The 110,765-nt window shown below is 63.2% G+C and carries 109 protein-coding genes, 1 tRNA gene and 1 pseudogene (2 of these 111 cut by a window edge); 52 read left to right on the top strand and 59 right to left on the bottom strand.

Translation table 11 applies throughout. The annotated features are described in order from the left end of the window. Positions 1–435 carry the final stretch of a PfkB family carbohydrate kinase gene (locus ACZYTC_RS12195; protein ID WP_441773832.1) on the top strand. Its footprint begins 492 nt before the window's first position, so 435 of the gene's 927 nt are visible here — the last part of the coding sequence; its start codon lies off the left edge, out of view; its stop codon occupies positions 433–435. A 251-nt stretch (positions 436–686) separates the two neighbouring features. Here the strand turns inward: ACZYTC_RS12195 and ACZYTC_RS12190 are convergent, their stop codons facing one another. The 3 genes from ACZYTC_RS12190 to ACZYTC_RS12180 all read right to left on the bottom strand — a co-directional run bounded on the left by ACZYTC_RS12190 (position 687) and on the right by ACZYTC_RS12180 (position 3,395). After that, positions 687–1,034 (bottom strand): GCG_CRPN prefix-to-repeats domain-containing protein, encoded by a 348-nt coding sequence (locus ACZYTC_RS12190; protein ID WP_434955822.1) that lies wholly within the window; start codon positions 1,032–1,034, stop codon positions 687–689. 156 nt (positions 1,035–1,190) lie between these two features. After that, on the bottom strand, positions 1,191–1,946 hold the full coding sequence (locus ACZYTC_RS12185) for an arginyltransferase (RefSeq protein WP_488989689.1): 756 nt from the start codon (positions 1,944–1,946) through the stop codon (positions 1,191–1,193). 111 nt (positions 1,947–2,057) lie between these two features. Continuing rightward, a complete protein-coding gene (locus ACZYTC_RS12180) occupies positions 2,058–3,395 on the bottom strand; it encodes a branched-chain amino acid ABC transporter permease (RefSeq protein WP_488989688.1) in 1,338 nt (445 codons plus the stop codon). Positions 3,396–3,593: 198 nt separating this feature from the next. Here ACZYTC_RS12180 and ACZYTC_RS12175 point away from each other — a divergent pair, with 198 nt between their 5' ends. Continuing rightward, positions 3,594–3,875: an Rdx family protein gene (locus tag ACZYTC_RS12175; RefSeq protein WP_434955825.1), complete on the top strand. Its 282-nt coding sequence runs from the start codon at positions 3,594–3,596 to the stop codon at positions 3,873–3,875. Between the two features lie 18 nt (positions 3,876–3,893). Here ACZYTC_RS12175 and hemB read toward each other — a convergent pair whose 3' ends face one another. Further along, positions 3,894–4,931, bottom strand: a complete 1,038-nt coding sequence (gene hemB / locus ACZYTC_RS12170; RefSeq protein WP_434955826.1) for a porphobilinogen synthase — start codon at positions 4,929–4,931, stop codon at positions 3,894–3,896. Between the two features lie 226 nt (positions 4,932–5,157). Here hemB and ACZYTC_RS12165 point away from each other — a divergent pair, with 226 nt between their 5' ends. From ACZYTC_RS12165 to thiL, 9 genes are all read left to right on the top strand, one after another. Further along, positions 5,158–5,565 carry a DUF6163 family protein gene (locus ACZYTC_RS12165; RefSeq protein WP_434955827.1) on the top strand — a complete coding sequence of 136 codons (408 nt, stop codon included), beginning with the start codon at positions 5,158–5,160 and terminating at the stop codon, positions 5,563–5,565. A 309-nt stretch (positions 5,566–5,874) separates the two neighbouring features. After that, positions 5,875–7,119 (top strand): L,D-transpeptidase family protein, encoded by a 1,245-nt coding sequence (locus ACZYTC_RS12160; protein WP_434955828.1) that lies wholly within the window; start codon positions 5,875–5,877, stop codon positions 7,117–7,119. Positions 7,120–7,294: 175 nt separating this feature from the next. Next, positions 7,295–8,590 carry a serine hydroxymethyltransferase gene (glyA, locus tag ACZYTC_RS12155; RefSeq protein WP_434955829.1) on the top strand — a complete coding sequence of 432 codons (1,296 nt, stop codon included), beginning with the start codon at positions 7,295–7,297 and terminating at the stop codon, positions 8,588–8,590. A gap of 123 nt (positions 8,591–8,713) precedes the next feature. Then, positions 8,714–9,190 carry a transcriptional regulator NrdR gene (gene nrdR / locus ACZYTC_RS12150; RefSeq protein ID WP_434955830.1) on the top strand — a complete coding sequence of 159 codons (477 nt, stop codon included), beginning with the start codon at positions 8,714–8,716 and terminating at the stop codon, positions 9,188–9,190. Between the two features lie 102 nt (positions 9,191–9,292). Next, positions 9,293–10,444, top strand: coding sequence for a bifunctional diaminohydroxyphosphoribosylaminopyrimidine deaminase/5-amino-6-(5-phosphoribosylamino)uracil reductase RibD (ribD, locus tag ACZYTC_RS12145; RefSeq protein ID WP_441773835.1), 1,152 nt, complete (start codon positions 9,293–9,295; stop codon positions 10,442–10,444). A 9-nt stretch (positions 10,445–10,453) separates the two neighbouring features. Beyond that, positions 10,454–11,089 (top strand): riboflavin synthase, encoded by a 636-nt coding sequence (locus ACZYTC_RS12140; protein WP_441773836.1) that lies wholly within the window; start codon positions 10,454–10,456, stop codon positions 11,087–11,089. 254 nt (positions 11,090–11,343) lie between these two features. After that, positions 11,344–11,871, top strand: a complete 528-nt coding sequence (locus ACZYTC_RS12135) for a 6,7-dimethyl-8-ribityllumazine synthase (protein ID WP_434955833.1) — start codon at positions 11,344–11,346, stop codon at positions 11,869–11,871. Continuing rightward, positions 11,868–12,329, top strand: coding sequence for a transcription antitermination factor NusB (nusB, locus tag ACZYTC_RS12130; protein WP_441773837.1), 462 nt, complete (start codon positions 11,868–11,870; stop codon positions 12,327–12,329). Before ACZYTC_RS12135 ends, nusB begins: the two co-directional genes overlap by 4 nt. A 254-nt stretch (positions 12,330–12,583) precedes the next feature. Continuing rightward, on the top strand, positions 12,584–13,570 hold the full coding sequence (thiL, locus tag ACZYTC_RS12125) for a thiamine-phosphate kinase (protein WP_441773838.1): 987 nt from the start codon (positions 12,584–12,586) through the stop codon (positions 13,568–13,570). A gap of 72 nt (positions 13,571–13,642) precedes the next feature. Here the strand turns inward: thiL and ACZYTC_RS12120 are convergent, their stop codons facing one another. Then, positions 13,643–15,190 (bottom strand): esterase-like activity of phytase family protein, encoded by a 1,548-nt coding sequence (locus ACZYTC_RS12120; protein ID WP_441773839.1) that lies wholly within the window; start codon positions 15,188–15,190, stop codon positions 13,643–13,645. Between ACZYTC_RS12120 and ACZYTC_RS12115 the strand changes: the two genes are divergently transcribed. Both ACZYTC_RS12115 and ACZYTC_RS12110 read left to right on the top strand, forming a co-directional pair. After that, positions 15,189–15,458 carry a hypothetical protein gene (locus ACZYTC_RS12115; protein ID WP_441773840.1) on the top strand — a complete coding sequence of 90 codons (270 nt, stop codon included), beginning with the start codon at positions 15,189–15,191 and terminating at the stop codon, positions 15,456–15,458. The genes ACZYTC_RS12120 and ACZYTC_RS12115 overlap by 2 nt on opposite strands. 159 nt (positions 15,459–15,617) lie before the next feature. After that, complete coding sequence (locus tag ACZYTC_RS12110) at positions 15,618–17,768, top strand: sodium-translocating pyrophosphatase (RefSeq protein ID WP_434955838.1); 2,151 nt, start codon at positions 15,618–15,620, stop codon at positions 17,766–17,768. Between the two features lie 47 nt (positions 17,769–17,815). On the opposite strand, the gene ACZYTC_RS12105 is transcribed toward ACZYTC_RS12110, so the two are convergent. Further along, entirely contained in the window at positions 17,816–17,944 is a 129-nt protein-coding gene (locus tag ACZYTC_RS12105; RefSeq protein ID WP_488990020.1) for a hypothetical protein, read from the bottom strand. Here ACZYTC_RS12105 and ACZYTC_RS12100 point away from each other — a divergent pair. From ACZYTC_RS12100 to ACZYTC_RS12090, 3 genes are all read left to right on the top strand, one after another. After that, positions 17,912–18,796 carry a LysR family transcriptional regulator gene (locus ACZYTC_RS12100; protein ID WP_488990001.1) on the top strand — a complete coding sequence of 295 codons (885 nt, stop codon included), beginning with the start codon at positions 17,912–17,914 and terminating at the stop codon, positions 18,794–18,796. The two genes, ACZYTC_RS12105 and ACZYTC_RS12100, sit on opposite strands and share 33 nt — an antisense overlap. Positions 18,797–18,858: 62 nt before the next feature. Next, on the top strand, positions 18,859–19,299 hold the full coding sequence (locus ACZYTC_RS12095; RefSeq protein ID WP_434955840.1) for an NIPSNAP family protein: 441 nt from the start codon (positions 18,859–18,861) through the stop codon (positions 19,297–19,299). A gap of 226 nt (positions 19,300–19,525) precedes the next feature. Further along, complete coding sequence (locus ACZYTC_RS12090; protein ID WP_441773841.1) at positions 19,526–21,799, top strand: FdhF/YdeP family oxidoreductase; 2,274 nt, start codon at positions 19,526–19,528, stop codon at positions 21,797–21,799. 27 nt (positions 21,800–21,826) lie between these two features. Here the strand turns inward: ACZYTC_RS12090 and ACZYTC_RS12085 are convergent, their stop codons facing one another. After that, the gene (locus ACZYTC_RS12085; RefSeq protein ID WP_434955842.1) at positions 21,827–22,420 is read right to left on the bottom strand and encodes a TetR/AcrR family transcriptional regulator; all 594 of its coding nucleotides are present in this window, start codon (positions 22,418–22,420) and stop codon (positions 21,827–21,829) included. 304 nt (positions 22,421–22,724) lie between these two features. On the opposite strand from ACZYTC_RS12085, the gene ACZYTC_RS12080 reads away from it, so the two are divergent. Genes ACZYTC_RS12080 through ACZYTC_RS12070 form a run of 3 tightly spaced genes read left to right on the top strand, consistent with a single transcriptional unit; the run spans position 22,725 to position 26,534 of the window. Then, positions 22,725–23,222 carry a (2Fe-2S)-binding protein gene (locus ACZYTC_RS12080; RefSeq protein ID WP_434955843.1) on the top strand — a complete coding sequence of 166 codons (498 nt, stop codon included), beginning with the start codon at positions 22,725–22,727 and terminating at the stop codon, positions 23,220–23,222. After that, complete coding sequence (locus ACZYTC_RS12075) at positions 23,219–24,277, top strand: FAD binding domain-containing protein (protein ID WP_488989687.1); 1,059 nt, start codon at positions 23,219–23,221, stop codon at positions 24,275–24,277. The genes ACZYTC_RS12080 and ACZYTC_RS12075 overlap by 4 nt, the downstream gene beginning before the upstream one ends. Continuing rightward, complete coding sequence (locus ACZYTC_RS12070; RefSeq protein WP_488989686.1) at positions 24,270–26,534, top strand: xanthine dehydrogenase family protein molybdopterin-binding subunit; 2,265 nt, start codon at positions 24,270–24,272, stop codon at positions 26,532–26,534. The genes ACZYTC_RS12075 and ACZYTC_RS12070 overlap by 8 nt, the downstream gene beginning before the upstream one ends. A 91-nt stretch (positions 26,535–26,625) precedes the next feature. On the opposite strand, the gene ACZYTC_RS12065 is transcribed toward ACZYTC_RS12070, so the two are convergent. The 7 genes from ACZYTC_RS12065 to ACZYTC_RS12035 form a co-directional block, all read right to left on the bottom strand. Beyond that, positions 26,626–28,257, bottom strand: a complete 1,632-nt coding sequence (locus ACZYTC_RS12065) for a phytoene desaturase family protein (RefSeq protein WP_434955846.1) — start codon at positions 28,255–28,257, stop codon at positions 26,626–26,628. Positions 28,258–28,543: 286 nt separating this feature from the next. Beyond that, positions 28,544–29,200 carry a MerR family transcriptional regulator gene (locus ACZYTC_RS12060; protein WP_488989685.1) on the bottom strand — a complete coding sequence of 219 codons (657 nt, stop codon included), beginning with the start codon at positions 29,198–29,200 and terminating at the stop codon, positions 28,544–28,546. A 306-nt stretch (positions 29,201–29,506) separates the two neighbouring features. Next, positions 29,507–29,824 carry an integration host factor subunit alpha gene (locus ACZYTC_RS12055; protein ID WP_434955848.1) on the bottom strand — a complete coding sequence of 106 codons (318 nt, stop codon included), beginning with the start codon at positions 29,822–29,824 and terminating at the stop codon, positions 29,507–29,509. 255 nt (positions 29,825–30,079) lie between these two features. Continuing rightward, entirely contained in the window at positions 30,080–31,057 is a 978-nt protein-coding gene (locus tag ACZYTC_RS12050) for a beta-ketoacyl-ACP synthase III (protein WP_434955849.1), read from the bottom strand. After that, a complete protein-coding gene (plsX, locus tag ACZYTC_RS12045) occupies positions 31,057–32,130 on the bottom strand; it encodes a phosphate acyltransferase PlsX (protein ID WP_434955850.1) in 1,074 nt (357 codons plus the stop codon). Before plsX ends, ACZYTC_RS12050 begins: the two co-directional genes overlap by 1 nt. Before the next feature lie 220 nt (positions 32,131–32,350). Continuing rightward, positions 32,351–32,890, bottom strand: a complete 540-nt coding sequence (locus ACZYTC_RS12040) for an ATP-binding protein (RefSeq protein ID WP_434955851.1) — start codon at positions 32,888–32,890, stop codon at positions 32,351–32,353. 138 nt (positions 32,891–33,028) lie between these two features. Further along, positions 33,029–34,393, bottom strand: a complete 1,365-nt coding sequence (locus ACZYTC_RS12035) for an L-serine ammonia-lyase (protein WP_434955852.1) — start codon at positions 34,391–34,393, stop codon at positions 33,029–33,031. 148 nt (positions 34,394–34,541) lie between these two features. Here ACZYTC_RS12035 and ACZYTC_RS12030 point away from each other — a divergent pair. Continuing rightward, a tRNA-Thr gene (locus ACZYTC_RS12030) sits at positions 34,542–34,617 on the top strand. A gap of 222 nt (positions 34,618–34,839) precedes the next feature. Here ACZYTC_RS12030 and ACZYTC_RS12025 read toward each other — a convergent pair. Then, positions 34,840–35,286: a VOC family protein gene (locus ACZYTC_RS12025; protein ID WP_488989684.1), complete on the bottom strand. Its 447-nt coding sequence runs from the start codon at positions 35,284–35,286 to the stop codon at positions 34,840–34,842. A gap of 715 nt (positions 35,287–36,001) precedes the next feature. Beyond that, a complete protein-coding gene (locus ACZYTC_RS12020) occupies positions 36,002–36,361 on the bottom strand; it encodes a helix-turn-helix transcriptional regulator (RefSeq protein ID WP_441772636.1) in 360 nt (119 codons plus the stop codon). Between the two features lie 1,461 nt (positions 36,362–37,822). Here ACZYTC_RS12020 and ACZYTC_RS12015 point away from each other — a divergent pair. After that, a complete protein-coding gene (locus ACZYTC_RS12015; RefSeq protein WP_434955855.1) occupies positions 37,823–38,407 on the top strand; it encodes a TetR/AcrR family transcriptional regulator in 585 nt (194 codons plus the stop codon). A 47-nt stretch (positions 38,408–38,454) separates the two neighbouring features. Here the strand turns inward: ACZYTC_RS12015 and ACZYTC_RS12010 are convergent, their stop codons facing one another. The 5 genes from ACZYTC_RS12010 to ACZYTC_RS11990 all read right to left on the bottom strand — a co-directional run bounded on the left by ACZYTC_RS12010 (position 38,455) and on the right by ACZYTC_RS11990 (position 42,390). After that, positions 38,455–38,985: a metallophosphoesterase gene (locus tag ACZYTC_RS12010; protein WP_441772635.1), complete on the bottom strand. Its 531-nt coding sequence runs from the start codon at positions 38,983–38,985 to the stop codon at positions 38,455–38,457. Positions 38,986–39,057: 72 nt separating this feature from the next. Continuing rightward, entirely contained in the window at positions 39,058–41,007 is a 1,950-nt protein-coding gene (thrS, locus tag ACZYTC_RS12005) for a threonine--tRNA ligase (protein ID WP_434955857.1), read from the bottom strand. Positions 41,008–41,070: 63 nt separating this feature from the next. Then, entirely contained in the window at positions 41,071–41,370 is a 300-nt protein-coding gene (gene yidD, locus ACZYTC_RS12000) for a membrane protein insertion efficiency factor YidD (RefSeq protein ID WP_434955858.1), read from the bottom strand. Positions 41,371–41,413: 43 nt separating this feature from the next. Continuing rightward, positions 41,414–41,743: a hypothetical protein gene (locus tag ACZYTC_RS11995; RefSeq protein WP_488989683.1), complete on the bottom strand. Its 330-nt coding sequence runs from the start codon at positions 41,741–41,743 to the stop codon at positions 41,414–41,416. A gap of 203 nt (positions 41,744–41,946) precedes the next feature. Further along, positions 41,947–42,390 (bottom strand): iron-sulfur cluster assembly scaffold protein, encoded by a 444-nt coding sequence (locus tag ACZYTC_RS11990; protein WP_434955859.1) that lies wholly within the window; start codon positions 42,388–42,390, stop codon positions 41,947–41,949. A gap of 146 nt (positions 42,391–42,536) precedes the next feature. On the opposite strand from ACZYTC_RS11990, the gene folE reads away from it, so the two are divergent. The 3 genes from folE (at position 42,537) to hisI (ending at position 45,444) form a co-directional block, all read left to right on the top strand. Next, a complete protein-coding gene (gene folE / locus ACZYTC_RS11985; protein WP_434955860.1) occupies positions 42,537–43,184 on the top strand; it encodes a GTP cyclohydrolase I FolE in 648 nt (215 codons plus the stop codon). Between the two features lie 147 nt (positions 43,185–43,331). Continuing rightward, a complete protein-coding gene (locus ACZYTC_RS11980; protein ID WP_488989682.1) occupies positions 43,332–44,963 on the top strand; it encodes an NADP-dependent glyceraldehyde-3-phosphate dehydrogenase in 1,632 nt (543 codons plus the stop codon). A gap of 70 nt (positions 44,964–45,033) precedes the next feature. After that, complete coding sequence (gene hisI / locus ACZYTC_RS11975; protein ID WP_441772629.1) at positions 45,034–45,444, top strand: phosphoribosyl-AMP cyclohydrolase; 411 nt, start codon at positions 45,034–45,036, stop codon at positions 45,442–45,444. Between the two features lie 28 nt (positions 45,445–45,472). On the opposite strand, the gene ACZYTC_RS11970 is transcribed toward hisI, so the two are convergent. From ACZYTC_RS11970 to ACZYTC_RS11960, 3 genes are all read right to left on the bottom strand, one after another. Beyond that, positions 45,473–45,808: an ArsR/SmtB family transcription factor gene (locus tag ACZYTC_RS11970; RefSeq protein ID WP_441772628.1), complete on the bottom strand. Its 336-nt coding sequence runs from the start codon at positions 45,806–45,808 to the stop codon at positions 45,473–45,475. A 2-nt stretch (positions 45,809–45,810) separates the two neighbouring features. Next, positions 45,811–46,257, bottom strand: a complete 447-nt coding sequence (locus tag ACZYTC_RS11965) for an SRPBCC family protein (protein ID WP_441772627.1) — start codon at positions 46,255–46,257, stop codon at positions 45,811–45,813. A 78-nt stretch (positions 46,258–46,335) separates the two neighbouring features. Further along, positions 46,336–47,637, bottom strand: a complete 1,302-nt coding sequence (locus ACZYTC_RS11960) for an MFS transporter (RefSeq protein ID WP_434955865.1) — start codon at positions 47,635–47,637, stop codon at positions 46,336–46,338. Between the two features lie 111 nt (positions 47,638–47,748). Here ACZYTC_RS11960 and ACZYTC_RS11955 point away from each other — a divergent pair, with 111 nt between their 5' ends. Together ACZYTC_RS11955 and ACZYTC_RS11950 are read left to right on the top strand one after the other, a co-directional pair. Next, complete coding sequence (locus ACZYTC_RS11955; RefSeq protein WP_434955866.1) at positions 47,749–48,351, top strand: class I SAM-dependent methyltransferase; 603 nt, start codon at positions 47,749–47,751, stop codon at positions 48,349–48,351. Between the two features lie 162 nt (positions 48,352–48,513). Beyond that, on the top strand, positions 48,514–49,410 hold the full coding sequence (locus ACZYTC_RS11950; RefSeq protein ID WP_434955867.1) for a cation diffusion facilitator family transporter: 897 nt from the start codon (positions 48,514–48,516) through the stop codon (positions 49,408–49,410). A 16-nt stretch (positions 49,411–49,426) separates the two neighbouring features. Here the strand turns inward: ACZYTC_RS11950 and ACZYTC_RS11945 are convergent, their stop codons facing one another. The 4 genes from ACZYTC_RS11945 to ACZYTC_RS11930 form a co-directional block, all read right to left on the bottom strand. After that, positions 49,427–49,903: a DUF2867 domain-containing protein gene (locus ACZYTC_RS11945; protein WP_441772626.1), complete on the bottom strand. Its 477-nt coding sequence runs from the start codon at positions 49,901–49,903 to the stop codon at positions 49,427–49,429. Between the two features lie 116 nt (positions 49,904–50,019). Then, a complete protein-coding gene (locus ACZYTC_RS11940; protein ID WP_441772625.1) occupies positions 50,020–50,724 on the bottom strand; it encodes a L,D-transpeptidase in 705 nt (234 codons plus the stop codon). A gap of 230 nt (positions 50,725–50,954) precedes the next feature. Continuing rightward, the gene (locus ACZYTC_RS11935) at positions 50,955–51,872 is read right to left on the bottom strand and encodes a hypothetical protein (protein WP_441772624.1); all 918 of its coding nucleotides are present in this window, start codon (positions 51,870–51,872) and stop codon (positions 50,955–50,957) included. A 31-nt stretch (positions 51,873–51,903) separates the two neighbouring features. Then, complete coding sequence (locus tag ACZYTC_RS11930; RefSeq protein WP_434955871.1) at positions 51,904–52,302, bottom strand: transcriptional regulator; 399 nt, start codon at positions 52,300–52,302, stop codon at positions 51,904–51,906. A gap of 108 nt (positions 52,303–52,410) precedes the next feature. On the opposite strand from ACZYTC_RS11930, the gene ACZYTC_RS11925 reads away from it, so the two are divergent. The 4 genes from ACZYTC_RS11925 (at position 52,411) to rpsI (ending at position 55,604) form a co-directional block, all read left to right on the top strand. Next, positions 52,411–53,625 carry an MFS transporter gene (locus ACZYTC_RS11925; RefSeq protein WP_434955872.1) on the top strand — a complete coding sequence of 405 codons (1,215 nt, stop codon included), beginning with the start codon at positions 52,411–52,413 and terminating at the stop codon, positions 53,623–53,625. Between the two features lie 291 nt (positions 53,626–53,916). Continuing rightward, positions 53,917–54,495 carry a nitroreductase family protein gene (locus ACZYTC_RS11920; protein ID WP_434955873.1) on the top strand — a complete coding sequence of 193 codons (579 nt, stop codon included), beginning with the start codon at positions 53,917–53,919 and terminating at the stop codon, positions 54,493–54,495. A 169-nt stretch (positions 54,496–54,664) separates the two neighbouring features. Then, positions 54,665–55,126: a 50S ribosomal protein L13 gene (gene rplM, locus ACZYTC_RS11915; protein WP_068289828.1), complete on the top strand. Its 462-nt coding sequence runs from the start codon at positions 54,665–54,667 to the stop codon at positions 55,124–55,126. 4 nt (positions 55,127–55,130) lie between these two features. Beyond that, positions 55,131–55,604 carry a 30S ribosomal protein S9 gene (rpsI, locus tag ACZYTC_RS11910; RefSeq protein WP_434955874.1) on the top strand — a complete coding sequence of 158 codons (474 nt, stop codon included), beginning with the start codon at positions 55,131–55,133 and terminating at the stop codon, positions 55,602–55,604. Between the two features lie 56 nt (positions 55,605–55,660). Here rpsI and ACZYTC_RS11905 read toward each other — a convergent pair whose 3' ends face one another. Further along, entirely contained in the window at positions 55,661–56,716 is a 1,056-nt protein-coding gene (locus tag ACZYTC_RS11905; RefSeq protein WP_488989681.1) for a LacI family DNA-binding transcriptional regulator, read from the bottom strand. A gap of 299 nt (positions 56,717–57,015) precedes the next feature. On the opposite strand from ACZYTC_RS11905, the gene ACZYTC_RS11900 reads away from it, so the two are divergent. Then, positions 57,016–57,195, top strand: a complete 180-nt coding sequence (locus ACZYTC_RS11900) for a hypothetical protein (protein ID WP_434955876.1) — start codon at positions 57,016–57,018, stop codon at positions 57,193–57,195. A 241-nt stretch (positions 57,196–57,436) separates the two neighbouring features. Further along, on the top strand, positions 57,437–58,597 hold the full coding sequence (locus tag ACZYTC_RS11895) for an AAA family ATPase (protein ID WP_441772622.1): 1,161 nt from the start codon (positions 57,437–57,439) through the stop codon (positions 58,595–58,597). 124 nt (positions 58,598–58,721) lie between these two features. On the opposite strand, the gene ACZYTC_RS11890 is transcribed toward ACZYTC_RS11895, so the two are convergent. Continuing rightward, the gene (locus tag ACZYTC_RS11890; protein ID WP_441772621.1) at positions 58,722–59,120 is read right to left on the bottom strand and encodes a (R)-mandelonitrile lyase; all 399 of its coding nucleotides are present in this window, start codon (positions 59,118–59,120) and stop codon (positions 58,722–58,724) included. 178 nt (positions 59,121–59,298) lie between these two features. After that, positions 59,299–59,817 carry a PRC-barrel domain-containing protein gene (locus ACZYTC_RS11885; RefSeq protein ID WP_441772620.1) on the bottom strand — a complete coding sequence of 173 codons (519 nt, stop codon included), beginning with the start codon at positions 59,815–59,817 and terminating at the stop codon, positions 59,299–59,301. Positions 59,818–60,117: 300 nt separating this feature from the next. Here ACZYTC_RS11885 and speB point away from each other — a divergent pair, with 300 nt between their 5' ends. The 4 genes from speB (at position 60,118) to ACZYTC_RS11865 (ending at position 64,434) form a co-directional block, all read left to right on the top strand. Continuing rightward, a complete protein-coding gene (gene speB / locus ACZYTC_RS11880; protein ID WP_441772619.1) occupies positions 60,118–61,101 on the top strand; it encodes an agmatinase in 984 nt (327 codons plus the stop codon). Positions 61,102–61,142: 41 nt separating this feature from the next. Beyond that, the gene (gene purM / locus ACZYTC_RS11875; RefSeq protein ID WP_441772651.1) at positions 61,143–62,216 is read left to right on the top strand and encodes a phosphoribosylformylglycinamidine cyclo-ligase; all 1,074 of its coding nucleotides are present in this window, start codon (positions 61,143–61,145) and stop codon (positions 62,214–62,216) included. Then, positions 62,213–62,848, top strand: a complete 636-nt coding sequence (gene purN, locus ACZYTC_RS11870; protein ID WP_441772618.1) for a phosphoribosylglycinamide formyltransferase — start codon at positions 62,213–62,215, stop codon at positions 62,846–62,848. The genes purM and purN overlap by 4 nt, the downstream gene beginning before the upstream one ends. Before the next feature lie 86 nt (positions 62,849–62,934). Next, the gene (locus ACZYTC_RS11865; RefSeq protein ID WP_441772617.1) at positions 62,935–64,434 is read left to right on the top strand and encodes a hypothetical protein; all 1,500 of its coding nucleotides are present in this window, start codon (positions 62,935–62,937) and stop codon (positions 64,432–64,434) included. A 1-nt stretch (position 64,435) separates the two neighbouring features. Here ACZYTC_RS11865 and ACZYTC_RS11860 read toward each other — a convergent pair whose 3' ends face one another. From ACZYTC_RS11860 to ACZYTC_RS11840, 5 genes are all read right to left on the bottom strand, one after another. Continuing rightward, entirely contained in the window at positions 64,436–64,861 is a 426-nt protein-coding gene (locus ACZYTC_RS11860; protein WP_441772616.1) for a DUF3592 domain-containing protein, read from the bottom strand. A 266-nt stretch (positions 64,862–65,127) separates the two neighbouring features. Continuing rightward, positions 65,128–65,574, bottom strand: coding sequence for a DoxX family protein (locus ACZYTC_RS11855; RefSeq protein WP_434955884.1), 447 nt, complete (start codon positions 65,572–65,574; stop codon positions 65,128–65,130). Positions 65,575–65,633: 59 nt separating this feature from the next. Continuing rightward, positions 65,634–66,098 (bottom strand): tetratricopeptide repeat protein, encoded by a 465-nt coding sequence (locus tag ACZYTC_RS11850; protein WP_441772615.1) that lies wholly within the window; start codon positions 66,096–66,098, stop codon positions 65,634–65,636. A gap of 31 nt (positions 66,099–66,129) precedes the next feature. Further along, positions 66,130–67,104 carry an MBL fold metallo-hydrolase gene (locus ACZYTC_RS11845; protein ID WP_441772614.1) on the bottom strand — a complete coding sequence of 325 codons (975 nt, stop codon included), beginning with the start codon at positions 67,102–67,104 and terminating at the stop codon, positions 66,130–66,132. 219 nt (positions 67,105–67,323) lie between these two features. Further along, positions 67,324–68,262 (bottom strand): LysR family transcriptional regulator, encoded by a 939-nt coding sequence (locus ACZYTC_RS11840; protein WP_441772613.1) that lies wholly within the window; start codon positions 68,260–68,262, stop codon positions 67,324–67,326. 112 nt (positions 68,263–68,374) lie between these two features. Here ACZYTC_RS11840 and ACZYTC_RS11835 point away from each other — a divergent pair, with 112 nt between their 5' ends. After that, positions 68,375–69,757: an MFS transporter gene (locus tag ACZYTC_RS11835; protein WP_441772612.1), complete on the top strand. Its 1,383-nt coding sequence runs from the start codon at positions 68,375–68,377 to the stop codon at positions 69,755–69,757. A gap of 11 nt (positions 69,758–69,768) precedes the next feature. Then, on the top strand, positions 69,769–70,158 hold the full coding sequence (locus ACZYTC_RS11830) for a hypothetical protein (RefSeq protein ID WP_441772611.1): 390 nt from the start codon (positions 69,769–69,771) through the stop codon (positions 70,156–70,158). Positions 70,159–70,171: 13 nt separating this feature from the next. Here ACZYTC_RS11830 and ACZYTC_RS11825 read toward each other — a convergent pair whose 3' ends face one another. The 4 genes from ACZYTC_RS11825 to ACZYTC_RS11810 form a co-directional block, all read right to left on the bottom strand. After that, entirely contained in the window at positions 70,172–70,969 is a 798-nt protein-coding gene (locus tag ACZYTC_RS11825; RefSeq protein ID WP_441772610.1) for an inositol monophosphatase family protein, read from the bottom strand. After that, a complete protein-coding gene (locus ACZYTC_RS11820) occupies positions 70,966–71,700 on the bottom strand; it encodes a FadR/GntR family transcriptional regulator (RefSeq protein ID WP_441772609.1) in 735 nt (244 codons plus the stop codon). Before ACZYTC_RS11820 ends, ACZYTC_RS11825 begins: the two co-directional genes overlap by 4 nt. A 163-nt stretch (positions 71,701–71,863) precedes the next feature. Continuing rightward, complete coding sequence (locus tag ACZYTC_RS11815) at positions 71,864–73,660, bottom strand: autotransporter outer membrane beta-barrel domain-containing protein (protein ID WP_488989680.1); 1,797 nt, start codon at positions 73,658–73,660, stop codon at positions 71,864–71,866. Between the two features lie 639 nt (positions 73,661–74,299). Further along, positions 74,300–74,959 (bottom strand): GntR family transcriptional regulator, encoded by a 660-nt coding sequence (locus ACZYTC_RS11810; protein WP_434955893.1) that lies wholly within the window; start codon positions 74,957–74,959, stop codon positions 74,300–74,302. Positions 74,960–75,118: 159 nt separating this feature from the next. Here ACZYTC_RS11810 and dctP point away from each other — a divergent pair, with 159 nt between their 5' ends. From dctP to ACZYTC_RS11785, 5 genes and pseudogenes are all read left to right on the top strand, one after another. Further along, positions 75,119–76,159 carry a TRAP transporter substrate-binding protein DctP gene (gene dctP, locus ACZYTC_RS11805; protein WP_441772607.1) on the top strand — a complete coding sequence of 347 codons (1,041 nt, stop codon included), beginning with the start codon at positions 75,119–75,121 and terminating at the stop codon, positions 76,157–76,159. Between the two features lies 1 nt (position 76,160). Continuing rightward, positions 76,161–76,676: pseudogene (locus tag ACZYTC_RS11800) on the top strand (TRAP transporter small permease); the annotation flags it as partial. Between the two features lie 96 nt (positions 76,677–76,772). Beyond that, positions 76,773–78,116: a TRAP transporter large permease gene (locus tag ACZYTC_RS11795; protein WP_488990000.1), complete on the top strand. Its 1,344-nt coding sequence runs from the start codon at positions 76,773–76,775 to the stop codon at positions 78,114–78,116. Positions 78,117–78,143: 27 nt separating this feature from the next. Continuing rightward, the gene (locus ACZYTC_RS11790) at positions 78,144–79,568 is read left to right on the top strand and encodes a malonyl-CoA decarboxylase (RefSeq protein WP_488989679.1); all 1,425 of its coding nucleotides are present in this window, start codon (positions 78,144–78,146) and stop codon (positions 79,566–79,568) included. 10 nt (positions 79,569–79,578) lie between these two features. After that, the gene (locus ACZYTC_RS11785; RefSeq protein WP_488989678.1) at positions 79,579–81,096 is read left to right on the top strand and encodes a malonate--CoA ligase; all 1,518 of its coding nucleotides are present in this window, start codon (positions 79,579–79,581) and stop codon (positions 81,094–81,096) included. Between the two features lie 141 nt (positions 81,097–81,237). On the opposite strand, the gene ACZYTC_RS11780 is transcribed toward ACZYTC_RS11785, so the two are convergent. Beyond that, positions 81,238–82,818 (bottom strand): alkaline phosphatase D family protein, encoded by a 1,581-nt coding sequence (locus ACZYTC_RS11780; protein WP_434955897.1) that lies wholly within the window; start codon positions 82,816–82,818, stop codon positions 81,238–81,240. 262 nt (positions 82,819–83,080) lie between these two features. Here ACZYTC_RS11780 and ACZYTC_RS11775 point away from each other — a divergent pair, with 262 nt between their 5' ends. Next, positions 83,081–84,511, top strand: a complete 1,431-nt coding sequence (locus ACZYTC_RS11775; protein ID WP_488989677.1) for a hypothetical protein — start codon at positions 83,081–83,083, stop codon at positions 84,509–84,511. A gap of 84 nt (positions 84,512–84,595) precedes the next feature. Here the strand turns inward: ACZYTC_RS11775 and ACZYTC_RS11770 are convergent, their stop codons facing one another. Continuing rightward, positions 84,596–85,450 (bottom strand): LysR family transcriptional regulator, encoded by an 855-nt coding sequence (locus ACZYTC_RS11770; protein ID WP_488989676.1) that lies wholly within the window; start codon positions 85,448–85,450, stop codon positions 84,596–84,598. 99 nt (positions 85,451–85,549) lie between these two features. On the opposite strand from ACZYTC_RS11770, the gene ACZYTC_RS11765 reads away from it, so the two are divergent. Next, complete coding sequence (locus tag ACZYTC_RS11765) at positions 85,550–85,951, top strand: tautomerase family protein (protein WP_488989675.1); 402 nt, start codon at positions 85,550–85,552, stop codon at positions 85,949–85,951. A 28-nt stretch (positions 85,952–85,979) separates the two neighbouring features. Further along, positions 85,980–86,771, top strand: coding sequence for an AttM family quorum-quenching N-acyl homoserine lactonase (gene attM, locus ACZYTC_RS11760; RefSeq protein ID WP_488989674.1), 792 nt, complete (start codon positions 85,980–85,982; stop codon positions 86,769–86,771). Between the two features lie 29 nt (positions 86,772–86,800). Here attM and ACZYTC_RS11755 read toward each other — a convergent pair whose 3' ends face one another. The 5 genes from ACZYTC_RS11755 to ACZYTC_RS11735 form a co-directional block, all read right to left on the bottom strand. Continuing rightward, positions 86,801–88,081, bottom strand: a complete 1,281-nt coding sequence (locus ACZYTC_RS11755; protein WP_488989673.1) for a cystathionine gamma-synthase family protein — start codon at positions 88,079–88,081, stop codon at positions 86,801–86,803. A gap of 141 nt (positions 88,082–88,222) precedes the next feature. Next, complete coding sequence (locus ACZYTC_RS11750) at positions 88,223–88,597, bottom strand: nuclear transport factor 2 family protein (protein ID WP_488989672.1); 375 nt, start codon at positions 88,595–88,597, stop codon at positions 88,223–88,225. 65 nt (positions 88,598–88,662) lie between these two features. Then, positions 88,663–89,022, bottom strand: coding sequence for an MmcQ/YjbR family DNA-binding protein (locus ACZYTC_RS11745; RefSeq protein ID WP_434955904.1), 360 nt, complete (start codon positions 89,020–89,022; stop codon positions 88,663–88,665). Beyond that, positions 89,019–91,121 carry a molybdopterin-containing oxidoreductase family protein gene (locus ACZYTC_RS11740; RefSeq protein WP_488989671.1) on the bottom strand — a complete coding sequence of 701 codons (2,103 nt, stop codon included), beginning with the start codon at positions 91,119–91,121 and terminating at the stop codon, positions 89,019–89,021. Before ACZYTC_RS11740 ends, ACZYTC_RS11745 begins: the two co-directional genes overlap by 4 nt. Before the next feature lie 248 nt (positions 91,122–91,369). Then, complete coding sequence (locus ACZYTC_RS11735; RefSeq protein WP_441772597.1) at positions 91,370–91,840, bottom strand: peroxiredoxin; 471 nt, start codon at positions 91,838–91,840, stop codon at positions 91,370–91,372. A gap of 295 nt (positions 91,841–92,135) precedes the next feature. On the opposite strand from ACZYTC_RS11735, the gene ACZYTC_RS11730 reads away from it, so the two are divergent. Beyond that, positions 92,136–95,579, top strand: coding sequence for a YhdP family protein (locus ACZYTC_RS11730; protein ID WP_488989670.1), 3,444 nt, complete (start codon positions 92,136–92,138; stop codon positions 95,577–95,579). A 33-nt stretch (positions 95,580–95,612) separates the two neighbouring features. On the opposite strand, the gene ACZYTC_RS11725 is transcribed toward ACZYTC_RS11730, so the two are convergent. Then, a complete protein-coding gene (locus tag ACZYTC_RS11725) occupies positions 95,613–97,037 on the bottom strand; it encodes an MFS transporter (RefSeq protein WP_488989669.1) in 1,425 nt (474 codons plus the stop codon). 143 nt (positions 97,038–97,180) lie between these two features. Between ACZYTC_RS11725 and ACZYTC_RS11720 the strand changes: the two genes are divergently transcribed. Beyond that, the gene (locus ACZYTC_RS11720; RefSeq protein ID WP_488989668.1) at positions 97,181–98,164 is read left to right on the top strand and encodes a LysR substrate-binding domain-containing protein; all 984 of its coding nucleotides are present in this window, start codon (positions 97,181–97,183) and stop codon (positions 98,162–98,164) included. Positions 98,165–98,198: 34 nt separating this feature from the next. Here ACZYTC_RS11720 and ACZYTC_RS11715 read toward each other — a convergent pair whose 3' ends face one another. The 7 genes from ACZYTC_RS11715 to ACZYTC_RS11685 form a co-directional block, all read right to left on the bottom strand. Further along, on the bottom strand, positions 98,199–99,026 hold the full coding sequence (locus tag ACZYTC_RS11715) for a class I SAM-dependent methyltransferase (RefSeq protein WP_488989667.1): 828 nt from the start codon (positions 99,024–99,026) through the stop codon (positions 98,199–98,201). Positions 99,027–99,123: 97 nt separating this feature from the next. Continuing rightward, a complete protein-coding gene (locus ACZYTC_RS11710) occupies positions 99,124–99,474 on the bottom strand; it encodes a hypothetical protein (protein WP_434955911.1) in 351 nt (116 codons plus the stop codon). 114 nt (positions 99,475–99,588) lie between these two features. Then, positions 99,589–100,089, bottom strand: coding sequence for a DUF934 domain-containing protein (locus tag ACZYTC_RS11705; RefSeq protein ID WP_434955912.1), 501 nt, complete (start codon positions 100,087–100,089; stop codon positions 99,589–99,591). A gap of 198 nt (positions 100,090–100,287) precedes the next feature. Then, positions 100,288–101,055, bottom strand: coding sequence for a phosphoadenylyl-sulfate reductase (locus ACZYTC_RS11700; protein WP_488989666.1), 768 nt, complete (start codon positions 101,053–101,055; stop codon positions 100,288–100,290). Then, positions 101,039–102,706 carry a nitrite/sulfite reductase gene (locus ACZYTC_RS11695; protein ID WP_434955914.1) on the bottom strand — a complete coding sequence of 556 codons (1,668 nt, stop codon included), beginning with the start codon at positions 102,704–102,706 and terminating at the stop codon, positions 101,039–101,041. The genes ACZYTC_RS11700 and ACZYTC_RS11695 overlap by 17 nt, the downstream gene beginning before the upstream one ends. Before the next feature lies 1 nt (position 102,707). Beyond that, a complete protein-coding gene (locus ACZYTC_RS11690; protein ID WP_434955915.1) occupies positions 102,708–103,010 on the bottom strand; it encodes a DUF2849 domain-containing protein in 303 nt (100 codons plus the stop codon). Positions 103,011–103,151: 141 nt separating this feature from the next. Then, a complete protein-coding gene (locus ACZYTC_RS11685; RefSeq protein WP_488989665.1) occupies positions 103,152–103,952 on the bottom strand; it encodes a GNAT family N-acetyltransferase in 801 nt (266 codons plus the stop codon). 366 nt (positions 103,953–104,318) lie between these two features. Between ACZYTC_RS11685 and ACZYTC_RS11680 the strand changes: the two genes are divergently transcribed. Next, positions 104,319–104,909 (top strand): isochorismatase family protein, encoded by a 591-nt coding sequence (locus ACZYTC_RS11680; protein ID WP_488989664.1) that lies wholly within the window; start codon positions 104,319–104,321, stop codon positions 104,907–104,909. An 82-nt stretch (positions 104,910–104,991) separates the two neighbouring features. On the opposite strand, the gene ACZYTC_RS11675 is transcribed toward ACZYTC_RS11680, so the two are convergent. Together ACZYTC_RS11675 and ACZYTC_RS11670 are read right to left on the bottom strand one after the other, a co-directional pair. After that, positions 104,992–105,591, bottom strand: coding sequence for a hypothetical protein (locus tag ACZYTC_RS11675; protein WP_434955918.1), 600 nt, complete (start codon positions 105,589–105,591; stop codon positions 104,992–104,994). Between the two features lie 62 nt (positions 105,592–105,653). Next, positions 105,654–106,559: a LysR family transcriptional regulator gene (locus ACZYTC_RS11670; protein WP_488989663.1), complete on the bottom strand. Its 906-nt coding sequence runs from the start codon at positions 106,557–106,559 to the stop codon at positions 105,654–105,656. Between the two features lie 122 nt (positions 106,560–106,681). Here ACZYTC_RS11670 and ACZYTC_RS11665 point away from each other — a divergent pair, with 122 nt between their 5' ends. Together ACZYTC_RS11665 and ACZYTC_RS11660 are read left to right on the top strand one after the other, a co-directional pair. Further along, positions 106,682–107,341: a nitroreductase family protein gene (locus ACZYTC_RS11665; RefSeq protein ID WP_488989662.1), complete on the top strand. Its 660-nt coding sequence runs from the start codon at positions 106,682–106,684 to the stop codon at positions 107,339–107,341. After that, a complete protein-coding gene (locus ACZYTC_RS11660; RefSeq protein WP_488989661.1) occupies positions 107,338–108,243 on the top strand; it encodes an EamA family transporter in 906 nt (301 codons plus the stop codon). The genes ACZYTC_RS11665 and ACZYTC_RS11660 overlap by 4 nt, the downstream gene beginning before the upstream one ends. 82 nt (positions 108,244–108,325) lie before the next feature. On the opposite strand, the gene ACZYTC_RS11655 is transcribed toward ACZYTC_RS11660, so the two are convergent. Both ACZYTC_RS11655 and ACZYTC_RS11650 read right to left on the bottom strand, forming a co-directional pair. Then, positions 108,326–109,378 (bottom strand): aldo/keto reductase, encoded by a 1,053-nt coding sequence (locus ACZYTC_RS11655; RefSeq protein WP_488989660.1) that lies wholly within the window; start codon positions 109,376–109,378, stop codon positions 108,326–108,328. Between the two features lie 11 nt (positions 109,379–109,389). Then, positions 109,390–110,106, bottom strand: coding sequence for a GntR family transcriptional regulator (locus ACZYTC_RS11650; protein WP_441772584.1), 717 nt, complete (start codon positions 110,104–110,106; stop codon positions 109,390–109,392). Positions 110,107–110,267: 161 nt separating this feature from the next. On the opposite strand from ACZYTC_RS11650, the gene ACZYTC_RS11645 reads away from it, so the two are divergent. Beyond that, positions 110,268–110,765, top strand: the start of a protein-coding gene (locus ACZYTC_RS11645) for a UxaA family hydrolase (RefSeq protein ID WP_488989659.1). The gene runs 1,032 nt beyond the window's last position; 498 of the gene's 1,530 nt are visible here — the first part of the coding sequence; the start codon lies at positions 110,268–110,270; its stop codon lies off the right edge, out of view.

Genomic DNA, 110,765 nt, shown 5'->3' with positions numbered 1-110,765 from the left:
GAGGTCACCGATCCGGCGGTGCTGTTCGAACTGGCGCGACGGGCAAGCCTCCCGGTGTTCTCCGAGGATGGATTTGCGCTTGCCAGCGCCGGAGCGCAGCCGGATACGGATGGCTGTGAAGCGCTGTCGCGGCGCCTCGGCGGCATGTTCGGCCTTACATTGGGTGCACGAGGCTCACTGTGGTGGGTCGATGGCGCTTTGACCCTCGTGCCCGCCTTGCCGGTGAGTGTGCTGGATACTACCGGTGCGGGAGACGTGTTTCACGGCGCCCTGGCGGCCGGGCTGGCGGAAGGGCGGTCGGTGATCGACGCCGCCCGCTTTGCCAGCGCTGCCGCGAGCCTCAAATGCGAACTCGGCAATGGCTGGGACGGCATGCCCGAAAGGCGAGCCGTCGAGGAAGCGGCGGCCCGGCTGGACCCGCTTCGCGTCTCCTGAGGCGCGGCGCACCTGCCAAAAAGCCTATCATCGTACTCTCCGGCGCGACGCAGTTTTGCATGTGACGCGGCAACGATTGAAATGCAAAACGGTGCCGTCAGGCGCCTGCATGTGTCTCGCTTTCGCAAGGCGAGCGCTTGCCTGGGGCACCGTTTTTACGCGTGAGCCAGTTACGCAGGACACCGGTGGCTCAACCGGATGAGGAGGGCGGGTTCGATCCAGCCGCCCGCCTCATGGCTTGCTTTGTCGGATCAGTAGTCGCGCCACTGACCGCGGCCATAATAGGGGCGTTCCCAGCCGCCACGGCGGCCGCGACCCCAGTCGTCACCCCACCCTCTGCGGGGGCCGTGACCCCAGCCATAGCCACCGCCGTAGCCATAGCCCCCGCCATAGCCGTAATAGGGGCGGCGAACCGGGACGCAGCGGCCCCAGCGATTGGGCTGCCAGCCAGGGCCACAGCCCCAGCGGACATCCTGGACCAGCGGCGAGGCGCCCGGCGTCGTGGGAGCAACGTTCATGGCGGAGGACGAGCCGACACTGGCCATCAGGCCCGTCAGCGCGAAGGAGGCCGCAATCATGGTCTTGCCGAGAAGATTCATCGGTTACCTCATTGAGGGATCCCGAGTTCTTGGGAACTCGAGGAGCAATGAAGACACGATGCCATTTCCTGCCTGAACGCGGCGCGAACGCCCTGGTCATCTGGCGTTCAGAAACATGATGGCGGGATGACGGGCCGTGCCCGGCCGATCCGGCGCCTATTTCTCGACGCGATCCCAACCATTGGGACCGAGCCGCTCCTGGGGCAGGAAGCGGCCCTTATAGGCCATCTTGCGTGATCCCTCGACCCAATAGCCCAGATAGAGATAGGGCAGTCCCATCGCCTGTGTGCGGCCGATATGGTCCAGTATCATGAAAGTGCCGACGCTGCGCCCCGCCATGGCGGGTTCGTAGAACGAGTAGACCATGGACAGGCCGTCGGCGAGCACATCGGTGAGGGAAACCCCGATCAGCGGACCCTCGCCCTGACGGTTCAACGGCAGGCCGGCGCCGGACAGCCGGTACTCCACCAATTGCGTGTTCACATGGGTATCCTCGACCATCATGGCATAGTCGAGCACCGTCATGTCAGCCATGCCGCCATCGGCGTGGCGCTGGTCGAGATAGGCCCTGAAGGTGGAATATTGTTCCGATGTCGGCGTGGCGCTGCGCATGTGCGAGGTGACGTCGCGATTGTCGGCCTGCACGCGGCGGAAAGATTTCGTCCTGACGAAATCGGCAACCGGTACGCGCACCGAAACACAAGCCTTGCAATTCTCGCAGGCCGGCCGATAGGCGATGGTTTGCGAACGGCGGAAACCGCCATGGCTGAGCACGTCATTGAGGCGCGCGGCCCGTTCACCGATCAAGTGGGTGAACACTTTGCGCTCCTGTTTGCCCCTCAGATAGGGGCAGGGCGATGGTGCGGTCAGATAGAATTGCGGTGAGTCGCGTATTTCAATGCTCAACGCCATTCTCCATGCATGAAGGCGAAAGTTACCACCGGGCGCTGCGTCTCGCCAGAGTCCCCCTGCCTGGCGACATCAAATTATCGCGCTGAAGGCCGTTTTTGAAGCCGCCGCCTCTCATACCTGCCGGGGCGTGGTGTCAGCAAAGCCGAACAGCCCGCCCGGGCGGAAGATCAGCATGAGAACGAGAAAGATCATCACGGCCACGTCGCGGTGCTCAATCGGAAAATAGGCCTGCCAGATGACCTCGAACAGGCCGAGCACGAGGCCACCGAGCAAGGCTCCTTCGATGGAGCCGATACCCCCGATGACGGCTGCGACCAGGCCTTTCAGGCCGATCATGGCCCCGCCATAAGCGTCGGCCCCGCCATAATAGACGGTCATGATGAAACCGGCGAAGCCGGCCAGCGCCGAAGCGAGGCCGAAGGTCAGTGCCAGCATGCCTCGGCTCGAAATCCCGACGAGGTTGGCCATGAGCGCATCGTCCGATATGGCCCGCCAGCGCCGGCCGAGTTCGCTGCGGCGCATCAGCATGACGACGGCGATGGCGACGATGGCGGCCGCCGCGCCGATCGACATCTGCATAACCGTGATGTGGGCGACGAAATTGCCCGACCGCACCACGGGCAGATAGGGGCTGGTGATCGGCGGCGCCCAGCGATCGTTGGGCCCCTGGGCGACACGCATCGCCTCGCGCATCACCGAGGCCACTGCCACCGTAGCGATCAGGATGGTCTGGCCGCGCCGGAAGGCGAGGGGAGCGAAGACCAGTTTCTCGACCATGTGGCCGGCCAGAACCACCAGCCCGACGGCGGCTGCGAACACGATGATGAGGTCCAAGGCCGGCGAGCGGGAGCCCAGCGCCAGCATGATCAGCATGATCGAGACGCTCATCACGCCGCCGAGCGTGGCAAAATCGCCGAAGGCCAGGTTGATGCGCTGGACCAGGCCGAACACGAGGGCATAGGCGACGGCGATCAGCATGGTCATCGCCGTGGTCGGCACGCCATTGCCAAGACTCTGCACCAGAAAGGCGACACTGCGGGGAACCTCGGGGACGTCGGCTATGGTTTCGCCGGCGCCGGGATCGGCGAGGACAGCCTCGGGCCGCTCGAGCCAATAGCGTTTGAGGAGGTGGAGCTTCCAGGGAGGAAAGGACCTGCCATCCGCAGCCAGGGCACTCAGCTCGATGAACCGATTATCCTGCGAGCTCAACCCGAAGGCGCAAAGCACGGTATGATCGGTGGTGCGCCCGTCCTGCAAAGCCCGATAGTCGATGCGCATCTTGAACGGTGCGGAAGCCGGGGCGATGGCAGTGACCGTGAGCTCATCGGGCTCGATCGTCACGGCAGGCAATGTCTGCCGGCAGATGCGAACTTCCTGCGGGTCGAGGCTGTCACTGCAGGAAGCCAGGCATAAAGTGACGAGAACCAGGGCGATGACACGATGGATCAATGGTGCCGCCTGAATCTTCGCGCCAGATCGGTTGACCCGAGTTTTGATATCGGCGCTGTCTATCGGCGAGATTACAGACTCGCCGCGATTCGGACAGCAAGCCTCGCCGCTCCGGATGGCAGGTCACTTAACCGCGAGCTTTTCCTGGCGCGGCTACGGGGATATCGTACAACTCCCGTTCTTGGTTCGAGACTCGTGATGCGTGACGGCAAGCCCAGTGTGACCATCGTTTATTGTCGGCAATGCCAATGGCTGCTCAGGGCGGCATGGATGGCCCAGGAACTGCTCTCGACCTTTTCCGAGGATCTGGGCGAGGTCACGCTGGTACCGGCCACCGGCGGCGCCTTTCGCATCGAGTATGACGGCCAGGAGATCTGGGAACGCAAGCGCGATGGCGGCTTTCCCGATGTGAAGGCGCTCAAGCAGCTGGTGCGCGACCGGCTCGATCCCGACCGCGACCTCGGCCATATCGACCGGTAGGGCCGCAAGCGCGGCCTGCTATTTGCCGCGCAGATATTCGGCGGCGCGCGGTGCGAAATAGGTGAGGATGCCGTCGGCGCCGGCGCGCTTGAAGGCGGTGAGGCTCTCGATCATCGCCTTTTCGCCGTCGATCCAGCCATTCTGGGCGGCCGCCATGATCATCGCATATTCGCCCGAGACCTGATAGGCGAAGGTCGGACGGCCGAAGCTCTGCTTGAGGCGGGCGACGATGTCGAGATAGGGCAGGCCCGGCTTGACCATGATCATGTCGGCGCCTTCTGCGATGTCGAGTTCGGCCTCGCGCAGGGCTTCGTCGGTATTGGCGTAGTCCATCTGATAGGTGCGCTTGTCGCCCTTGAGCGCACCGGACGAGCCCACCGCCTCGCGGAAGGGGCCGTAGAAAGCCGACGCATATTTGGCCGAATAGGCCATGATCTGCACGTCGAGGAAACCGGCGGCATCGAGCGCAGCACGGATGGCGCCGACGCGGCCGTCCATCATGTCGGACGGCGCGATGATGTCGGAACCGGATTCGGCCTGGACCAGGGCCTGGCGCACCAGCAAAGCGACGGTCTCGTCATTGAGGATGCGTCCGGCTTCCAGCAGCCCGTCATGGCCGTGCGAGGTGTAGGGATCGAGTGCGACGTCAGTCAGCAAGCCGATTCCCGGTACCTTGGCCTTGATGGCGCGGCAGGCCCGGCAGGTCAGATTCTGCGCGTTCAGCGCCTCGCTCCCGGTGGGATCGCGCAGGGAGGGATCGGTGTAGGGGAAGATCGCCACCACGGGAATGTCGAGGGCGGCGGCCCGCTGCGCCTCCTCGACGGCAATGTCGATGCTGACCCGGTCGACGCCCGGCATCGCTGCCACAGGAGTCCTGAGATTCTCGCCTTCCTGCACGAAGATCGGCCAGATCAGATCATTGGTGGTGAGCACATTCTCCTTCACCAGCCGGCGGGCCCATTCGCTCTTGCGGTTGCGGCGCGGGCGTTCGACCAGGTCGAGACGGTCCGAGGCGGAGGCGAGGGCTGATATGAGCGGGGTGACGGAGGAGGGCATCGCAGTCTCTTCGAATTGAACTTTGCACGGGTTTTATCACATCCAGGCAGGCGCAGGCATGTCCTCATGTCACACCCCCGCAGCTCGGAACGCACAGGTCAGGATTGCTGCTCCAGCCCGCGGGAAGGACGCTATTGGCTTGCAGCCGATTTGCCCTCGGCGGCGCACGCCGTTAGAACGGCCTCCAGCAATGACGACGCGCCCAATACAAGAGTGATCCAAGGACATGAGCGATATCGAGTTTGACCGCGACGGCCCGCCCTATGGCGCCTATCTGTTGTGGTTCATGCGCGCCGTCGCCGTGCTGTGGATGGCCAAGGGTATCATCCATTGGTGCCTGATCCTCGGGATCGGCCAGGCCGATCCGGATCGTTTCCTCGGCATGCCTGTTCTCACCCAGAGCGCCGTGATCGTGTTTGCCGTGTTCGACCTGGTCGCGGCGGTCGGCCTGTGGATGGCTGCGACCTGGGGCGGGGTCATCTGGTTGATCGCTTCCGGCAGCTATTTCATCATCTCGTTGTTCCGGCCCGAAATTTTCGGGCGGCAATATGCGATGATGACGACGATCGGCGTCTTGATCGTGCTCTATATCGGTCTTGCCTTTCTCGCCTCGCGCGAGCGGCGCCATCCGTGAGTGGCGATGAGCAGGCTGTTGCAACTATGTCACGCGGGCTTAATTCGCGCTCACATGGCGGTGATCGTGACAGGGCTTGCCACATTTGTCCCGGTTTTGCCGCTTTCTGGCGGTAGGGCTTCTCGCGAGTTTCCTATATCGGGATTGTGAATGGGATCGGGATTGTGAATGGGGGATGTCGAGGCCTGATTTTGGTCTCGGTTCGTTTACCTCTCCCGTGTAAAGAGCTTCGTTAATTCATGGCCGCAGGAAATTACCGGTACGGTAGGTGTGTGATGCAAGCGGGCTTTGCTGCAGGATTGGAACAAGATGTCTGACTATTCTCGTCGTGGTTTTCTCTCCACTCTGGCCTTGGGCGCCGCTGCGACCGCATTGGCGCGTCCGGCTGCCGCGCAAGACTACGGCCTGGGCCAGATGGAGATGAAGGAACGCTACGATTCAGTGGCCAGCCCCATCGGGCAGGCCAGCAGTTCCTCGCCCACCTTCTCGGCCTATACCTTGCAGGCCACGCAGAACGCCCTGCAGAAATATAGCGAGATCGCTGCCCAGGGCGGTTGGCCGCAAGTGACCGGCAAGGGCCGCCTCCAGCTCGGCTCGCGCAGCCCCGACGTCGTCTCGCTGCGCCAGCGCCTGATCGCCTCGGGCGATCTGGCGCCTTCCCTCGGCGGCTCGCCCGTCTTCGATTCCTATCTCGACGGCGCGGCGAAGCGCTTCCAATCGCGCCACGGCATCCTGTCCAGCGGCGTCATCGGCGACACCTCGCGCGCCGCTCTCGCTATTCCGATCGATGTGCGCATCAAGCAGCTTCAGATGAATATCGTGCGCCTGCGCTCGATGGGCAATCTGGGCAACCGCTACATCATGATGAATATTCCGGCGACCGAGCTGGAAGCGGTCAACAATGGCGCGGTCGAGCAGCGTCACTCCACGGTGATCGGCAAGCCCGATCGGCCTTCACCGATCTTGTCGACCGTGGTGCAGAACATCAATTTCAACCCGTATTGGACGGTGCCGCTCTCCATCATCAAGAAGGACCTGATCCCTCTGATGCAGAAGGAGCCGAGCTATCTGGCTGATCACCACATCCGCATCTTTACGCCGCAGGGCCAGGAGATCACGCCCGAGCAGATTAACTGGAACACGGACGAAGCCACGCGCATGCGCTTCAGGCAGGATCCGGGCTTCGGCAATTCGCTCGGCCAGGTGCGCATCAATATCGCCAACCAGTATGGCGTCTACATGCACGACACGCCCTACAAGTCGGTGTTCGGTTCCGATTACCGCTTCGATTCTTCGGGCTGTGCTCGCGTGCAGGACGTCCGCGAACTGGTGGCCTGGATCTTGTCGGGCACGGAATATACCCGCGACCGCATCGACGAGGTGATCCGTTCGGGCGCGCAGACGACCGTGAACCCGACCGCCAAGGTGCCGGTTTTCTGGGCCTACATTACCGCCTGGGCGACGCCGGAAGGCTTGGTCGAGTTCCGCGATGACATCTACAACAAGGACGGCTTCGCCTCGCTTTCCGTGGTCACCAAGGAAGAGCAGGGCTGATCGGGGAACGCACTTTCAACCTCTTGAGATTTGCAACGCCGCAGCCTGTCTGCGGCGTTGTTGCGTTTCAGACCCACCTCTCCAGCTCTGACGCAACTTTGGTCGCTTGCAGACATGACTTTGCGACGTAACTCCGTTATGTCGTCTGCCTCTTCTCCAACGAGGCCCGCCAACGATGAATGACGCCCGCTCCGCTTCTCTGTCGAACAGCTTCTTCGCCGCCGATCTCAAGTCTGCCGATCCGGAGCTGGCGCGGACCATCGATCTCGAATTGGGCCGCCTGCGCGACCATATCGAGCTGATCGCCTCCGAGAACATCGTCTCGAAGGCGGTCCTGGAAGCCCAGGGCTCGATCATGACCAACAAATATGCGGAGGGCTATCCAGGCCGCCGCTATTATGGCGGTTGCGAATTCGTCGACATGGCCGAGAATCTGGCGATCGAGCGCGTCAAGAAACTGTTCGGCTGCGCCTATGCCAATGTCCAGCCCAATTCCGGCAGCCAGGCCAATCAGGGCGTGTTCCTGGCGCTGATGAAGCCGGGCGACACCTTCATGGGCCTGAACCTCAATGCCGGCGGCCATCTCACCCATGGCTCGGCCGTCAATATGTCCGGCCGCTGGTTCAATGTGGTGCCCTACAATGTGCGTCCCGAGGACCAGCGCGTCGATATGGACGAGGTCGAGCGCCTCGCCCATGAGCACAAGCCCAAACTGATCATCGCCGGCGGTTCGGGCTATGCCCGCCATTGGGACTTCGCCCGCTTCCGTCAGATCGCCGATGCGGTGGGCGCCTATTTCTTCGTGGACATGGCCCATTTCGCCGGCCTGGTCGCCGGCGATGCGCATCCTTCCCCATTCCCGCACGCGCATGTGGCGACCTCGACCACCCACAAGACCCTGCGGGGGCCGCGTGGCGGCATCATCCTCACCAATGACGAGGAGATCGCCAAGAAGGTGAACTCGGCGGTGTTCCCCGGCCTGCAGGGCGGGCCGCTGATGCATGTCATCGCCGCCAAGGCCGTCGCCTTCGGCGAGGCGCTGCGCCCCGAGTTCAAGGCTTACGCAAAACAGGTGGTGGAGAATGCCGCTGCGTTGGCCGCCAATCTCAAGGGCAACGGCTTCGACATCGTCTCGGGCGGCACCGACAACCATCTGATGCTGGTCGACCTCAGGCCCAAGAACCTGACCGGCAATTTTGCCGAGAAGGCGATGGAACGGGCCCACATCACCTGCAACAAGAACGGCATCCCCTATGACCCGCAGAAGCCGATGGTGACCTCGGGCATCCGCCTGGGCACCCCCGCAGCTACCTCGCGCGGCTTTGGCGTCAAGGAATTCCAGGAAGTCGGTGATCTCATCACCGAGGCGCTGGAAGGCCTGGCCAAGAACGGAGCCGACAACAATGGCGCGGTGGAAGAAGCTGTGCGCACCAAGGTCAACAAGCTGACGGGCCGTTTCCCGATCTACTGATCGCTGCCGGGAGCGCGGACATCTTGTCCGCTTCCTGGACACATATCGTGTGCGGTATAGGAAGTGCGGACATCGCGACATGCGAGCATGTCGTCGAGATGTCCGCGCTCCCGGGAATAATTCATGAAATGCCCTTATTGCGGCGCGCCCGACACGCAGGTGAAGGACAGTCGCCCCACCGATGACGGAACCTCGATCCGCCGCCGCCGCGTCTGTTCCGATTGCGGCGGGCGGTTTACCACCTTCGAACGTGTGCAACTGCGTGAACTGACGGTGGTGAAGCGTTCGGGCCGCAAGGTCACCTTCGACCGCGACAAGCTTTCGCGCTCGATCAGCACGGCCTTGCGCAAGCGGCCTGTTGACGAAGAACGCGTCGAACGGCTGGTCAATGGCCTGGTGCGCCAGATCGAGAGTCTCGGCGAGAGCGAGATCACATCCGAACAGATCGGCCGCATCGTGATGAAGGGGCTCAAGGCCCTCGACGACGTTGCCTATGTGCGTTTTGCCTCCGTCTATCGCAATTTCAGCGAGGCCAAGGATTTCACCGCCGTCCTGGATGAATTGAGCATCGAGGATGAGACGCGGGCAGACGAAGCGTGAGTTCGACCGGCAGGTGACGGCATGGCCGTGCTTTGCTTGCATGACGCGTGCGGCAAGCCTATCTGCTGTTTCGAACAATCAATGCCGGTTTGATGACGTCCCGTGACTATTGCCCTGCCCAATCCCGCCATCGACTCCTTGCGGCGTGACGAGCGCTTCATGCGGGCGGCGCTGGCGCTGGGGCGGCGGGGTCTCGGCAATACCTGGCCCAACCCAGCCGTCGGCTGCGTGATCGTCAGGCGGGTCGGTGACACCGATGTCATCGTCGGCCGGGGCTGGACCCAGCCGGGCGGACGGCCGCATGCGGAGACCCAGGCGCTGGCCGAGGCGGGGCCTTTGGCCAAGGGGGCCACGGCCTATGTCACCCTCGAGCCCTGTTCGCATTACGGACGCACCGGCCCCTGCGCCGATGCCTTGGCGCGAGGCGGTATTGCGCGTGTCGTCGGCGCTTTGCGCGATCCGGACCCGCGCGTGGGAGGGCGTGGCTTCGACATGCTCCGGCGCTATGGGCTCGAAGTCCGTGAGGGGGTGCTGGCCGAGGAAGCCTTTCAGGCCCATGTCGGGCACATCACGCGCGTGACCTTCGGCCGGCCCGGGGTCACCGTGAAGATCGCCGTATCCGCGGATGGCAAGCTGGCCGGTCCCGGTGGACGGCCGGTGCGCATCACCGGTGAGGAGGCGAGCGCCCATGTCCACATGATGCGGGCCCAGAGCGATGCCATCGCCGTCGGCATCGGCACCGTGCTGGCCGATGATCCGATGCTCACCGTGAGATTGCCCGGCATGGCCGCCCAGTCGCCGGTAAGGATCGTCTTCGATTCAAAGCTCCGGCTCCCGCTCGCCTCGCGACTGGTGCAGACGGCGCGCCAGGTACCCGTATGGGTGCTGGCCCGTGCCGATGCACCGGTTGCACCGGAACGGACCCTGGTCGAGACGGGCGTTGAGGTGATGCGGATCGGCTGCTCGGCCTTGCCGCCCGGCGAGGGGGCATCCCTCGATCTCGGCGAGGCCTTGCGCCTGCTCGGCACACGCGGCGTCACGCGCCTCCTGGTGGAGGCCGGGCCCCGGCTGGCGGCCGGACTGGTCGAGGCCGATCTCGTCGAGGAATTCGTGCAGTTCACCTCGCCCGAACCGATCGGCGAGGGGGTAGTAGCTCTGACACCACAGCTTCAGGCGAAAATCGACGGGCAATTGCCCAATCTCGCCGCACGCATGGTCGGACATGATACGATGACCATTCAACGCAGAAACTGAAGGCCCACCATGTTCACCGGCATCATCACCGACATAGGCGAGATCGTCGCGCTGGAGGATCACGGTTCCGCCAAGCGCATCACGTTCGCCTGCTCCTATCCTTCTGACACCATGACGGTAGGGGCCTCCATGGCGGTGGCCGGCATCTGTTTCACTTTGACCAGCCTGGCGCTGCGGCCGGGCGGCGATACGCTCTTCACCGTCGATGCTTCTTCCGAAACGATCGGGCGCACCACGCTGGCCTCCTGGCGCGTGGGCCACAAGCTCAATCTCGAGCGGGCGCTCCGGATCGGGGACGAACTCGGCGGGCATATCGTTTCCGGGCATGTGGACGGGGTCGCCACCGTGCTGGATCGCAAGGACCAGGACGGCACCTCGCAATTCACTTTCCGCGCCCCTGGCGATCTGGCGCGCTTCATCGCCCAGAAGGGGTCGCTGGCGCTCGACGGTACCTCCTTGACCGTCAACAGGGTAGACGGGCAGGATTTCGGCGTGATGATGATCCCCCATACGCTGTGCGTTACCACCTGGGGGCAGGTGCGGGCGGGGGACGAGATCAATATCGAGATCGATACCATGGCGCGCTATGCCGCGCGGCTGGCGGATGTCGGCACGGAGCGCTGGAGCGATCGCGCGGAAGGCTGAGACAGGCTCCGCGCCGCCATGCTTTGCGGTCACATCCCTCCTGCTCAAAACCGGCTTCCCCTTTTCGGCATGATGCTCTAGAGCAAAGCGCGTTCATGACTGAACGCTTGTTTACTCTAGTTTTTCGTTCCGACACGCCTTTGCGATTCGAGACGCTTCCGTCTCATCGCAAAACGCTCTAGGAACGCCGTCAATCCAGTTGTTTTCGGGCAGTCTTCCCTAGGCCTGCCTTTTCCTCCGAGACGAGATTTCCCATGGCCGGTCCCAGGCGTGTATCCAGTTCTTCCGCTCCTTCCTTCGAGAACACCGACTCCGGCCTTGGTGGCCCGCTGCCACCGCATATCCTGATCGTCGAGGCCCGGTACTACGAAGAAATCGCCGACGGCCTGCTCACCGGCGCAACCGGCGCCATCAAGGCGGCCGGCGGCAGCTTCGACGTGCTCACCGTGCCGGGCGCCCTGGAAATTCCCTCAGCCATCGTGATGGCTCTCGATGCCGCCGTGCAGCGCGGCCGGGCCTATGACGGCGCGGTGGCCCTCGGCTGCGTGGTGCGCGGCGAGACCACCCATTATGACATCGTGGCCGGCGAAAGCTCGCGCGCCTTGATGGACATCTCGGTGCAACGTGCCCTGCCGCTCGGAAACGGCATCCTCACTGTCGAGAATGATGAGCAGGCCCGGGTCCGCGCCAGTATTGCTGAAATGAACAAGGGCGGCGGCGCGGCCGATGCGGCCTTGCACATGGTTGCCCTGAAACGCCGCCTGCATGGGGTGGAGGCATGAGCCGGGCCCAGAAACGCTCCGCTGCGCGCCTTGCCAGCGTGCAGGCGCTCTACCAGATGGACATCCGCGGCAGTAGTGTCGTCGAGGTGCTGGCAGAGTTCGAAAACCATTGGATCGGCCAGGAAATCGACGGCGTTGAATATTCGCCTGCCGAGGAGAGCTTCTTTCGCGACATCGTCGGCGGTGTCGTGCGTGAACAGCGCGATATCGATCCCAAGGTCGACCAGGCCCTCGCCGATGGCTGGCCGCTCAAGCGGGTGGATGCCATTCTGCGCGCCATCCTGCGCGCCGGCGTCTATGAACTGCTGCACCGCAAGGACATTCCGCCGAAGGTGACGATCTCCGAATATGTCAGTGTCGCGCATGCCTTCCTCGACCGCGAGGAGGCCGGCATGGTCAATGCCGTGCTCGACAAGATCGCCAGGGCCGAACGCAACGACCATCTCCAGGCTTCCTGATCCAGAGCAAAACGCGTTCATGACTGGACGCTTATTTGCTCTAGTGCCAGGTTTCCAAGCCAATCCAACGGATTGGCTGAAATGTCTTTGCGATTCTAGCGGACTCCGTCAAATCGCAAAACGCGAAGCAGAGTTTCCCGGCGGGGCCCACGGACGGGCCTCGCCGGGAAACTCTGCAAATGTTTGATATCTTGCGGATTCCTCTTGATCGAGCCACGGGCACGATCAAGAGGAATCCGCTTGGGGGTGCTCGCATGACGCGGCTCACCGAAGACCAGTTGATCAGCCGTTTCTTCGCCCCGCTCGCGACCCATCCCGGCGCACGCGGACTGACCGATGACGCGGCGACGCTGAGCGTACCGGCGGGGGCGCATCTGGTTGTCACCACCGATGCGCTGGTCGCCGACATTCATTTTCTTGCCGATGACGATCCCGATCTCATCGCGCGCAAGGCCTTGCGCGTGAATCTCTCCGACCTAGCCGCCAAGGGAGCGCAGCCCTATGCCTATACGCTCTGCCTGGCTTTGCCGCCCGGCTGGCGCGAGGACTGGCTGGTTCGTTTTGCGGAGGGACTGGCGGTGGATGGCCTGGAATTCTCCTTCGCTCTGCTGGGAGGCGACACCGTCAAGACCACGGGGCCGTTGACGATCGCCGTCAACGCCTTTGGCCTGGTGCCCTCCGATCACATTCCCCGCCGGGACGGTGCACGACCGGGCGACACCCTGTATGTCAGCGGCTCCATCGGCGATGGGGCTCTGGGCCTGCTGGCGCGCCGCGGAGCCCAAGCCTTGGCGGGGTTGTCGGAGCTGGAGCGCGATTATTTGGCCAGGCGCTACCTCCTGCCACAGCCGCGCACGGCGTTGGCGCCGGCGGTGCTCTCTCATGCATCGGCCTCGATGGATATTTCGGATGGCCTCGTCGGCGATCTCGCCAAGCTGCTGCGGGCTTCCGGGGCGTCAGCCGATCTCGAACTCGGTGCCGTGCCGCTTTCACCGGCCGCTCAGGCGGCATGCAAGCTCGACTCGGGCCTGCTGGAAACGGCCCTCACGGGGGGCGACGATTACGAGATCCTCTGTGCAGTGCCTTTCGAACAGCGCGTCGCCTTCGAGGCGGCAGCACAGGAGTCCGGCGTGCCGGTCACGCCGATCGGTACGGTGACATCAGGCCACCGCGCCCCGAGATGGCTCGACGACGAGGGTGAGGAACTTCACTTTGCCCGGGGCAGCTTCAGCCACTTCTGAAGCCGCCGGAGAGATAAGTTAGGCCGGGCTCCCTCTCGCGATTCGAGAGAGGGATGGACCCTATTTTCATTCTCACTTTGCCGTCAGAGCCTTGGCGAGATCTTCAGGCAGGGTCAGACGATAGGCCAGCACCAGGGTGTCGTTGGTGAGACCGGCATCATAGCTCTGGCCCTTCATCACCCCCTTGCGGGTGAGAAAGTCGTTGTCGTTGCCGACGAACAGGAAAGCGTCGTTCGGAGCGGCCGGATCGAGGGCCGGCACCAGCGTCATGGCTTCCCACTTCTCCGACAGCGTGAGATCATTGGATTTGGTGTTGTCGATGTTGAGGCCGAACTTGCCGAGCTGGGTGGCGTTCAAGAGGTTGACCAGTACCTGCGAGCGGGCAGGGGTGATGGCAGTGTCCAGGGCGTTGCGCTCATCCTTGGCGGGCGCGATCGGCTTGGTGCCGGTTTCATAGTCCGTGCCCGCGAGGTTGCTGGCGCCGCTGGTGTCGACCACCAGGATGGCCTTGAACATTTCGGGGTTTTTGCAGTCGCAGCCATGGCCGGCGCCATCACGCGCCAGTAGCAGGAAGCGATGATCGTCGAGCGCTACCATCTCGCTCTGGGCCGCGGTGCTGTCGATCTTGCCGTCGCCCTTCTTGGAATAGACCGGAAGCTCGATCGCATAGACGGCCTTGGGGGTCTTGGGTAGCGGGTCGGAGGCCACGTCGTAGACATAGATGCGCGTGGTGGCGCGGTTCGCCTGGTTCTTGCTGGCGGAGCTGTCCTGCAGCGTGCCGCTCTGTAGCACGGCATAGAGTGTCTTGCCGTCCGGTGTCAGCGAGATTGCTTCCAGGCCCTGATTGTTGCGCCGGCCGGTATCGGGCGCGTCCATCGAGGTGAAGTTGATCTTGCCCTTCTTGGTGGGAGTGAGTGCCGGCCCGGGCGGGATGAGGCCCTTCAGCCTGCCGTCGGCACCGAACAGATAGACAGCCGCTGCATATTCGTCCCCGACATAGAAGCTGCCGTCGGAGCGGTAGGCGATCGACTCGGCGTCGAAGGACAGGGAGCCGGCGCCAAGCGCTCCGGCCGGCGGCACGGGCAGGGTATAGCCATTCATCTCGACGGTGTTGTCGGCGGGATCGGCGCCTGTCGTCGGCTTGCCGTCGAGGCCGGTGAGGAAGACGCCCTTGTCGTCGAGTGGCTTGAGTTCGATCTGCTCCTGCGAGGTCGCCGCAGTGGGCAGAGTGGGGCCGGAATAGGGCGTGAAGGCTAAATCAAAGGCGAGGACACGGCCCTGATAATCGAAGAACAGGCCCTTGTCGGGATTGTTGTAGCCACGGTCCGGCAGGGACCGAAGCTGGCCCTTATAGCCGTTGGCGGTCTTGCTCCAGCTCTTGGGATCGATCGTCATGGAGGAGAAGGAACCGAGCGTATCGCCCTTTTCGTCCTTGAGGTCGGCGCTCAGCCGGCCGACGCCGACCAGACCGTGATTGACGAAGCTGCCGCCGGCGAAATCGATCTTCTCCTCGCCCGGGGCGGAGGAAACGAAAGGTTCCTTGACGACGAGTGGCTCGGCCACGGCCAGCGTCGGCAGAACCGAGAGGGTGGTGAGGAGGACGGTCCGGAGAAGGCGCATGAAAATCTCGCTCGGTGGCCAGAACGCCGGCGCGCCAAGAGAAAACGCGCCTTTATTCTCGGTCTTTGTTGTTTCAATGCGTCTTCGCGATTTCGGCGAGGGAGCCAAATCGCAAGACGCGTCAGCGTGGACTTCCTTGGCAAGAGCCGATGACAGGGGCGTGACAGTTTTCCGGCGGGTGACGCACCAGGAGGTTCTTCGAAAGAAACCTGGGATCTTTGAAAGAACTTGCCGCCAACGCACTGCGTCGGTTGCGCTGCCCGTGTGATTTTGGCAGCATCGCGGCAATCCGGACAATCAAACGGCTCCGGTGGGAGGATTCGCCGCACCTGCAATATCCTGGCCTTCGATACGAAGGGCAGGCGTGGTTCGTTCGTGCGATTTGTTCAGCGGCTTGTGAGAGTAAAGAACAAGGAAAATATAGTCCATGCTTTCTCTGTGGGTCATTATTGCGTGCGGGGCGCTTTCCCTCGTTTACGGAGTCTGGGCATTCCAGTCGGTGATGGCGCAGCCTGCCGGCAATGCCCGGATGCAGGAAATCGCCGGTTACGTGCGCGAAGGCGCGCAGGCTTACCTCAGGCGCCAATACATCACCATTTCCGGTGTCGGTATCATCATCTTTGCCCTGGTTGCCTATTTCCTTTCGATCCCGAGTGCCATCGGCTTCCTGATCGGCGCGGTGCTCTCGGGGCTTGCAGGCTTCATCGGCATGAACATGTCGGTGAGGGCCAATGTCCGCACGGCACAAGCCGCGATGAACTCGCTGGGGCAGGGGCTCGAAGTCGCCTTCAAGGCCGGCGCGGTCACCGGCATGCTGGTAGCCGGTCTCGCCTTGCTGGGTGTCTCTGTCTACTACTATGTGCTGACCGGGCCGATGCAGCTCTCCTTCGCTGATCCCAAGCAGGCGCGCGAGATCATCGATTCGCTGGTGTCTCTCGGCTTCGGCGCCTCGCTGATCTCGATCTTCGCCCGTCTGGGCGGTGGTATCTTCACCAAGGGCGCCGATGTCGGCGGCGATCTCGTCGGCAAGGTCGAGGCCGGCATTCCCGAGGATGATCCGCGTAACCCTGCCACCATCGCCGACAATGTCGGCGACAATGTCGGCGATTGTGCCGGCATGGCCGCCGACCTGTTCGAAACCTATGCGGTCACCGTGGTCGCCACCATGGTGCTGGCGGCGATCCTGTTCGCCGGCACACCGGTGCTCTCCAATGTACTGCTCTATCCGCTCGGCATCGGCGCGGCCTGCATCGTCACCTCGATCATCGGCACCTTCTTCGTCAAGCTCGGTGCCAACCAGTCGATCATGGGCGCACTCTACAAGGGCTTCATCGCTTCGGCGGTACTGTCGGTCGGGGGCCTGGCCGTTGCCACGCATTTCCTCATCGGCTGGGGATCGATCGGCACCATCGCTGGGCATGACGTCACCGGCACCGCTCTGTTCGCCTGCGGCATCGTCGGCCTGCTGGTAACCGGCCTGATCGTCTGGATCACTGAATATTACACGGGCATCGGCTATCGGCCGGTGCGCCAGATCTCGCAGGCCTCTGTCACGGGGCACGGCACCAACGTCATCCAGGGCCTTGCCGTCTCGCTCGAGGCGACGGCGCTGCCGACCATCGTGATCGTCGCGGGCATCATCGCGACCTACTCGCTGGCCGGCCTGTTTGGCACCGCCATCGCGGTGACGACGATGATCGGCCTCGCCGGCATGGTGGTGGCACTCGACGCCTTCGGCCCCGTTACCGACAATGCCGGCGGCATAGCCGAAATGGCCGGCCTGCCCAAGGAAGTCCGCAAGTCGACGGATGCACTCGACGCCGTCGGCAATACCACCAAGGCCGTGACCAAGGGCTATGCCATCGGTTCGGCCGGCCTCGGCGCCCTGGTGCTGTTCGCCGCCTATACCTCGGACTTGACCTACTTCGCCGCGAACTCGACACAGTATCCCTATTTTGCCGGGGTGCAGCCGAACTTCTCGCTGGCCAATCCCTATGTGGTGGTCGGCCTGCTGCTCGGCGGCCTGATCCCTTATCTGTTCGGTGGTATCGCCATGACTGCCGTGGGCAAGGCAGCCTCGGCCATCGTCGAGGAGGTTCGGCGTCAGTTCCGCGAGAAGCCTGGTATCATGCAGGGTACCGACAAGCCGGATTACGGCAAGGCGGTTGATCTTCTGACCCGCGCTGCCATCAAGGAGATGCTGGTCCCCTCGTTGCTGCCGGTGCTCTCCCCGATCGTGATCTATTTCCTGGTTCTGTGGATCACCGGCTCGAAGTCCGACGCCTTCGCTGCCGTGGGCGCCATGCTGCTCGGCGTGATCGTCACCGGCCTGTTCGTCGCGATCTCGATGACGGCGGGCGGCGGTGCCTGGGACAATGCCAAGAAGTCCTTCGAGGATGGCTTCATCGACGCCAACGGCACCAAGCACCTCAAGGGCTCCGAAGCCCACAAGGCCTCGGTGACCGGCGATACGGTCGGGGATCCCTACAAGGATACGGCTGGTCCCGCCGTCAATCCGGCGATCAAGATCACCAACATCGTCGCGCTGCTCCTGCTCGCCATCCTGGCCCATCACTGAGTTTTTGCGATAGATTATGGTCGTGTGGGGGAGGGCATTGCCCTCCCTCATTCGTTTTGAAATGGCCGAAGCCGCGGCCAGAATGGTTCTGACCGATGATCGAGACGCGTCTCCTGCACCAGTTCGTCGTCCTCGCCGAGGAACTGCATTTCCATCGCGCCGCCGAACGCCTGCATATGGCCCAGCCGCCGCTCAGCCAGGCCGTGCGCAAGCTGGAGGAGAAGGTCGGCGCACGTCTGTTCACACGCAGCAATCGGCATGTCGCCTTGACCGAGGCGGGGGTCGCGTTCCTGGAGACGGCGAAAGCGTGCCTGGCAAACCTGGAGCAGGGGGCTTTGCGGGCACGCCGGATCGAGGCGGGGCTGACCGGCCGGCTTGCCATCACCTTTGTCGGCACGGCCCGTCGTGACCTGGTTCCGTTGGCACTGCGGACGTTCCGCTCCCGTTTCCCGGATGTGGAACTCATTCTGCGCGAGGCGACAACGGCCAAGCAGATCGAGACCTTGCGAGGCAAGCAAGCCGATATCGGCTTCATGCGCTGGCCGGGGGTTCCTGCCGACGATATCCATTTTGAGCGAATCGAGCGCGAGCCGGTCCTGGCTGCCTTGCCCGACGATCATCCCCTTGCGACTGGTGCGGCGATAAGGCTGGAGCAATTGGCCGGGGAAGGCTTCATCATGACCCCTCGCAACGAGGGGGTGAGCTTTCACGACCAACTGATCGCCTTATGTCGCCACGAGGGATTCGAGCCGCGCATTACCCAGGAAGCCTGCGAAATGCAGACCGTCGTCGGCCTGGTTGCAGGCGGCCTCGGGGTCGCGCTGGTGCCGGCCTCGGCCTGTCAGGAGAACCGCAAGGGGGTGGTTTTTTGTCCGATCATCACTGCCGCACCGGATGAATTGAGCTATATGGACATGATTCTCGGTTGGCGGGCCGATATTGCCTCGCCGATCCGCGATAGCTTCGTTGAAGTTGTCAGGCAGGTGGCAAAGCTTGATACTCAAGAGGTATCAATCGCTCATCTATAATATATTTTACATTGATCGCCGAGTGACCAAAATCGCTTCCGAGTTGAGTTGGAGCGGTTGCCATGAATCTTCAGACCACGGACCGACGTGATGTCCTGAAATTTGCGACGGCTGCCGTAGCGACGGCCTTTGCCCTCCAGACCGGCTCCAGTGATGCCCGAAGGAGCAAGAATTCGATGATCTATCAATTGCGCATCTACGAGATATTCGAGCACAACAAGGCGGCTTTTCATGCCCGCTTTCGCGACCATGCCATCCGCATCATGAAGACCTATGGCTTTGACTTCGTCTCGCTGTGGGAGACAGCCACGCCAGAGCGGACGGAATTTGTCTACCTGCTGCGTTGGCCGGATGCTGCGACCATGAAAGCGAGCTGGGACCGCTTCATGGCCGATCAGGAGTGGCAGCGTATCAAGGATGAAACCGCGGCGCGTGACGGCAAGATGGTGGGCGCTATCGAAGACCGCGCCATGCAGGCTGTCGATTACGCACCCCAGATCTGAGGGGCTGAAATCGTCCGGGAACGCAGGCGTCTTCGCCTGCCTTCTCAGTGCCCCCAATGGGCCGTCGGCGAACGCCTTTTTATGTTGGTTGACACGATGAGGAGAACGCGCAAGCTGGATCGGGGTTGAGCCGAGACAATCCGGGAGGCTCCTCGATATGCGAGGGCTGCCTGGCTGGCCGCGACCCGCGACGATCCAAATGGGATACATAGGAGCGGAGGGACATATGGCCCGCAAGCGCGACGTTCCTGGCATCAGGCCGTATGACAGCCCCGCCGGCGGCTGGGGCGCACTCAAGGCTACGGCAGCGGCCGTGCGCACGCAGATGGAAGTGCTCGAAGCGCCGCTGACCTTCTTGCGGATGAACCAGCCGGAGGGTTTCGACTGTCCCGGCTGTGCCTGGCCGGACAAGGAGCACAGCTCGACTTTCCAGTTTTGCGAGAACGGCGCCAAGGCCGTGACCTGGGAGGCGACGAGCAAGCGCGTTACGCCTGAATTCTTCGCCGATCACACGGTGACTGAACTCCTGGGCTGGAGCGACTATCACCTCGAGAACGAGGGCCGCCTTACCCACCCGATGGCCTATGATTCGGAGACGGACACCTATCAGCCGATCGAGTGGGACGATGCTTTCGCGCGTATCGCCGCTGCATTGCACGCTCTGCCCGATCCGAACATGGCGGAATTCTATACCTCCGGCCGCGCCTCCAACGAGGCCGCTTTCCTGTTTCAGCTCTTCGCCCGCGAATTCGGCAGCAACAATTTCCCCGATTGTTCCAACATGTGCCACGAGGCCACCAGCGTCGGCCTGCCGCAATCGATCGGCATCGGCAAGGGCACGGTCTCGCTGGAGGATTTCGACCATTGCGAGCTGATCCTCTCGCTCGGGCACAATCCGGGTACCAACCATCCGCGCATGATGGGAACGTTGCATGAATGTTCGCGGCGTGGCGTGCCGATCGTCGTGTTCAACCCGCTGAAGGAACGGGCGCTAGAGCGTTTCGCCGACCCCCAGAATGCCATCGAGATGGGAACCTTCGGTTCCACGCGGATCGCCTCTTCCTACTATCAGGTCAAGGTCGGCGCGGACGCCGCAGCCCTCAAGGGGGTCATGAAGGCCTTGGTCGAGATGGACGAGGCCTCGGGTAACCAGGTGCTCGACCACGACTTTATCGCCGCCCACACCCGCGGCTTTGCCGAGTTCTCCGCCGATCTGAAGGCGACGTCCTGGGACGCCATCGAGGCCATCAGCGGTTTCGGCAAAGCCCAGCTCGGTGACGTTGCCGAGGCCTATGCCCGTTCCAATGCTACCATTGTCGCCTATGGCATGGGCATCACGCAGCACAATCGGGGAACCGCCAACGTCCAGCAGATCGCGAACCTCCTCCTGCTGAAAGGCAATTTCGGCAAGCCGGGAGCCGGCATCTGCCCCTTGCGCGGCCATTCCAACGTGCAGGGCAACCGCACGGTCGGCATTACCGAAAGACCCAACACACCGTTGTTCGAGGGCATCGAACGTACCTTTGGCTTCAAGCCGCCGACGCATCACGGCCATGATGCGGTGGCCACCATGGAAGCGATCGACGCCGGCAGCTCGAAAGTCCTGATCTGTCTGGGCGGCAATTTTGCCGTCGCCATGCCGGACCCTGAACGCTGTCACGCCGCCATGCGCAAGCTCGACCTTGCCGTGCATCTCGACACCAAGCTGAACCGCTCGCAACTGCTCGTCGGCAAGCAGTCGATCATCCTGCCGGTGCTGGGACGGACCGAGCGCGACATGCAGGCGAGCGGACCCCAGGCCGTCACGGTGGAGGATTCGATGTCGATGGTGCATGCCTCGCGTGGCAGATTGCCGCCGGCATCGGAGCATCTTCGCTCCGAGACGGCCATCGTCGCCGGTATGGCCATGGCGACGCTGCCCAACAGCAAGGTCTATTGGGCCGAGATGGTCGCCGATTACGATCTCATCCGTGACGCCATCGAGAATGTCCTGCCGGATTTCAAGGACTACAACCAGCGCATTCGCATCCCCGGCGGCTTCCGCCTGCCCCTACCGCCGACTGAGCGCATCTGGCCGACCCCGTCGGGCAAGGCCGAGTTCCTGCCCTTCAAGGGGTTGGAAGAGGACCCAGCCAGCGCCGATACCAGCATCCTCAAGCTGGCGACCATACGCAGCCATGACCAGTACAACACCACGATCTATGGCTTGAACGACCGCTATCGCGGTGTGTTCGGCCGGCGCGACGTGTTGTTCGTGAACGCGGATGATCTATCCCGATTGGGCCTGGAGCATGGCGATCTCGTCGAGGTCGAGACAGCGCTGCCGTCGGGCGAACCTCGGCGCCTCAGCCTCACGGCCATTGCCTATGATATCGCCCGTGGCTCGGTCGCGGCCTATTATCCCGAAGCCAATGGGCTGGTGCCTCTCGACTACAAGGATGAGGAAAGCGGTACGCCCTCCTACAAATCCGTGCCGGTGCGGATCCGGAAGGCAAGCTGATCGGCAGAAGGCTCCCCGATCGGATACTCACCCTGCCTTTGCAGCTCCAACGCACAGGCCGTCGACGAAGACGTCGACGAGCCGCTGTACCGCTTCCAGCCAACCGGGATGGTCGCGCATGTAGCACATGCCCACCAGGGCCCGCAGCAGGTCTTCCGGCGCGACGTCCGTCCGCATCTGGCCTGCGGCAATGGCGCGGTCCAGGAGGGCGCCGAGCGCCTTGGTCAGGCGATCGAAGGAATAGGCATAGAGTTCGGATGGTGCATAGGCGGCGAGCGCCAAGGCCGTCAGCATGCCTTTCTTGGTGGCGACCAGCTGGACATTGGCATGCAGCCAGCGGCGGACGGCATCGACCGGCTCCATCTCGTCCTTCAGCTGCTCCGCCAATTCGCTCAGATGGTCCACCTCTTGCCGGTAAACCGCCTCGAACAGTGATTCGCGGGTAGGAAAATGGCGGTAGAGCGTGCCGATGCCGACTTCCGCCTGCCTCGCGACCGCTTCCAGGCTCGCCCCGGATCCCCCCAAGCTGAAGACGGTCTTGGCGGCCGCCAGCAGCCGCTCTCGATTGCGGATCGCATCGGCGCGCGGTCTGCGGCTTGTTTTCTCGGTTCGCTCCACCATCTGAATTCAGTCAGCCTGCCTCTTGCAAAACGGAGGATCCCTCCGTATAAATACAGCATGAGCATCAAATCAGACAGATGCTTTCCAATCAAATCGATGCCCGATCCCGTTGGGCACCCCGTTTGCATCCGGCCGCCCAGATTGTGTCTCGCGGCTTGAAGCCCGGAGTTCGATCCATCCGGATCGCGCTCCTCCGGAGACTCTGAAGAGACAAGCGCTTTTCGATCCGAGGAATCGGCCACACCCAAAAGCGCTTTGCTCTTGGCAGCCTCGACAGCCAGAAATCAGTCGATTGGAGCAGTGTATGACTTTCTCCATTAGCCTCACCGTGAACGGTGAGCAACGTCACGTCGAACTCGACGATCCCAGGGTGACGCTTCTCGACCTCCTGCGGGAGCGCCTCGATCTCACCGGCACCAAGAAGGGCTGCGACCGCGGGCAATGCGGCGCCTGCACCATTCTGGTCGATGGCCGCCGTATCAATTCCTGCCTGGCACTTGCCGTCAGCCATGATGGTGCGGAGATCGAAACCATCGAAGGCGTAGCACAGGGCGACCATCTTCACCCCATGCAGGCGGCCTTCATCACCCATGATGGTTTTCAATGCGGCTTCTGCACGCCAGGCCAGATCATGAGCGCGATCGGCCTGATCCGCGAGGGCCAGGCCGGGGAGGATCCCGAGCGTATCCGCGAGGGCATGAGCGGCAATCTGTGCCGCTGTTCCGCCTATGCCGGTATCACCGAGGCCGTTCTGGAAGCCCACCATGTCCTCGCCGAGAGCGGACGGAGGAAATCGGCATGAAGAGCTTTGATTATGTGAGGCCGGCGACGATCGCCGATGCGGTTGCGGCGGCCTCCCAGCCTGGCGCTGCCTTTCTTGCCGCCGGTACCAATCTCCTCGACCTGATGAAGACCGGCGTGAGCCGTCCCGACCGGCTCGTCGACGTCACCCGCCTGCCGGATCTCGGACGGATCGACTGGCTTCCCGACGGTGGTGTGCGGATCGGTGCGCTGGTGCGCAATGCCGACCTTGCCCATGATCCGGCTTTCGCAAAAACCTATCCTGCGGTCGCCGAGGCTCTGCTGTCGGGCGCATCCGGGCAGTTGCGCAATGCGGCTACGGTCGGCGGCAATCTGATGCAGCGCACGCGCTGTGCCTATTTCTTCGACGTTACCGGCGCCTGCAACAAGCGCGCGCCGGGTTCCGGTTGTGATGCCCATGGCGGCGAGAATCGCCTGCACGCGATATTGGGCTGGAGCGAGGCCTGCATTGCCACGCATCCATCCGACTTCTGCGTGCCGCTGGCGGCTCTTGGCGCGGTGGTGGAAATCGAGGGCAAGGCAGGGGCTCGCGAGATCTTGCTTGCGGATCTGCATCGCCTGCCGGGTGAAGCGCCGGAGCGCGATACCGCTCTCGACGCCGGCGATCTGATCGTGGCAGTGCGGCTGCCCGCCGATGCCGCCCTCTTTGCCGCCCATGCACGCTATCTCAAGGTTCGCGAGCGGACGTCCTATGCCTTTGCCGTGGTGTCGGCGGCGGCAGCCTTGCGCCTCAAGGACGGTGTGATCGAAGCGGTTCGGTTGGCGCTCGGCGGCGTCGCGGCAAAGCCGTGGCGCTCCAGCGAAGCCGAGGCGATCCTGGTCGGCTCGGCGCCGGACGAAGCCGCCTTCCAACGCGCGGCACAGGCGGCTCTCGCCGAAGCGAAGCCCTCGGGCGACAATGAATTCAAGATCGAACTGGCGCGCCGCACGCTCGTGCGCGCCTTGGCCGAAGCGGCCGCCGGCACGCCGGATCGCGTTCCTGCTCTGCCAGGTTCTCCCTTCTCAACGCAGCCCGGAGCACGCCGAGATGCCTGAACCCGTCACGCCCGACCTCAAGCTCAACCGTGCTCCGGCTCATGTCCGGCACGGTTCCAATATCGGCCAACCCCTGACGCGCCGCGATGGCGTCCTCAAGGTCACCGGGGCCGCGCGCTATGCGGCCGACAATCATCCTGCCGGCATGCTCTATGCCGTAACGGCTGTGGCGCAGATTGCCCGCGGCCGGGTTGCCTTTCTCGACATCCAAGCCGCCAAGGCCCATCCGGGCGTGGTGGAGGTGATGACATCAGACCACAAGCCCGCCTTGGCGCAGGATCCGGATGCCAAGGACCATCCCTTCATGTTCCGGCTCGATCTCCTGCAGAACGATCGCGTGCGCTATGCTGGCCAGCCGATCGCAGTGGTGATCGCGCAATCGCTGGAAGCGGCTACGGAAGGCGCCGCGCTGCTGGCGCCGCGCTACGAGGCCGAGACGGCACGAGTTGGGCTCGACGGCGACAGTTTCGTGCCGTCGGCCGTGGGCGTCGGCAATCCGTCGCAAGCCGTTCATGGTGATATCGAGGCCGGCTTTGCCAGGGCGGACAGCCAAGTGGAAGCCGTCTACGAGACCCCTGCCCAGTATCACAATCCGATCGAGCCGCATGCCATCGTCGCGCATTGGCAGGGCGACACCCTGTCGATCGATACGCCCAGCCAGGGCATGGCGATGGCGCAGGGCCGCATTGCCGGGCTTTTCGGCATAGCTCCCGACAAGATCCACATCCGCAGCCCGTTTCTCGGTGGCGGCTTCGGCTGCAAGGGGCTCGTTTCCGGTCCCCAGATCCTGGGGATCATGGCCGCCCGCCTGGTCGGCCGGCCGGTGAAGCTCGTGCTGAGGCGCGATCAGATGTACGGGCCGGTGGGTCATCGTGCCCCGACCCGCCAGACCTTGCGACTCGGCGTTGCCAAAGACGGGGCGCTGACGGCGCTGGTCCATCACGCCCTGACGGCCTCGTCGACCTTCGACGATTTCTTCGAGCCAGCGGCCGGTGCCTCGCATGCGCTTTATGCCAGTCCAGCCATCGCCACCACCTATGACGCCGTGCGGACGGATACGGGAACGCCGCTGTTCATGCGTGCGCCCGGCGAGGCCTCCGGCTCCATTGCCCTGGAAAGCGCGATGGACGAGGCGGCCTGGGCAAGCGGTATCGATCCGCTCGAGTTCCGGCTCAGGAACTATGCGGAGATCGAGCCAACCACTGGCAAGCCCTTCTCCTCCAAGGCCCTGCGCGAATGCTATGCCGAAGGCGCCAAGCGCTTCGGCTGGGCCGGTCGGCCGCTTGCTGCCCGCCAGATGCGCGATGAGGCCGGCTTTCTCGTCGGCTGGGGCATGGGCACAGCGATCTTCCCGGCCTTGATGTTCCAGGCCGAGGCGCGGGCCGTGATCCGGCAAGACGGTTCCGGCCTGATGGAAACCGGCGCCCATGACATGGGGCAGGGCGCCTGGACTGCCCTGGCCCAGATCGCCGCCGATGGCCTGGGGCTCGATCTCGATCGCGTGGAATTCCGCGCCGGCACCTCGGATCTGCCGGATGCGGGCATCGCAGGTGGCTCAGCGCATACGGCCACGGCCGGCTCTGCGATTCATGAGGCTGGCGCGGCGGTAATCGCCAGGCTGGCCGAACTGGCTTTAGGCGATGAGCGCTCGCCGCTGTTCGGGGCCGGCAATGCCGGTGTGATCGCCCGCGAGGGGCGGCTCTTCCGCCGCGACGACGAGAGCCGCAGCGAGAGCTATGGCGACATCCTCGTCCGGGCGGGGCTGTCGGAGATCGAGGCTCGGGGGCGCAGCAGCGCCGATCCGGCGTCGCAGGCCAATTATGCCATGCATGCCCACGGCGCAGTTTTCGCCGAGGTCAAGGTCGATCCCGATCTCGGACAGGTACGTGTCAGCCGCCTCGTCGGCGCCTTTGCCGCGGGCCGGATCGTCAATCCGCATCTGGTTCGCAGCCAATATCTGGGGGGCATGATCTGGGGCGTGTCCTTCGCCTTGCACGAGCATGCGGTTGTTGACCACCGTTCGGGGCGGATCATGAATGCGGATCTCGCCGAATACCACGTGCCCGTCAATGCCGACGTGCCGTCCCTGGAGGCCATCCTGGTCGAGGAGCACGACCCGCATGTGAATGCGCTCGGCATCAAGGGCGTCGGCGAGATCGGCGTCACGGGTACGGCGGGCGCGGTGGCGAATGCCGTCTGGAATGCGACCGGCAAGCGCGTGAGGAGCTTCCCGATCGCCATCGAGGAGTTGTTGTGATCGGGGCTGGGTAACGGCTCGCAGCACCGTGGGCAGTTACGTGGCTCAGTGATAGGTGGCGGGGCGTCTGCCCGCCACCGCTACCACTCAATCAGACCCGGTCGCAGAGCATCTCCCGAGCGGCGTTGTGGCCTGGGGCGCCCGTGACGCCGCCGCCGGGATGGGTGCCGGAGCCGCAGATATAGAGCCCCTTCACGGGCGTGCGGTAATCGCCATAGCCAAGCATGGGCCGGGCCGAGAACAACTGATCGAGCGACAATGTACCGTGGAAGATGTCGCCGCCGACGAGGCCGAACACCCGTTCGAGATCGAGCGGCGTCAGCACCTGGCGTCCAAGCACGCTCTGCTTGAAGCCGGGCGCGTAGCGTTCGACCGTGTCGATCATCAGGTCGGCGACTTCCTCGCGATGAGCATCCCAGCTTTCGCCGTTCGGCAGTTGCGGTGCCACATATTGGCAGAACAGGCTGGCGACGTGCTGGCCCCGGGGCGCAAGCGTATCATCGAGGGTGGAGGGGATCAGCATCTCGACGATGGGCTGCCGGCTCCAGCCATGGCGGCGGGCCTCGAGAAAGGCATCTTCCATGTAGTCGAGGCTCGGCCCGATGATGATGCCGGCAGTGTGGTGGACACCTTGTTCGCGTCCCGGCAGGGCGGTGAAATCAGGCAGCTCGGAGAGCGCCACGTTCATGCGCAGCACGCCCGAGCCGCATTTGAAGCGTCTGATACGCTGCAGGAAGTCGGCCGGTACGGCGTCTTCGGGCACGATCTTGTCGAAGAGCAGGCGCGGTCCGATATTGGCGGCGACGGCTTTGGCGCGGATGACGCGGCCATCTTCCAGCTCGACACCGGCCGTAACGCCCTTTTCGACGATGAGCCGGTGGACCGGGGCGTCCGTCTCGATCTCGGCGCCGGCCTCGCGGGCAGCCTTGGCCATGGCCTGGGTGATGGCGCCCATGCCGCCGATGGCGTGGCCCCAGGCGCCCTTCTTGCCGTTCACCTCGCCGAAGACGTGATGCAGCAGCACATAGGCCGAGCCCGGCGTCGAGGGGGCGGCATAGGACCCGACGATGGAATCGAAGCCGAACAGCACCTTGGCCTCGGGGCTCTCGAACCAGCCGTCGAGATAATCGCTCGCCGATTTGGTGAAGAGGTCGAGCAGGACGCGGCGATGGTGCATGTCGAGCTTGGACAGGCGGTGGCCAAGCTTGCCGGCGCGCAATAATTCCGGCAGCGAGCCGAACCAGCCGTCATCGGAGACGTTGGGCGGCGTCTCCAGGATGAGATCGCGCAGCACGTCGGCGATGGTGTCGATCTCGTCGCAATAGGCCGGGAAGCGGGCGGCGTCCTTCTCGCTGAACTTGGCGATCTCGGTCTGGGTGCGGCCCTCACCGGAGAGGATGTAGCGCCCGTCGGGGAAGGGAAAGAAATTGGAGGCCTGGCGCTCGACCACCTTGAGGCCGTGGCGTTCCAGCTCCATGTCCCGGATGACCTTGGGATTGAGCAGGCTCACCGTGTAGGAGGCCACCGAATTGCGAAAGCCCGGATGGAACTCCTCCGTCACCGCGGCGCCGCCGACAACGGAGCGGCGCTCCAGCACCTTCACCCTTCGGCCGGCCCGTGCGAGGTAATAGGCGCAGGTCAGGCCGTTGTGGCCACCGCCGATGATGACCGCGTCATAGGGAGCGTTCGCGCTGCGGACCGCGGGCGTAGATGCGTCAGCCAATTCTTCGAAGCCTTTTTGTTGTGACGCTGCGGCTGGGACCGCGGGCGTCTCGTCCGCTCGTTCTTATGCGGCATGCGCAACGCTTCCAAGGGCCGGTCGTCGCAATCGACGAACACATGGCTGCGGCGTCCATGGTCCCGGGCGCCATGCCGTTCCGGTTTCCTAGAGCAAAGCGCGTTTAGACGGAAACGCTTGTTTGATCTAGCTCTTTGGTTCCAAGCCAATCCAATGGATTGGCTTGAGCGTCTTTGCGATTCTTGGCGTGACCGCCAAATCGCAAAACGCTTTAACCGCGCGCGGCTTCGAGTATGTGCTTGCACTCGCCGAGTTCCAGCAGCACCGTCTGCAGTCGCCGGCGACGTTCGTCGCTCAGCGACAATCCGCTGCCGCTTTCGGCGCGAGTGGCCGGGGGCGGTGCAGGGCGCGGCTCGGCTCGCATGGGCGGGCCTGCGAGAGACGACAGCGGCAGCGAGGCCTGGGCCGGTGGTGACTCATAGGTTTCGGGCTCGTCGTCGAAAACTGGCTCGACTCGATCGTCGGCCTCATCGTAATCGCCCGCGGGATCAGCGGGCGCAGCGGCCTCCGCTTCGGGCCATTCGGCCCGCTCGCGGCGACGCTCTTCCTCGTCCGCCCGTGGGATCACGGCGACGGGCGGCACATAATCCTCGTTCTGGGCCCGGCCGATCTCGATCACATGCCGATTGCCGCGCTCCTTGAGGATGCGCTGGACACCCTTGATGGTGTAGCCCTCGCCATAGAGATAGTAGCGAATGCCCTTGAGCAGATCGATGTCATCGGGGCGATAATAGCGACGCCCCCCGCCGCGCTTCAGCGGCTTGATCTGGCTGAAACGGGTTTCCCAGAAGCGCAGGACGTGCTGGGGCAGGTCTAGATCTTCGGCGACCTCGCTGATCGTGCGAAACGCGTCAGGTGCTTTTTCCATGCTGCCGGACTCCCGAGCGGAAAGCGGCGAATCGTGCCTTTCCCCTATCACTCGTCCGATTCTGTGATGAAAGACAAGCGTTTATCACTTGTTTCCAACCCAAAACATCACCGAGTGGTAGCGTGAAACCGTCAGAGGGAAGGGGATGGCCGCTGTCAGCGGGCGAGAGCAGCTACGATTGCCGGCTGATTTCAGGGGTACCTGAACATGAAACCGGCCTTCGCCGGCGAACCAGAATGTGCTGCTCGCAGAGTATCGGACAGAATAGTCCAATACCGGTTTGGCTGGCTCATGCCAATAGAGGGCCTATTCGTCCACGATGCCGTCGACATTCTCGCCATTGATCTGGGCTTTGAGAATGTTGGAAGGCTTGAAAACCATGACGCGGCGTGGGGAGATCGGCACTTCCTTGCCGGTCTTTGGATTGCGGCCGATGCGCTCGCCCTTCGAGCGGACGACGAAGGAGCCGAAGGATGACAGCTTCACCGTCTCGCCCCGCTCGAGGCAACTGGAGATTTCATGCAGGACCATCTCGACCAGTTCCGATGACTCGGTCCGCGACAGGCCTACTTTCTGGTAAACCGCTTCGCAAAGATCTGCTCTTGTGACGGTATTTCCCGCCATCGCTTTCATGCCCCACGTTGGACAGGCGCCATGGAGAGGCCACCTGTCTGTTATCCGTTCGATGCAACCCGGAACTGCGGGAAGCCTGTCCCGCCACGAATCCGCCCCGCAAATCATCCCAGCAGGGCCGGCACTGAAGTCCCGACTCTATGTCACTGAAAACGCGAAGCTATTGACGAAATCGGTCAAGGTCAACCACCAATCGAAACCGGTGTTCGCTTCCGCCTCTCTCAGGCAACCGTCAAATTCGTCAGACTACCAGCGGATCAGGGCTGCGCCCCAGGTGAAGCCGCCGCCCATGGCTTCGAGCAGGACAAGGTCGCCCCGCTTGATGCGCCCGTCCTTGACCGCGGTATCGAGCGCCAGGGGAATCGAGGCGGACGAGGTGTTGGCGTGCTCGGCCACGGTGAGCACGACCTTCTCCGGCGGCAAGCCGAGCTTCTCGGCGGTGGCATGGATGATGCGGGCATTGGCCTGGTGCGGCACGAACCAGTCCACGGCGTCATAGGCCAGGCCGAGATCATCCATGGTGTCGATGATGATCTGCGGCACCATGCCGACGGCGAGCTTGAAGACCTCCTTGCCGTCCATGCGCAGCTTGCCGACGGTGCCGGTGGTGGACGCGCCGCCATCGACGTAGAGCTTGGACTTGTGGCGCCCGTCCGAGCGCAGCTTGGTCGCCAGCACACCCTGATCGTGGATCGAACCGTCATTCATGGTGGCTTCGACCACCACGGCGCCTGCGCCGTCGCCAAACAGCACGCAGGTGGTACGATCCGACCAGTCCAGAATGCGCGAATAGGTCTCGGCACCGATGACGAGCGCATGCTTGGCCGAGCCGGAGCGCAGGAAATTGTCGGCGATGGAAAGACCGTAGACGAAGCCGGTGCACACCGCCTGAACGTCGAAGGCAGCGCCGCCGGTCATGCCGATATTGGCCTGCACGGTGGTGGCCGTGGCGGGGAAGGTGTTGTCGGGCGTCGATGTCGCCAGCACGATCAGGTCGATGTCGGAGCCCTTCAGGCCGGCATCGGCCAAAGCGCGCTCGGCGGCTTTGGTGGCGAGATGCGAGGTGAATTCGCCCTCGGCCGCCTGATGGCGCGCGCGGATGCCGGTGCGCTGTACGATCCATTCGTCGGTGGTGTCGACGTGCTTCGACAGTTCCTCATTGGTAACGCGCTTTTCGGGCAGGTAGGAGCCGATGCCTCGGATGACGGAACGAATCGTCGCCATTATGCCGCGTCCGGATTGCTGGCAGCGACCATCACGGCGCGATGGTCGAAGCTCAGGCTTTCGGTGATTTTCTTCATGAGATCTTGCTTCACCATATCATAGGCCAGATCGATGGCAGCCGCGTAGCCTTCGGCATTGGCGCCGCCGTGGCTCTTGATCACGATGCCGTTCAGGCCAAGAAAGACCCCGCCATTGACACGGTTGGGGTCGAGTTTATCGCGCAGGGCCTGAAAGGCGCCGCGGGCAAAGAGATAGCCGATGCGCGCCATCAAGGTGCGCGACATGGCCGAACGCAGATAGGAGGCGATCTGCTTGGCCGTGCCTTCCGCGGTCTTGAGAGCGATATTGCCGGCAAAGCCCTCGGTCACCACCACGTCGACGGTGCCCTTGCCGAGATCGTCCCCCTCGACGAAACCGTGATAGGTCAGATCGGGCAGGCTGGTCTCGCGCAGGATACGGCCGGCTTCGCGCACCATTTCGAGGCCCTTGACCTCCTCGACGCCGACATTGAGCAAGCCAACCGTGGGTCGCTCTACGCCCAGCACGATACGGGCCATGGCCGCCCCCATCACCGCCATGTCGATCAGGGCGTTGGAGTCGGCTCCGATGGAGGCGCCGACGTCGAGGACGATCGATTCGCCCCGCAAGGTCGGCCACAGAGCGGCGATGGCGGGGCGGTCGATTTCGGCGAGCGTGCGCAGGCAGAAGCGCGCCATCGCCATCAACGCGCCGGTATTGCCGGCCGAGACAGTGGCGTCGGCCTCGTCCTTGTTGATGGCGTCGATGGCCAGCCACATCGAGGATTTCTTGCGGCCATAGCGCAGGGCATGGCTCGGCTTGTCATCCATGCGGATGGCGACATCGGTGTGATGGACGCTGGAAACGGCTTGAAGGCGCGGATGGGCCGTCAGCAACGGGGCGATGGTGGCCTCGTCGCCATAGAATGAGAAGCTCAGATCGGGATGGCGGGTGAGCGCCAGCTCGGCGGCTGGAATCACGACCGTGGGGCCGTGGTCGCCCCCCATCGCGTCGAGAGCGATACGAATTTTCGAAGCCCGATTATCGGAAGCCATGAAGTGTTCGGTTGCCCTGTTGCGTCTGGCCGCTTCGCACGGCGGGGAGGCGCTGCGTTTTGCAGCAAAAGACCATGCACCACAAGAGTGTAGCGAAGGTTGACGGCCGGAATTTAGGCTCGTCAAAGATGTAGAAGCCTTCGACTGACCGATTCTCACGTCAAAATCATGGTGATGACGGCCCGAAACGCAAGAAATTGCCGAAGCTTCACCGGGCCCGTCAGTGTGCCAGCCGGAACGAGCCGCTGGCCGCAGCCTGGCGGACGGCCATGAGCGTGTCGGACGGGGATTGCCCCGCGGTCGGGATGACGTGGCGCTCGAGCGGCCCCAGCGAGGAGAACTGCTCGTGCAGGGCAGTGATCGGTTCGGGATCGCTGAGCGTGTCGCCGCCGCGAAGGCGGCAGCGTTCGATGGCGGCCGAGAGCGGCGGGCGCAGCACCACATAATGCAGCGGTGGGGCGAGTGTTCTGAAGGGCGGCAGGAACCAGGGGCCGATGATGCCGTCCACGATCACGAAATAGCCGCCGCTGGTATAGGCTTCCGCGGTACGTGCGAGCACGTCGATCACGACTTCGTTCTGCCGATGCGCCTGCGGGAGATAAGGCGGGATCGCTCCATTCTTGATGAAGTGCCAGAAATCGTCGGCATGCAGATGCACCGCGGGTGCGCCGGGCTCGGCGGCCAGGGCACGGGCAGTGGTGGTTTTTCCCGATCCCGGAGGCCCGGTGAGAATGAGGATCTGGCCAGCGAGATCAGGCATGGTTCAGGCAAGGGGAGGAAATGGCGTTCAAAGCGTTCTGGACCAGGCACGAGAGGAGTGCAAGGTTTTCGAACTCTGCATTGAAGGTCGTCGGCCTTGCTGGGCGGAAGGCAGTTCCGGGGAGCGCGCTGAAAAGCGTCAACACTCCACCGCATTGACCGCGAGGCCGCCCTGCGAGGTTTCCTTGTATTTGGACTGCATGTCCGCGCCGGTGATGCGCATGGTGGTGATCACCTGATCGAGGCTGACCTTATGGGTGCCGTCGCCGCGCAAGGCGAGGGATGCGGCGGCAATCGCTTTGTTGGCACCGAAGGCATTGCGTTCGATGCAGGGAATCTGTACCAGGCCGCCGATCGGGTCACAGGTCATGCCCAGATGATGCTCCATGCCGATCTCGGCGGCATTCTCGACCTGGGCGATATTGCCGCCGAGCGCGGCGGCAAGGCCCCCCGCAGCCATCGAGGCGGCAACTCCGACTTCACCCTGGCAGCCGACCTCGGCACCGGAGATCGAGGCATTCATCTTGAACAACATGCCGATTGCGGCAGCTGTGAGCAGGAACTCGTCGGCGCCGGCTTCCGAATAGTCACAGAAATCCCGGTAATAGCGCAGCACTGCCGGCACGATGCCCGCCGCGCCGTTGGTAGGCGCCGTCACCACGCGCCCGCCGGCGGCGTTCTCCTCATTCACGGCGATGGCGAAGAGGGAGACCCAGTCCATCATCTCATGGGGGGCACGGACATTGCGGCCGATATCGGTGAGCAGGCGGTCATGCAGGGCCTTGGCCCGGCGCTTCACGCGCAATCCGCCTGGCAATTCGCCCTCCTGGCGCATGCCGCGGTCGATGGCCGCATCCATCACGACGCGGATTCCGGCGAGCCGCTCGCGCACGGTGGCTTCTGGTTGGTTCGCCATCTCATTGGCGAGGACGATGCCGCCGATGGTCAGGTCGTGTTCGCTGCCCAGGCGCAGCAAGTCGGCACCACTGCGGAAGGGGTAGGGGACCTCCGTCGTCTCGCGCGCCGTGGCACCTTCACCCTCTGCCAGCACGAAGCCGCCGCCGATGGAATAGTAGAATTCCGTGGCGAGGGCGGTGCCGCCCTCGTTCCAAGCCGTGAAGGACAGGGTGTTGGGGTGTCCCTTGGGCGGGGTCTTGCGGTCGAAGACGATGTCGCGGTTGCGCTCGAAGCTCATGGCCCGGCGCCCACCGAGCGCGAGCATGCCCTTGCTGGTGGCGTCTTCGACGATCGCGGCGACGGTCTCGGGATCGACGGTTTCCGGTTCCTCGCCAGCGAGGCCCAGGATCACCGCGATATCGCTGGCATGCCCGTGCCCGGTCCAGGCCAGCGAGCCGTAGAGCACCGTTTCGACGCGGTGGGTATGGATGAAATGGCCCTGCTTGCGCAGCGACTGCACGAAGCGATTGGCGGCGCGCATGGGGCCGACAGTGTGCGAGGACGAGGGTCCGATGCCGATTTTGAAGATGTCGAAGACACTGATCATCGGCTCTGAGTTCCCCACCAACCGGCTACTGTTGGATCGCAACAATCGGAACGCGCCATCGCCACAGGGAGCGTAACAAATATTACACCAACTTTCATTGCACAGGAAACTTGCGCGAAGGGGCTCGAATTGCTACCCCAAAACCGACGCCGGTTTAGCTCAGCTGGTAGAGCAACCGCCTTGTAAGCGGTAGGTCGCGAGTTCAAGTCCCGCAACCGGCACCACCTTCCCACTTCCCTTGGGTTTCAATTGTTTGGGCCGTGCCGTCGCAGGCTGGTGGAGTGGTTTTGTTCTAAAGCTTGACGCTCTGGCATCGCTTTCATGGTGAGCGCCACGGGCCAGTCGCTCGTGACAGTTGCCTGGAAAGTCGCCAGGGTTTCAGAGCCAGCTATTGGGCACCGGCGATGACGGTGGATCGGGCCGCGTCACTCCTCGTCATTATCGCCTTATTGTGCGGGGCCGAGTTCCTGGGCGAGTCCGATCAGAAGCCCCCCAGGCCCGCGGATGTAGCAGAGCCGATACGCGTCTTTATACTGAACGACCTCACCTACGAGTTGCGCGCCGCGATTGCGGAGCCTTTCGAGCGTCTCGTCGATGTCGTCGACGGTGAACATGGCGCGGAGGTAGCCTAGAGCGTTAACCGGGGCGTTGAGGTGATCGGCGATGACAGGCGGCGTGAGGAAGCGGGATAGCTCGATCCGGCTGTGACCGTCCGGCGTGCGCATCATGGCAATCTCGACGCGCTGATCGCCCAGCCCAGTGACACGTCCCGCCCATTCTCCTTCGATCGTGGCCCGCCCTTCGAGCTCGAGGCCGAGCTCGCGAAAAAAATCGATCGTCCCTTCGAGGTCATCGACGACGATTCCTACGTTGTCCATCCGTTTGAGCGCCATGTCACAAATCTACAAGGTGTCGTCTGAGCCGTAAACTCCTAAAACTGCTTGCTAGGGCAGGGAAGCAAGTGGTGATTCAGGGCACTGGTTAGGAGCCTTATGATGCATCGCCGGCTTGATCTGAGGGATTTTGGCTGGTCGCTGGTCGAGCTAGTGGCGCCGCAAAAGAGCCGAGGTGTTGCGCGGGTCGACGACTTGCCTCGATTGGCAGGCGAGGATCCCCGCCTGCTGTTCCCTGGTGCCGGTTCTTCCGCTATTTGCGGATGAGGCGGACAAGGCACTGCGGAAATTGGTTGCGAGCATAGCTGAAAAAGCGCTCTGCACCGCAGCGTATCGGATGCTCGGCAAGGTGTCCGTCTTTGGCACGCAACCCATACGGAGTGGATTTTCATCGTCGCGAAGGCTGATGTAACATTGGCTCGACGGCGATACGGATGTCGCGAATGCCGAGCGTCTCTCCAATGAGATTTAGATCCGCGAGTCTCGTAACTGCGATCTCGACATGGGTCCATCCGGCCCCTCGGCTGCTCAAAGCAAGTCGAGATACAGCGGTTCAGGATCGCTCATACACCCCAGGATGCAACCAGCAACACCGGCATGGACCTTCGGTTCGCCAGAATATGCCGTCCACGCGTCGGTGATTGCTCGGTCGCGTGATGCATCCGGCCATATCGGTGGCGAGCGCCGCGGAGGCGTGCGTGGCATCCATCTCCTCCTAGGAAATAATAGTCCTGCTCGACCCCAGTATCATAGAAATGTGAACTCTAAGTACTTTGGCGATTTTTATGTAAGTGATCATCGGCGAGTTGAATTTCCCGGTCTCGATGTCGACAATTTCCTCGATAGATACATGTGCTTTGTGCGAAAGTTCCTCCTGGCTGAGATTATTTGCTTTTCGCCACGCTTCTACGATATTGATTTCATTGCCCTCAACGTGTCCATTGGGAAGCGCGCGCGAGGATTTCAGGTGTCGTTGTATATCAGCCCGCATGCGGTAGTAGGGACTGCAGGCGACGGTGATATCTCGGTGTTCAGGCGTGTCTGAGTGGCGTAATTTGGCCGGATGCCTTTGCATATGGACCTCCATATTTGAAAAGAATGGTGTTAATCGAATTTTTCCGATTTTTATTATATAGATATATGTAATTACATTTTATTTTAGTTGAATATTATTCAAGTACGTGTAATTTTTATTTGCATTCTACAGTAGAGTTATCAATTTCTCTGTGAGGGGCGGCGCATTCTTTTGCTTTTGTGAGATTGTTGCTGGAAAGTCTCATTGTCGATGTGTCCGTAGGGTATTGAACTCTCTCCATCTTCAATCTGAGGCCATCTGCTGCAGCGTCTCGAAGAGAATTCGCTGCGTAACCACATCCAAAAATCGTCGCGACGATGGCTGTAACAGCGACGAAAGAGCGGGTGTTCATATTAACTCTCCGGTGATTGCCGCACGTCTGCCGTGGGAAATGGATTGAGAGAAACGACGGCATGCCATGACTGCGCGGAGGGACTAATTTATGCCTGCAACCACAAGATTTTCGTTTTGATGTCGCCAGAATATCGATCACTTAACGCATGAGTGCTGGATCAATTAAGCAGAGGGAATGATATCATCAAAAATTGCATCGACATCTTCGTCAATATTAGACAAGAAAAATGCAAATGCAGCGTCGAAACGCCAAAATATTCCCTGTTGACTTTTGTAGCACCCTTTTGGATTTGGACCTACCATTATATTTATTGGCGCGAATTCATTAAGTTTCGAAGGGCGCGCTCCGCGTCGTGCCGGCGGTCGCATTGCTGCCCGGGAATGGGTGGGCCCTTTGCGGGCTACCTTGTGATGTTCCGAAGCCCCGAATCCCGCCCTAAGTCCTTATGCGGCTAAATATGGCCCGGCGCGTTTTCTTTCAGGACAGGCGATGACGAGTTTTCAGGGGATGCGGCGGGGGCCGAAAGGGTGGCCGTACATAGTTACCGCCAGCGGCTCGATAATATTGTTCGTCATCACCGGGGCGATTGCCAGGTGACAAAAATAAAGCGCCGCACCTGTTGGGGAGGTGCGGCGCCCGAAAAGAAATCAAACTATGCAATATCGAAAAGCGCAAACACGCCTTCATCTACACTTACGTACTAACAATCGTTACTGAACTGACGATACGCTTGAACACTCAGTCTCAGAGGAGCCGCAATCCAGAAGAATGATTGCCATCCCTTCCATGGGGTTGTTTATAAGACGGCTCGTCTCCTAATGCAAGAGATATAATACGGGGCGTATTGAAATTTTCGTGAGCGGTGAGCTGTCGCTTACCCCTCCTCAATGGGCGGCGGCTGGCGCTTAGTCTCGAGCTGCTGCTCTGGCGATTTCCGCCCGCCGCCACGGGAGATAGGGTGGCCATACAAGGTCTGGTTGATTGTAAACAAGCACAGAAGCGTATATATATGAGACATTACGTCTAGATTATATTCTTGACATTTGAAGGAGTTGTCGGTGGCCATTGCGCAGCAGGCGGCACGACCCGTCGGAAGACCGCGCTGCATGGAAACGCATCAGGCGATTTTGCATGCAGCGGCCGAATTGCTTGAACGCGCTCCCTATCGCGACATTTCGGTCGAACGCATCGCTGCCCTTGCCGGGGTAGGCAAGCAGACCATCTATCGCTGGTATGACAGCAAGGCCGATCTCCTGCTCGATGCCTATCTTGCCCGCTGCACCGAAGTGCTGCCACCCATGGTTGCAGGCGGCGAACCCATGGTGAATTTCCGCAACTATGTACGCCGTCTGGCTGAATATCTCAGCAACCCGATGATGGAGGGCGCCTCCAGGGCCCTCCTGGCCGAGGCGCAGTTCGAACGTCCGTTCCGAGAACGATTCAGCGAGATCGTCATGAAACGCCGCCAGGAGATTGCCAGGGCTTTCGTGATCTCAGCCATGCATAAGAAGCAGATCCGGGACGATGTCGATCCAGATATGGTACTGGATCTGATCATGTCTCCGATCTTCCAGCGGTTCCATACCACCGTGACACCGCCCGATGCGGCCTATGTCGACAAGATCTTCGATATGGTGCTGGCGGGGCTGGCTGTGCGGAACGAACCCGTGGCCAGGGTTGCCGCGGAGTAGGATAGAGGACTGACTGCAGAACGGCCTCCGCTGCCGTCCTTCAGACGTCAGGTGCCGAAAATCTGCTGACGCCCGGCCATCAGCGTGGCCACTTCCTCCGCTGCGAGGGGGGCGTAATCATGGCTGTCCACGCCGACATCGAGGCTGTAGCCGAAGGGCTCGTTGTCGAGGCGGCCATGCACATGCCCGAACAGATGCCAGGCTCCGCGCCAGGCTCCCGGCCATTCCCGCATCGGATAATGGCACATCACGATAGTCTGGCCCTTCCAGCGTAACTCCCTGATCTCGGCTATCGAACGCAAGCGCCCGGTCGATTCCAGCTTGGTCGGATCGTCGTGGTTGCCGAGGATGAGATGGATCTGGCCGTTGAGGCGTTCCAGATAGGTCTCGGCTGGTTTGCCCGCGCGAAAGCTGAAATCGCCGATGTGATAGATCACGTCGTTGGGCGCGACCTTGTCGTTCCAGCGTGCGATCAAGGCCTCATCCATCGCCTCGACGGTTTCGAAGGGGCGCTTGCACAGGCGGATGATCGATTCGTGGCCGAAATGAGTATCGGCGGTGAAGAAGAGCTTGCTCACGCCAGGGCCTGTTTCGAGGCGCCGGCCCGCAGGCCGACGCCCATTGCACAAGGGAGGAAGTGTCCCTCCGATTTAGCGCCGCAGATCCGGCGGGGTCGCTTCCTTGACCAGTTCAGTGATCGCTTCCTCGAGCGGCAGGACCGACTGGGCCTGCGAGCCGAGACGGCGGATCGAGACGGTGCGTTCAGCCCCTTCCTTCTTGCCGAGGGCGAAGATCACCGGGGTCTTGGCGAGGGAATGCTCGCGCACCTTGTAGTTGATCTTCTCGTTGCGCAGGTCGATTTCCGCGCGTAGTCCCGCCGCCCGCAAGGCAGCGACGACTTCCTGGGCATAGTCGTCGGCGTCCGAGGTGATGGTGCACACCATTACCTGTTCGGGCGCCAGCCAGAGCGGGAAATGCCCGGCATGGTTCTCGATCAGGATGCCGAGGAAGCGCTCCATCGAGCCGCAGATGGCGCGGTGGATCATCACCGGTGTCTTCTTCTCACCGTCCGAATCCACGAAGAAGGCGCCGAAGCGCTCCGGCAGGTTGAAATCGACCTGCGTGGTGCCGCACTGCCATTCGCGGCCGATGGCGTCCTTCAGAGTGTATTCGAATTTCGGCCCGTAGAAGGCGCCTTCGCCGGGATTGATGCCGGTCTTGATCTGGTTCGACTGCGCCTGGATGGTGTCGAGCACCTTCATCATCACGTCTTCGGCTCGGTCCCACAATTCGTCCGAACCGACGCGCTTCTCCGGCCGGGTGGAGAGCTTGATCGTAATCTCGCTGAAGCCGAAATCGGCATATGTCGACAGGATGAGATCATTGATCTTCAGGCATTCGGCAGCCATTTGCTCGTCGGTGCAGAAGATATGGGCATCGTCCTGGGTGAAGCCGCGCACGCGCATCAGGCCGTGCAGGGCACCCGAGGGCTCATAGCGGTGCACCGCGCCGAATTCGGCCAGGCGCATGGGCAGGTCGCGATAGGACTTCAGGCCGTGCTTGAAGATCAGCAGGTGCCCCGGGCAGTTCATCGGCTTGATGGCGAAGACGCGCTCGTCCTCGGTCTCGTCGCCGGCCGACTTCGCCATGAACATGTTTTCGCGATACCAGCCCCAATGGCCGGAGATTTCCCACAAATGCTTGTCGAGCAGCTGGGGCGCGTTGACCTCCTTGTAGTCGGCCTTCAGGCGCCGGCGCATATAGGCGATCAGCTCCTGGAATATTGTCCAGCCCTTGCCGTGCCAGAATACCACTCCAGGGCCTTCCTCCTGGAAATGGAACAGGTCCATCTCTCGGCCCAGGCGGCGATGGTCGCGCTTTTCGGCTTCCTCGATCTGCTTGAGATAGAGGTCGAGCTCCTCCTGGTTGCGCCAGGCGGTGGCATAGATGCGGGTCAGCATCGGATTGTTGCTGTCGCCGCGCCAATAGGCGCCGGCCACCTTCATCAGCTTGAAGGCGGTGCCGATCTGGCCGGTCGAGACCATATGCGGGCCGCGGCAGAGATCGAACCAGTTGTCCTGGTAGTAGATCTTCAAATCCTGGTCGGCGGGGATGGCCTCAACCAGCTCGACCTTGAACTTCTCGCCCTTGTCGGCGAAGACCTGCTTGGCCTTGTCACGGCTCCAGATTTCGCGGGTGAAGGGCGCGTTGCGCGCGATGATTTCGCGCATCTTCGCTTCGATCTTCGGGAAATCCTCCGAAGAGAAGGGCTCGGCGCGGTAGAAGTCGTAATAGAAGCCGTTCTCGATCACCGGGCCGATGGTGACCTGGGTGTCGGGCCAGAGCGACTGCACGGCCTCGGCCATGACATGCGCGGCATCGTGGCGGATCAGCTCCAGCGCTTCCGGGCTCTCGCGGGTGACGATCTCGATGCGGGCATCCGCGCCGATCTCCTCGGCGAGGTCGGTCAGTACCCCGTCGAGCTTCATGGCGATGGATTTCTTGGCCAGCGATTTGGAGATGCCCTCGGCAACGGCCTTGCCGGTCACGCCGGCATCGTAGGAACGCTGATTGCCATCGGGGAAAGTCAAAACAGGCATATGTGTCTCCGGGCTCACTCCTGCCAACCAAGCAGGTAAGCGATTTCAGGTGATAAAGAGGACTTACTGGCCCTCGTCGCAGGTAAAAGGCCGCCGGCGGCCATAGCGCCACGGTCTATACCAGCTCGTGTCGGCGGGCAATCGTTCCGGCACGGGATCGAGGCCCGAGCTGCCCCAGGGATGGCAGCGGCAGATGCGGAACACCCCCATCCAGCCGCCCGCCCATACGCCGTGCCGCCCGATCGCCTCGTCCGCATATTCCGAGCAGCTCGGGAAATAGCGGCATTGCCGCCCGATCAGAGCCGACAGCGTGACCTGGTAGGTCCTGATGACGAGATGTGCAGCAGTGCGAGGCCAGGTCATGACGAGATGCGACAGGGGTGAGGGCCTCCAGCCGGAAGCGGAATCAAAGTTCGAGGGCGATATCGGTCTGGAAGGTCTCGACGATCTCGATCATGCGCCGGACCTGGTCGAAGGCCGATTGCAGCCTTTCCTCCAGTTCGATGAGTTCGTTGAGGGAAGTGACGGTAAACTTGGTCCCGCGCAGGAATTCGCTGCGCTTGAGCGACAGGCTGCGGTCGGCCCAGATCGACTTATAGGCGAGTACGAGTTCGTCAGGATAACCCTTGAACAAGGCGACGAGATCCTTGTCCGTCTCGATGCGGCTATGAACCTCGAACTTCTTGCCGCCGATCAGCCCCGACTTGACGTTTCGCCGCAGGACTAGTTTCAACATGGGCGCCCCCGTCCTTACCTAAACGCGATGCTCATTTCCGGAAAAACCGGCAAGTTCAAGAGCAGAATGGGGCTTTTCCGTCACAATTCGCAAGGGGCAGGGTAAGCCCTGTGGCAGCGGGCGTTCTCGCCTGCACCTTTCTTTTACGCAAACGCGGCGTTTCCAAGAGCAGGCGAGGACGCCTGCGATCCCGGGAAACTGCGCTATTCCGCCGCTTTGCTCTTGGCCTCGATACTGTCGAAGGCCGAGACGACGGCGTCGAAAGTGAGCAAGGTAGAGGCGTGGCGGGCCTTGAAATCACGCACCGGTTCCAGCACGGCGGCCTCGGCGAAACGGCCCTCCGGAGGCGGGCCATTCTCCTTGAGCATGCGGCGCATGGTCTCGCGCGCCTGCCGCAATTCATCACCGCTCGCACCGATGATGTTGCGGGCCATGATGGAGGAGGAGGCCTGTCCGAGGGCGCAGGCCTTCACGATATGGGCGAAATCAGTGACCTTGCCGCCTTCTACCGCCAGCTCCACCGAGACGGTGGAACCGCATAATTTGGAATGGGCGGTGGCTGCGGCATCTGCGCGCGGCAGATGGCCGATACGCGGAATATTGGCTGCCAATTCGAGGATACGTTTATTATAGACATCGTCGAGCATGGGTGGACGCTTGATTGTATGCGCTTCGCTCTCACCTATATAGGCATGAATGGGTCGGTTGGGGAGGGGTGCTCTCCAGACCGGTATGATCTAAACCCGCAAGGCCGATTGTCAGCAATCTGCCTTGGCGGTGGGAGTAGCTGTTGATGGATGCACTGGTGGATAAGCCTGCGGCCAAACTGGAACGAGATGACGTCGCCCGCGCCCCTATGCCTCGCCCGTCACGCAAGGAGGCCGAAGCCGCCGTGCGGACGCTGATCCAGTGGGCCGGCGACGATCCGGATCGCGAAGGCCTGATCGACACGCCCAAGCGGGTGGTCAAGGCTTGGCGCGAGATGTTCAAGGGCTATGAGCACGATGCCGGCGAAGAACTCGACACCGTCTTCGAGGAAGTCGGCGGCTATGATGACATGGTGCTGGTACGGGACATCCCCTTCTATTCGCATTGCGAACACCATATCGTGCCGATCATGGGCCACGCCCATATCGCCTATTATCCCAGCGGCGGAGTGGTCGGCCTGTCCAAGCTCGCACGCGTGGTCGAGATTTATGCCCGCCGCCTGCAGACGCAGGAGCATCTGACCGCCAACGTCACCCAGGCCATCGAGGAACGCCTCAAGCCGCGGGGACTGGCCGTGATGCTGGAAGCCGAGCATATGTGCATGGCCATGCGCGGCATCCAGAAGCAGGGCGTTTCCACGGTGACAACTGGCTTCACCGGCGTCTTCAAGTCTGAGCCGCAGCAGCAGATGCACTTCCTGTCCCTGGTACAGCGCGCCTACAAGGCACGCTGAGCGACAACTGGCTGCCTGGGCTGCTCGTCACGGCGGCGCAGTTCTGCGGTCGAGCGTCTTATTCCCTTTATGAGTTGTGCTGCACGCTGGAACGCGTGTGGCATGGATCGTGCCGGGGATGGGCAGCCATGTCTCGAAGGAGAAGCGATGATGCCGCAGTCGACTGAGCTCAAGACTCTGTTCCCGCAGGCCGGGGATATTCCTGCCGAGTTCCGTCTTCCAGGCGAGATCCACCAGGATCGCGTGCTGGTGAACGGGCAATTGCTGGCATGGACCGGCGAGAAGCAGAGCGTGATCTCGCCCATTCACCTGCGCGATGGGGAAGGACGGTTGCTGCCGGTCACCCTCGGCTCGATTCCGGTCGGCGGCATCCCGGAAGCCGATGCCGCACTGGCCGCCGCGGTCGGCGCTTATGACAATGGCCGCGGCGCCTGGCCGACGATGCGGGTCGCCGATCGCATTACCTGCATGCTGGATTTTATCCGCCAGATGGTGGCGCGCCGCGGCGAGATCGTGCGCCTGATCATGTGGGAGATCGCCAAGTCACTGCCAGACGCCGAGAAGGAATTCGATCGCACCGTCGACTATATGCGCGCCACTGTCGATGCCGTGCGCAACCTCGATAATGAGAATTCACGTTTCCAGATCGTAGAAGGCACCATCGGCCAGATCCGCCGCACGCCCCTTGGCGTCGTCTTGTGCATGGGGCCCTACAATTACCCCCTGAACGAGACCTTTGCCACGCTGATCCCGGCCCTGATCATGGGCAACACGCTGGTGTTCAAGCCGCCGCGCTTCGGCGTCCTGCTGTTCGAGCCGTTGCTGGAGGCTTTCCGCAGTGCTTTCCCGCCCGGCGTGGTCAACTTCGTCTACGGAAAGGGCGCGGAAATCGTGCCGCATCTGCTGGAATCGGGAAGGGTGAACGCGCTCACCCTGATCGGCTCCAGCAAGGTCGCCGATCACCTCAAGAAGCTGCATCCCAAGGCCAACCGGCTGCGCGCAATTCTCGGCCTCGATGCCAAGAATGCCGCGATCGTCCTGGCCGATGCCGACCTGGAACTGGCAGTGAAGGAATGCCTTGCGGGTGCGCTGTCCTTCAACGGCCAGCGCTGCACGGCGCTGAAGATGCTGATCGTGCACCGTTCCATCGTCGATCGTTTCCTGGAACGCTTCACCGAGGAGCTTGCCAAGCTCAAGATCGGTATGCCCTGGGACAAGGGCGTCAGCATCACGCCACTGCCTGACAGGGCCAAAGCCGAGTACATGATGGCCTGCGTCGAGGACGCCGTGGCCAAGGGCGCCAGGGTGGTCAATGCCGGCGGCGGGGATGAGGTGGCAACGTTGTTCCGGCCGGCCGTGGTCTATCCTGTCGCCGAAGGCATGAAGCTCTATCGCGAGGAGCAGTTCGGGCCGATCGTGCCGGTGATGCCCTTCGACGACATCGAGACGGCGCTCGACTATGTCATCACCTCCGAGCATGGCCAGCAGGTCAGCATCTTTTCCACCAGCGCGGATGACATCGGCACCCTGGTGGATCCGCTGGTGAACCAGGTCTGCCGGGTCAACATCAACTGCCAGTGCCAGCGCGGGCCGGATGTCTTCCCGTTCACCGGCCGCAAGGATTCGGCCGAGGGGACGCTGTCGGTCACCGACGCGCTGCGTTCCTTCTCGATCCGCTCGATGATCGCCGCCAAGCAGACCGAGCCCAGCAAGAAATTGCTTGACGAGATCACGCGCAGCCACAAGTCGAAGTTCATCCATACGGACTTCATCTTCTAGGGCCCTGGATCGAGGGCCCAAGATCTTCCAGGACCCGAGCCTAGTCCACATCCGTCCCAAGAGTAGAACCATGAGCACCTCGTTTCCCCCGCCCCGCGACAAGGCCTCCCTTGAAGAGGGCCTCGTCTTCACGCCGAAGTTCGACCGCGACGGCCTGATCACGGTGGTGACGCTCGGCGCCGAGCATGGCGAGGTGCTGATGGTCGCGCATATGAATGCGGAGTCTCTGGGCCGCACCCTGGAGACTGGCGAGGCCTGGTACTGGTCACGCTCGCGCCAGGCTCTCTGGCGCAAGGGCGAGACTTCCGGTCAGTTGCAGCGTGTGGTGGAGTTGCGTACCGATTGCGACCAGGACGCCCTGATCATGCGCGTGGAAGTCGGCGGTGATGGCGGCTGTTGCCACACCGGCCGCCATTCCTGCTTCTACCGCGTGGTGAAGAGCGAAGAGGGCGGGCCGGCGCGGCTGGTGATAGCGGAGTAGTGGCCATTGGCCGGGCAACCAGCGACCGTCACCTTTCCACCAGCGCCTTGAGGCGCCCGAGTGCGTCGTCCCACTGGACGGCAACTTCGTCGAGATAGGTTCGCACCGCCTGGATCGGTTCGGGCCGATAGGCGAACTGGGTCTCGCGCCCGATACGCAGGCTTGAAACAAGCCCGGCCGTTTCGAGCACATGCAGGTGCTTGGTGATGGCCTGGCGTGTCAGGCTGGTGTCTGTCGACAGCTTCGCGATCGACTGCGTCTGGCCGCTGCTCAATCTTCTGAGCAGCGACAGACGGGTCGGATCTCCCAATGCCGCGAAGATGGCGGCGGGGTTCGATGGGGTGGCAAGGTCAGCTGTCGACATGATCAGCCGCCGATATGGGCCTTGATGTTTTTCATCTGTTCGGCCCAGCCGCCGTCATTCATGCGGAAGGCTTCGGCACGGCGGTGGGCGGGAATGGCGCCGAAGCCGGATTCAGTCACGCTGAGATGGGTTCCCGTCCCCTCCGGGCGCAGATGAAATTCCACCAGCGTCGGCTTCTCGTTTGAATAGTCGACGTCCGGATCGACGGCATAGGGATGCCAGGTGAACGAGAACAGGCGGGGCTCATCCATGTTGACGACCTTGGCTTCCCAGACGACATGTTCATAGCCGGGATAGGTGATATGGCCGCGCGAGATCTGGCCGGGCACAAAAGGCCCGTCCAGCTTGACCCGGAACCATGTGCCGAATTCCTCGTGATTGGTCAGGGCCTGCCATACACGGTCGATGGGCGCGTTCAGCTCGATGGTCTTTTCAATACGATCTGACATAATTGCAACCTCCTGGTTGCGCATATATGTCAGATCGCGCCGTCTTGTGCAACCATTTGGTTGCTTATTCGCAAATTTTCAGCCGCCCCGCTTCATGCTGAACACGGCGAGGAAGCTGATGATCGCCGCAACGCTGACATAATAGCCGACCCAGGGCAGGCCGCCCTTCTGCAGCAGGATCTGAGCCAGATAGGGCGCGAGCGAGGCACCCAGGATGCCGCCGAGATTATAGGCACTGGAGGCGCCGGTGTAGCGCACCTTGGTGGGGAAGAGGTCGGGAAGCAGGGCTCCGAGCGGCGCAAAGGTCAGCCCCATCAGGGCGAGCGAAAGCGACAGGAAGGCGAGGACCTCGAAGCTATTGCCGCTGCCGAGCAGGACGGGCAGGCACAAGCCCGACAATGCCGCCAAGGCACTGGAGATCAACAGGACAGGACGTGCGCCGAAGCGGTCGGAAAGCGCGGCGGAGATCGGCGTGGCAATCGCCATGAAGATGACGGCGACGCAGAGCAGGCCGAGAAAGTCGCTGCGCGAAATATGCAGCGTGTTGACGCCATAGCCCAGGGCAAAGACGGTGGAGATGTAGAACAGGGCGTAGCACACCACGATGGCGAGAGAGCCCTGGATCAGCGGAACCCAATGGTCCCTGAGTACTTCGAGCAAGGGCACCTCGACGCGCTCGTTGCGGGCCATGGCTTCGCGGAATTCAGGCGTTTCACTGATGGAGACGCGCAGATAGAGGCCGATGGCCACCAGCGCGGCGCTGATCAGGAAGGGGATGCGCCAGCCCCAGGATAGGAAGCTTGCTTCGTCGAGGAACATCAGCAGGACCAGGAACAGGCCATTGGCCATGAAGAAGCCGATCGGGGGCCCGAGCTGGGGGAACATGCCGAACCAGGAGCGTCGCCCCGGGGGAGCGTTCTCGGTCGCGAGCAGGGCCGCACCGCCCCATTCGCCGCCAAGACCGATGCCCTGGCCGAAACGCAGGATGCACAGCAGCAAGGGGGCCAGGAAGCCGGCCTGTTCATAGGTCGGCAGCGCGCCGATCAGCGTGGTCGACAGACCCATCACCAGCATGGACGCCACCAGCGTCGATTTGCGGCCGATGCGATCGCCGAAATGGCCGAACAGGATGGAGCCGATGGGGCGGGCCAGGAAGGCGATACCGAAGGTAAGGAAGGCGTTGAGTGCCTGCGAACCGGGCGCGGTCGACGGAAAGAAGGTCTGCCCGATCACCAGAGCGGCGGCCGTTCCGTAGATGTAGAAATCGTAGAACTCGATCGTGGTGCCCACCAGGCTCGCCAGAACGATGCGGCCGATTCCACCCGGCGCTGTCTGGGTGCTGGAGCCCCCAGCAGAGCTGGCTTCCGCGTTTCCTGCCATGTTATTTTCCGTCTATTAATTGTGAAATATCGCGAGGGACCTGATTCGGCAGAAGGGCCGAAGCATTCGCGTTATCGCGCCGGGCGCGAGGAAGTGAAACAGGAAACGTAGATGCCTGCCAAAGATGATGTGACGATCGCTTTCTATGCTGAACAGGCGAGTGCCTACACCACGCGGGGACAAGTGGCACAGAAACATCGCCTGGATCAGTTTCTGTCTCATGTCGCTCCGGGCGGATCCGTCTTGGAACTTGGCTGTGGCGCTGGACAGGACAGCGAATACATGCTGGCGCGCGGCTTCGACGTCACGCCGACTGATGGCACGCCGGAAATTGCGCATGCGGCAGCCGTGCGGCTTGGCCGGCTGGTCGATGTCCTGCTGTTCGAGGATATCGAGGCGCGTGAAGCCTATGACGGCGTCTGGGCCAATGCCTGCCTGCTCCATGTGCCGCGTGCGAACCTGTCCGCGATCATTGGCAGGATCCACCGGGCCTTGAAGCCCGGCGGGGTTTTCTACGCCAGCTTCAAGGCTGGCAAAGCGGAGGGCAGAGATCAGTTCGACCGCTATTACAATTATCCCTCGGCCGACTGGCTTGAGCAGACCTATCGGCCCGGCCCCTGGGAGAGCGTCGGGATCGAGGCCGCCAAGGGCGGCGGTTATGACAACAAGCCGACCGACTGGCTCTATGTCCTGGCGCGCAAGTCGATGCCCTGATCAGGCCGAAAAACCTTGCCGTTCGGGATGGTTCGGCAGCGGTCGCAGCAGCGATAGCCCAGGCTATACTATTTGCTCTGGCCTTACGGCAGCTCATCGGAGTAGGGAGCTGCCTTTAGCGGAGGCCTTTGCGAAGGCCGTGCGCATGAACCGGGAACCATCATGAACCGCGCCCAGAAAGCCGCCCTTGCCAGTGCCGGCGTCGGCCTTGTCGTCCTCGCGCTCAAATTCGGCGCCTATTGGCTGACGGGCTCGCTGGCGCTCTATTCGGATGCCCTGGAGAGCATCATCAACGTGGTTGCGGCTGGCGCAGCTTTCATCGCCCTGCGCGTGGCCTCCAAGCCTGCCGATGGCGGCCATCCCTATGGTCACCACAAGGCCGAATATTTCTCCGCCGTGATCGAGGGCGTGCTGATCGTGCTGGCGGCGATCCTGATCCTGGTCAAGGCCTATGACGGCATTCTCGCCCCCAAGCCGTTGGAAACACCGGTGCTGGGCCTGGCGGTGAATGCTGTGGCGACCGCGATCAATCTCGGCTGGGCGGTGACGCTGCTGCGCTGGGGCCGGGCGTGGCGCTCGCCCGCCCTCGTCGCCGATGGCCGGCATGTGATGACCGACGTCTGGTCGTCCGGCGGCGTCCTGATCGGCGTTGCCCTCGTCGCCGTGACGGGCTGGCTCATTCTCGACCCGATCCTGGCTGCGATCGTCGCCGTCAATATTCTGTGGTCGGGCTGGGTGATGATCCGCGATTCCGTATCCAGCCTGATGGATGCCTCCGCGCCCCCCGAGATCCTCGACCAGATCGCCAAGATCATCGCCACCCACAGCGAAGGCGCCCAGGAGGCGCATGATGTCAGGACCCGCCAGGTCGGCAGTGTCGTCTTCGTCGATTTCCACCTGGTTGTTCAGGGCTCGATGTCGGTGACGGAGTCGCACGCCATCTGCGATCGCATCGAACTCGCGCTCCGGCAGGAGATCGAAGGCGCTCGGGTGACCATCCATGTCGAGCCGGAGGAGAAGGCCAAGCATAAGGGCGTGCCCGTCCTGCTGGCTTCCTGAGGCAAGCGCCCCGCGATCAGGCCTCGCGTGCCTGCCGCAGCATGGCGCGCACGATCACCCAGTGGAAAGGCAGCACGGCGGCAAGATAGGCGCGCCCGAGACGATTATGGGTGAGGACGAGCGTGGTCAGTGTGACGCGCTGACGCTCCGAGATCCTGGATATGTCGACGACCACCCGAAAGTCGAGATGGCTGTCGTCGAAGCCGGCGACCAGTCGGTCCGGCGTCTGGCTGAGGACGGGAAAGATGCCGAGGACACCCAGGCCTGACGGTGAGGATGGCGGGCGGGTGTGCAGGCCGAAGGGAGCGACGACGAGGTTCCTGAGAGCCAGAAGCGTGGCGATCCAGCGCGGCGAGCGGGCCATGATACGCTCAGCGGCTCGCCTTGCGTCGAGTTTCGGCGGGGCCATGTCCAGCGCATAGGCGTCGGCGAATTGGGCACCGGGAAGAAGGCGGGCGAGGCCCGCATCGGGATCGACGGCGATGGTATCCATGGAAACGATGCTCCACGCGCTCCGGCAGGATCTCGGCAGAACGGAGCGATGAGGCGGAGTATAGAGCCGTTGAGGACTGCGGGCGCGTGCCGTGATGCCGCACGCACCCGCAAATCTCAGACCATGTCGGGCAGGGGGGCTTCTTCCGGAGCCGGCGCCGAAGGCAGCACGATGACCTTGGTGCCGGTAGGCACGCGGTTATAGAGGTCGATGATGTCCTGGTTCATCAGGCGGACGCAGCCCGAGGACACCTTGGTGCCGATGGTGGCCGGATTGGTGGTGCCGTGCAGGCGATAGAGCGTGTCGCGGCCGTCGCGGTAGAGATAGAGCGCGCGGGCACCGAGCGGGTTCTCGACCCCGCCGGGCATGCCGTTGCGATAGGGTTCGTTCAACTCGGGATCGCGGCGGATCATGTCGGGCGTCGGGGTCCAGCGTGGCCATTCGGCCTTGCGGGAGATGGTGGCCTCGCCCTGGAAATTGAACGCCTCGGTCTTGCCGACGCCGACGCCATAGCGGATCGCCCGGCCGTTTTCCTGGACGAGATAGAGGAAACGCTGGTTGGGATCGACGACGATGGTTCCGGGCTGCTCGGCGGTCTCATAGGGGACCTCACGGCGCCAATATTTCGGCGGCACCTTGGCTAGGTTCACAGGCTGGACGGGAAAACGATCATCCTCGATGCCTCCGTAGAGGGACACATAGTAAGGATCAGGTGTATAGGCGGCCTGCTGCAAATTGGCATTTCTCTGGCCGCTTCTCGTTGCGCAACTTGCAAGAAAAAGTGGTGCGCCCAGAAGAAGTATGCGTCGCGTCAGTATCATTTCAACCCCGAATATCCAGCGCCGTGTACCAATGGCAGCTATGAGCCAGCAAATCTGAGGAGCGGTTGCTCCAATGAATTGGGGCGATAGAGGCGCATTGCGGCAGGATTGCGCACCGAATTCGGGGTGAGGGCCGCGATTGGCAAAAGTGCACGCAACTGTGATCAAATGGCAACAGAATTGCTCGGCCAGGTTGCCGATCGGCCCTCCGGGCCACTATCGGTCCCAGTTTAGCGGGCGATCACCTCGACGTCGCCGTCATGGCCGGCCTTGACGTCGAACTCGCGCGTATAGACCCGGCCCTCATGGCGGGCGACGACGGTGTAGTTGCCTTCCGCCAGGATCAGGGAAGGAAAGGCGCCGATGGATTCGCGGATGACGTCGCCGCCTGGCGTCAGCACCGACCAGGCCGTGTTGGCGATCGCCTCGCCGCCGGCCTGGCTCACCAGCTTGAGCGTCAGCGTCGCCGCCATTTGGTGGAAGGTGGCCTGCGTCAGCTTGCCGGTACCGATCGATAGTTCGGCGGAGACGGTGGCGTTGGACTCGCCATAGGTGCATTCGACGAAATAGCGTCCCTCGGGCAGTCGCAGAATGCTGGTGGCCGGAACGCCCTCGGCGATGAGCCGGCGCTCCCCGGTCGGCTGGATCACCATGACGCGAGCGGTCAATTGCTCGGGCGGGATCGGCTTGTCGAGCACCGAAGCCTCGACCTGCAGGCCGCCCGCCTTGATCACCAGCCCCTGCCGCACGGACGCCTTGTCGACCTCGATCTCCTTGGTCGCGGCGGCAAGTCCATAGGCGGCATGAACGACATAGCGCCCGGGCGCCAACGAGAATTCGGGAGCCGGATCGTCGGATTCAGCCATCTTGGCCGCATCGGCCTCACCCTTGCCGAGGCGGTATACCCGCCATTTCAGGCCCGATGGAATCGGCGCCCCCTTCTCGGCGAAGCTGGCGGAGAGTTCGACCTTGCGCGTGACGGCGGGTTCCTCGGCCGCGGCCGGTGGCGCAGGCTGGGCAGGCGCCTGCGGCGCCGCCGCGGGAGCGGCTTCGGAACTCGGGGGCGTCTGCGCGGCCGCCGGCATGGCCACGAGAGCGCCTGCCAGCAGGAGGATCGAAGTCTTGAGGATCGAGGTCTTGGCAATCATGGCCGCCACGATTCACGGAAAGGCGGCGATTTCAAGCCCCATCTTCACGCCCGGCCTCCGGGGCTACTGCCTTGGCGGAGGATAAGGCACCGGACAAGCCTTCGGCCTGCCGCTGAAGGCGTTCAGCCCGTGCGGCAGCCAGGATTGGCGCGAGCAGGCCGGGGAAGCGCGATTCGATGTCGTCGGCGCGGAGCGTGATCAGGCGATACGTGCCCATCAAACGCGTGCGCGTCAGGCCCGCCTCGCGCAGGCGCACATAGTGATAGGTCAGATTGGTCTTGGAACTCAGGCCATTGAAGGCGGAGCAATTCTGCTCGCCCTCCTCGAAGAGGCCGAGAATGATGTCACGGCGAATGGGATCGCTGAGCGCTTCCAGAACCGTCGTCAACTCGATCTGATCGGTTTCCGGGTGAAAGATCGTCTTGGCCATGACTGGGACATATCGCCTGAGGTCCATTAGTTCAAGACTCATTGAATTCATTGACAGGCGTGGAGAAGAGTCCATAAGTTCAATAATTATTGAACTTATGGACTCGCCATGTATCGGACCCTGACCTGGCTTGCACTAGGTGCCTTCGCCATCGGCAGCGAAGGCTTGATGATTGCCGGCATCCTGCCGCGCATCGCCGAAGATCTCGGCATCCCCGTCGCCCATGCTGGTCACCTCGTCACCATTTTTGCGCTCGCCTATGCGATCGGCTCGCCGCTTATCGCAGTGATGACGGCGCGCTGGGAGCGTCGCACTCTCCTGATAACAGCCATGGCCGTGTTCAGCCTCGCCAATCTGGCGGCGGCCTTCGCCACCGGCTTTCTCACGCTGGCGGCGAGCCGTATCATCCTGGCGCTATCGGCCGGAACCTTCATGCCGGCCGCCTTTGCCTATGGGGCTGTGTCGGTCGAGCCGGCCAAACGCGGACGAGCCTTGTCCTTCATCTATACCGGCATGACCGTGGCGCTGGTGATCGGCGTGCCCCTGGGAACCGCCATTGCGGCGCATCTGGGCTGGCGGGCGACATTCGTCATGGTTGCCGCCATGAGCCTGCTGGTACTGGCCGGCATCGCCCTGAAGCTGCCGGCAGTGTCGGGGCCTCCGGCGCCCGGCCTCGCCGATCGTCTTGCCGTCGCGCGTCGTTCGGACGTGCTCGAGGTCATCGGCCTGACGGTCGTGGTCCTGGCCGGCGCATTCGGCGTCTACACCTTCATTGGGGCCTATCTCGAAGCCGTGTTGGGCGCCTCGCCGGAAGCGGTCGCCGGCTTCCTGATCCTGGCGGGCCTGGCGGGGGCTGCCGGCAATACAGTGGGTGGATATGCGGCCGATCGCTGGAACCATCGGCGCTTCCTCACCATCGTCCTGGCGGTGCTGGTCGTGAGTTTCGGTGCTCTTCCGCTGATCCCGGCGTTCCTGCCGGGACTGGCCGGCTGGATCGGGGCAGGGCTGGTGCTGGTGCTGTGGGGCGTTTTCGGCTGGGCTTTCCCGGCGGTGCAGCAGGTGCGCCTGCTTGCCATCGACCAGCGCCTGGCCTCGGTCCTGCTGGCCCTGAACGCATCGGCCATCTATCTCGGCACGGCGGCGGGCGCGGCCATCGGCGCCGTGGTGGTCGAGCGCTATTCGGTCCAGGCCGTCGGCTGGGTGGGAGCCGGCACCGAGGTACTGGCGCTCGCCATTCTGCTGGCGACAACCTATCGCCCGGCGCGGGTAACACCGGTGGAGGAGGCGGCCTGCGCCGTCGTCCACCAGGATGCGGCGGAATGACCTCACCGAGTCCGAGCCAAGGCGAATGAACGACAATCTCCTATTTATCAGAGAGATAGGCGAGTTTGTGTAACGGCATCCCGTGATCGCCCGGTCGCAAAGATGGGGAGGACTGAGGCTCATCGCGCCGGAAGTCCTACCCAAGACCTGCCGCAGGCCTTATGTGAGCGTTCGTCTCCTCGGGCAAAGCGCGTTTGAGCAAAACGCCGCCTTGCTCCAACGCCGCGCCCTGACGCGGCTTTGCGATTTTCGGCGAGTGCGCCAGATCGCAATGCATTGGGAATGTACGCCATGGATGCAATCGAGCTTCTGAAGACCCGCCGGTCGGTGCCCCCAGCCATGTTGTCGGCACCGGGGCCGGATGCCGCCCAGCTCGAGACGTTGCTGACCCTCGCAACGCGCGTGCCCGATCACGGCAAGCTCCACCCTTGGCGCTTCGTGATCTACCAGGGCGCCGCGCGCGAGAAGGCAGGGCAGGTCGTCTATGATGCCTTCATGGCTGCTTGTCCCGATGCGGACGAGGGGACCCGCAAGAAGGAATCGACGCGTTTCACCTTGGCGCCGCTGGTGATCGGCGTGGTATCGACGGCTGCCAACCATGTGAAGATCCCGCTCTGGGAGCAGGAGCTGTCGGCCGGGGCGGTCTGCGAGAATCTGGTCATCGCCGCCCATGCGCTGGGCTTCGGAGCGAGTTGGCTCACGGGCTGGATGGCTTATGACGAAAGAGTGCTGGCCAGGCTCGGTATCGGTTCGCACGAGAAGCTCGCCGGCTTCGTGCATATCGGTACACCCAGAGAAACCGTGCCGGATCGGCCGCGTCCCAAGCTCGAAGATCTCATAACTTACTATGGTCAAAATGCAGGTAATTAATTACCTCATAGGTAAGTTATTGTTTTTAAAGATAAAAATTTGACACGTGTTTAAAATATCGCGTTGACGCCTATTCGGCTGTCGTGTAGAAGCACTCCAACTCGGCGGCCCCTCAGGCCGCCTTGTCGTTTTCAACCGTCGGATCGACAGCGCAACCATAGGCGACACCATGTCCACCTTTACGCTCAAGACCGCCGATATCGAGAAGAAGTGGGTCATCATCGACGCCAAGGGTCTGGTCGTCGGTCGTCTGGCTTCCGTGATTGCAATGCGCCTGCGCGGCAAGCACAAGCCGACCTACACGCCCCATCTCGATTGCGGCGACAACGTGATTGTCATCAATGCGGAGCAGGTGGTGTTCACCGGCCGCAAGTACAATCAGAAGGTCTATTACCACCACACCGGGCATCCCGGCGGCATCAAGGAGCGCAGCGCCAGGTTCATCCTGGAAGGCAAGTTCCCTGAGCGTATCGTCGAAAAGGCCGTGGAGCGCATGATTCCGCGTGGTCCGCTCGGCCGCAAGCAGATGCTCAACCTGCGCGTGTACAAGGGTACCGAGCATCCGCACGAGGCTCAGCAGCCCGAAGCGCTCGATGTCGGCGCCATGAACGCCAAGAATGTGAAGGGCTGATCCGATGGCCGATACGCTCAATTCGCTGCAGGCTCTCGGCGAGGCTGCCGCCGCCGCCGAAGCGCCCAAGCATGTCCAGAAGCTGGACGCCCATGGCCGCGCCTATGCCACCGGCAAGCGCAAGAACGCCATTGCCCGCGTCTGGATCAAGCCGGGTGCCGGCAAGGTCACGGTCAACGGCCGTGAACTGGACGTCTACTTCGCCCGCCCGGTGCTGCGCCTGCTGATCCAGCAGCCGCTCACCGTCGCCAACCGCACCGGCCAGTATGACATCAACATCACCGTCGCCGGCGGCGGTCTGTCCGGCCAGGCCGGCGCCGTGCGCCACGGCGTCTCCAAGGCCCTGACCTATTTCGAGCCGGAACTGCGTCCGGCTCTGAAGAAGGAAGGCTTCCTCACCCGCGACAGCCGCGTGGTCGAGCGCAAGAAGTACGGCCGCGCCAAGGCTCGCCGTTCCTTCCAGTTCTCGAAGCGCTAAGCTTCCGGACAGGACTTACGAAAACCCCGCTTCGGCGGGGTTTTTTGTTGGCTGGCTTATGGCCTTGGCGAGGCGGTCGAGCCCCGGACCACAAGCTCGGTGGCAAACTGCCGTCGGCCGGTCTCGTCGGGCGTGTCGAGGATCATCTCGACGGCGAGCTGGCCCATCGCCGCGATCGGCTGGGCAATGGTGGTGAGCGGCGGTTCGGAAAAGGCGCTTTCCGGCACGCCGTCGAAGCCGATGACCGAGACATCCTCCGGCACCGACAGGCCCCGCTGGTGCAGCCATTCGAGGGCGGCGAAGGCGATCCTGTCTGACATCGCCAGCAGGGCTGTCGGTGGGGCAGGGGCTGCGAAGAGCTGAGCCATCGCGACGTTGACGTCCGTTTCCTCGTTCTGCGTTTCGAAAATCGGCACGATGCGGGTATCGATGCCATGCTCGGAGAGACCGGCGAAGTAGCCGAGTACACGGTCGCGCGAACTCGAATAGACCGCGGCCTCGACCTCCTGCATGGTGGCAGGCCCGGTCCGGTCGTCGGCGAAGGGCATGGACAGGATGGCGAAGCGCCGATGGCCGAGGCTTGCCATATGCGCCGCTGCTGCCTTGGCGCCGGCGAAATTGTCGACGCCGATAGCCGCGATGGCTTCGTCGCGCGTGCCCAGATGCAAAGCCACGAAAGGCAGGTGGCGTTCCCGCGTCAGCTCCACCAGCCGCGGGCCCTCGTCGATGCAGAACAGGATGAAGCCGTCCACCAGGGCGCTCTGCACATTCCAGGCCAGTTTCTGCTCGTTCATGGCCGAGACCAGGGCAATGCCGGCGCCGCGTTCGTCGCAGGCCTTGGAAATCGCCGCCATCATCAGGCGGGCGAAGGGATCTTCGAAGAAATAGGACAGGGGTTCGGCCGTAACGATGCCGAGGGCGTTGACCTTGCCGGCGCGCAGCAGGCGCCCCTTCGGATCGGGCCCGCGATAGCCGAGGGAGGCGGCGACCGCCTCGACGCGCTCGCGGACTTCCGGTCGCACCAGACGCGGGCGGTTGAAGACGTTCGAGGCGGTGCCCTGCGACACGCCCGCCGCCTTGGCCACATCCGCGAGCCGTATGACCTTATCCAAGGGCTTCTCCCATTGCGTTAGCGCCGTGTTCGGCATGGCAGGCGTGCCTAACCGACCTCGACGGACAGCGCGCCGCCGATAGTCGCGCCATCCCGCCTGCTCCCTTCGGCGGGAAGGCGATGCGACCGACTGTAGCATGTCGTTGGATCGATTCAATTTTGCTTGACCCAAAGCAGGTTTTCCGTTAATTTTTGAATCGATTCAATTGATCGTAAAAGAGTTCTTCGCCCGCAACTTGCGGGTTGTTTTTGCGCAAGATATTGAATCGATTCAATAAATTCGACCACGGAGCATCCGTCATGATTCCCTCGAGCTATTTCTTCAAGACGGCCTATCGGCGTCGCTGGGAGCAGCCGGTCTCGCCGGAAGCAACACCGGCCGTCCAGCCGAACCGGGCTTGGTACAGCACCCTGGCGACGGCGATCAGCCATTGGCGCGCACCCAAGCCTTCCGGGCGGGGCGGACGCAAGGGGCGGTGAAGGAGCCACGCTCCCCAGCCATCACCCGCCGTGATCCTGCCTGGGCCGGGTAGCGGCCGTCGATCTGTGATCGCTGATCGTCGAGTCGAACACCAGACTATCCGAAGAGAGCAAGGGACATCGCATCGAAACCTCCGAACCGCGTCTCTGGTCGGATTCCCCGCGCAATGGGTGCAGTGGAAGATGCCGCCCCGAACAACTTCTATGGCAAGCTCGGCCCCTGTCGATTCGGAACCGTGCCATGTCCTTCAGCGTCCGCGATATCTGGTTCAAGGGTTACCGTTCGCTGCGCTCCATCCATTTCGAGGTCGGCGACCTCAGTGTGTTCGTCGGTGCCAACGGCACCGGCAAGACCAACCTCTATCGCGGCTTGCAGTTGATACAGGCGGCGGCACAGGGCAGCTTCGCCCATGAGCTGGCTCGCGAAGGGGGATTGGCGGCCGCGCTGTGGGCTGGCATGCGCCCGAGAAACGAGCCGGCCCGCATCCATCTCGATGTCGGCTTGATCAGTGACGGTGCCCGCTATCGCTACCGGATAGAGGCCGGGCTGGTGCAGCAAGCCGGCGGCATCATTCTCGGCACGGGCTTTCTCGGCGAGCCGCAGGTCAAGGTCGAGACGCTCAAATTCAGCCATCGCGGCCGCGAACAGACGGTGCTGGAGCGCAAGGGGCCGGCCGTCAGCATCGCCGGCCCTGATGGTAAGCGGCGCCCGTTCGGCGTGCCGCTATTGGCGTCGGAAACCGCTTTGGCGACGTTGCACGACGCCGATCGCCTGGCCGACCTTGCCTCCGTGCGCCGCACTCTCTTGGAATGGCGTTTCTATCACGGGCTGCGCACGGACCGGGATTCGGCGCTGCGCCAGCCCTGCTATGCCGTCACCACGCCGACCCTGGCTTCCGACGGCCACGATCTGGCGGCTGTCTTCGCCACGCTCGTCCATATCCGCGCCGATGGCGAGGCGCTGTTCGACTCTGTCGACGAAGCCTTTCCCGGTGCCCGCCTGGTGGTGCCGATGCCCGATCGCATGGCCTCCTTCGGCATGATCTTTCCCGACAATCCCAGGCGCGTCTACGAGGCGAGCGAACTCTCCGACGGAACCTTGCGCTATCTCGCGCTGGCCGGGGCGCTGTTGTCCGCCCGCCTGCCGCCTTTCATTGCCTTGAACGAACCGGAAGCCAGCCTGCACCCCGATCTCCTGGCTCCGCTCGCCGGCATGATCGTGCGCGCCTCGCGCCGGACCCAAATCTGGCTGGTGACCCATTCGCAAGCCCTGGCCGACGCCATCGAAACCCTCTCCGGCGTGCCGGCGCACCGTGTGATCAAGCGCGGCGGCGAAACCTGGCTTGAAGGCCTGCGGCTATCGGGCGATTTCGCCGAGGATGACCAGGCAGATACCCCTTGATCGAGCCATGGGCGCGATCAAGGGGTATCTGCAAGATATCAAACAGCTGCAGAGTTCCCGGCGAAACCCATTCGCGGGCCTCGCCGGGAAACTCTGCTTGGAGAGGGAATTCGATATGGCGTGCTCAGCGAGCGCCATATTGCTCGTCGCTGACCTGTTCGAGCCAGTCGACGGCTTTGCCGTCCAACTGCTCCTGGATGGCGGTATGGGTCATTGCCGTGGTGGCAGCGGCGCCGTGCCAATGCTTCTCGCCGGGGGCGAACCAGATCACGTCGCCCGGCCTGATCTCCTCGATCGGGCCACCCTCGCGCTGAGCCAGGCCGCAGCCTGCAGTTACGATCAGGGTCTGACCGAGTGGATGGGTATGCCAGGCGGTGCGGGCACCAGGTTCGAAGGTGACGCTGGCGCCGATGACGCGGGCCGGTTGCGGTGCGCTGAACAGGGGATCGATCCGGACAGTGCCCGTGAACCAGTCCGCAGGTCCGCGCCCGGAAGGCTGCGAGCCGCTCCGCTTGATTTCCATGATGATCCTCGCGATCAATGGGAGAAGGCTGGATCTTAGCGGTGATGGCTGCGTCGTCATAGTCCATTCAGACCCGCCCCTCGCCGGAATGGCGAGAAGCGGGGCCAGCCGGGAACCGCGGTGGAATCAACCTGCAAGCCCGAGATCACGTCGAACCCGGCTAGCGTCGAAGGCGCGCCTATTGGGTGACGGCTTCCGAGGCGTATTTGAAGGCTGGCGCTGCTTCCAGCTGCTCCTTGGTCATCGCCAGCATGCCGCGGGCCGGATAGTCCCGTACCTGGTTGACGGGCTGGGTCTCAGGAGTCACGGGCGCTGCCGATGGCGTGCCTGCAGGTGCCGGAGCGCCAGCGGCGGGTTGGGCCGGGGCCGGAGCGGCGTCCGTCCAGGTTATGGCGGTGTAGGGCAGGGCGACATTCTTTTCCCCCATGCCCAGGAAGCCGCCGACGCCGATAACGACGCCGACGACCGTGCCTTTCTTGTCGACCAGCACGTCGTTGACATTGCCGACATTCTCATCCTTGGCATTGTAGATCTTGACGCCGACGAGCTGACTGGCCCGGTATTGGCCGGGCTCGGCCTTGGTGACGAAGGACACCGCGCCCACCGGGGCGGGGGTGGTCTGCTGCGCCAAAGCCGCGGTGGGCAAGCCCAGCAGGGTGACGAAGGCGACGGTGCAAGTGGCTTTTCTCAGGATCATGGAAACCTCCTTTGATGAGCCGTTCCACCCCATAAAACCAAGCTGGCGATGCGATGTTCCAACGAAACCGGCTCGACGGCTCCATGTGAGGCCGAAACCACGCCATCGGACATATTCCCTTTGTCACGCATTGCCCTTAAAGCCAGGGGCGATATTCGTAAGCAAAACGCTAAGCAGATTCCTCCTGATCGGGCCACGGGCGCAATCAGGAGGAATCTGCAAGATATCAACATTTGCAGAGTTTCCTGGTGAGGCCCATCCGTGGGCCTCACCAGGAAACTCTGCTTGGAGGAGAATCCCATGGCTGGTCCCACTGATGATCCCAAGCGCCCGCGCCCGACCGACAATGCCGTCTTTCGCAAGGAGGTGCTCGGTGGCGCCACCGAGCCGACCTATGGAGGCATCCTGTCCTTCATGCGCCGGCGTTATCAGCGTGACCTGACCGGTATCGACGTTGCCGTCTGGGGCATTCCCTTCGATGCGGCGGTGTCCAACCGGCCCGGCGCCCGCTTCGGACCCCAGGGGGTGAGGCGCGCTTCGGCGATCTTCGACGGCGACCCGCAATATCCCTTCCAGGCCGATCCGTTCGAGCAACTCGCCGTGGTCGACTATGGCGATTGCTCCTTCGACTATGCGCGCCACGGCGAGATCCCGGCCTGCATCGAGACGCAGGCGCGCGACATCATCGACACCGGCACCATGCTATGCTCGATCGGCGGCGATCACTACGTCACCTGGCCGTTGCTCAAGGCCCATGCCGCCAAGCATGGTCCGATGGCGCTGGTGCATTTCGACGCCCACCAGGACACCTGGTACGACGACGAAGGGCGCATCGACCACGGCTCCTTCGTGGCGCGCGCCGTGCGCGAGGGCATCATCCTGCCGGAGCGCTCCATCCAGATCGGCATCCGCACCCATGCGCCGGATGATTGCGGCATCGAGATCCTCTATGGCGAGGATCTGGAAACGCTCAGCGTCGCCCAGGTGGTCGAGCGTGTCCGCCAGCGGGTCGGCGATGCCAAAGCCTATATCACCTTCGACATCGACTGCCTCGATCCGGCCTATGCGCCCGGCACTGGCACGCCTGTCGCCGGCGGTCCCTCGTCGCGCCAGGCCCTGATGATCCTGCGCCGGCTCGGCTTTCTCGACATCGTCGGCTGCGACCTGGTGGAAGTCGCACCTGCCTATGACCATGCCGATATCACCTCGATTGCGGGCGCGACGGTGCTTCAGCATTATCTGGGCTTGATTGCCGAGCGGAAGCAGGGCAAAGCCGGGGCATGAGCAAGACGCCCAAGAACCCAACGGCCAAGAACCCGACGTCCATGAGCAACGAACGCAAGAACTCGCTGACCTACGCCGACGCCGGTGTCGATATCGATGCCGGCAATGCCATGGTCGATGCCATCAAGCCCCTGGTCCGCGCCACTCGCCGCGTCGGCGCCGATGCCGAGATCGGCGGCTTCGGCGGCCTGTTCGATCTCAAGGCCTGCGGCTTCAAGGATCCTGTCCTGGTCGCGGCCAATGACGGCGTCGGCACCAAGCTGAAAGTCGCGATCGAGACCGGCATCCACGACACTGTCGGCATCGACCTGGTGGCGATGTCGGTCAACGATCTGGTGGTGCAGGGCGCCGAGCCGCTGTTCTTCCTCGATTATTTCGCCACCGGCAAGCTGGCGCCGGGGCAGGGCGTTGCCATCGTCAAGGGCATCGCCGAAGGCTGCAAGGATGCCGGCTGCGCCCTGATCGGCGGCGAGACCGCCGAAATGCCGGGCATGTATGCCGATGGTGACTATGACCTCGCCGGTTTCGCGGTCGGCGCCGTGGAGCGCGATGCCATCCTGCCGCGCGGCAGCGTGGCCGAAGGTGATGTCATCCTCGGCCTGGCTTCCTCAGGCCCGCATTCCAACGGCTATTCGCTCATCCGCAAGATCGTCGAGCTCTCGGGTCTCGGCTGGGACGCTCTGGCGCCTTTCGCCGAGGGCAAGACTCTCGGCGAAGCGCTGCTGACGCCGACGCGCATCTATGTCAGGCCGTTGCTGGCGGCGCTGAAGGCGACGGGCTCTTCTGTCAAGGCGCTCGCCCACATCACCGGCGGCGGCTTCCCGGACAACATCCCGCGCGTGCTGCCGGATGGCATCGCCGCGTCCATCGACCTCTCGTCCTTCACCCCGCCGCCGGTATTCGGCTGGCTGTCGCGCACGGGTGGCGTCGAAGCGCATGAGATGCTGCGTACCTTCAATTGCGGCATCGGCATGATTGTCGTCACGGCCGCGGCCGATGCAGAGGCCGTCGAAGCTGCTCTCGCCGAAGCAGGCCTGCCGCCGGTCCGTCTCGGCACTGTGGTGACGCAGGACGGCGCCGAACGCGTCGGCTATCGCGGCACGCTGTCGCTATGAAGGGACGCAAGCGCGCCGCCATCCTGATCTCGGGGCGCGGTTCCAACATGGCCGCGCTCATCGAAGCTGCGAGGGATCCGGCATATCCAGTTGATATCGTTGCGGTTATTTCAAATCGCCCAGGAGCGCAAGGCCTGGCTCGGGCACGCGAGGCCGGCATCGCCGCCGAAGCTGTGGACCACAAGGCTTTTGCCAGCCGCTCCGATTTCGAGGCGGCGCTGGAAGCGCGGCTGGAAGCCCATGTCGTCGATCTTGTGGTGCTGGCAGGATTCATGCGGTTGATGACGGCGCCTTTCGTGCAAAGCTGGACCGGGCGCATGATCAACATCCATCCGGCCCTGCTGCCGGCCTTTCCGGGGCTTGCCACCCATGAGCGCGCGCTCGAGGCCGGGGTGCGCCTGCATGGCTGCACCGTCCACTATGTCACGCCCGGCATGGATGAGGGGCCGATCATTGCGCAGGCGGCAGTGCGCGTGCTGTCCGGCGACACGGCTTCGGATCTTGCTGCGCGCGTGCTGCTTGCCGAGCACAAACTGTATCCGGCAGCTCTCGCCCGTGTGGCGCGTGGTGAGGCACCGGTCATGGGCGAGCGCGTCGAGATCGCCCCCGGCGATCTGCTGTTCTGCGAGTGACATCGGCGACCGCGTCGCCACCCTATTGTCCGACCCGAACTGTCTTTGACCCAGTTTTTCTCATTTAGGATTTTCGAGGAGCCAGAATGTCGATCATGAACGGTGTCGCGCTTCGCATGAAGAGGGAAACGGCGCTGTCATCAGCCGCTGCGTGCTGCGCCGTCCTGTTGGCCCTCACCAGTGCTACATCTGCCTCGGCCGAACCGGCCACGGCGGAAGGCGCGCGCAAACTGACCGAGACCTTCCAGTCCTATATCGGCTCCGTGCCGTTCGAAAAGGGCTTCATCGCTATCGCGCCCAAAGACGACGGTTACGATGTGACCCTTTCCTTCGATGGCACCAAGCTCGACGCCGCCAAGGGCAAGGGCGTCGCCGAGGTCTTGCGCATCAATCCTTACGTGGTGCGCCTGACGCCGCAGGCTGACGGCAATTGGGCTGTGAAGAGCGGCCCGGCGCCCATTGCCGTGGCCTGGAGCCGGGTCTGGAAGGAAAGCCCGGAGACCGGCAGCCTGAATTTCACCGCCTGCGCCAGCCAGGGTGTGTTCGCTCCCAAGCTGATGAGCTTTGCGACCCTGACGGCCGGCTGCGACGGCAGCGCCGCGACGGTTCGCAATCATGATGCCGACATTGATCTGTCGACCGGCAAGTTCGGCTTTGCGACCAGCAGCAAGCCCGATGCGAACGACGGCGTCGACGTCAAGTTCGACAGCGAGTTGCAAGGGCTGAAGGGCAAGGTCCAGGACAAGAAGGATCAGCAATTCCCGGTATCGTTCGAACTGGCCGGCGGCCAGCAGACGTTTTCGGCCACCGGTATGCGCTTCGCGGCGATCTATGATCTCGTTGCCTTCCTGCGCGAGCACCCCTCCAAGGGGCAGATCGTCCTGGCGCAGGACGACCTCAAGACCAAGCTGCGAGCCGCCTTGCCGTTCTGGCAGGAGGTTTCGAGCACGTCCCACATCGAAGACCTCGTGGTCACCCTGCCGTTCGGCCAGGTCAAGCTGGGCAAGGCCCAGCAGGCCTACGGGCTCACCGGCCTGGTGAAGCAGGGCTACTATTCCGACGCACTGAACTATTCCGGCCTCGAGATTCCTGACGTCGTGGTGCCCGAATGGGCCCGCTCGCTGATCCCGGCCCAGGCGAACTACGCCACCAAGCTGTCCCTGAACGGCCTCGACGGCATGGCAGACGTGCTGATCCGGGGCCTCGATGCCACGCAGGATCCGCCCTTCAGCAAGATGATGGCGGTGGCGCTGATGACGCGGCTGCTCGACGGCGACCTCAATTACAAAGTCAATTTCGACATCACCGCTCCCGGCTACACCTTGAAGGGGGATGGCAGCGCGGCGGTCAATCCCGAGCCGACGGCCAGCCTTTCGGTATCCGCCACCGGCTTCGACGCGGTGATGGAGAATCTCGGCAAGGCCGATATCGAGGATGCGCGTAAAGTGGTGTTCTTCCTCTCCTTCGTGAAGGGACTCGCCAAGGAAGAGGCGAACGGGCAACTGGTCTGGAACGTCTCGTACGACATCGTCACGCATAGCGTGAAGGTCAACGACCAGGTCTTCCGCCTGCCACAGCCGGACTAAGTCAAGTCTTGTCGGCGGTGCGCCTGCGGCCGATGAAGGTCGTGAGGCCGCCCCCCAACAGAAAGGCCGTGCCGAGCAAGGCGGCAAGGCCTGTGAAGAACCAGCGCCCGAGCAGGCCGTCGAGCGTGGCGTCGGTCGGAATGGCCGGATTATAGGCGACGGTCACGCTGTCGCCTTCGCGCAGGAGGGAACTGCGCACGAGGTTGGTGAAGCGGATGACACTGCCTTGCGGTGTCGAAAAACTGACGACCGGATAGGGATTGACCGAGACGATGGTGCCGGCGGCCGAGGCCGTACGAGGGCTGCGCCATTCGCTCATGCCGAGCACCGGGGCGGCAAGCAGCCCGGCGAAGCCCAGGATGAGGAAGCTACGCCCCACGATCGACAGGGCTGCCGGGCCTCGGACACGTCGCACACTCACCATCATGTCATTCCAGTCACAATTCCGATGTCCGGGGTTTACGGCACTTGCCGCTCCGAGGGAACAGGCGGGTTGCGAGATCGGCCGGCAAGCGGCCCGGCGGGAATGCGTTTCGTTTTAGCAGTGCAGTCGCGCTTCCATGTTCACGCCGTGAAGCAGACGTCATTGCGAGCGCAGCGAAGCAATCCAGATTTGCCGCATACCCAAGACCGGATTGCTTCGCTGCGCTCGCAATGACGATATTCCGGGTTCGCAATCTGACGGCTGTCGCCCTAGAACAGGATCCGCCTCAAAGGACTGGGCAGCGAGGGCAGTTGCCGCAGCAACCGATCCAATGAAAAGCTGCCGGATCCTGCAATCGACAGGACGAACATGCCGCCGGCGATGGCGAGGTCCTTCTCGAAATGCAGCAATTCGTTCTGGCTTGAAAAGTCCATATGGAAAAGCGTCGCCGTGGCGAGGCAGAACAGGCCGAGCAGAATGGCGCCGATACGGGCAAGAATGCCGAGAGCGAGGGCCAGGCCCGCCCCCAATTGCAGTGCTATGACGCCGACGACCATAGGGGCGCTGATGCCGACCACGGCCATGGCCTGGACGGTGCCCGTGAAATGCATCGCCAGGGTTGTCCCTTCGTGAACGAAGATCAAGGCGAGCAGCAATCTGCCGGCGAGGAGCACGGCATTGGTGAGTCCTGCCTTGATCTTGCTGATTTGAGTCATCGCAGCCACCTCCGACCGAAAAAGGGCGGCAGGCGCGTCGACGCCTGCCGGCTCACACGTCATTTCGTCACCTTGGTGTCGATGGCTTTCTGCAGGTCCTCGAGTTCCTCGCAGCCCTGGGGACACAGCCTGCCGAGTTCCGACAATTGCATCTTGGCCTTGTCGACGTCGCCGGTCTCGACATAGAGCTCACCGAGATATTCTCGGGCGGCCTTATGACCAGGCTGCAGTTCCAGCGCCTTGGTATAATAGGTCAGCGCCGTTTTGTAGTCGCCGGTCTTGCGCAGTGTGAAGCCGAGCAGGTTGTAGACATCGGCCTGCTGGGTATCTTCGGCCAGGCCCCGCAGTTCCTCCAGGGCGCCGGTATAGTTCTTGGCTTCGATCTTGGCCTTGACGGATGTCAGGTCCGGCGCGTCGGTGGATTCGATATTGTCGACGGCATAGGCGGGTATCGAGAGCAGCGTGGTGGTGACCGCGGCCAGTGCCAGCGTGGCCACCGCTGTCGCGACTGCATATTTCAGCATGGTTTTTCTCCTGATGGCGGAATGTCGGTTTTCAGAGCTGTGCGGTCGGCGTGAAGCCGTAGGCATTGCCGTCCTTCACGAAGGTGCCGCTGCCGGGGAATGGGAAATGCGAGCCGCAGATCCTGATGTTGTCGGCGATCACCCGGTCGATGAGCTTGCGCCGTGTTCCGATGGCCATCGGACCATCCTGGTCATAGGCGCCTTGCCAGTCCGGGTGGGGGGCAAGCAGAGCGGGCACATACATGATGTCGGCCGAGACCATGAACTGCTCGTTGCCGGAACCCATGAGATAGACGGAGTGTCCTGGCGTGTGGCCGGGCGCCGACAGGATCTGGATGCCGGGCGCGACTTCGGCCCCGTCCTGCACCAGCTTCCAGTTCTTCCATTTCGGAAAGTTTTCGACGATGCGCTTGCCGGCGGGTCGCCGCCCTTCCGCCAGCTTCTCGACGCGCGACGGGTCCGTCCACCAATTGTATTCGGCGGCGCTGACGATCAGTTCCGCATTGGGGAAGACGGGCGCATTGGTGCCCTTTTCCATCAACCCCCACACATGATCGGGATGGAAATGCGAGATCATGATGGTGTCGATGGCCTTGTAGTCGATACCGGCTGCGGCCATGTTGGCCGGCAGATGCGTGGCATTGGCCTGCCATTGTCCGACACCCGAGCCGGCATCCATCATGATCAACTTGTCATTGACCTTGAGCACGACCACCGTGAGAGGGATCGGCATGAACTCGGTGGTCAGGCCGGCCTTGGACAAGGCCGCCTTGGTATCTTCCACCGATGCGTTCTTGATGAAGGTCGGGTCGTGGGGCTTGCGCCAAATGCCATCATAGATGGCCGTCACCTCGATGGATCCGACCTTGTATTTGTAGAAGCCCATGCTTGGCTCGACGGGCGTCTGGGCGAGGGCAGGGGCTATGAATTCAAGTTTTCCCGCCAGGCCGAACGCTGCGGCTGCCGCCGCAGAACCCAGCACCGAACGGCGCGTCATCTTCAGCATTCTGGTCACTCCTGTTCAACGGCTCATGCCGGACGGTTGCACTGCCTGTCAGTGCCTCCGCTGAGTGACCAGACCTGGGGACGCATGGAATTATTCCCGTCCGTCGCAAAGTTTTTTCGATCTCCGGGATTCGTGTTGTCGGCGCGCCAGGCCTTGGAGATCGAACTCGACCGTTTCATCCCTCGATGTAGGGCGCGGTCGCCGTGCCCTTCCGACGCCTCATGCGCTCCGTTCGCTGCCTGAAGCGGAAGAGCGGGCAAGATGGGCTTTCAGAAAGTCGATCCAACTGCGCACCTTGCGTGGCAGCTGTCCTGCGGCCGGGTAGAGCGCATAGACATTCTGGGCGGGAAAGCGATAGTCCGGCAATGCGTCGAGCAAACGCCCGGAAGCCAGATCGTCCTGGACGAGCCATTGCGGCAGCAGGGCAAAGCCAGCGCCCCGCAGGGCAAAGGCGCGCAGGATCGAAGCGTTGTCGGCGAGAAGGCATGGTTCGCCGGCCGGCCGATAGGCATGGCTGCCACCGGCACGATCCTTCAGGTCCCAGGCAGGCACCTGCTCCAAACGCCGATGCCCGAGCCGCGGATAGTCGTCGAGCGCCGCCAGCGTGTCGATGCGTTTTCGGCCCGATGCGGCAAGCAGGTCGGGTGCGATGACGGGACGCATCTCGAATGTGTCCAGGCGGACGGCCTTGTAGCCGAGATCGCGCAACCGGCTCAGCTCTCCCAGGCGGATGGCCACGTCGAAACGCTCGCGCACGAGATCGGTCTCGAGGGAATGCGTCTCGATCTGGACCCGGAGGGCCGGATGCAGGCGCATGAAGGCCTGCAATGCCGGCACGATCCGCGTCAAACCGTATTCCACCGTGGTGGTGAGGCGCAGGGTTCCGGTGAGATCCGCATGCTCGCCGCGCGCCTCCTCAATGGCGAGACGCGCGGTCTCCAGCATGTCGACGCAACGCGCGTAGAAACGCTCGCCTGCCGCCGTCGGCACTACGCGCCGCGTGGTGCGGCTGAACAGGGGAACGCCGAGATCCCCTTCAAGCTGCTTGACGTTGAAGCTTACCACCGCGCGGGCCTGGCCGATACGGGCGGCGGCAGCCGTAAAGGAACCAGTCTCCACCACGGCACGGAAGATTTCGAGACGGCCGAGGCTGATCAAACTCGTTCTCCATTGTCAAAAATAATACGCTAATATTGTCCAATTATTCGACTTATTTATCGTATTGGCAATCGCTAGGTCTGGGGCAGTTCATCAGCTCTCCATGTCGGTCATGTCGGTTCGTTCAAAAATTGCTATCGTCTACCTGCTGGGTTTCGGCCTCGACCTCGCCAACATGTTCGTCGTCAACGCGGCCTATCCGGCTCTCGGGCGGGAATTGCAGGCATCGCCGGCGCAATTGGCCTGGACCGGCAATGCCTATATGCTCGGCCTGACCGTGGTGATCCCGCTCGACGCCTGGATGGCTGCGCGCTGGGGCGAGCGTCGGGTCTTGCTGGTGTCCCTCGGTGTGTTTGCGCTCGGGGCAGGCGGTTCGGCTGTTGCAGGGTCCCTCGCTGCCTTGCTGGCCTGGCGCCTGGCGCAGGGACTGGGAGGCGGCGCGCTGATCCCGGTCGGGCAGGCGATGGCCTACCGCGCCTATCCGTCGAGTCAGCGCGCCGGGCTGACATCCCTGGTGATGATGGTTGCCCTGATCGTCCCCGCCCTGTCGCCGGCGATCGGAGGCGTCGCCGTCGATTTCCTGTCCTGGCGCTGGATCTTCATCGGCATGCTGCCCGTGGCCGGTCTCGCCATCTGCCTCGTGCAGCTCTGGCTGCCGAGAACGGAGCGCCAGGAGGATCCAGGTCCCCTCGACGTCTCCGGATTGGCGACCAGTATCACCGCCCTGGTCGCGCTTCTGCTCGGGCTGACCTGGCTCGGTGAAGGCGAGCAGGCCTGGCTCGCAAGCGTCGCCATCGGCATCGCCATTCTAGCCGGGACACTCCATGTCAGGCGCGCTTTGGGCAGGTCACGGCCCTTGCTGGAGCTCAGGCTGCTGTCGCGACCACTGCTGCGTGGCCCGGCCATCGTCTATCTGTGCGTACCCGGCGTTTTCGTTGGCGTGAACCTGGTCGCCTCCCTCCATCTCCAGGGCGAGCTCGGACTCACGGCTTCCCAGACGGGAGCCCTGATGATTCCCTGGTCGATCGCGGCTTTCGCAGCGATCTCCTGCACGCGTCTCGCGATTTCCCGATCAGGGCCGGTGCCCCTGCTCGTGGCCGGGATGCTGGTCCAAGCGGGGGGCATCCTGCTGCTCTGCGCCAGTGGTGACTGGCTGATCCCAGCCTATCTCGCGATGGGGTTCGGCGGCAGCCTGTGTTCGAGCGCGGCTCAGAGTGCGGCCTTTCTCGACGTGCCGCATCGGCAGATGGGCCAGGCCAGCGCGCTGTGGAACATCAATCGCCAGTTGAGCTTCTGCCTCGGCGTCGCGGTGATGAGCTGCCTCGTCGGCAGCTTCGCGGGGACACTGGGCCCGTCGGCGCCATCGCAGGCCTATCTCCATGCCTTTGTCGCGGCCGCGGCGCTTTCGCTCCTGCCCCTGCCGGCGATCCTCCGGCTACCGAACCTCCAGGCCCGGCGCCTGCTGGGCCATGTGGTCCGTTCCGAAACCGAATAAGGAGACCAAACATGCATACATGCTTTGCCCAGGAAGTCATCGACACCTGTGTCGAAATCCGTCTGTGGCTGTCGGGAGAGGGAAATGAAACGCACTTCTCCAGTTTGCTCGAGCGCTTCTCGCCTGCCTTCACCATGGTGACCCTCTCAGGAGCGCAGATCGACTATGAGGGCTTGCAAACCTTTTTCATTCAGGCTCGCGGCAGTCGGCCCGGATTGCGGATCGTGATCGACGAGCTGGAGACGCTGCTCGGCAACGAGGACGGGGCCGTCGTCTCCTATCGCGAGCGGCAGGAGAGCGCCTCGGGTGGGACCACCATGCGGCGATCGACCGCCGTCTTCACGCGTGACGCACGGGGCTCCGTGCAATGGCTGCGTCTGCAGGAAACGCCGTGCCTCTGAGGCGGTGGCGCGATCACGCTGGCCAAGCCTGTTCCGCCTGCAGGAGATCTTGCAGGGATTGGCGAATAGCCCGGGTACAGGCGAGGACCTTGTGGTCCTGCAGCAGGCCAGGTCCGCGCGGAAAATCGCTGGCCCAACCGCCAGATTCCTCGACCAGGAGCAGGCCGGCGAGCACGTCCCAGCTCTTGAGGGAGAGCTCGCAAAAGCCGTCGATACGGCCGCAGGCGACCTGGGCGAGCCCCATCGCCGCCGAGCCGTTCTGGACGAAGGCATAATCGTTTGCGAGGAGGCGGCCGATCAGCCCGAGATAGTAGGCGGTGGGGTGCCGAAGCGAATATCCCGCATCGACAACGGCATCGGAGGGACCACGTGTCGTGCGAACGCTGATGGGGCTCCCGTTGCAAAAGGCGCCCTGGCCGCGCCGGGCGCTGAAGATCTCGTCAGCGATCGGATCGTAAACGACGCCGCTCTCCGTCCTGCCGTCGACGCAAAAGGCGATCGACACGGCGAAGTGGGCGATGCCGCGGGCAAAGTTCAGCGTGCCGTCGATCGGATCGATGACCCACAGATGGCGTGCGGGCGAGCCGCCGGTTTCTTCGGTCAGTATGCCATCGGCCGGGAACGCACCGGCAAGTTGATCGATCAGGAAACGATCGATTTCCAAATCGGCCTGGGTCACCGGATCGTGCCGGCCTTTTTCGAAGCTGGACAGCGCCTCGTCGGAGCGGAAGTAGCGACGCGCGATCGCTCCGGCCTGCCGGGCGCAGTCCTGAGCGAAGCGATGCCGCCGGTCGATGTCGTCGCCGATCACGATTTCCGCTCGCGCCTTGCCACCAGGGAGCGTTTCACGTCCTCCTCCGCCTCGTCGAGCAAGGAGGTGATGGCCTTGGCGGTCGCGATCGGATCTCGCTTTGCAATGTTGTCGACGACCGCCTGGTGCAGGGCGAGCGAGTGGCTCTGGCCCTCGGGATTGTCGTCCGTCAGGCGAAAGCTGATGACCAAGGCGGTCTCGATCAGCGCGGCGAGGGAGCCGATCAGCTCATTGCCGGACATGCGCAGGATGGCTTGATGGAAGGCGAGATCGGGTATGGCGAAGCGTTCGCTGTCGTCGCCGGCCTGCTGCATTCGCGAGAGCAGGAGGCGCAACTGCGCGACCTGCTCATCGGTCGCCCTCTCGGCGGCCAAGGCGGCGGCCATCGGCTCGATGGCGCGCCGCAGCTCGAACAGGGAACGGGCCTCCTCGGCCGTGGTTCTCGGCCCGTAGCGCCAGACCAGCACGTCGGGGTCCAGGAAGTTCCAGTCCTCTCTGGCGCGCACGCGCGTGCCCACCTTGGGGCGCATCTCCACCATGCCTTTATTGGCGAGCACCTTGACGACCTCTCGCAGCACCGTGCGGCTCACGCCATGGGCGGCACTCCAGTCATCGGCATTCGGCAATTGATCGCCCGGGGCGAGGTCGCCCCGCACGATGCTCTGGCCGATGTCGTTGAGAAGGCGCGAATAGAGGCTGGTGCCGGTGGCGTTCCCTCCCAGAGAGCTCATGGGTGAAACCTTGGAAGGAAAGGCTGCATTCTTCATTCTATTCCCGTTAGCGGCGTATCACGCCGCGGATAAGCAGCTTGGGACGATGGCGGTGAGGTGGCATGGCAAACTAGCCTTGACCAAGCTGCCTCGTCCAATCCTCACCGCGCCGGTATCCTTCAGATCACAGCTTCATGTCGAGATTGACCTTGAAGGCATGGCCCTGGGTGTGGCTGACAAGCTGGCCGGAATAGGAGGCTCCCAAAGTTGTGTTGGGCGCGAGCGCGATGTCGACGCCAGCCTCGACCGCCAGCGCATCCTTGGCGAGCGGCGCGCCCGCTATCGTGAAGGACGAACCATTGTTGAAGGCGAGCTTCGCATTCTGGGTCACGTCGTCGAAGGCGTGCTGCCAGCCGAGCGTGCCGCGCAGGGTCAGCGTGGTCCCGGCGACGTCGAAGCCGGTCGAGGCATGGAGCCCCAATGTGGTGTAAACGGTGTCCGCCGAACTCTTCTGGCTGGTCAGCGCCGCTGTGGTGCCGCCCTTCTCGGCAAAGCCTTGCGTGTCCAGATGGACATAAGCGAGATTGGCGAAAGGCTCAAAGGCGCTCCGACCGAGATCGAAGCGATAGCTGAGCTCACCGAAGGCCTGTGCCGTCGCAGCATTGTACTGCCCCGAAAGCCTTTCGCGGAAGGCCGGGAATACGACATCGCGCTTGGTGTCGACATTATGCCAGCCATAGATGGCGCCGGTACGAAAACCGAGCCGGCCCCATTGCGTGCCGCCATAGAGGCCGAGCTGATAGTTGTTGCTGGAGCCGTCGGAGGTCCGGGCGGAGACGTCGAAACTCGTATGGCTGTAGCCGGCGAGGACGCCCACGCGCCAGTCCCCGACCGGTGCATCGATACCGCCGACGAAGCCGCCGCTGGTGCGGTCGAAGGAGGCGGCGTCGCCCGAACCCTTGGCCCGGCCGGTGGCGGCGAAGGGCGTGCCCCAGACGACGATGCCGTCGGTGTTGCCTATGGCCGCGCCGCCTGACGTTCCGGCGATACCGCCGAAGGCCGAGCGCAGGCGTCGGTTGGCGGCATCGCGTGGGTAGCGGCTATCCTCGAGGAAGGCGCCCTTGATATCGGCATGGATCTCGCCCGAGAGCGCATTTCCGTAGGGACGCACATAGCGGTAGAAGCCGATTGCGGTCTGGCCGGGATGGTTCGGATCTTCCTCGCGATTCAGGATGTGCATCGACCAGCCGTCGGGCGTGTTCTTGAAGACCAGGCCTTCGACTTCCTGCTCGCCATTGGTCTTGAGATTGCCGATGAGCTCGACCTGGCCGGTCACGAGATTGGCGCGATAGATCAGCTTCTGGTCATTATCGGTCGAAAAATACATCCAGCCGTTGAAGATCTTGCCACCCTGGGCCTGATCGATGGTCTGGGACAGGGGAATGTATTTCTGGAACGACCAGTCTGAAAGGTTGTAGACGGCGAGTTCCGTTGCATTTTCATAGGCCATGCCGTAGCCGACGCCGTTCTTGGCGTCGACGGCCACCCAACTGGCGATGTCATGCGTGCCATGCGGAGGATTGAGCGGAAAAGCCTGGCCGAGATAGGTCAGTGTTTTCGCGTCATAGATCGCGAAGACCGGCCTTTCATATTTGCCATTGGTGGTCGGCGAGCGGTTGCTCGTGTCCAAAGAGATGTAGAGCTTGCCGTCGGCATAGTCGATGTCGCCGATATGGTTGAGCCCGATATCGGAATATTGGGAGGGATTCTTCAGCGCATCTGGAATGGCTGAGGTAACCAGCAATTTCGGATCGAAGGAGCCGTTGGTCATTTCCAGGGCATTGGTGCCGGAAAAATACCAATTGGTGCCGTCGGTGGTGACGCCCTGGCCGCGTGAGGCATCGACGCCCGAGAACAGTGATTTCTCGACCATGATCCAGGGTTCCACCGCCAGCGCGGGCAGGCTGGTGGCACCGAGCATCGACAGACCGACGAGGCATGGCCAGGCGGTTCTGCTGAGCCAAGGGCGGAGTCCGGCACAGGCGATGGGAGCGAAGGTAGTCTTCTCAGGCGGTTTGCTCGACGTATCAAACGGTGTGGCAGGCATGGTTTCGATCTCTCGGGGCAGGTTTTTGTGAGTGCACAGCGGCGCCCGCCGGCCTTGCGGCCGGCGATGACGTGCGAAAATGCGACTATGACGAAACATCCCGGCCGGCGGCGGCACCAGCCCGGCCCTGGATATTGGCGAGGATTTGGAGGAGACGCGCCAGTACAGATGAAATCGGACCGGCGCGTGTCAGGTACAATCAAAGCATCGGCTTGAAGACATATACCGGCATCCGCTGTGCGGATGATGTGATCTCGGCGAAATAGCGGGCTGAGTAAGAATTCCTATCGGTGGTCACTAGGCGCGGTCACGAGCAGGCTGCCTCGATGCCATCCGTCCCGTCCGATGGGTAGGATGGCGGGGTGCTTGCTCGATGAGATGCTTCATAGGGACGGCGCGTGACAATAGTATGAATAATATGAAGAATGGAAAAGATGGTCGCGGTGACAAGCCAAGGCAGCCTTGTCGGCGAGTGGCGGCTTCAAAGCACCTGATTTGTAGTGCGAGGTTTTCTTATTCCGCAGCCGCGCGGTTGAGCGAGGCGATCAGATCGGTGAAACGTTCGCCCTGCACCGCGACGTGATCATAGAGGCGTGTGGAGGCGAGGGCACTATCGCCAGCCAGCAGGGCGTCGACGATGGCTTCGTGCTCGGCCAGCGAGGTGCGCATGCGGTTGCGTACACGGAGCTGTAGGCGGCGGAAGGGAGCGAGGCGTTTGTGCAGGGCGATGGCCTGCTCGGCGATGAAGTCATTGCCGCTGGCCACATAGATGGCGCGGTGGAAGCGTTCGTTCTCGTAGTAATAGACGTCCATGTCGCCGCTGTCGGCCGCCTTGCGGCAGGCTTCAAGCGTCTCTCCCAGCGCGGCCTCGTCGCTCGGTAGCAGGCGGCGGGCGGCCAGGCGCCCGCAGATCGCCTCAAATTCGGCCATCAGGCTGAACATGTCGATCAGGCGCTTGGGATCGGGGGCGCTGACGATGGCGCCACGGTGCGGGCGGATCTCGACCAGACCGGCAGCCGCCAATTGCTGGAGAGCCTCGCGGATCGGCGTCCGCGACACCCCGAATCTGGCCGCCAGCGAGACCTCGTCGAGCCTGTCGCCGGGCTTGGACACCCCTGTGGCGATTTCTTCTTCGATCTGGTTGCGCAGGCGGGTCGCGGGTTTTTCGCTCATGGCCGATATCCTCCGCAATTTCGTACGACTCCCAAGGTGATGGAGTCAATCTCGTAAAACTTGTATACAATTTTATTGTAACTGTTTCAAAACTGCAATAATGGTGAATGCAACCGCAGGCGGAACCAGCCAGCCTCGGATGGATGAGAGGAAATCGCCATGTCGCTTGCCTTGAGGCAGATGTCGCTTACCCGGAGGCAGATCCTGACTGCCGCACTTGCAACGCCATTGATCATCCGGTCGGCCGGGGAAGCCCGCGCCGCCACTACATTGAAGATGTCGCATCAGTTTCCCGGCGGCACCGTCGAGCAGGGGGATTTTCGCGATCGGCTTTGCCGCATCTTCGCCGCCGAGGTGGAAAAGCGCACCAGCGGCGCCTTGAAATTCGACGTCTACGCCAATGCCTCGCTGATGAAGACCAATGCGCAGTTCTCGGCCATGCGGCGCGGCGCCTTGGACATGTCGCTGTTTCCCGTCGCCTATGCCGGGGGCGAATTGCATGCCACCAATCTGGGCCTGATGCCCTGCCTGGTGACGAGCTATGAGCAGGGCGCCGCCTGGAAGAATGCCGAAATCGGCAAGGCGCTCTCCGGCATCCTGGAGGCCAAGGGCATCAAGATCATCGCCTGGGTCTGGCAGGGCGGCGGCGTGGCCTCGCGCGGCAAGCCGGTGCTGACGCCCGACAGCTCCAAGGGGCTGAAGATCCGTGGCGGCAGCCGGGAAATGGATCTGATGTTCACCGCCGCCGGGGCGCAGGTCTCTACCATGCCTTCGAACGAAATCTATATCGGCATGCAGACCAGTGCGCTCGACGCCGCCGTGACCTCGTCGACCAGCCTGATTTCGTTCCGCCTGGAGGAACTCGCCAAATCGCTGACCTCGGCGCGAAAAGGCTCCTTCTGGTTCATGCTCGAACCGCTGCTGATGTCCAAGACGATCTTCGACGCCCTGCCTGCCGATCAGCAGAAGACGCTCCTGGATGTCGGCGCCGAAATGGAAGGCTGGGCCACCAAGCAGGCGCAGCACGACGACGAGGAGGTCGCCAAGGTCTATGCCGCCAAAGGTGTCGAAGTCGCCGATTTCAGCGCGACCGACCTCGCCGAGTGGCGCAAGGTCGCCGAGGCCAGTTCCTGGAAGGATTATGCGGCGCGCTCGAGCGAGGCCGCGGAGTTGCTGAAGCTAGCACAGAAGGTGGCGTGAGATGGGCGGCTCGATCCAGCACGACGCCATTCTCGCCGCCGACGAAACCCGCCCGGCGGAACAGGCGGGAGCGGTGCGGCGGGTGTTCGGGGCTGTCAACGCCGTCGCCTTTCGGCTCTCGGCCGTGGCTCTGCTGGCGGCGGCTGTGGTCCTCACCTTCGGCGTCATCACCGGGCATGTGACGCGCCAGTCCGTGCTCTGGCAGGACGAAGTCACCATCTACCTGATCGCCGGTGCCATCTTCCTGTCGGCGGCCTCGGTGCAGGCGGTACGCGGCCATGTCGGGATCGACATCCTCGACCATTGGCTGCCGGCGACCGCCGGCACCAGGCGGCTGGTCGTCGATGCGCTGGTGCTGTTCTTCTGCGTGCTGTTCGCCTGGAAATCGGGCTCGCTCCTCCATGAAGCCTGGGTGGACGAGCAGACTTCGCACTCGGCCTGGGGCCCACCCTTGTGGATTCCCTATTCCCTGCTGACGGCAGGCATGGTGCTGCTGGCTGCGCAGGTCGCCCTGCAGGTGGCGGAACGATCGCTGCCGGTGTGCATCATCGTGCTGCTCGCCGTGCTCGCCTTCGCCCTGTGGTCGCGCCCACCCCTGCCGCTACTAACCGGCCTGCCGCAATGGGGCATCGGCGTTGCCTACTGTACTGCGACGCTGATCGTGCTGTTCTCGGGCATGCCGATCGCCTTCGCCCTCGGGGTGGTGGCGCTGACCTTCATGATCCTGTTCATGCCGGCCGCCTCGATCGACACGCTGGCGCAGAATTTCTACGAGGAACTGGCCAATGTTATCATCCTTGCCATCCCGCTCTTCATCCTGAAGGGGGCGGCGATCGGTCGTTCCAACGCCGGCAAGGATCTCTATTCGGCCTTGCATGCCTGGCTCCATCGCATTCCTGGTGGGCTCGGCGTGGCCAACACGGTCGCCTGCGGGCTGTTCGCTGCCATGGCCGGCTCCTCGCCCGCCACCTGTTCGGCCATCGGCGCCGCCGGCATCCCAGAGATGCGGGCCCGCGGCTATTCGGGCGGCTTTGCCGCCGGCATCATTGCGGCCGGTGGCACGCTCGGCATCCTCTTGCCGCCCTCGGTCACCATGCTGCTCTATGCGGTGGCGGCAGAGGTATCGCTCGGCAAGCTGTTCCTGGCCGGAATCGGCCCGGGGCTGCTCCTGATGACGATGTTCGCCATCTACGCGATGCTGCATTACCGCAAGGAGAAGCGGCAGGCCCTGGTCCAGGCCGAGCGCACCGGCGTTCGTTCGGCCATCCTGCACGAGGAGAGCTACACCTTCGCCCAAAAGCTTCGCATGGTCGGCTGGGTGGTGCCCTTCGTCTCCATCCTCGCCGGCGTGATGGTGGTGCTCTATGCCGGCTGGGCGACGCCCTCGGAGACCGCCGGCGTCGGCGCCGTGCTGGCCCTGGTGGTGATCTCGGCCATGTACGGCATCTGGCGGCCTTCCAAGGTGATGCCGATCCTTTCGGGCACGCTCAGGGAATCGACCATGCTCTTGATGATCATCGGCATGTCGCTGCTCTATTCCTATGTGATGAGCTATCTCCAGATCAGCCAGTCGGCGGCAGCCTGGATCATCAGCCTGAACCTGTCGAAATGGCTGCTGCTGACGGCGATCCTGCTCTTCGTGGTGGTCCTCGGCTTCTTCCTGCCGCCGGTCTCGATCATCCTGATGACGGCGCCGATCATCCTGCCGCCCTTGAAAGCGGCCGGCTTCGACCTGATCTGGTTCGGCGTGGTGATGACCATCGTCATGGAGATGGGCCTGATCCATCCACCGGTCGGGCTCAACATCTTCGTGATCAAGAATATCGCGCCGGATATCCCGCTCGGGGATATCATGCGCGGTACGCTGCCTTTCGTCGGATTGATGGCGTTGGCGGTGGTGCTGGCCTGTCTGATCCCCGGCCTCGCCACCTGGCTGCCCGATCTGATCATGGGGTAATCCATTGACAGGGTATGGTGAACAGCGATGAGCAGAAACTTCCTGCAGGAATTCCTGGAAGCGGTCGCAGAACGGGGGAGGGGCCTCATCGGCCTCGAACGCCCCTCATCCCAGGTGCGATCGGCCGATCTGCTGGCTCTCAGCAATGCGTTGCTGACCGGCCGGGGCGAGGTTTCCGGCGTCGCCTTGGCGCAGCAATGGCTCGATGCCTATGCTGCGGCCGATGACGAGCATCGCCGCCGCCATCTGGCGGCGCTGGCCGAGGACTTCGGCGCCGACCAGCCGCGCCTGGATGCGGCGATAGAGGCCTATCTCGGTGACAAGTCTCCCCGGACCATGGCCGAACTCAGCGCCGCTGCCGAGCCGAGGCGGCAGGAGCTCTTCCGCCGGCTCAACCGCCCCGCCGGCGGCACGGCCGCCTTGGTGCGCCTGCGCGAGGACGTCCTCGCCAGCCTGCCTGACAATGAGGAGTTGGAGGCTCTCGATGCGGATCTCGCCCATCTGTTCTCGTCCTGGTTCAACCGGGGTTTCCTGATGCTGAAGCGGATCGACTGGACGACGCCGGCGAACATCCTGGCCAAGATCATCCAGTATGAGGCCGTGCACACTATCCATAGCTGGGAGGATTTGCGCAGCCGGCTGGAGCCTTCGGACCGGCGCTGCTTCGCCTTCTTCCATCCGCAGATGGCGGACGAGCCGCTGGTGTTCGTCGAGGTTGCCCTTACGCAGGACATACCGGCGACCATCGCGCCGCTGCTCGCCCTCGAGCGCAAGCCGATCCGGGCCGAGGATGCGACCACGGCGGTGTTCTACTCGATCTCCAACTGCCAGGTCGGCCTGCGTCGCGTTTCTTTCGGCAATCTCCTGATCAAGCAGGTGGTCGAGGAACTCCGGCGCGATCTGCCAAAGCTGAAGAGTTTCGTCACCCTGTCGCCGGTTCCCGGATTCATGGGCTGGCTGAAGCGGGAACTCGCCAAGGAGGAGCCGCATATTCCAGGCGTGGCCGACCTCACGGTGCTGGAGGGGCTGTTCCGGCCTGCGGAGCACGGGGGAACCGGGCCGGCAGAGGCCATGCGTGAAGCGCAACTCGCGGCTGCCGCCCATTATTTCCTGGTGGCCCGGACACCATCGGGTGCGCCGATCGATCCGGTGGCGCGGTTCCATCTGGGCAATGGCGCCCGCCTCGAACGCATCAACTGGCGGGGTGACGTCTCGCCGAATGGGTTGCGCCAGGCCGGCGGTCTCATGGTCAATTATCTCTATGATCTCGATGCCATCGAAGACAATCACGAGGCCTTCGCCAATCAGGGCGTGATCGCCGCGAGCCCGGCCGTGCGCAAGCTTCTGAAAGCCACGGAAACGAAGCCGATGCGTCGCAAGACAGCCGTACCGGCCCTGCCACCACCCACCCGCAGCGCCGATCCGGCCCCGCGGCCTCGTCCCAATCCCTGAGGAAATTTGCGTGTCGAACCATCTGTTCAGCCTGATCCGTTCCCGGATGCCCGAAGCGGGGAGACCCTTCCTGACCCTCTCCGACGGCAGCGGCTTCGACTATGGCGCCGTGCTTGCCTGGTCGGGACGCTATGCCAACGCCCTGCGCGGCTACGGGGTCGAGACCGGCGACCGCGTGGTCGTCCAGGTCGAGAAGAGCCCACAGGCGGTGTTTCTCTATCTTGCCTGCCTGCGCGCCGGCGCGGTGTTCGTGCCCCTCAATACCGCCTACACCAAGGCGGAGCTCGACTATTTCGTCGGCGATGCCGAACCGCGCCTGCTGGTTTGTGCGCCTGAGAAGGCGGATGAACTGGGCGAGATCGGCACCCGGCTCGGCGCTGCCGTTGCAACCCTGGGAAGCCGTGACGACGGCTCGCTCGCCGAGGCAGCCAGGAGCGCGCCGGAAGCCTTCGACGACGTTGCGCGCGGCGAGGACGATCTGGCGGCGCTGCTCTACACCTCTGGCACTACCGGGCGCTCCAAGGGTGCGATGTTGACGCATGGCAACTTGGCTTCCAACGCCGTTACCCTGGCCGCCTATTGGCGCTTCAGCCAGGCCGACGTGCTGCTGCATGCCCTGCCGATCTTCCACACGCATGGCCTGTTCGTGGCCATCAACACCACGTTGATGGCAGGCTCCTCGCTGATCTTCCTGACGCGCTTCGATGCGGCGGAGGTGCTGCGCCACCTGCCCGAAGCAACCTGCATGATGGGGGTGCCGACCTTCTATGTCCGCCTCCTTCAGCAGGAGAGCCTCACGGCCGAGGCGACCGCCCATATGCGGCTGTTCGTGTCGGGATCGGCGCCCTTGCTGTCGGAGACCCATGAGCAATGGAGAGCGCGCACCGGCCATGCCATCCTCGAACGCTATGGCATGACCGAAACCAACATGATCACCTCCAACCCCTATGACGGGGCGCGCGTGGCCGGTGCCGTCGGCATGCCGCTGCCGGGCATCTCGCTGCGCATCACCAAACCCGAGACGGGCGAGGCCTTGCTGCAAGGCGAGATCGGCATGATCGAGGTGAAGGGCCCCAACGTGTTCAAGGGCTATTGGCGCATGCCGGAAAAGACCAAGTCGGAATTCCGGCCCGACGGCTTCTTCATCACCGGCGACCTCGGCAAGATCGATGCCCAGGGTTATGTCCACATCGTCGGACGTGGCAAGGACCTGGTGATCACCGGCGGCTACAACGTCTATCCCAAGGAAGTCGAGACGGAAATCGATGGCATTCCCGGCGTGTTCGAGAGCGCCGTCATCGGCGTGCCGCATGCCGATTTCGGCGAGGGCGTGACGGCCATCGTGGTGCGCAAGCCCGGCGCCACCGTGGAGGAACGAACGATCCTTCAGACCCTGGAAGGGCGCCTCGCCAAGTTCAAGCAGCCCAAGCGCGTGCTCTTCGTCGACGAATTGCCGCGCAACACCATGGGCAAGGTCCAGAAGAACGTGCTGCAGACGACCTATCGCGATCTTTACGTGCGGGGGTGATCGATATTGTCATCCCGGACGCGTTGCAGCACGAAGTGATGCAGCGCAGGTCCGGGATCGCAAGTCGGATGAGGCCATATCTCGATGCGGTCCCGCATCTGCGGCGCAGCATTGCATGCTGCACTGCGTGCGGGATGACACTCAGCCGAGCTTCGGCTCGAGCTGGGTCGACCAGAGCGAGGCATCGGCGGCGTCGCGCAAGGTGACGGTCATCACCCGCGTGTCGGCGGCGATGGCGACATGGCCGAAGAACTGCAGGCCGGCCGCGGGCGACAGGTTCTGCTGGCCGCCTTCCGGCGCCTTCACATATTTGAGCTCGGGCCCGAAGGTCATGTCGAGGTCGTTCGGGCCGAAGGTGCCCGAGTGGAGCGGGCCGGAGACGAACTCCCAGAAGGGATCGAAGTCCTGGAAAGCCGCCTTGTCCGGGTTGTAGTAATGGGCCGCGGTGTAGTGGACGTCGGCCGTCAGCCACACCGTGTTCTTCACGCCGGCCGCCTTGATGAAGCGCAGGAGATCGGCGAATTCGAGCTCGCGGCCGAGCGGCTTGCCATTGTCGTTGTTGGAGACGGCTTCGAAGCCCTTCTTCTGGTCGGCCTTGTCCCACACCACCAGAGCGAGCGGCATGTCGGCGGCGATCACCTTCCAGGTCGCCTTGGAGTTGGCGAGTTCGCGCTTGAGCCAGGCAAGCTGCTCGGCGCCGAGGAAGGCGGCTTCCCCACCTTCCGTGGCCTGCAGATTGTCGCCGTTGGGGCCGCGATAGGTGCGCATGTCGAGCATGAAGACGTCGAGCAGCGGGCCATAGGGGATCTTGCGATAGACCCGGCGCGGCTCGGCCAAAGTGGTGGCGATCGGCATATATTCGTGGAAGGCCTGTGCGGCGCGCGCCGCCAGGGCCGCAATCGACTTTTCCTTGTAGCGATCGTCGCTGAGCAGGTCCTTGGAGGACGACCAGTTGTTGGTCACCTCATGGTCGTCCCACTGGGTGATGACAGGAACCTGCTGATAGAGCGCGCGGAAATTCTTGTCCATGAGGTTGTATTTGTACTGTCCGCGATATTCGTCGAGGGTCTCGGCGACCTTGGACTTTTCCGGCGTGACGATGTTCTTCCAGATGGTGCCGTCAGGCAGCTTCACCTCGGGCTTGATCACGCCGTCGGCATAGATGTTGTCACCGGAATGGATGAAGAAATCCGGGTTGTGCTTGAGCATGGCCGAATAGATCTTCATGCCGCCACGGTCGGCATCGATGCCCCAGCCCTGGCCGGCGGTATCGCCGGACCAGACGAAGGAGACGTCACGCAGCCCGGCCGGAGCCGAGCGCAGATGTCCGGTGACGACCTCGCTCTCGACGCCGGTATGGGCGAGATCCTGGAAGCGCACGCGGTAGAAGATCTCCTGGTCCGCCGGCAGGCCTTCCGCCAAGATCTTCACGGTGTAGTCCGTCTCGGGGGAGGCCGTCACCGTCGGCAGCCGGTTCACGGTCTTGAAACTCTCGGTGGTCGACCATTCGAAGATCGCATTGGCTGGGCGGTCGGTGCGCGACCACAGCACGGCTCTGTCGCCGGCTACGTCGCCCGACTGCAGGCCGGCCGTAACCTGGGGACGATCGGCGGCACGGGAGACCCCCGGCATCGCCAGCGAACCCGTTGCACCGAGAAGGCCGGTTGCGGCGGTTGCGGTCAGGAAGCGGCGGCGGGACAAAGGTCTTTCGATGAAGCGCATGGCGACTCTCCGGCTTGAATTGCGCTCCTTCTTGGCCACCGACATGACAGAGGCATGTCAAATAGTTGGAGGAATTGTAAACTGTGCTCGAGAGGGGCGATGAACGGGTCTCATGCGGGGGCCTGCAGCAAAAATTCACAGGCGGCGCGCATCGGGTTATGGCATAGGGAGACGGGGATCTTCCATGCAGCAGACCGGGTATTTTATGACTTTCTTGAAGAAATCTGAGCGTAAGCACCGTGTTGCGCGCAAGGCAATGCTGGTGAGCGTCGCGCTGATCGGGTTGGTCTCGCCGCCGGCAATGGCAGAACCTGCCACCGAGCAGGGAGCCAAGGCGATCCGAGAAGAGATTGCTCGCTATCTTGGCCCGAAAGTGATCGAGAAGGGTATTGTCACGGTCAAGCCCAATGGCGACAGCTACGATCTCGTCTACGATCTCAGCAGCAGCAAGCTCGGCCTGCCTGCTGACGGTGCACAATTCAGCTTCGGTCCGCTTGCCACCCGCCTTACGCCGCAGGGAGGTGGCAAATACATCTTCGAGCAGACCACGCCTTCGCTCGATTTCACCTACAAATCAGGAAAGGCCGGCCCTCAGAGCGAACTGGTCCAGCGCCTGAAGAATTGCATCGGAAAGGGCGTTTTCGACCCCAAGGCCGTGCAATTCACCGATCAAACAATGAGCTGCGAGTCGGCCGTCTTCACCATGCGCTCGCCCATCGAGGACATCGACGCTAGCATCGGCAAGATCGATTTCACCATCACCGGAAAGGTGGGGGATGCCAGCAAGACGGACCTGAACATGACGGGCGACCTCCTGGACCTCGTCGAGACGGTCACCGTCAAAGATCCGGCCAACCCTGCCCCTCCCATGGTGCTGCGCGCCGATCGCGTGCACGAGACCTTCGTAGCCAGTGGCTTCAGCAGCCCGCAGTTCATGCAGGCCCTCGCCTATTTCGCGGCCCGCAAGGCTGGCGACAATGGCAAGGCGGCCCAGGAGCAGGCGCGGGCCAAGCTGAAGGCCGTATTGCCATTGTGGCAAACGCTGACGGCGCAGATCCGCTATGACAACATGACGGTGGGGACGCCCAAGGGCATCATCAAGATTGCCTCGGTGGATACCAATCTCGCCTCGAACGGCTTGGTGAAGACAAGCAATGTCGGCCTGAATCTGGCCATGAACGGTCTCGTCCTGCCGGACGGCATGATGCCAGACTGGGCCAAGTCCCTGGTGCCGGAAAAAGCTACCCTCGATTTCAACCTGACAGGGCTCGATCTCGAGACGATCGCCGGCAAGATGATCGAGGCTGGCACCGATGCAAAACCCGCCCAGGCCGACGCCTTAAAAGCGGTGCTGATGCCCTTGCTTCTGGCGAACCAGCCCAAGCTCACCTTCGGCCAGAGCCTGACGGCGCCCGCCTACGATGTGAAGGGGCAGGGGGAAACCTCACTGCTGCCCGCCCAGCAGGGCAAGGCTACGGTCTCTACCTCCAATCTGGATGGAATCGCCGCCGCTCTCGGAAAGGCCGGTGGCTCCGACCCCGGGCCGCAGCGCGCCGCCATGGGCATCGCCTTCCTGAAGGGCCTGGCGAAGACCGGGCCTGACGGCCGGCTGACCTGGGATATCGACTTCGACAGTCTCGCCCGCAAGGTCACTGTGAACGGCCAGTCCTTCGGGCCGGGTGCGCAGAAATAGGGCGCCTTCAACCTGCAAGCTGTGCTTTCGGCGGGCGGCCTTCCCTGAAAGGCCGCCTTCTTCGCGTCTAGAGCACCGAAGCGATCAGGCAAGCTCCTTGGACAGCAAATGGCGGACTTCCGTTACCAGGGCCGATTCGCCGGCCTGGGGCGGCAGGATGGAGAATTCGATGTCGGGCATGGCCGGAAGGCCGAAACCGGCGTCGAGAATGGCCATGCCGGCCGGTATGGCGGAACGGTTGAGGCAGGCCACGCCCAGGCCGGCGGCGAGCGCCAGATGCAGGCCGGCGACCCCGGCAGCCGAATGGGCGATCTCATAGTCGATATCGCCCTGGTTGAGCGTGCGGATGATCAGGCGCTGCAGCGCGCAGGCCTCGGGAAGCACCACCAGCGGCAGGCGCTGGCTGCCATCGAGCGCAAGGGTGGGAGAGGCCACCCACGACAGGGGTTCGCGGCCGAGCCGGATGCGGCCGTCCTCGCCCGGCGTGTCGTCGTCGAGAAGGCGCATGGACAGGCCGATGTCGAAGTCGCGGCGGCTCTCGATCATCAGGCTCTGGCGGGTGGCGACATGCAGCCTGAGTTGCGGATAGCGCTCGCGCAGGCGCTTGAGCAGGAGCGTGATCGTCGCCGGGCGGAAATAGTCGGTGATGGCCAGGCGCAGATCGCCGGCAAGTGGCATGCCCAGGACATCGCGAAAAGCTTCCTCGCTGAGGGCCAGCAGCCGGCGCGCATGCACGACCAGGCGCTCGCCCGCCGGCGTGAGGCTTGCACCGAGTTTGCCGCGCACCAGCAGGGTTACGCCGCAATGCTGCTCGAGCTTGCGCATCTGTTCGCTGACGGCCGATTGCGAGCGGTGGACCCGTGGCGCCGCTGCCGACAGGCTGCCTGTTTCGGCGATGGCGACGAGCGTTTGCAGCAGGTCGAGGTCGAAGGAGCGCATTTATCCATCCTATTTTCCGATGGATAATATCATATCTTCCCGCTTTTCCGAATGAAAGCTTCGCTTCATACAGGCGCTGTCCCCCATGAAGGAGCTGACATGCCCGGTATCTTTCTCACCGTTTCCGGCCAGGCCGACGGCAGCCTCACCCGCCGCCTTGCCGACGAAGTCGCGCGTCTCACCTGCACCGTCCTGCGCAAAGAGCCCGATCGCACCCTGGTGACGGTCGACTATCTGCCGCATGAGCAATGGTTCATTGCGGGGCAGTCCCTGGCGGAGCTCGGCAAGAACTCGTTCCGCCTGGAAGTGACGGTCACCGACGAGACCAATACCCGGGAGGAGAAGGCCGCCTTCCTCGCCCAGGCCTTTGAGCTGCTGTCGGCGATAATTGGAAACGTTCATTCCCATTCCAATGTCCACATCGTGGATTGCCGGGCGACGACCTATGGCTATGGCGGCATCACCCAGGATCGCCACTATCATGAGAGCGCGAGAGGATGACCGCCTCGGCGGGCAGTCGGAGTTTCGAATGTCTAGTCTACGTTTGTATATGTTCCAGTCCGGCACCCAGCGCTGCAAGCTGCACCACATCAAGATGAACCAGGGCGAGGGGGAGGACTACGAGATCCCGGTTCCCTGGTTCCTGGTGATGCATCCGAAGGGAGCCGTGCTGATCGACGGAGGTCTGGCGACTGAAGGCCTTGCTGATCCCGGTGCCTATTGGGGTGGCAGCGTCGAAGTCTTCCGGCCGGTGATGACGCCCGAACAAGGCTGCCTCGCCCAGCTTCAGGCTCTCGGCGTCCAGCCCGGCAATATCCGCTTCGTGTTGCTCTCGCACCTGCATTCGGACCATAGCGGCGCCGTCGGTCGCTTTCCCAACGCCACGCACATCGTGCAGCGCCGGGAATATGAGTACGCCTTCACCCCCGACTGGTTCGCGGCGGCAGCCTATGTCCGCCGTGACTTCGACCGGCCGGGCCTCGCCTGGCATTTCCTCGAGGGGGAGGCGACCGACGATTTCGATCTCTATGGCGATGGCAGCATCCGGATCCTGTTCACCCCAGGGCATTCGCCCGGCCATCAATCCGTGCTGGTCAACCTTCCGAACAGCGGGCCGTTCCTGCTGGCGATCGATGCCGCCTATACCTGGGATCATTGGAGCGAGAAGGCGCTGCCGGGCCTGATGTGCTCGGCCAGCGACGTGGCGCGGTCGGTACGCAAGCTGCGTTTCCTCGCCGACCGGGTGGGGGCGACCGTGGTGCCGGGCCACGATCCCGAGGCCTGGACCGGTTTCAGGCAGGCCCCGCATTTCTACGACTGACGCGCCCGTTCCCCAGCATGTCTGCCCGCTCAGGCCTCCAGCGCCTGGGCGAGGTCGGCGATCAAGTCCTCGGCATTCTCGATGCCGACGCTGAGCCGGATGGTCGCGTCGGTCACGCCGAGCTGGGCCCTCAGTTCGGCCGGTACGCCCGAATGGGTGGTCGAGGCGGGATGGCTGGCGAGCGACTCGGTGCCGCCGAGGCTGACGGCGAGCTTGAACACCTTGAGTGCGTTGAGTAGCCGGAAGGCCTCGGCCTGGCCGCCCTTGATCTCGATCGAGAAGGTCGAGCCGGCGCCGGTGCATTGGCGCTCGAATACCCGTCGCGCCGGGCTGTCTTCCGGCAGTGCGTGCAAGGCATGCACGGCGGCGACGCCGGCATGAGCGGCCAGGAAGTCGGCAACGGCAATCGCATTGCGTGCGGCCGCCTGCATGCGCAGCGACAAGGTTTCGAGCGAACGGCCGAGCATCCAGCAGGTGTGGGGATCGAGCTGCGTGCCGATGGCACTGCGCAAGGTGCGCACGGGCTTCAGCACGGCCTTGCTGCCGATGGCCGCGCCGGCGATCAGGTCGCTGTGGCCGCCGATATATTTGGTAGCCGAATAGACCACGATGTCGACGCCATGGCCGAGGGGGCGCTGGAAGAGCGGACCCAGCAGTGTATTGTCGCAGACGATCACCGGCCGCGCACCCTGGAGCTCGGCGATGCGATCGGCCGCCTCGCTGATGAGGGAGAAATCGACCAGGGTGTTGACCGGATTGGACGGGGTCTCGATCAGGATGACGCTGACACGGCCCGCCGTCATCGCCTTGTCGGCCGCCTCACTGATTGTTGCGGCATGCAGACCGTCGATGAAACCCGTGTGCCCGATGCCGAAATCGGCAAGTGTACGGGCGAGCAACGTCTCGGTGCCGCCATAGAGGGGCTGGCTATGCAGCACGACATCGCCGGGACGGGCATAGGCCAGCACAGCCATGGAGATGGCCGCCATGCCCGAGGAGAACAGCAGGGCGGCTTCGCCGCCCTCATAGATGGCGAGGCGATCCTCGACGATCTCGGTGTTGGGATGGTTGAAGCGCGAATAGACCAGGCCCGCCGCACTGCCGGCGGGGGGCGAGCGTCGGCCGGAGGTATAGTCGAAGAAATCGCGACCATCCTCGGCCGATTGGAACACGAAGGTGGAGGTGAGGAATACCGGTGGCTTCACCGAGCCTTCCGACAGGGCCGGGTCATAGCCATAGCCCAGCATCAGGGTTTCGGGATGCAGGGGATGATTGCCCAATGTGTGCTTGTGGCTGCGATCGACGGCCATGACCGGCTCCTCTCACGGATTGCCTCGCTGGTGGTCCGTGGGATGGTGCTGCCGGCGAGGTCAGTTTGTCAAAAGGCGAGGCGATGGAGGGAAGGAAAAGGGGCGAGAAACGTGGCCGGGTGGATTGGCACACGTCGCTCTTCAGTCCCCAGGTGCGGCAAGCCTCGGCGTGCCGAGCTTGAACCAGGCCTTGGCGATCCTGCCGTCCTCGACCTGGTAGATCGCCATCACGTCGACCTCGCCTCGGCCCTCTGGGAAATTGCGGGTGACGATTTCGCGGTCCACCACCAGGGTGCCGACCGAGAGCCGGCCGATCAGCTTGCCGTGCAAATCGGGTTCGCGAAAACGAACGAGGTGGCGGGCCCGGATTTCGGCGGCGCCCGCCGCCAGCAAGGTCGAAGGATGCTCGAAGACCAGCGCATCCTCATGCCAGAAGGTCATGAAGGCTTCGATGTCGCGGGCATTATAGGCGGCGAGCTGGCCGGCAATCACGGCTTCTGCTGCGGAGGCGTCCATCTTGGTTGTCCCAAATAGGCAGGTGACACCGTTCGTCATTACGGGAGAAGGGGGCCACGTAAAGGTTAGCCCGGCAGGCCCAACGCGGCCCGCCTCTTCTTCGAGAGGCCCCGCGAGACGATCAGATGGGACTGGCGCAGATAATCGCGCAGATCCTCGTCGCTCAGGCCGGGTTCGGCGTAATGCTGGATCCATTTCATGCCGCGCGAGGCCAGATAGGGCGCCGGGCGCAGACCCGGCTGTTCTTTCAACACCTCATAGGAGATGTCGCTGACCTTGAAGGTGTAGCGCGGTTCGCCGTCCTGCTGGCCGCCGATGGCGAAGACCTTGTCGCCGACCTTCCAGACATGGGCGCCGCCCCATTGCACCACATGGCTGGTGGCCGGGAGCGTGCCACAGAAGGCGTTGTATTCGTCGCGGGTCATGACGCCAAAGCTGGAAGCTTGCGGATGGCGACCTTGTTGTCGTGGAAAGCGCCGCCGCCGACGGGGGCGGGCGCGTCGGCCCCGGTCAAGGTGTTGATGCCCTTGCCGTCTTCATAGGCGCTGTTCGGCCAGATCGATTCCGCCACCAGCACGCCGCGGCGCAGGCCTTCGAAGAGCTTGGCATGCAGTCGCACCTTGCCGCGCGGGCTTTCCAGCTCGACCTTGTCACCATCCTCTATGCCGTGGGCGGCGGCATCGTCGGGATGGATCAGCACATCGGGCCGTTCTTCCTTGGCGAGCGAGGTCGGAGTTTCAGTGAAGCTCGAATTGAGGAAGTTCCGGGCCGGGCTGGTGGTCAGGCGGAAGGGGAAGATGTCGTCGGCCAGTTCGATCGCCGTCCAGTAATCGGGGAAGGCGGGCATGTCGTGCACGGGCCCGAACTTGGCGGGAGCCGCATAGGGGTTCTTCGGCCAGTCGGCCTTGAGGCGGAACTTGCCGTCCGGCCAGCCGAACCCCTTCAGGAAATGGGCGTCCTCGAAAGGCTGCTGCACGTCGAGCCAGCGCTTTTCCTCCAACTCGGCCAGCGTGCCGCGCTTGGAGGCTTGAAGCGTGCGGTCGATCAGCTCGCGCGGATCCATGGCAAAGGCTGGGTGCTCGGCGCCGACGCGGACAGCGATGGCGCTGATCACCTCGTGATTGTTGCGGCATTCGCCCGGCGGCTCGATCAGCTTGGGACCGAGCAGGATGTGCTGCTGCCCGCCGCCCTGGTAGACGTCGTCATGTTCGACGAACATGGTAGCCGGCAGGATGAGGTCGGCCATGCGGGCGGTATCCGTCATCACCTGCTCATGCACCACGGTGAAGAGGTCCTCGCGGGCAAAGCCCTGCTTCACCAGGTCCTGGTCAGGCGCGACCGCCATCGGATTGGTGTTCTGGATCAGCAGCATCTTCACCGGGCCGCCGCCGCACAATGCCTCGGCATCGCCGGTGAGGATGGGGCCGATGCGGGATTGGTCGAGCTCGCGCACCTTGGGGTCGCGCACGTCCAGCCCCTCGATCAGGGTCTTGCGCCAGCCGAACATGCCTGAATTGGAATGCAGCGCGCCGCCGCCCTCATATTGCCAGGCGCCCATCACCACGGGAATGGCACTGACCGCATGCATCGAGGCCGCACCGTTGCGCGAACGGGCAAAGCCATAGCCAAGGCGGAAGAAGGTACGGGGGCGCTCGCCGAGCAGCCTGGCCAGCGCTTCGATCTCCGTTACCGGCACGCCGGTGATATCGGAAGCCCATTGCGGCGTGCGGCTGGCCAGATGGGCTTCGAACTCAGCCGGGTGATCGGCGAATTTGGCGAGATAGGCCCGGTCGGCATAGCCGTCACGGAACAGCACATGCATGAGGGCGCAGGCCAGCGCACCGTCCGTGCCCGGCTTGAGGATGATCTTGATGTCAGCCTGCTGCATGGTGGCGTTGTCATAGACGTCGACGGCCACGATCTTGGTGCCGCGCTTCTTGCGGGCAGAGGCGGCGTGGGTCATCACATTGATCTGCGTCACCACCGCATTGGTGCCCCACAGCACGATGCAGTCCGATTGAGCCATCTCGCGCGGATCGGTGCCGGTCATGCGGCCATGGCCGGCGAGATAGCCCGACCAGGACAGAGAGGTGCAGATGGTGGAATACTGGCCCGAATAGAGCTTGGCATTGCGCAGGCGGTTGATGCCGTCGCGCATGACCAGGCCCATGGTGCCGGCATAGTAATAGGGCCAGACACTTTCGGCTCCGAAGTCGCGTTCTGCGGCCAGCATGGCCTCGGCGGTGCGGTCGAGCGCCTCGTCCCAGCCGATGCGCGTATATTGGCCCGATCCCTTTGGCCCGGTGCGCAACAGCGGATGGAGCAAGCGATCCTTGTGATGCACGCGCTCGGCATAGCGGGCGACCTTGGCGCAGATCACGCCCTTGGTGAAGCTGTTGTCGGCGGCGCCATAGACCCGGCCCATCGTGTTGCGATCGAGCACTTCGATCTCGAGGGCGCAGGTCGAGGGGCAATCATGCGGGCAGGCGGAGGCCCTGCGGATCGGGCCGAGCGGTTTGTTCATCGGGGTCTCGTCATGTCACGACGGCATCGTAAGGCGAGGGCGCTACAAGAACCAGCCCTGCCTGCGACCATTGCGAGAATTCATCGATCCATTCACACGATGAATAGGCCGAGTGCGCCTTTGGCACCACGGCTGCGTTTGTTTTATGAAGGGGCGGGAGCCACGGAGTGTCAGCCTCTCAGCTCCATCAGGTGATGGAGTGGGGCTGACACTCCAAATCCCGCTTAAATGAAAAACCAAGATTGCCATTACGCCAATGCGCGCGCTGCTTCGAGCACTTCGGCGACATGGTTGGCGACGCGCACCTTCGACCAGACGCGGGCGACGACGCCCTTGCCGTCGATCAGCAGCGTGGTGCGTTCGATGCCGAGATAGGTGCGACCATACATTTGCTTCTCACCCCACACACCGTAGGCATTGAGCATATCGAGGCTTTCGTCGGAGGCGATTGCCGTGGTCAATCCGTGCTTTGCCACGAATTTCTGCTGCTTGCGCACAGGGTCATGCGAGACGCCGAGCAGTTCCGTGCCGGCGGCGGCGAAATCCGCCTTGGCGGCTGAAAACTCCACGGCTTCACGGGTGCAGGCCTGTGTATCCGCTTTGGGATAGAAGAAGATCACCAGTTTGCGGCCTTGGAAATCTGCAAGCCGGATCGTGCCGCCATCGGCAAGTGGCAGAGAAAAGGCGGGAGCGGCCTCACCGGCCTGCAGGGGATGCATATGCCATCCTTTCGGCAAAATGGTACGTCAAGGCACAATCGTGTATGTTTCGGAGCAGGCACGGTCCAGGCCGTTTTGCATCCATGGCCCTCATCTATCGGGATGAGGAAGTCCGGTGTGTGTTTGCCCAGCGTATTCGTGAGAAAGACGATATTAAATTGTCGACTTATCTCAACAATTTGCATCTTCATCCTACTGCGTTTCCTTAACGGTGCGGCAACCTGGGTGAGGCCATGATCCCAGCGGCATGCCGTGGGGCATGAAGGATCGAGCGCAAGGGGCTGGCGAATCGTTGATGGCGAGGGACGCACACAACGCAGTGCATGAAACGACGGCTGCCGCCGATGAACCGGCGGCCCTGGAGAACGCTGCGGGCCAATTGCCATACGACCATCCCGTGGAGGCGTTGCCGGCAGATTCAGAAGCACCGCCCGTGGCCTCCCCGGCCCGGCCGCGGCGCGGTAGCGGCCGGGTGCTGTTGCGAAGTGCCGTTTCCGTGGTCGTTACGGCTGCGGTGGTGGTCGGGGCTGCCATTGGCATCTTCTATTGGCGGCTGGGCAATGGTCCTCTATCGCTGCCTTTCATCACCCAGACCGTGCATCAGGCCATCGCCGCCAAATTGCCGCCGGGCTATCGCCTCAGCCTGGACGATGTGGCGATCGAACGCCGCCCGGAGGGGCTGATTGCGATGATCCGCGGCGTGACCGTCAGGGAACATGACGTCGTGATCGCCTCGGCACCGCGCGTTTATGCCGGTTTCGATCTGACGTCGCTGCTCCTTGGCGACGTCACGGCGCGATCGATCGTGGTGGAGGGCGCGGCGGCTACCGTCAATGTCAGCATCGACGGCCGATTCACGCTCCAGGCCGGGGTCGATACCACGGCCCCACCCGCGGGCGGGGCCCTGTCGCTTGCGGCGGTTCTCAACGGCTTCGACACGATGATCGCCTCGATCGGCTCCATCGACAGGGTCGAGTTGCGCGATGCCGCGCTGGCCGTGCACGACCAGGCGATCGGCCATGACACTGTTCATCGCGGCATCAATCTGACCGTTCGCCGGACCGCCGCTGCCGGTGGCCTGTCGGTGGCCCTGGCCGCCGCGGGCGGCTCCATCAATGCCACCACCGAAGGAGGAGACGGCGATCCGCGCTCGATCGATGTCAAGGCCAGCAATATTGGCGTCACCGAACTCGTTGCCGCGTTGGCGCCGGGTGTCGAACAGCCATCGGTCAAGGCCTCCTTCGATGTGCTGGCCCGTGCGACCATCAATCCCGACGGTTCGGTCGAGATGGCCGAGGTCAGCGTTACCAGCGCCGGGGGCAGTTGGAATGTCGAGCCGAAGGAACCGCCCTTCGTGTTCGACGGCGCTCAGATCAGCCTGAACTGGAACAAGACGGCTGGCACCGTCCAGGTTGTCCAGGCCATGGTCAGATCGGGTGAGGGCATCCTGGATTTCAAGGGCAAGGTCGTTCCGCCTTCCGACGCGACGGGGCCGGTCTGGACCTACGATCTGCAGGCGCCGGACGTGCTGCTGGCAGGCCGCCGCGAGGAACGTCCGCCGCTGAAGCTCGACCGCATCGATCTTGCCGGACGCTATGATCCCGCCACCAATCGTCTCAGCCTGGACAAGGGCGAGGTGCTGGGGCCGACCGTCGCCATTGATTTCAGCGGCGCTGTCGGCTTCGGCGGCAAGACCCCCGCGATCGACCTGACGGCGAAGGCCAAGACCCTGTCGGCCGTGGCGCTGACCCGGATATGGCCCGTCTTCTCGATACCTGAGGCCAAGATCTGGCTGGAGGATCATATCAAGGGCGGTGTCGCCGATGGAGCGACGCTCAAGCTCGCTATTCCCCAGGGAGCGCTCGCTTCGGTCAATGGCAAGACTCCCCCCCTGCCGGACGAGGCGCTTTCCGGCTCGGTCCCGATGTCGAAAGGCATTGTTCAGATCGTCGATACGCTGCCGCCGATCAGCGATGCCGAGGGCAGGGTCGATTTCTCGGGCCGTCGTCTTACTGTCAGTATCGACAGCGCTTCGGTCGAGACCGGTGACACCGGTACGCTCGCCCTTGCCGACGGGACCTACAAGATCAACGATTTCGCCCAGAAGCCGCCGAGCCAGTCCGCGGTTTTCGGAGTGAAAGGTCCGGCACAGGCGGTAGCCAAGCTGATGACCATGCCGCCGTTGGCCGAGGCCGCCAAGGGCATGGATATCAAGCCCGATGAGGTCAATGGCATAGCCGATCTCAAGGTCAAGCTCGACCTGCCGCTGATCGACCATCCCCGTCCTGACGACATCAAATATGCCATCACGGGCGGCGTGCAGGAAATGCAGATCGATCACGTTGCCGGCAGTAGCTTGCAGAACGGCACGATGAAGCTCTCGCTAGAGCCGGGACTGATGCTGCTCACCGGCAAGGGCGTCTTCGATGGGCTGCCGGCCAATTTCGACCTGCGCAAGGCCGAAGGCCAGGAACCACAGATGGCCCTCAGCGTCATCCTGGATGAGGCGACGAGAAAGCGTAAGGGCTTCGATTTCGGCGATGCGCTGACGGGGCCCGTTCAGGCCGACATTCACCCGGTCGCCGATCCGCGCGACCCGCGCTACGATGTGGACATCGATCTGGCCGCGGTGCGTATCAAGGACCTGTTGCCGGGCTGGCAGAAGCCGGCCGGCGCTCCGGGCAAGCTCAGCTTCAGTTGGGATCCCGCCGACAAGGGCGGCGGTACGCTCGACAAGCTGACGCTGGACAGCGGGCCGGTCTCGCTGCGCGGCACCGTGACGCTCGGCCCGGACAACAAGCTGCGCAAGGCGATGATGGATAGGATCAGCCTGTCGCCGGGCGATGATTTCCAGGGTGTTTTCGAGCCGCTCGGCAATGGTTGGAAGGTATTCGTGCGCGGCAACCGGCTCGATGCCCGCCCCTTGCTGTCGATGCTGCAGAAGCGGGCCAAGGGTGGCAGCGCCAGCACCAGCGTCAATGCCGACATCAGGCTGGGCCAGGTGGTCGGCTTCAACGACGAGACGCTCGCCGATCTCGGCCTGATGCTGGACAGCAAGGGCACGACGATCCGCAAGCTCGATCTCAGCAGCAGGCTGGTCAATGGCCAGCTCACCGCCTCGCTGGGCAATGAGGGGCGTGACGGCAATCTTGTCACGGTCCAGTCCACCAATGCCGGTGCCGTCATGCGTTTCCTGGATCTCTACACCCGTCTGCGCGGCGGTGCGCTCGGTGCCCGCTTCTCACCGGTGATCGACAATATGCGCGGCCGCCTGGTGATGCGCAGCTTCTCGGTGGAGAACGAGACGGCTCTGGGGCAATATCGCAGCACGTTGAAGAATGCGGGCAAACTCTCTTCATATGCGCCTGGCAGCGGCGACTCCGCCCAGTTCACCAGACTCGAACTCGCCTTCACCCGGACGGCCTCGCGTATCGGCATCCTGGATTCGGTCGTCTGGGGGCCGGATGTCGGCGTCAGCCTGTCGGGCGCCCTCGACTATGGCACGGATAGGGTCAACCTCACCGGCACCTTCGTGCCTGCCTATGCCCTGAACAACATCTTCTCCAAGATCCCGCTCATCGGCGGCCTGCTGAGCGGCGGCCAATATGGCGGCTTGTTCGCCATCAACTTCAAGGTATCGGGCCGGGTCAATGCGCCGGTGCTCACGGTCAACCCGCTTTCGGCGATTGCGCCCGGCTTCCTGCGCAAGATCTTCGAGTTCCAGAAGCAGACCAATTGAGAGCTGTCCCGGTACCGCTCCGGCCCTGTACTCTCAGCCGCGCCGAAGGGCCAGCTGCACCAGCAGCGTCAGGAATGCGAAGACCAGGCTGACCACCACGCCGGAGGAAAGCATGGCCACCTCCGTCGCCGGCATGATGACCGCGGTGACCACGGCAAGGCCGCAGGCGCCGCCGACCTGCAGGGAACTGTTGAGAAGACCGGCGGCGAGGCCCTGTTCCTCGTCGGCGACGCCGCTGGTTCCGGCAACCATCAAGGCGGAGATGCTGAGGGCAAAGCCGAAACCCCAGAGCAGCGACACCGGCAGCAAGAGGGTCCACAGCTCCGGCTCCGGACCGAGGCGGAGCGCCAGCAGGTAGCAGGGCACGAAGGCGGCGAGGCCGAGGAGCAGAATGCGGGTAACCCCAAACCTGTCCATCAGCGCGCCGAGCTTGGGGCCGATCATCACCACCATCAACCCTGCGGGTAGCAGGACGAGCGCCATCTGCCAGGGCTGCCAGCCCAGAAGGTTCTGCAGATAGAGGCCAAGCAGGAACTGGAAGCCCATGGCGCCGCCATAGAGCAGGGCCGCGCTCGCATTCGCGGCCACCAGCCTGCGATTGCAAAACAGGCCGAGGCGGATCAGGGGCTCCTCGACACGGCTCTCGATGGCAGCAAAGCCGGCAAGCAGCAGGCCTGCCAGAATGAGGCCACCGATGGTCCATGGCGAAAGCCAGCCGGTTTCGGCGGCGGAGACGAGCGCGAGGACCAAGGTCAGCATGCCGCCGAGCAAGGTCAGCGCGCCGCCGAGGTCGAGCCGGATCCGCTTGGCGGTGGGCGGGTCTGCCGGCACGAAGCGCAGCGCCGCCCACAGGATCAGCAAGGCGACCGGTACCGGCAGGATGAACACGGCCCGCCAGTTCAGCGTGGCGAGCAGCCCGCCGATCAACAGGCCGGAAGAGTAGCCGGAGGCCTCGAAGACGTTGAAGATGCCGAACGCCTTGTTGCGCTGGGGGCCTTCGGGAAAGGTGGTTGTCAGCAATGACATCGCCGCCGGTGCGGTGAAGGCCGCCGCCATGCCCTTGACGAAACGCGAGGCGATCAGCAGCGAGGGATCGCTGGTGAAGGTACCGAACACCGAGACGAGGACGAATACGGCCATGGCCGAGACCAGCATGCGACGCCGGCCGAACAGATCGGCGCAGCGCCCGCCCAGGAGAAGGAAGCTGCCGAAGGCCAGGATATAAGCGCCGGCCAGCCATTGCGCGGTGGCGGCGCTCATGCCGAATTCCCGCTGGATCTGCGGTATCGCCACCACGATCATCGAGACGTCGAGGCCATCGAGCAGGATGACCCCGCTCGAGACGAGAAGGACGATCCACAGGCGGGCGGGCCAGCGAAAGGCCGTGCCTGGATCGGGCGGGGAGGGGTGGGCGAGATCGCCCGGATACGCCTCGCAAGGGACGGTGCCGACAGACATGCAATCACTCCATATGGGGCGCCGAGAAGACAGGTCGCCGCCTCCCGGCCCCTTGATTGTCAAGCCGTACTGTCATGGATGATTGATGAGGCCATGAAAAACGAGTAATTTTCGATGAAACATCAAAATTGGCTTGAAGATTGATGAAGCGCACCCTGCCGGGAACCCGGGCCCTGAAGACGTTCGAGGCGGCGGGCCGGCATCTGAATTTCACCCGCGCGGCCGAGGAGGTCGGCCTGACGCCGGCGGCGGTCAGCTATCAGGTCAAGGAGATCGAGGAACAACTCGGCCTGGTGTTGTTCGCGCGCACCAGCCGCAGAATCCAACTCACTCCGGCGGGTGTGGTTCTGTTCGAGGCGGTCGGCGAGGCACTTCACACTCTGCAGCGCGCTGTCAGCCGTGCCGGGCAACTGCAGCGCGGATCGGCGCAACTCGGCCTGTCTCTTGGCGCCCGCTTTGCCACCAATTGGTTTCTGCCGAGGCTCCCGGCCTTCCAGGCTGCCCATCCAGGCTTGAACCTGCGTTTCGACATCACCGATGAGGTCCGTGATTTCGAGGTCGACGATGTCGACCTCGCCATCCGTTTCGGCGACGGTCGATATGACGGGCTTCGTTCAGTCCGGCTGTTCGACACCATCGTCGTCGCCGTCTGTAGTCCGAAGCGGCTCGAAGCCGGCGGCGGCTTCCAAAGGCCGATCGACCTCAAGCGGCAGACGCTGTGCTACCGGGAGTGGCGCCGGGGCGATCTGGTCTGGCCGAATTGGCGCATGTGGATGGCCGCTGCCGGTGTCCAGGATTTCGACGATAGTGGCTGCGTCGCCTTTTCCGATACCAGCCATGTGGTGCAGGCCGTCATCGACAGCGGCGCCATCGGCCTCGCCGATCTCGCCATGATTGCCAACGACCTTGCCGAAGGGCGGCTGATGAGACTGTTCGATGTCGGTGTCAAAATGGCTGGCGACCACACCTATCACCTCGTCTACGCAGAAGGCCGCAGCGAGGACGCCGGGATCATGTCGTTCCGCGATTGGATGCTCGCCGAGGCTGACGATCAGCGTCAAAAGCTAAAGCGCTTTGCTGTGGAAGAAGACTGGAGCCAGCCTGCTCCCCGTCCGGACCGCATCTGAAAAGTGGCTCTGCGATCGCCAGTCGCTTGGTCGGTCAGAACCTGTAGCGCAGCAGCCGTCCGACCCGGCCGAGGACGGGGATGGCCTTGAACAACCAGACGGCCAGGCGGGCAGGGCGGGACATTCGGGCGATCTGCGCGGGATCGTAACCCTGCCTGTCATAGGCGAGCAATTCCTGCATCAGCCTGAGACGCGGGATCTGGCGTTCAATGTCATGGGGATCGCCAAGGCTCCAATGCAGCTGTGCGCCGGTGGCGCGTATGGAGGGCTGCTTGCGGATCATGCGCAGGCCGAGGCTGTTATAGGCATCGAAGGCAATCTCGCCGCTGCGAAAATGCCCGGACAGCCTGTCGAGCAGGGGAACGGCCTGGTCGGCCTGCAGATAGGGAAACATGCCTTCGGCAAGGATCAGCGCCGGGCGACCTTCAGGCACAATGGTCTCGAGCCAGGCAGGATCGGTGACGGAGGATCCGATCAGGCTGTAGCCATCGCGCTCGGGATAGAGCCGGCGCCGGAGCGCGATCACATCGGGATAGTCGATGTCGAACCAGTGCACGCTGGGGGGTGGGTCGATACGGAAGACCCGGGAATCCAAGCCGCAGCCCAGATGCAGCACGATCGCGTCAGGGTGGAAGGCAAGGAAGGCGCGGGCCCAGTTGTCCAGGATGTAGGCGCGCATCGCCAGCCCGATCATCATGTCGCGGTTGATGCCGAGGCGCGAGAAATCGTAATCGATCCGGTCTATCGCCGATGCTGCGAAGCGGTCCTGCAAAAGCGAGTCGGGCAGGTGGCTTTCCTGGCCCTTGGCGTAGAGGGTGATGAGAAGGGTTTCCTTCTCCTGGCTCAGAGAAACCTTTTCCATGGCCCGGCTACGCTACAGGGGAACTGACAGGGCGCCCAGCGGGCTGCCTTGTCCATTGAATGGAACCAATCGCCGCGCTTGGCGCCGACGCCACACATCAATGGCGCGAGAGGCGTCGAGCATTGGCCCGCACCCGTTGCTCGGCCGGCTTGGCGGCAGCGACGGCAACGGAGATCAAGCCGGACGCCAGATCCTGTGCATCGGCCTTGCCGAAAGCGGCGCGCAGGCCGAGCGCGGCCATCTCGCCAGTCGCTGCAACCGCGCCTTCGGCAAGAGCCTCGAACTTTTCAGTCACCATGAGGCTGGCTTCGATCAGATTGTCGGGGTGGGGCCAGAATGGCAGTGTTGCCAGGATGGGCATACGGTGACCGATGGTGACGGCGCTGGCTTGACTGGTTTCGAGAGCCGAAGACATGGCCCGAATGAACATTACCTGGAAAGAGAGCATGCAGCCTCCGATTCCCAGGCACTGTGGGCCGATATTTGGACAAGGGCAAGCTTGATGGTTGCAGGTCACCATTGCGCGAGGTGATCGGCTTGCCTCGAGCGCCTTATGCTCGGGCTATCCCAGCCGGCGCCAGGGCTTGAGCTTGTCGGCCTTGGTTTCGTCGCTGCCGGTCGGCTGATAGCGCTTGTGCGAGATCGGCACCTTGCCGGCTTCCAGCGCGGCGATCGTCGGGCCATTGCTGATGTCCAGGGCATCGAAGCCACAGCGGATCATATAGGCGATACGATCGAACAGGATGTCGCCGACGGCGCGCAACTCACCGGCAAAGCCGTAGCGCTCGCGGGCGATACGCGCCAGGGAGAAGGCCCTGCCATCGCCGAATTTGGGGAAGGCGAGGGCCAGCAGCGGCAGGTTCGGCAGGGCCTCCGCCAGAAGGTCGATGTCGTCGGCCGGCTGCAGCACTACCCCGACCGGCGCGTTGCGGGAAGCGAGGCTGTCCTTTTCGGCCAGGAAGCGCTTCAGCGAGACGATCATGGCGCCATCCGGCAAGGCGTCCTCGTCGCCGGCGAGCGTATAGATGTCTGCCTCGAAACGGCCATTCTTCCAGAGGGGCACGCGCGTCTCCTAAATCCCCACGCAAAGCGCAGGCTTCTCAACAGTATGGAAGTCGTCTCTCATACCAAATTGCATGGAGCTCGACTCGTCGAGGGCCAGTGCGAGCGGAGCTAAACAGAAGCCCCAATTATGCGCCTTTCGGCGCCTGGACTGCTTCGCTCCGCTCGCAATGACGGTCAACTACAATGTCAATTGTTATCAGATACCACTTCCGGCCTTCTCAGGCGAAACATGAATGCCGCACTCGACCTTGGACTTGCCGCGCCAGCGTCCGGCACGGGCATCCTCGCCCTCGGCGACGCGGCTGGTGCAGGGCATGCAGCCGATCGAGGGATAGCCGTCGGCAACCAGGGGGTGGGGCGGCAGATCGTGGCGTTCGAGATAGTCCGACACGTCCTTGCCAGTCCAGTCCGCCAGCGGGTTGACCTTGATGCGCCCGGCATCCGCCTCGAAGGGCAGCAGGGCACTACGGGTCGAAGCCTGGTGGCGCTTGCGGCCGGTGATCCAGGCCGAGAAAGGCTCCAGGGCGGTGTCGAGCGGGTCGACCTTGCGGATCCAGCAGCACATGTCGGGATTGCTGTAGGCCAGCAGCCGATCGGGGTCTTCCTGTTGTACCAGCGCCTGGCGAGGCGAGGCCGTGCGCAGATCGGTGAGGCCGAGCCGGCGGGCGAGCTCGTTGCGGTAGAGCAGGGTCTGGCTGAACAGCCGGCCGGTGTCGAGGAAGATCACCGGCGTGGCGCGGTCGATCTCCGCCACCATGTGGAGGAGGGCGGCCGATTCGGCGCCGAAGCTCGAGACAAGCGCAATGCCGCCCTTGTAGAGCGACAGCGCCGCACGCAGCACGGTCTGCGCATCGGCGTCGTGATATTGCGCCGCCAGCGCGATGGCCTGCGCTTCCGGATCGATGGCGGGGCTGGCCAAACCGACGGTCACGGGAGCGACCGAAAGATCAAGCACGCTGTCCATAGAGTGCCTCCTTGAAGGGCGGCAGGCCGACACGGCGCACCGCCTCCAGGAATGTTTCCTGTGGGGAGAGACGCAGGCCAAGATAGGTGTCGACCACCTTCTCGACCGCGTCGACGATGGCCTCGCTGCCGAAGCCGGGGCCGACGAGTTCGCCGATCGAGCAGTCCTCGCGGGCCGAGCCGCCCAAGGTGATCTGATAGTTTTCCACGCCCTTGCGGTCGACGCCGAGAATGCCGATCGCCGCGACATGGTGATGGCCGCAGGCATTGATGCAGCCGGAAATCTTGATCGGCAGGCTGCCGATCTCCGCCTGGCGCTTGGCCGAACCGAAGCGCTCGGACAGTCCCTGCGCGATCGGAATGGCGCGGGCATTGGCAAGCGAGCAATAGTCCAGGCCTGGGCAGGCGATGATGTCGGTGATCAGCCCTTCATTGGCGGTGGCAAGGCCCGCGCCCTGCAGCACGGCAAACAGGGCCGGCAGGTCGTCGAGCTTCACATGCGGCAGCACGAGGTTCTGCAGATGGCTGATGCGGATCTCGCCCAGCGAATAACGATCGGCGAGATCGGCCACCAGATCCATCTGGTCGGAGGAGGCGTCGCCTGGGATGCCACCGATCGGCTTCAGCGAAATGGTGGCGATGCCATAACCCAACTGCTTGTGGGCGTGAACGTTCACCGACACCCAGTGGGCGAAGTCAGCGTCCGTGTCCCTGGCCTTGTCGAAGACCGGCGTCCCGGAGATCGTCTCGAACGGGCCGGCGACGAAATATTGCTGCATCGCCGCCACCGAATCCGGCGTCAGCTTGAGGGCGCCGTCGCGAATGCGGTCGAACTCGGCTTCGACTTCCTTGGCGATGGCGTCGAGGCCCTTTTCATGCACGAGGATCTTGATGCGTGCCTTGTACTTGTTGTCGCGGCGACCTTCGAGATTGTACACGCGCATGATCGCCTCGGTATAGGTGAGGAGATCCGCTTCGGGCAGGAAATCGCGCAAGGCCTTGCCGACCATGGGGGTACGGCCCTGGCCGCCGCCGACGAAGACGCGGAAGCCGATTTCGCCGGCCTCGTTGCGCACGATCTGATAGCCGATGTCGTGGACCTTGACCGCGGCCCGGTCTTCCTCTGCGCCGGTGATGGCGACCTTGAACTTGCGCGGCAAATAGGACAGCTCGGGATGAGCCGTCGACCATTGACGCATGATTTCGGCATAGACGCGCGGATCGGCGACCTCATCGGCGGCGGCGCCGGCGAAATGATCGGCCGTGACGTTGCGCATGCAATTGCCCGAAGTCTGGATGGCGTGCATCTCGACATCGGCAAGCGCCTGCAGAACGTCGGGCACGTCCTTGAGGGCGATCCAGTTGAACTGCAGGTTCTGGCGGGTAGTGAAGTGGCCGTAGTGACGGTCCCAGCGGCGGCCGATGGTCGCGAGGGTACGCAGCTGCTTTGAGGACAGCGTGCCGTAGGGCACGGCAATCCGCAGCATATAGGCATGCAGCTGGAGATAGACGCCGTTCATCAGCCGAAGGGACTTGAACTCCTCCTCGGTGATGTCGCCCGCGATGCGGCGCTGCACCTGGTCGCGAAACTCGGTGACGCGCGCGTTCACAAAGGCGTGGTCGAACTCGTCATAACGGTAGAGGGCACCCATTTTATTCGGCAGCCTCGGCAAGTTCGGTCTTCGGCAGGTAAGCGATGGTCGGGCCGAGCGCCCGGATGGCCTCGCGCAGTTTGGCGGGACGGGGCTTCTCGCCGCTGACGTCCAGCTCGACGGCATAGATCTCGACGACATCCTGCTCATTGGCAGCGGCGGTAACGCCGGCGAGGATCACATCGGCGGTTGCCTGATCGGGCTCGATGGCGCTGTCCGCCACATCGAGCGACCAGTTTCCGCTGGGGGTGCGGAACACCACGCGCCCATCCTTGAGGCGGTTGGCTGTGATAGCGAGCGGCATGATGAAAAACCCCTGATTGGAATTCATCCACGATATCGGTTCTCGCGCGCAATTTGTCAAATAGATTTCAATACGTAAAAATAATGTTATTTATAGGTGTTTTAAAAATTCATTTTATTTATCAATGAGATGACCCGAAAGTCATGCATCCTGAGCAACGCTGCTCGGCGACCATGCAACCTTGCGGCGATAAGAATAACGGCTGACTTCTGTAGAAAAGGCGAGCGAACGGTAGAGGGACCTGCCGATATCGTTGCCAGCCACCACCGGGAGACAGGCTCCTTTCGCGCCCTGTTCGTCCTGGGCCCAGGCAAGCAGGGCGTTGATGGCGCCGTAGGCATGACCCTGGCGCCGACACTCGGGATCGGTCGCCACGGCGTTGAGGCAGACGATGCCGTCATACACCGCGCCGAAGGCGAGGGAGGCCGGGCGGCCGTCGCCGGCCAGCGAAACCGCATAACCGGTGGGCACGGCGACGGCGCCGAACAAGGCGCGAGCGTTGGCGGCGGCCGCTGCGGAGAATTTCTGGAGGCGGGCATGGGCCTCGAACCAGATGTCGTCGAGACCGGGCCGCACGAGCGCTGCGCTGCCGTTGCCTTGGGGCCGGGCGGTGGCAAAGTCGCGATAGAGTACGCAGGTTTCATCTTCGCCCGGGCCATATCCGGCCTCGTCCAAGGCGCCGCCGATATCCTGCGCCGAAACACTCGACAGGCGAAAGATGGTGGGCAAGCCGTGATGGGTATAGAATGCCTCGGCCGAGCGTATCTGCTCCCGTGGCTGGCGCGTGCCGGGCCAGAGCAGGCTGATGGAATTGGCCCGCTTGGTGTGCCCGTGCGAAAAGCGCAGCAGCCAGCCGTCGAGCCATATCGTCTTCAAGGCTGGCCAGCCGTTCAGGCATGCCTCTTCCACGCGCCGGGCCAGAACGTCGTTGTTGTCTGCCATGGTTGTATGCACTGCCTGTTCGTTGAAACCTCGGTGGTCCGCCGCGAGGTTGGCGACAAGGCGCCATATTTTGCGTCAGACTGATCATCCTTTTGTAGCGCAAGCTTGACCGGATGGTCGACTTGAGCTTTGCGCGGGGCTGCTCCTACAAGGCTGACTACCCTGGGCCGTGTCGTCGGTTATGGATCGCAGCAAAGCCATAACCGACGACACGGCCCGACTGCACCTCGCGGTGCCCGAAGCGTCTTGCGATTGGACGGACTCGCCCGGAATTGCAAAGACGTGCGGAAACAACAGCTAGAGCAGGCAAGCGTTCAGCCATGAACGCGGCTTGCTCCAGCGCATCGACGTTTATCGGAGCTTGCCATGTTGCGTCTGGACCCCCGCCATACCGCCCTCGTGATGATCGATTTGCAGAATTGGATCGTCGGCCGGCCGGTGGCGCCGCATTCGGGCGAGAATGTCATCGAGCGGTCGCTGCGCATCGGCAAGGCGCTGCGCAAGGCGGGTGGCACGGTCGTCCTGGTGCGCGTGGCTTTTTCCGACGGCTATGGGGATGTGGTGAAGGTTCCTGTGGATGCACCCCTGATCCTGCCCGAGGACAAAATGCCCCCCGAGGCTGTTGCCTTCGATGACAGGATCAACCCTTCGAAGGCCGATGTGGTGATCACCAAGCGCCAATGGAGCGCCTTTCACGGCACGGAACTGGATTTGCAATTGCGCCGGCGTGGCATCGACACGGTGATCTTCAGCGGCATTGCCACCAATTTCGGCGTCGAAGCCAGCGTCCGCGATGCTTTCGCCTACAACTATGCCGCCATCGTAGTCGAGGACGCCACCAGCAGCATGACGGCCGACATGCATCGCTTCTCGATCGATCATGTCCTGCCGCGCGTCGCCCGCATCCGCTCGAGTGCCGTGATCATCGATGCCATCAAGGAAGCCATGAAGGATTGAGCGGTCGTGTTGCCTCACCCCAGCGACGCTCCGGGCCGATTGATCGACCCGGAAGATGCCGACGGGGCAGCGATTCGTCCGCTCACGATTCTGATCGACCGGCAAGGCGGGAAATCAGATCCTTGGCCAGGCGATCGGCGCTGTTCGGATCGCTGACATTCATCAGGGGGATGTCGTGCCTGGTCGCGGCTTCGACGAAGGCTTCATTCTCGCGAACGGATCGTTCCGCGAACTTGTCGATGGCGATTTTCATCCGGTCGTCTTGCTGGGAATAACGGCTCCCTCTTTCGATGCGCTCCCGCAAGGCCCGAGGCTCGGCGTGGAGACAGATGACCAGTGCCGCGCCGATCGCCCAGTCGGGACAATATTCAGGCCGAAGGGCTGCCCCTTCCAAGACGAAGCCGTTGCCCTCTTGGCGTAGCGCCTGCAACTTGCTCTGGATGAGCGGGCGTATGTTCTCGTGATGGACTCGGAGAAACCAGTGAATGGCGTCGTCCGCCAGGCGGAGATAAAATTCCATGACGGGGTCTGGCACACCCGTCCAGGGACGCCCCGGATGGCGACCCAATTGATCGGTCGAAATCACGGGCCACCCGAGGGCGCTGCCGATGTGGTGGGCACAGGTCGATTTGCCGACATGCGAGGTGCCGAGCAGGAGCAGGGCGGACGGTTTTGTCATCATGGATCGACTATTGCTCTTGAGGGGAACCGATGTCCCATTCCGAGACATTCGCGATTCCGGCCCTAGATTTCGGGAAATGTCGAACGGGCAAACTGTTCGGCGGCAAAATCCAGGAACACCCGGACTTTCGGCACCAAGTGGCGTTTGGAAGGATAGATGGCGAAGATGGAGGTTTCCATGCTGTGCCAGTCCGTCAGGGCCGGCTGTAGCCGGCCGGTGCGCAGATCGTCCTCGACATAGATGCGCGGGATAAGGCTGAGGCCGAAGCCACCCAGCAAGGCCTGGCGGACGGCGAGGCTCGACGTCACCTTGAAGCGGCCTCTCACTGGCACGCCGACTGTTTCGCCATTCCTGTCGAAATGCCAGTGATCGGCATGGGAAGACAGGGTGAAGCGCACGCAATCGTGTTGCCTCAAATCTTCGGGCCGCGCCGGAAGGCCGGCGCGGGCGAAATAGGACGGAGCGCCGCAGACCACATGCGGCACGGCCATGAGCTTACGGGCCACCAGGCTTGAATCCTCCAGGAGATCGCTGCCGCGAATGGCAATGTCGTAGCCTTCCTGGATGATGTCGATGCGGCGGTCGTCCATGTTGAGGTCGAGGGATAGAGCGGGATTGGCATGCAGGAAATCGGGCAAGGCCGGGGTCAGGCATTTGAGCGCCATGGTCATCGGCGAACAGACCCGCAGGAGCCCGGTGGGGGCTTGCCTCAATGCGCCGATCGAGGCACCGGCGTCGTCGATGTCGTCGAGAATCTGGCGAACGCGCTCGTAATAGAGGGCACCAGCTTCCGTCAGGCTCATGCGGCGGGTGGTGCGGTTGAACAGGCGCAGCGACAGAGTCGCCTCCAGCTCACCGATATTCTTGCTGATTGCCGCCGGCGACAGGCCGAGGGCGCGGGCAGCCTCAGCGAAGCTGCCGCGCTCGGCCGCCTGGCGAAAAGCCTTGAAGGCCGTGAACTGATCCATTGATTGAACACCTCAGGTAATGAATATCGTAATCTCATCCCATATTATCGTTCTGTGGTGAATGCCTAGATTGATCTGCAGTGATCGCAATACGCGCTCCCCCGACATCAAGCAGGCAAGCCATGACCTATTTCGCCAAGATCCCCGTTGCCGACACCGCACTGGTCGAGGCCCGGTGGAAAGCCGCCATCAAAGGCCGGGTATCGGCCAATCATTTCGATCCTTCGCATCGGCTGTCCGACGCCGACATCGGCGAATTGGTGCGATTGGCGACCTCGGCGCCCTCAGCCTACAATCTGCAGAACTGGCGTTTCATCGCGGTGCGCGAAGCGCAGGCCAAGGCGCGCCTGCGCCAGGCGGCGCATGGCCAGGCCAAGGTCGGCGATGCCGCCGTCACCTTCATCGTCTGCGGCATGCTGGCGGGCCGGGTCGACCTCGCCGCGCGGCTGCGTCCCGCGGTCGAGGCGGGCCTGATGCCGGAAGGCGTGCTGGAGGGCTGGGTCGCGGCCGCCCGGCGCCAATTCGAGGACAATGCCGAGGCCGAACGCGACGAGGCCATCCGTTCGGCGAGCCTGGCGGCGGCGACGCTGATCCTGGCCGCTTCCGCTTCGGGCCTGGCCTCAGGGCCGATGACGGGCTTCGATGCCGAGGCGGTCAGGGCCGGTTTCGGCCTCGGGCCGGACGAGATCCCGGTGATGCTGGTCGCGGTCGGCCGAGCGGCGGAGGGCAATGGCTCGCAAAAGCCGCGGCGGCCTCTGGAAGACGTGATGGTGCTGTCATGAGCAGTCTCAGTCAGGCTTCTTCAGGGAGCGCCATGGGGCACGGCCGGCCTCTCGACGTGTTGATCACCGCCATCGCCCCGGCGGTGTGGGGCAGCACCTATATCGTCACCACGCAGCTCCTGCCGCCCGGCTATCCGCTGACCGTGGCGATGCTGCGCGCTTTGCCGGCGGGATTGCTCCTCCTCCTGCTGGTGCGGCAATTGCCGAAGGGGCATTGGTGGTGGCGCGTCGTGGTGCTTGGCACGCTCAACGTCGCCTTCTTCCTGGCCATGCTGTTCATCGCCGCTTACCGGCTGCCGGGCGGTGTGGCGGCCACCATCGGCGCTATCCAGCCGCTGATCGTGATCTTCCTGACCCGGGCCGTGCTGGGCACGCCGGTGCGGCTGACGGCGATTGCGGCCGCCCTGGTGGGTTTGGGCGGCGTGATGCTGCTCTTGATCGCACCGCGCAGTGTCGTGCTCGATCCGGTCGGCATTGCCGCCGGCTTTGCCGGGGCGCTGTCGCTGGCGTTGGGAACGGTGATGAGCCGGCGCTGGCAGCCTCCGGTGTCGACGCTCACCTTCACGGCCTGGCAGTTGACGGCCGGTGGCCTTCTCCTGGTGCCTGTCGCATTATGGGTGGAGCCGCCTTTGCCGGCGCTCAGCCTCGGAAATGTCGCTGGCCTCGCCTATCTCACCCTGATCGGTGCGGCGCTGACCTATATGCTCTGGTTCCGCGGCATTGCCCGTCTCGGCCCCTCTGCGGTGGCCTCGCTGCTCTTCCTGTCACCCCTGACCGCCGTGGTGCTGGGGTGGGGCCTGCTCGGCCAGTCGCTCACGGTTGTACAACTCATCGGCATGGTTCTGGTGATCGGCAGTGTCTGGGCGAGCCAGAAGCTGCAGGCTGGAGTGCGGGGACACTGACGGCTGTAGTGTCTGCGTATGTATACAAATAAAAATGGCGGCCAATGGCCGCCATTTTTGTCGTAGGTCGTGCGCGCCCTGGTCAGGCCGGTACTGGCGCATCCTCGCGCAGCAGGCCTTCGGCCTTGAGGTCGTCCCAGAGTGCCGCCGGAATCTTGGCGCCCATGATCTCGGCATTGCGCGTGACTTCCTGGGGCGATTGGCCGCCGGGAATGACGGAAACCACCTGGGGATGGCCGAGTGGAAATTTCAGCGCGGCCTCGACCAGCTTGACGTGGTGGGAGGCGCAGACCCGCTCGATCCGGGCAACCCGGTCAAGGATCGCAGGCGGCGCCGGATCGTAATTGTAGAAGGCGCCCGGGCGCGGCCCGGTCGCCAGGATGCCGGAATTGTAAGGGCCACCCAGCACGATGCCGATCTTCTTTTCCGCGCAATAGGGCAGGAAGCTGGTGAGGGCATCCTGTTCGAGCAAGGTGTAACGGCCGGCAAGCAGGAAGACGTCGAAATCACCGGCGCGTGCCAGGGTTTCCGCCACCTGCCACTCGTTGATGCCGGCGCCGATCGCCTTGACCGTGCCCTCGCTGCGCAACTGTTCGAGCGCACGGTAGCCGCCCTCCATCAACTCCTTGATGCGCTGGTCGGAGGCCTCTTTCGAGCCATGGGTGAAGATGTCGACGTCGTGGGCGAGCAGCACGTCGATGGTGTCGATGCCAAGGCGTTCGAGCGAGAACTCCACCGAGCGCATCACCCCGTCATAGGAATAGTCGTAGACCTGCTGGCGGGAGGGCGTGTCGAAGAACTTGCCGATGCCGGTGCGCTCTTCCGGCGGCACCGCCTTGAGCAGGCGTCCGATCTTGGTGGAGAGAACGTAGTCCTCGCGCTTGCGTCGGCGCAGCAGGGGATTGAGGCGCGTCTCGGCGAGGCCCAGGCCATAGAGCGGGGCGGTGTCGAAATAGCGGATGCCGGCATCCCAGGCCGCGTTGACGGTGAGGGCGGCGACATCCTCGTCGAGCGCCCGGTAGAGATTGCCGAGCGGAGCTGTACCAAAGCCGAGTTCGGTAAAGGGGATCACAGCGCCGGAACGGCTGGTGTGTTTGCGGATGGCGAATTTGCTGTCGGGCAATTTGTTGGTCATGGCCTCTCTCTTCACAGGTCTTCGAACAGTGTGGGATTTTCGGCGGCGAAGGCCACCAGCTCCGTGATGACGGTATCGAGATGCGCTTCCATTGCCCTGGCGGCGGCATCGGCATCGCCGCCTCGCAGGGCTGAAACGATGGCCTGGTGGTCGACCAAAGTGAGGGCAATGTGCCGGGGCGAAGAAAGCAGGCGGCGCACGCGATCGAGATTGGCGCGGGCCGCCTCCACAGCCGCTTTGACGCGGGCAAAGCCGAGGGCATCGAGCAGAATGAGATGGAATTCGAGGTCGAGCAGGTGGAAGCCGCGCCGGTCGCCGGCCTCGGCAGCCGCCTGCTGGTAGCGCAGATTGCGTTCGAGTGCCGGCAGCAGCCTGTCGTCGTGATCGCGGGCCAGGCTGCGCACCGCCTGGGCCTCCAGGGCACGGCGGATGAACATACTCTGGCGCACTTCAGCCAGTCGGATTCGCGAGACGCGAGTGCCGCGTTGCGGCAGGATTTCCACCAGCCCCTCGGCCTGCAGGCGGGCCAGGGCCTCCGAGACCGGAAAGCGCGACACGCCCAGCCTTTCGCAGATGGCAAGTTTGTCGATGTCCTCGCCCGGCGCGAGTTCGAAACCGATGATGGCTTCGCGCAAGACCGCCAGCACGCGTTCCGTCGTGCCGCCGCGGCCCGTCATGCCAAGCGGCTCGAGGAAGGCATAAGAGGCTTTGACGGTGACATCTGACATGCTAACATGTTAGCAATGGCTTTTGCCCTTGCCTAGAGCAAAGTGCGATTTGTCCAAAATCGCACTTTCTCTCCAACTCATTGTTCTGACGCGTTTTCTCAATCGAAAAGTCTATCAACTTTTCTGGAAAACGCTTTGGTACTTTTCACCTGGATTTCGTCATGCAGATCGTTGCCAAAACCGCCCTGACCTTGCGTCTCAATGCCAAGGACAATGTGCTTGTCGCCATCGACGTGATCGAGCCCGGGGCCGATGTCGAGGGCGTGGCGGCGCTGCAGCGCGTGCCCAAGGGCCATAAGATTGCCGTCGTGCCGATTGGCGAGGGCGAGCCGATCGTCAAGTTCGGCCAGATCATCGGGTTCGCCTCACAGGTGATCGTGCCGGGTTCCCACGTCCATTCGCACAATTGCGAGTTCCATGCCTTCGAGCGCGATTACGCCTTTGCACAGGACGCGCGTGAGGAATCGATCCTGCCGCTCGACCAGCAGGCAACCTTCCAGGGCTATCGCCGTCCCAACGGCAAGGCCGGTACGCGCAATTATGTCGCCATCCTCACCAGCGTGAACTGCTCGGCCTCGGTGGCCCGTTTCATGGCGGATGCCTTCAACCAGTCCGGCGTCCTGGCCGATTATCCCAACATCGATGGCGTGGTGCCCTTC

Source organism: Labrys sp. F242 (assembly GCF_057813875.1).
The sequence above is the reverse complement of the archived record's forward strand: the minus strand, read 5'-3'. Positions and strand labels throughout refer to the sequence as shown.

What these genes read in the sequence shown, in the direction of transcription:
- ACZYTC_RS12190 (WP_434955822.1), bottom strand. Translation starts at nt 1,034, where the DNA reads ATGAATCTTCTCGGCAAGACCATGATTGCGGCCTCCTTCGCGCTGACG.
- ACZYTC_RS12185 (WP_488989689.1), bottom strand. Translation starts at nt 1,946, where the DNA reads ATGGCGTTGAGCATTGAAATACGCGACTCACCGCAATTCTATCTGACC.
- ACZYTC_RS12175 (WP_434955825.1), top strand. Translation starts at nt 3,594, where the DNA reads ATGCGTGACGGCAAGCCCAGTGTGACCATCGTTTATTGTCGGCAATGC.
- hemB (WP_434955826.1), bottom strand. Translation starts at nt 4,931, where the DNA reads ATGCCCTCCTCCGTCACCCCGCTCATATCAGCCCTCGCCTCCGCCTCG.
- ACZYTC_RS12165 (WP_434955827.1), top strand. Translation starts at nt 5,158, where the DNA reads ATGAGCGATATCGAGTTTGACCGCGACGGCCCGCCCTATGGCGCCTAT.
- ACZYTC_RS12160 (WP_434955828.1), top strand. Translation starts at nt 5,875, where the DNA reads ATGTCTGACTATTCTCGTCGTGGTTTTCTCTCCACTCTGGCCTTGGGC.
- glyA (WP_434955829.1), top strand. Translation starts at nt 7,295, where the DNA reads ATGAATGACGCCCGCTCCGCTTCTCTGTCGAACAGCTTCTTCGCCGCC.
- nrdR (WP_434955830.1), top strand. Translation starts at nt 8,714, where the DNA reads ATGAAATGCCCTTATTGCGGCGCGCCCGACACGCAGGTGAAGGACAGT.
- ACZYTC_RS12140 (WP_441773836.1), top strand. Translation starts at nt 10,454, where the DNA reads ATGTTCACCGGCATCATCACCGACATAGGCGAGATCGTCGCGCTGGAG.
- ACZYTC_RS12135 (WP_434955833.1), top strand. Translation starts at nt 11,344, where the DNA reads ATGGCCGGTCCCAGGCGTGTATCCAGTTCTTCCGCTCCTTCCTTCGAG.
- nusB (WP_441773837.1), top strand. Translation starts at nt 11,868, where the DNA reads ATGAGCCGGGCCCAGAAACGCTCCGCTGCGCGCCTTGCCAGCGTGCAG.
- thiL (WP_441773838.1), top strand. Translation starts at nt 12,584, where the DNA reads ATGACGCGGCTCACCGAAGACCAGTTGATCAGCCGTTTCTTCGCCCCG.
- ACZYTC_RS12115 (WP_441773840.1), top strand. Translation starts at nt 15,189, where the DNA reads ATGAAAATCTCGCTCGGTGGCCAGAACGCCGGCGCGCCAAGAGAAAAC.
- ACZYTC_RS12120 (WP_441773839.1), bottom strand. Translation starts at nt 15,190, where the DNA reads ATGCGCCTTCTCCGGACCGTCCTCCTCACCACCCTCTCGGTTCTGCCG.
- ACZYTC_RS12110 (WP_434955838.1), top strand. Translation starts at nt 15,618, where the DNA reads ATGCTTTCTCTGTGGGTCATTATTGCGTGCGGGGCGCTTTCCCTCGTT.
- ACZYTC_RS12105 (WP_488990020.1), bottom strand. Translation starts at nt 17,944, where the DNA reads ATGCAGGCGTTCGGCGGCGCGATGGAAATGCAGTTCCTCGGCGAGGAC.
- ACZYTC_RS12095 (WP_434955840.1), top strand. Translation starts at nt 18,859, where the DNA reads ATGAATCTTCAGACCACGGACCGACGTGATGTCCTGAAATTTGCGACG.
- ACZYTC_RS12090 (WP_441773841.1), top strand. Translation starts at nt 19,526, where the DNA reads ATGGCCCGCAAGCGCGACGTTCCTGGCATCAGGCCGTATGACAGCCCC.
- ACZYTC_RS12085 (WP_434955842.1), bottom strand. Translation starts at nt 22,420, where the DNA reads ATGGTGGAGCGAACCGAGAAAACAAGCCGCAGACCGCGCGCCGATGCG.
- ACZYTC_RS12080 (WP_434955843.1), top strand. Translation starts at nt 22,725, where the DNA reads ATGACTTTCTCCATTAGCCTCACCGTGAACGGTGAGCAACGTCACGTC.
- ACZYTC_RS12075 (WP_488989687.1), top strand. Translation starts at nt 23,219, where the DNA reads ATGAAGAGCTTTGATTATGTGAGGCCGGCGACGATCGCCGATGCGGTT.
- ACZYTC_RS12070 (WP_488989686.1), top strand. Translation starts at nt 24,270, where the DNA reads ATGCCTGAACCCGTCACGCCCGACCTCAAGCTCAACCGTGCTCCGGCT.
- ACZYTC_RS12060 (WP_488989685.1), bottom strand. Translation starts at nt 29,200, where the DNA reads ATGGAAAAAGCACCTGACGCGTTTCGCACGATCAGCGAGGTCGCCGAA.
- ACZYTC_RS12055 (WP_434955848.1), bottom strand. Translation starts at nt 29,824, where the DNA reads ATGGCGGGAAATACCGTCACAAGAGCAGATCTTTGCGAAGCGGTTTAC.
- ACZYTC_RS12050 (WP_434955849.1), bottom strand. Translation starts at nt 31,057, where the DNA reads ATGGCGACGATTCGTTCCGTCATCCGAGGCATCGGCTCCTACCTGCCC.
- plsX (WP_434955850.1), bottom strand. Translation starts at nt 32,130, where the DNA reads ATGGCTTCCGATAATCGGGCTTCGAAAATTCGTATCGCTCTCGACGCG.
- ACZYTC_RS12040 (WP_434955851.1), bottom strand. Translation starts at nt 32,890, where the DNA reads ATGCCTGATCTCGCTGGCCAGATCCTCATTCTCACCGGGCCTCCGGGA.
- ACZYTC_RS12035 (WP_434955852.1), bottom strand. Translation starts at nt 34,393, where the DNA reads ATGATCAGTGTCTTCGACATCTTCAAAATCGGCATCGGACCCTCGTCC.
- ACZYTC_RS12025 (WP_488989684.1), bottom strand. Translation starts at nt 35,286, where the DNA reads ATGGCGCTCAAACGGATGGACAACGTAGGAATCGTCGTCGATGACCTC.
- ACZYTC_RS12020 (WP_441772636.1), bottom strand. Translation starts at nt 36,361, where the DNA reads ATGCAAAGGCATCCGGCCAAATTACGCCACTCAGACACGCCTGAACAC.
- ACZYTC_RS12015 (WP_434955855.1), top strand. Translation starts at nt 37,823, where the DNA reads ATGGAAACGCATCAGGCGATTTTGCATGCAGCGGCCGAATTGCTTGAA.
- thrS (WP_434955857.1), bottom strand. Translation starts at nt 41,007, where the DNA reads ATGCCTGTTTTGACTTTCCCCGATGGCAATCAGCGTTCCTACGATGCC.
- yidD (WP_434955858.1), bottom strand. Translation starts at nt 41,370, where the DNA reads ATGACCTGGCCTCGCACTGCTGCACATCTCGTCATCAGGACCTACCAG.
- ACZYTC_RS11995 (WP_488989683.1), bottom strand. Translation starts at nt 41,743, where the DNA reads ATGTTGAAACTAGTCCTGCGGCGAAACGTCAAGTCGGGGCTGATCGGC.
- ACZYTC_RS11990 (WP_434955859.1), bottom strand. Translation starts at nt 42,390, where the DNA reads ATGCTCGACGATGTCTATAATAAACGTATCCTCGAATTGGCAGCCAAT.
- folE (WP_434955860.1), top strand. Translation starts at nt 42,537, where the DNA reads ATGGATGCACTGGTGGATAAGCCTGCGGCCAAACTGGAACGAGATGAC.
- ACZYTC_RS11980 (WP_488989682.1), top strand. Translation starts at nt 43,332, where the DNA reads ATGATGCCGCAGTCGACTGAGCTCAAGACTCTGTTCCCGCAGGCCGGG.
- hisI (WP_441772629.1), top strand. Translation starts at nt 45,034, where the DNA reads ATGAGCACCTCGTTTCCCCCGCCCCGCGACAAGGCCTCCCTTGAAGAG.
- ACZYTC_RS11970 (WP_441772628.1), bottom strand. Translation starts at nt 45,808, where the DNA reads ATGTCGACAGCTGACCTTGCCACCCCATCGAACCCCGCCGCCATCTTC.
- ACZYTC_RS11965 (WP_441772627.1), bottom strand. Translation starts at nt 46,257, where the DNA reads ATGTCAGATCGTATTGAAAAGACCATCGAGCTGAACGCGCCCATCGAC.
- ACZYTC_RS11960 (WP_434955865.1), bottom strand. Translation starts at nt 47,637, where the DNA reads ATGGCAGGAAACGCGGAAGCCAGCTCTGCTGGGGGCTCCAGCACCCAG.
- ACZYTC_RS11955 (WP_434955866.1), top strand. Translation starts at nt 47,749, where the DNA reads ATGCCTGCCAAAGATGATGTGACGATCGCTTTCTATGCTGAACAGGCG.
- ACZYTC_RS11950 (WP_434955867.1), top strand. Translation starts at nt 48,514, where the DNA reads ATGAACCGCGCCCAGAAAGCCGCCCTTGCCAGTGCCGGCGTCGGCCTT.
- ACZYTC_RS11945 (WP_441772626.1), bottom strand. Translation starts at nt 49,903, where the DNA reads ATGGATACCATCGCCGTCGATCCCGATGCGGGCCTCGCCCGCCTTCTT.
- ACZYTC_RS11940 (WP_441772625.1), bottom strand. Translation starts at nt 50,724, where the DNA reads ATGATACTGACGCGACGCATACTTCTTCTGGGCGCACCACTTTTTCTT.
- ACZYTC_RS11935 (WP_441772624.1), bottom strand. Translation starts at nt 51,872, where the DNA reads ATGATTGCCAAGACCTCGATCCTCAAGACTTCGATCCTCCTGCTGGCA.
- ACZYTC_RS11930 (WP_434955871.1), bottom strand. Translation starts at nt 52,302, where the DNA reads ATGGCCAAGACGATCTTTCACCCGGAAACCGATCAGATCGAGTTGACG.
- ACZYTC_RS11925 (WP_434955872.1), top strand. Translation starts at nt 52,411, where the DNA reads ATGTATCGGACCCTGACCTGGCTTGCACTAGGTGCCTTCGCCATCGGC.
- ACZYTC_RS11920 (WP_434955873.1), top strand. Translation starts at nt 53,917, where the DNA reads ATGGATGCAATCGAGCTTCTGAAGACCCGCCGGTCGGTGCCCCCAGCC.
- rplM (WP_068289828.1), top strand. Translation starts at nt 54,665, where the DNA reads ATGTCCACCTTTACGCTCAAGACCGCCGATATCGAGAAGAAGTGGGTC.
- rpsI (WP_434955874.1), top strand. Translation starts at nt 55,131, where the DNA reads ATGGCCGATACGCTCAATTCGCTGCAGGCTCTCGGCGAGGCTGCCGCC.
- ACZYTC_RS11900 (WP_434955876.1), top strand. Translation starts at nt 57,016, where the DNA reads ATGATTCCCTCGAGCTATTTCTTCAAGACGGCCTATCGGCGTCGCTGG.
- ACZYTC_RS11895 (WP_441772622.1), top strand. Translation starts at nt 57,437, where the DNA reads ATGTCCTTCAGCGTCCGCGATATCTGGTTCAAGGGTTACCGTTCGCTG.
- ACZYTC_RS11890 (WP_441772621.1), bottom strand. Translation starts at nt 59,120, where the DNA reads ATGGAAATCAAGCGGAGCGGCTCGCAGCCTTCCGGGCGCGGACCTGCG.
- ACZYTC_RS11885 (WP_441772620.1), bottom strand. Translation starts at nt 59,817, where the DNA reads ATGATCCTGAGAAAAGCCACTTGCACCGTCGCCTTCGTCACCCTGCTG.
- speB (WP_441772619.1), top strand. Translation starts at nt 60,118, where the DNA reads ATGGCTGGTCCCACTGATGATCCCAAGCGCCCGCGCCCGACCGACAAT.
- purM (WP_441772651.1), top strand. Translation starts at nt 61,143, where the DNA reads ATGAGCAACGAACGCAAGAACTCGCTGACCTACGCCGACGCCGGTGTC.
- purN (WP_441772618.1), top strand. Translation starts at nt 62,213, where the DNA reads ATGAAGGGACGCAAGCGCGCCGCCATCCTGATCTCGGGGCGCGGTTCC.
- ACZYTC_RS11865 (WP_441772617.1), top strand. Translation starts at nt 62,935, where the DNA reads ATGTCGATCATGAACGGTGTCGCGCTTCGCATGAAGAGGGAAACGGCG.
- ACZYTC_RS11860 (WP_441772616.1), bottom strand. Translation starts at nt 64,861, where the DNA reads ATGATGGTGAGTGTGCGACGTGTCCGAGGCCCGGCAGCCCTGTCGATC.
- ACZYTC_RS11855 (WP_434955884.1), bottom strand. Translation starts at nt 65,574, where the DNA reads ATGACTCAAATCAGCAAGATCAAGGCAGGACTCACCAATGCCGTGCTC.
- ACZYTC_RS11850 (WP_441772615.1), bottom strand. Translation starts at nt 66,098, where the DNA reads ATGCTGAAATATGCAGTCGCGACAGCGGTGGCCACGCTGGCACTGGCC.
- ACZYTC_RS11845 (WP_441772614.1), bottom strand. Translation starts at nt 67,104, where the DNA reads ATGCTGAAGATGACGCGCCGTTCGGTGCTGGGTTCTGCGGCGGCAGCC.
- ACZYTC_RS11835 (WP_441772612.1), top strand. Translation starts at nt 68,375, where the DNA reads ATGTCGGTTCGTTCAAAAATTGCTATCGTCTACCTGCTGGGTTTCGGC.
- ACZYTC_RS11830 (WP_441772611.1), top strand. Translation starts at nt 69,769, where the DNA reads ATGCATACATGCTTTGCCCAGGAAGTCATCGACACCTGTGTCGAAATC.
- ACZYTC_RS11820 (WP_441772609.1), bottom strand. Translation starts at nt 71,700, where the DNA reads ATGAGCTCTCTGGGAGGGAACGCCACCGGCACCAGCCTCTATTCGCGC.
- ACZYTC_RS11815 (WP_488989680.1), bottom strand. Translation starts at nt 73,660, where the DNA reads ATGCTCGGTGCCACCAGCCTGCCCGCGCTGGCGGTGGAACCCTGGATC.
- ACZYTC_RS11810 (WP_434955893.1), bottom strand. Translation starts at nt 74,959, where the DNA reads ATGAGCGAAAAACCCGCGACCCGCCTGCGCAACCAGATCGAAGAAGAA.
- dctP (WP_441772607.1), top strand. Translation starts at nt 75,119, where the DNA reads ATGTCGCTTGCCTTGAGGCAGATGTCGCTTACCCGGAGGCAGATCCTG.
- ACZYTC_RS11790 (WP_488989679.1), top strand. Translation starts at nt 78,144, where the DNA reads ATGAGCAGAAACTTCCTGCAGGAATTCCTGGAAGCGGTCGCAGAACGG.
- ACZYTC_RS11780 (WP_434955897.1), bottom strand. Translation starts at nt 82,818, where the DNA reads ATGCGCTTCATCGAAAGACCTTTGTCCCGCCGCCGCTTCCTGACCGCA.
- ACZYTC_RS11770 (WP_488989676.1), bottom strand. Translation starts at nt 85,450, where the DNA reads ATGCGCTCCTTCGACCTCGACCTGCTGCAAACGCTCGTCGCCATCGCC.
- ACZYTC_RS11765 (WP_488989675.1), top strand. Translation starts at nt 85,550, where the DNA reads ATGCCCGGTATCTTTCTCACCGTTTCCGGCCAGGCCGACGGCAGCCTC.
- attM (WP_488989674.1), top strand. Translation starts at nt 85,980, where the DNA reads ATGTCTAGTCTACGTTTGTATATGTTCCAGTCCGGCACCCAGCGCTGC.
- ACZYTC_RS11755 (WP_488989673.1), bottom strand. Translation starts at nt 88,081, where the DNA reads ATGGCCGTCGATCGCAGCCACAAGCACACATTGGGCAATCATCCCCTG.
- ACZYTC_RS11750 (WP_488989672.1), bottom strand. Translation starts at nt 88,597, where the DNA reads ATGGACGCCTCCGCAGCAGAAGCCGTGATTGCCGGCCAGCTCGCCGCC.
- ACZYTC_RS11745 (WP_434955904.1), bottom strand. Translation starts at nt 89,022, where the DNA reads ATGACCCGCGACGAATACAACGCCTTCTGTGGCACGCTCCCGGCCACC.
- ACZYTC_RS11740 (WP_488989671.1), bottom strand. Translation starts at nt 91,121, where the DNA reads ATGAACAAACCGCTCGGCCCGATCCGCAGGGCCTCCGCCTGCCCGCAT.
- ACZYTC_RS11735 (WP_441772597.1), bottom strand. Translation starts at nt 91,840, where the DNA reads ATGCATCCCCTGCAGGCCGGTGAGGCCGCTCCCGCCTTTTCTCTGCCA.
- ACZYTC_RS11730 (WP_488989670.1), top strand. Translation starts at nt 92,136, where the DNA reads ATGGCGAGGGACGCACACAACGCAGTGCATGAAACGACGGCTGCCGCC.
- ACZYTC_RS11725 (WP_488989669.1), bottom strand. Translation starts at nt 97,037, where the DNA reads ATGTCTGTCGGCACCGTCCCTTGCGAGGCGTATCCGGGCGATCTCGCC.
- ACZYTC_RS11720 (WP_488989668.1), top strand. Translation starts at nt 97,181, where the DNA reads ATGAAGCGCACCCTGCCGGGAACCCGGGCCCTGAAGACGTTCGAGGCG.
- ACZYTC_RS11715 (WP_488989667.1), bottom strand. Translation starts at nt 99,026, where the DNA reads ATGGAAAAGGTTTCTCTGAGCCAGGAGAAGGAAACCCTTCTCATCACC.
- ACZYTC_RS11710 (WP_434955911.1), bottom strand. Translation starts at nt 99,474, where the DNA reads ATGCTCTCTTTCCAGGTAATGTTCATTCGGGCCATGTCTTCGGCTCTC.
- ACZYTC_RS11700 (WP_488989666.1), bottom strand. Translation starts at nt 101,055, where the DNA reads ATGGACAGCGTGCTTGATCTTTCGGTCGCTCCCGTGACCGTCGGTTTG.
- ACZYTC_RS11695 (WP_434955914.1), bottom strand. Translation starts at nt 102,706, where the DNA reads ATGGGTGCCCTCTACCGTTATGACGAGTTCGACCACGCCTTTGTGAAC.
- ACZYTC_RS11690 (WP_434955915.1), bottom strand. Translation starts at nt 103,010, where the DNA reads ATGCCGCTCGCTATCACAGCCAACCGCCTCAAGGATGGGCGCGTGGTG.
- ACZYTC_RS11685 (WP_488989665.1), bottom strand. Translation starts at nt 103,952, where the DNA reads ATGGCAGACAACAACGACGTTCTGGCCCGGCGCGTGGAAGAGGCATGC.
- ACZYTC_RS11680 (WP_488989664.1), top strand. Translation starts at nt 104,319, where the DNA reads ATGTTGCGTCTGGACCCCCGCCATACCGCCCTCGTGATGATCGATTTG.
- ACZYTC_RS11675 (WP_434955918.1), bottom strand. Translation starts at nt 105,591, where the DNA reads ATGATGACAAAACCGTCCGCCCTGCTCCTGCTCGGCACCTCGCATGTC.
- ACZYTC_RS11670 (WP_488989663.1), bottom strand. Translation starts at nt 106,559, where the DNA reads ATGGATCAGTTCACGGCCTTCAAGGCTTTTCGCCAGGCGGCCGAGCGC.
- ACZYTC_RS11665 (WP_488989662.1), top strand. Translation starts at nt 106,682, where the DNA reads ATGACCTATTTCGCCAAGATCCCCGTTGCCGACACCGCACTGGTCGAG.
- ACZYTC_RS11660 (WP_488989661.1), top strand. Translation starts at nt 107,338, where the DNA reads ATGAGCAGTCTCAGTCAGGCTTCTTCAGGGAGCGCCATGGGGCACGGC.
- ACZYTC_RS11655 (WP_488989660.1), bottom strand. Translation starts at nt 109,378, where the DNA reads ATGACCAACAAATTGCCCGACAGCAAATTCGCCATCCGCAAACACACC.
- ACZYTC_RS11650 (WP_441772584.1), bottom strand. Translation starts at nt 110,106, where the DNA reads ATGTCAGATGTCACCGTCAAAGCCTCTTATGCCTTCCTCGAGCCGCTT.